The sequence below is a fragment of the Serratia sp. JKS296 genome (assembly GCF_900215445.1).
Lineage (GTDB): Bacteria > Pseudomonadota > Gammaproteobacteria > Enterobacterales > Enterobacteriaceae > Serratia > Serratia marcescens.
The window spans coordinates 4839018-4953164 of record NZ_OCMX01000001.1; the positions used below are offsets into that span (position 1 = coordinate 4839018).

The window sequence follows — 114147 nt, forward strand, 5'->3', positions numbered from 1 at the left end:
CCGCGCCACAGCATCAGCCCCAGGATCACCACCAGCACCACCGCGATCACCGCCAGCAGTACCGGATGGGTGGAAAGGGCATACCACAGCCGCTCCCACCACGGCAGGTGGCCGACATAGTAAACATCGCCGACGCGCAAGCTGTTGACCCCCGATTCGCGGATCACCGCCACCGAGCCGAACACCGCGGCGCGCTTGCCGCTGTCCAGCAGGGCATTGTTCAGCAACTCATAGCCGCGCGGGCTGTCCGCCAGCAGCGCCACGATGCTGCGCTGATCGTTGAACGGCGATTGCACGCCGATGATCGCCGACATCGCGCCCTCGGAACTGACGGTGGTCTTGCTGTCCGGCTTGGCGTCCTCCGCCAGCAATTCCGCGCTCGGCAGCGGCGGCTGTCGCGTCGGCTGCTTCACCCAGCTTTGAGTGGCGTCCACCAGCAGGCTGATTTTCTTGTCGTCGCGCAGCGCCGGCGGAATGGTGCCGACCATCAGAATATCGTCGTCACGATCCTTGGCCTGCGACCAGTCGTCGCTCAGCGTAAAGGCCAGCGCCGGGTAGCCGGTTTGCGCGCCGATCACGCCAAGCGCGTTCAGCAGCGCGCTGACCTGCGCCGGCTGCGGTTTCTGGTTCACCAACACCAGCGTTTGCGACAGATCCGCCAGGCGGCTGAACGGGAAGCCGGCGTTGGCGAAGGCGCGCAAGTCCGGCATCGCCATAAAGTGGCGATAACCGGAGAAATCGATGGTAGACGCGCCGTCGATCACCGCGTGGTTTTGCGTGAAGGAGTAGGTTTCGCAGCGCCCTTCCGCGCCGCTGGCCAGCAGCGTGGTGTAGTCAAAGTCAAAGCGCAGCTGGTTGGTGGCGCCCAGCCGCAACGCCGGGATACTGACGTTCTTGTCGGAGTCGAGCAGCCCCTGCGTCAACGGCAGGCGCAGCAGCTGCGCGCCCTGCTCGTGTTCCGGCACCAGCGAGTAAGCCTGCACGAACTGGTTGTTCAGGCTGACGCTCAGCCGCGAACCATCCTGAATGCGCGGCGCGGTATAGCGGTATTTCAGGTGCATATCGATACCGGTGCTGCGGATCAGGAACAGGTCCGGCGGCAGGTTCATGGTCAGCGAAATCGGGCCGGGCTCGATGCCGCTGGTTTGCAGCTGTTCGGCATATTGCTGCAGCTCGGCGAAGGTCATCGGCCGATCGGTGCGCACCCAGTTCGGCGCGTCGTAAGGCTGGCGCGGCGCGAGCTGTTCCACCTTGTCCACCGTCACGTTCTGGCCGCGGAACAGGATGTTACCCTGCGCGATGCCCTTCACCGCGGTGATCAAATCGTTGTCGTCACGCCCCTGAATCAACAGCAGTTTGACGTACGGATTGTCGGGGTGGCTGATCATCTCCACCGTCGGGCCGTTGACCGCCGGATAATCGCGCAGGAAATCCGGGCGCTGCGAGTTGGTGGCGAACACCACCGCGTGCTGCGTCGGCAGCGCATTGTACAGCGTCGGGAAGGATTGCCCGCGCCACTGCGCCTTGCTGCCGAACCACGAGGCCAGAATGCCCGCCGCGCGCTGCTGGGCGAGATCAGGCTGGCCGACGAATACCATCGGCAGCGTCAGCGGCCGATTATCGCGGCTGTCGAAGAACGGCTCAGGGAAGTGCGACAGCTCGTTTTTCACCGGCAGCGTCTGGAAACGCAGCTTCAGCGCGCTGGACTTGCTGACGTCGAGCCACAGCGAAGTGCTGGCCGGGTTTTCGCAGATGTTCTGATAATGGCCGACAAACACCAGCCTGACGCGGTTAAAATCGGTGATATAGCGCGGATCGATCGCCATTTGGATGCGATTGGGCTTGCCCAGCTGCTCTTTGGCGAGGGTGGTCACGCCCATCAGTTCGTCGTTCAGATAGACCTTGACGTGCGACTCCACCGGGATCAGCGCCGGCGACGGCGTAAACTCCATATCGAGCATCGCCTGCGAGACCACCTCATCGCTGCGCACGCCGAATTCGATCTGTCCGTCCGGCCGGGTGCCGCGCAGAACAAAGGTGCCCGGCGGCGGCGCTATCTGCGCAAACGGCAGCGATACGTCGCGCACCGGCGCATTCGGATCCTGCGGCGCGGCGGCCGGCGGTGGCGCGGTCGCCGTATCGGCCGCCGCGGCGATCGGCGGCTGAGCCGCCACGGTCGGCGCAGTGGCGGTTTCGGCCTGCGACAGGGTACTGATGCCTAAGGCCAGAGCAGTTAACCAGGTTATTTTTCGCGTCATCGTATCATCATCAATGTTGGAGCCTGTTCACCGGGCGAGTGAGCGGGCGGTTGAACTCGCAGCTAACCCACTGTTTCTTGTTGATCCAAGGTCGGATCCCTGCCAACGCCGCGCGGAATAAACGACACGACCCAGGCGGTCAGCGACGTGACCCCGACCAGCAGACCGCGCACCAGCGGCGGCGCGTAGTCCGCCATGCGCACATAGCCCCGGAAGCCCAACGCCAGCACGTCGCGCAGGCTTTCGATCGGCCGGTCTTCAGGGAACCCGTCCTGCCACAGCGCCCAGGTATCGGCGCGGGCGAAGGTGCACTGAATGAAATCGATGTGTTCACGGGTGGAGAGACTGACCAGACGCACCCCCACCTTGTTGCCGAAGGCGCGCGTCACCACACAGGGGAAGCTGTACTCCTGCTGGCCGCGCTTGAGCAGCAGCGAGGCCTTGTCGCCGTCTTTCAACGCGTTTTCCACTCGCATCTCAATGCCCACGCCGCCGTCGGAGTAATCGCGCAGCGTGCAGGGGTAGAGGTGGCCATCGGCACGCGCGATCGCCGCCGGCATGGCGATCTCCACGCGATGCGCCTGACGCACCTGCTTGGCCTCCACCGCCACCGCCACCGCGCCGCCGAGAATGGTCATGTTGTACAGCACCCACACCAGGCTGATGATCACCGTCATCACCTCGTCCGTCGGGCCATAGGCCAGCCGCCAGGCGCCGAACGCCAGCCCGGCCAGGTTCAGGACCACCAGGAACATGTAAGGCCGGGTGATCACCCAGTCGACGTGCTCCTCCTCCACCAGCCCGCCCTTGGCGGTCACGTTGAATTTGCCCTTGTGCGGATTGAACAGCGCCACCGTCGTCGGCCGCGCGATATACCAGGCCAGCACCGTTTCATAGATTTCGCTCCAGAACGAATGGCGGTATTTCCCCTGGATGCGCGAGTTGGTCAGGCTGGCGTGGATCATGTGCGGCAGCACATAAAGCGCGATCGCCAGCGCCGGCGCGAAGATGATGTAGGCATGCAGCAGTAAAAACGCCAGCGGCGCGGTGAGGAAGATCAGCCGCGGAATGCCCGACAGAAAGTGCAGCATGGCGTTGGCGTAGCACAGGCGCTGCGCCAGTTTCAGCCCCTTGCCCAGCAGCGGGTTGTCGAGCCGGAAGATCTGCACCATGCCGCGCGCCCAGCGAATGCGCTGGCCGATGTGCGCCGACAGGCTTTCGGTCGCCAGTCCGGCGGCCTGCGGAATGCGGATATAGGCCGAGGTGTGTCCGCGCCGGTGCAAGCGCAGCGAGGTGTGGGCGTCTTCGGTGACGGTTTCCACCGCGATGCCGCCGATCTCATCCAGCGCGCTGCGGCGCAGGATGGCGCAAGAGCCGCAGAAGAAGGTCGCGTCCCACATGTCGTTGCCGTCCTGCACCAGCCCGTAGAACAAGGTGCCCTCGTTGGGCGTCTGGCGGAAGCGGCCGAGGTTGCGCTCGAACGGATCCGGCGAGAAAAAGTGGTGCGGGGTCTGCAGCATCGCCAGCTTTTTGTCTTTGAAGAACCAGCCCATGGTCAGTTGCAGGAAGGAGCGCGTCGGCACGTGGTCGCAGTCGAAAATCGCCACGAACTCGCCGGTGGCCTGCTTCAGCGCATTGTTGATGTTGCCGGCCTTGGCGTGTTCGTGGGTCGGCCTGGCGATGTATTTCACCCCCACTTCGGCGGCGAACGCCCGGAATTCAGGGCGATTGCCGTCGTCGAGGATATAGATGTTCACTTTCTCTTTCGGCCAGTCGATGCCCAACGCCGCATAGATGGTGGGCTTCACCACCCCGAGATCTTCGTTGTAGGTCGGCACCATCAGATCGATGGTCGGCCAGGTGGCGCTGTCAGCGGGCAACGGCACCGGCTGGCGGTTAAGCGGCCAGACGGTCTGGAAATAGCCCAGCACCAGTACCACCCAGGCGTAGGTTTCCGCCACCAGCAGCAACAGGCCGCACACCAGGCTGAGCGGGTCGTCCCAGTTCAGCGTGGCGGTATAACGCCACCACAGGTAACGACAGGAAACGGTCAGCGACAGCACGATCAGCATCAGCGCAGGCAAACGCCCCGGCACCCGGCGCACCACCATCGCGATCCCCCACAGCAGCACGACGAACACGAACTGCGCCGACAGATCGAACGGTTGCGAGATGCACAGCATGGCGAGGATCGCCGCCAACACGCCGACCAGAATAAACAGCGCGCGTCGCATGCCGCGGTTCATGCGGCCGAGGCGCTCTACCGAACGCTGTTCCACGCCGGCGTTTTTCAGCCGTTGCGGCAGGCTCTGCAGCCAATCGGCGTAGCGCTGCTGCAGCCGCCGCCACCCGGCGAAATAGTCGCGCGGCACCGGCGTGCGGCCGCTGCGAAACAGCAGCAGCCACAGACCCTGCAGCAGATAGCGCAGCGCATCCGCCGGGCGCGGGCGTTCGGCGGACAGATGCGGGAACCAGTAAGCGCGGCCGACGCGCACGCGCTGCCAGGCCGGTGACTCGAAGCGCAGCAGCATCCACCCCAGCGCTGCCAGCAGCGTGGCGAAAAAGGCGGTCAGCGCCGACGCGCCGTTGCGGCGATAGCCGCGGTAGCGCGCCTGTACCGCCTGACGCACCGGCGGCACCAGCAGCAGGCTCAGCACCCGGCTCATGGCGCAACGCCCCGTTTGAGGTTGATCAGGCACCAGTTGGCCAGCGTCAGCACTTCATCCGCCGCCAGGCTCTCGGGGCGATACTCGCCCAACGGCTGTTTGACCGCCAGCGCTTCCGCCAACGCTTCGTCGCGGTGGATCACCACCGGCAGCAGGCCGCTCAGGGTTTGCAGCCACAGCTGATGCAGATCCTGCTGCAGCTGGCTGGCGGAGGAGTAGTGATTGACCAGGAAACGGCAGTCATTCGGCAGCGTCTGTTGATGGAGCCGCACCTGACAGTTGGCGTCGGGGTTCAACAGCACGAACACGCTGTCGGCAAGCTGCAGCGCCTGCTGCGCCAACACGCCGTCCCCGACCGGGACATCCAGCAGGATCCAGCGCTGCGGATCGCCGGCGATCAGTTGGCGCAGGTTGTCGCGCCAGCGTTCCGGCTGTTGACGACACTGGCGCTGCACTTCCAGCCTTTCCGCCCCATTCAGGCGGCCAAAAGGCAGAAAGTCGAGGTTTTCACAATAACGCAGCGCACCTTCCTGCCAAGCGCCGCCATCCTGCTCTGCGCGGGCCCAGCCGCGCGCCAGCTCGAACGGCGTGTTGAAATGCAAGCGCAGCAGATTATCCGGCGTGAAGTCGATCGCCAGCACCGACTCGCCCAGTTGCTGCAACGCCCAGGCGAGCGCCGCCGTGACCGAGGTCGTCCCCATTCCACCCCGCAACCCTTGCAGCGCGAGCACCGGCATAGATCAGTGGCTCCCCGTGGTCTGCGCCAATTCGGCCAACAGTGGCCAGCGCGTCATCATTTGCGTTAACCGCTCCTGCCGTGAAATATCGACATAGCGTAATTTCGGCAATGAAAAAGCCTGACTGAGCGCCTGCAGGTCATCCTGGCTCTCCCCAGGCGCCGCTGCACGAAAATGGATGGATGCGTTATTCATTCTTCCGCCTTGGCGAAAATAGGCTATGTTAATTAACTATAGCAACGATACAAAAAGAGACAGGCAATAAGATGATTCTCAACAAATATTGTTGAAGAGCGTCGGAGATTTATTATTGCCAGCGTAAAAATGGCTATCTTTAAATATAAACGCCTTTAGTCGGCTTTCAACGAAAGTAGAACACATCCTATGGCGCACTCTTTTTCTCTAGGCATTCGGCAGATTTGGGAAGAGCTGTCGGTGATGCAGGCCCCCGGGCTTTATTGGATCAATATCGACAGGCAAAGCGACGCCGCGCTGCTGTGTCGCCAGGCCATCGCCGCTCAACCGGCCACCCACAAAGTCGCCCTGATCTGCAGCGGAGACAAACCCGAGCGCCTGCTGGCCGAGCTGGCTGCGCCCGCGTTGCAGAAGCTGCCGCTGTATCAATTACCGGAGAAAAAAGCTGCGCTGACACAGTTGAACGACGATCTGATGCGCGCTCTGAGGCCGCAAAATCGCTTACTTATCCTGCTGGCCCACGCCAGCCTGTGGCAAACCTTCACCACCGAAGAGCTGCGCGAGTGGACGCGCACCCTCGCCGCCTGGCTGCGGCGGCAGGACTGTACGCTGTTGATCCTCAGCCACGGCGGCGGCATCAATAAGCTCAAAGGGCAGCTCAGCGCACAGCACCGCATCCTGAACGGCCTGTCCAGCCTGCAATGGCAGCAGGACAGCGCGCAATACCTGGTGAACTGGTGGAGCACCGAAAACGGCATCAACGCCAATCAGCTGCTGACCTTGTATGCGGCGGAAGGTGGCTGGCAGGGCGAGGATGAAAATAGCCAACCCTCCCCCACCGCCTTGCGCAGCGACGAAAGCCAGTATCTGGCCGAGCGCAGCATCCTCGAAGGCGCGCCGCCGCTGTCCGCCAACTGGCAGCTGCTGGAGAGCAACGATGAACTGGCGCAGCACGGCATGCTGAGACTCTCGGCGACGTTGATTTTCGCGTTGTATCAAAGCGACCAAATCGATCATCTGGCGCACCAGATCCACACCCTGCGCCGCAGCCGCGGCAACGGCCTGAAAATCGCGGTGCGCGAGATGAGCGCCAGCCTGCGCTACAGCGACGAACGGCTGCTGCTGGCCTGCGGCGCCAACCTGATCGTGCCACACGTCGCGCCGCTGTCGCGTTTTCTGACCATGCTCGAGGGCATCCAGGGGCAACGCTTCTCACGGCATGTGCCCGCCGACATCGATGCGCTGCTGGCCGGGCTGCGTCCGCTGCAGCTCAAAGGCTACATGCGGCCGGAAGCGTTCAGCCAGGCGGTGCTTTCGCTGATGGGCAACACGCTGCTGCCCGAGGATGGCAAAGGCGTGATGGTGGCGCTGCGCCCGGCCACCGGTCTGCGCGCCGAACAGGCGATGACCCTGTGCCACCTGCGGCGGTTCGGCGACGTGATGACCGTGGTGCAAGGGCGGCTGGTGCTGTTCCTTTCCACCTGCCGCATCAACGATCTGGATACCGCGCTGAAGTTCATCTTCCGCCTGCCGGTGGATGAAGCCTTCAGCAACCGGGTGGTGTGGCACCAGGACGTCGATATCATTTCGGAAATCAAACGCATGGCCCAGGGACGCTGGCAGATTTCGGCCACCGGCCCCGCGGGCGCCGCGCCGCGCCCTCGCGTGGCGGCGGCCGAGGTGCCCGCGGAACGGCGGCAGCCGGTCGCCTTCACGCTGCCGCTTGGCCCGCAGGAGGAACCGCATGCTGAACCTTAACGACATCGTGCAACTGATCCTGCTGTGCGCGCTGATCTTCATTCCGCTGGGCTACGCCTTTCACCGGCGTTTTCCGCATTTGCGTCAATACTGGCAAAACCTGTTGTTATCGCCGCGCTATTTGAAATCCGCCGGTTTATGGGTGCGCACAGGCTCCTCCTCCCAGATTAAACGTAAGAAGCAGCCATGACTCGAAACTCGAATACGCAATCCGATAACGCTCTGTGGCGCTACTGGCGCGGGCTGGGTGGCTGGAACCTCTACTTTCTGGCTAAATTCGCCCTGCTGTGGTTCGGCTACCTGAATTTCCACGCGCTGCCGAACCTGGTGTTCATGGCGTTTCTGCTGATGCCGATCCCTTCGCAACGCCTGCATCGCTGGCGCCATTACCTCGCCATCCCGATCGGCATCGCCTTGTTCTACCACGACACCTGGCTGCCGGGCATCAACAGCATCCTCAGCCAGGGCTCACAGCTGGCCGGCTTCAGCGCCCAGTATCTGCTGGAGCTGATCAACCGCTTTATCAACTGGCAGATGATCGGCGCGGCCTTCGTGCTGTTTATCGCCTACCTGTTCGTCGCACAGTGGGTGCGCGTCACGGTGTTCACCGTGGCGGCGCTGGCGTGGCTCAATATCGTCAACATCGCCGGGCCGGCGGTTTCACTGCTGCCCGCCGCTTCCACGGCGGCCGCCGGCGGCGCCAATACCCCGGCCACATCAGCGCCGGCGGCGGGGGACGCGGCGCCGGCAGACAGCCTGCCGCCGACCAGCGCCAACCTGACGGCCTACCTGAACCAGTTCTACGAGCGGGAAAAAGGCCGCGCCACCGCATTCCCGGCCGCCTTGCCCGCCGACGCCCAGCCGTTCGATCTGCTGGTGATCAACATCTGTTCGCTGGCCTGGGCCGATATGGACGCGGTCAACCTGCAGAATCATCCGCTGTGGTCGAAAATGGACATCATGTTCGACAACTTCAACTCGGCCACCGCCTACAGCGGCCCGGCGGCCATCCGCCTGCTGCGCGCCAGCTGCGGCCAGCTTTCGCATCACGATCTGTATCAGCCGGTGAACCAGCAGTGTTACCTGTTCGACAACCTGGCGAAGCTCGGCTTCAAGGAACAGCTGATGCTCGATCACTCCGGGGTGTTCGGCAACTTCCTGAAAGAACTGCGTGAACAGGGCGGCATGCAGGCGCCGCTGATGTCGCAGGCCGGCGTCGGCAACGAGCTGACGTCGTTCGACGGTGAGCCGATTTATAACGATCTCGAATTGCTGACCCGCTGGCTGGATCAGCAGCAAAAAGGCGGTGACGGCCGCACCGCCACCTTCTTCAACGTCATCCCGCTGCACGACGGCAACCGCTTCGTCGGCTCCAACAAAAGCGCCGACTACCAGCCGCGCGCGCAGAAGCTGTTCGATCAGTTGAACACTTTCCTCGATCAGCTGGAGAAATCCGGCCGCAAAGTGGTGGTGGTGATCGTGCCGGAACACGGCGCGGCGTTGGTGGGCGACAAGATGCAGATGTCCGGCCTGCGCGACATCCCGAGCCCGAACATTACCCATACGCCGGTCGGCATCAAACTGGTGGGCATGAAGGCGCCGCATCAGGGCGGCCCGCTGCAAATCAAAACGCCGAGCAGCTATCTGGCGCTGTCTGAACTGGTGTCGCGCCTGGTGGGCGGCAAGGTCTTCAGCGAATCCAGCGTCGATTGGCAGACACTGACACAGGGGCTGCCGCAGACCCCGGTCATCTCTGAAAACGACAACGCCATCGTGATGCAATATCAGGGGAAACCTTACATTCGCCTGAACGGCGGCGACTGGGTGCCTTATCCGCAATAAGCGCGGCCTCATCAACCTAAAGCGCGCCGCCGGCGCGCTTTTTTATTAGGGCTTTTATAATAGATATAGCGAAGCTTATCGGCCAACCTTACGTTATTAATAACAATTCGTTAAATTCAATTATTCGACAACCATTAACATACGAAGATTCTTAGAAAAATAACTCTTATAAGAATTTAATTAGTGAGGTAATTAAAATGGCGGACTGTGGTAGTTTTCTAATTATTAACCCTTTGATTGAGTAATAAAAAACGCCGGCGTGATGCCGGCGTGAATTTAAGCGATGACGTTCGACGCTTTACGCCCCCGGATGTTCGTCCTGATCGACCGCAAAGCAGGCCACCATCTGCTCACCGTACTGTTTGAGCTGCGGCTGCAGCTGCACGCAGGTGCCGAAAGCGCGGCGGCAGCGGGCATTGAACGCACAGCCCGGCGGCGGATTCATCGGGCTGGGCAGTTCGCCGGTCAGCTTGATACGCTCGCGGCGCATATCCGGGTTCAACCGCGGCGTCGCCGACAGCAGCGCCTGGGTGTACGGATGACGCGGGTTATTGAAGATCGCCTCTTTGCTGCCCTTTTCCACGCAGCGGCCGAGGTACATCACCATCACCTCGTCGGCGATGTGTTCCACCACCGACAGATCGTGCGAGATGAACACATAGGACAGCCCCAGCTCCTGCTGCAGATCCATCATCAGGTTCAGCACCTGAGCGCGCACCGACACGTCCAATGCCGACACCGGTTCATCGGCGATCACCACGTCCGGATTCAACATCAGCCCGCGGGCGATGGCGATACGCTGGCGCTGGCCGCCGGAGAACATGTGCGGGTAGCGGTCGTAATGCTCGGTCTTCAGGCCGACCTTCGCCATCATCTCCAGCGCTTTTTCCCGCCGTTCGGCGGCGCTGAACGACGTGTTGATCAACAGCGGCTCCTCGAGGATCTGCCCGACCTTCTTGCGGGGGTTGAGCGATCCGTAAGGATTCTGGAACACGATTTGGATCTTCTGCCGCCGCAGTTTCTCGGCCGAGACGTCCGGCTTCAGCAGATCCTGCCCCTGGTAATACAACTCGCCGCCGGTCGGCACTTCAATCATCGTCAGCAGGCGGCCGAGCGTTGATTTGCCGCAGCCCGACTCACCGACCACCGCCAGCGTTTTGCCGCGCTCCAGGGTGAAGGACACGCCGTCGAGCGCCTTGACCAGCCGCTCCGGCGCGAACAGACCCTTTTTCACCGGGTAATGCTTCTTCAGGTCAATCGCCTGCAATAAAGGTTGATTCTGGCTCATACGGTCGGCCTCCCCGCATCATCCAGCGGTGTGTGACATTTAACCTGACGGCCGGGAATGCTGCGCAGTTCCGGCTCCTCGTTACGGCAGCGCTCGTTGGCGTACGGACAACGCGGGTTGAGCAGGCAACCGGTCGGGCGATCGTATTTGCCCGGCACCACGCCCGGCAGCGAAGCCAGCCGCGCCTTGTCGGCGGCGAACTCCGGCAGCGCGCGCAGCAGCGCCTGAGTGTACGGGTGGCGCGGCGCGCGGAAAATCTCCGCCGCCTTGCCGGATTCCACCACCTGGCCGGCGTACATCACGATGATGTGATGCGCCGCTTCCGCCACCAGCGCCAGATCGTGAGTGATCAGCAGCAGCGCCATGTTTTCGCGCTGTTGCAGGTCCAGCAGCAGTTCGATGATCTGCGCCTGGATAGTCACGTCGAGCGCGGTCGTCGGCTCGTCGGCGATCAGCAGCTTCGGCCGACAGGCGATGGCCATGGCGATCATCACGCGCTGGCTCATGCCGCCGGAAAGCTGGTGCGGGTATACGTCCAGCCGCGAAGCCGGATCGGGGATGCCCACCTGGGTCAGCAGGTCGATAGCGCGCTGGCGGCGAGTGCGGCGATTGCCGCCCTGATGCACCTTCAGCGCCTCCATGATTTGGTAACCGACGGTATAGCACGGGTTCAGGCTGGTCATCGGATCCTGGAAGATCATCGCCACTTCGGAGCCCACCAGCTGGCGGCGCTCTTTTTCGGAGATCTTGCGCAGATCCTGGCCGTTGAACTCCAGCTTGTCGGCCATCACCTTGCCGGGGAAATCGATCAGGCCCATGATCGCCAGCGAGCTGACGGATTTGCCGGAGCCGGATTCACCGACGATGCCGACCACCTGACCTTGCTCCACGCTGTAACTGATGCGGTCTACCGCGCGGAACGGGGTGCCTTCGTCACCGAAGTGCACCGAAAGCTTGTCTACATTCAATAACGCCATCTCTCTCGTCCTCTGTTACTGCTTGAGTTTGGGGTCGAGAGCGTCACGCAAACCGTCCCCCATCAGGTTGAATGCCAGCACCGTCAGCAGGATCGCCACGCCGGGGAAGGTCACCACCCACCAGGCGCTTTGCGCGAACTGCAGCACGTCGGAGAGCATGGTGCCCCACTCCGGCGTCGGCGGCTGCGCGCCCATGCCCAGAAAGCCGAGAGCGGCCATATCCAGAATGGCGTTCGAGAAACCGAGAGAAGCCTGCACGATCAAAGGCGCCAGGCAGTTAGGCAGAATATTGACGAACATCTGGCGCAGCGCGCCGGCGCCCGCCACCCGCGAAGCGGTGACGTAGTCGCGGTTGACCTCCACCAGCACCGCCGCGCGCGTCAGACGCACATAGTGCGGCAGGGCGACGAAGGTCAGCGCCAGCGAGGCGTTGACGATCGACGGCCCGAATACCGCCACCAGCACCAGCGCCAGCAACAGGCTCGGCAAAGCCAGCATGATGTCGACGATGCGCATGATAATCGCGTCCACCACGCCGCCGAAATAACCGGCCAGCAGGCCGAATATCACGCCCATGATCAGCGACAGCACCACCACCAGGCAGCCGACCAACAGCGACAGCCGTGCGCCGTACATCAGGCGCGACAGCACGTCGCGGCCCACGTCGTCGGTGCCGAGGATATATTGCCAGCTGCCGCCTTCTTGCCACACCGGCGGCTTGAGCAGCGCGTCGCGGAACTGGTCCGCCGGCGCATGCGGCGCCAGCACGCCGGCGCCGAGCGCTATCACCAGCATCAGAACGATATACACTAGGCCGACCACGGCCCCTTTATTGCGCTTGAAATAGTGCCAAAACTCCTGAAACGGGGTCATCGGCTTCGGCGCACCTTTAACTGCAGACTCAGTGATTTGAGACATGAGAGCGCCCCTTATTTCTTGTGGCGAATACGCGGGTTGACCACGCCGTAGAGCACGTCTACCAGCAGGTTAACCAGAATGATCATACAGGCGACCAGCAACACCCCGCCCTGCACCACCGGGTAATCGCGGCGCTGCAGCGCGTCGATCAGCCAGCGGCCCAGCCCCGGCCAGGAGAAGATGGTTTCGGTCAGAATGGCGCCGGCCAGCATGGTGCCGACCTGCAGCCCGATCACCGTCACCACCGGCAGCAGCGCGTTGCGCAGCGCGTGGACGACGATCACTCGCATGCGGCTCACGCCCTTGGCGCGCGCGGTGCGGATATAGTCTTCGCCCAACACTTCAAGCATCGAGGAACGGGTCATGCGCACGATCACCGCCAGCGGGATGGTGCCCAGTACGATGGCCGGCAGGATCATGTGCATCACCGCGTCGACGAAGTCGCCCGGCTCGCCCCAGATCAGGGTGTCTATCAGCATGAAGCCGGTCAGCGGCTGGCTGTCGTCGAGGAATACCGTGTCGCTGATGCGCCCCGACACCGGCGTCAGGTTAAGCTGCACCGACACCAGCATGATCAGCATCATGCCCCACCAGAAAATCGGCATCGAATAGCCGGTCAGCGAGATGCCCACCGCGGTGTGGTCGAAGATCGAGCCGCGTTTGACCGCCGCCAGCACCCCGACCGGGATGCCCACCAGCACCGCGAAGATCATCGCGCAAATGCCCAGCTCCAGCGTAGCCTGAAAGCGCGGAACGAACTCGCTCCAGACGGAGATGCGGCTTTTAAGCGAGGTGCCCAGATCGCCGTGCAGCACGTTGGACACGTAGGAGAAATATTGTTGATAGAGCGGCTTGTCCAGCCCCATTTCCGCCATCAGCTGCGCGTGGCGCTCGGCGGAGATACCGCGTTCCCCAGCCATGATGGTCACCGGGTCGCCGGGGATCATATGGACGAATGCAAAAGTCAGCAATGTAATGCCGATAAACGTTGGGATAACTAACCCCAAACGTCGGAGTATGAACTGCAACATATCCCGAACTCTCTGTATCAATGCCCGGCAGCTCATCGTCCGCCAGGCTTATTAACGCTCACATGCCTTTGAACGATTCGACGGCCATACGCCGGAGACTGGTCAGCAGGGGCGCAAACCTGTTGCGCCCCTGCAAGTCCATTCGTGCGTCTCCGGTAAAGCGGTCGAAATCAGTCTACAGAGACATTCTCGAAGTGATGCTTACCGAGCGGATCCACGACGTAGCCTTTCACTTCCTTACGCACAGGCTCGTACACGGTGGAGTGTGCGACAATCAGCGCCGGAGCCTGATCGTGCATCACCACCTGCGCCTGCTTGTACAGTTCGATGCGCTTGTCGTGGTTGGATTCGGCGCGCGCCGGTTGAATCAGATCTTCAAACGGCTTGTAGCACCAGCGGGAGTAGTTGGAGCCGTCTTTCGCCGCCGCGCAGCTGAACAGCGTGGCGAAGAAGTTGTCCGGATCCCCGTTGTCGCCGGTCCAGCCCATCATCACCGTCTGGTGCTCGCCCGCTTTGGCGCGCTTGAGGTATTCACCCCACTCATAAGTGACGATTTTGGCTTTCACGCCGATCTTGGCCCAGTCGGCCTGGATCATTTCCGCCATGCGGCGCGCGTTCGGGTTGTATGGACGTTGCACCGGCATTGCCCACATGTCGATGCTGAAACCGTCGGCCATGCCCGCTTCTTTCAGCAGCTCTTTCGCCTTGGCCGGATCGTAAGCGTAATCCTGCACCGCGTCGTTATAGCCCCACATGGTCGGCGGGATCAGGTTCTTGGCCGCCTGACCCGCGCCCTGATAAACCGCGTCGATGATCGCCTGTTTGTTGACCGCCATGGTCAACGCCTGGCGCACCTTCACGTTATCCAGCGGTTTTTTCTCGGTGTTGAACGACAGATAGCCCACGTTCAGCCCCGGTTTCTCCAGCAGGTTGATGGCTTTGTCTTGTTTCATGCGGGCGATGTCGGCCGGATTCGGGTACGGCATTACCTGGCATTCGTTTTTCTGCAGTTTGGCGTAGCGCACGGAGGCGTCAGGCGTGATGGAAAACACCAGGCGATCGATCTTCGGCTTGGTGCCCCAGAAACCGTCGAACGCCTTGTACAGGATCTTGGAGTCTTTCTGGTATTGCAGCAGCTGGAATGGGCCGGTGCCGATCGGGTTCAGATCGACTTTCTCCGGCGTGCCGGCTTTCATCATCACGTCAGCGTATTCGGCGGACAGAATGGACGCGAAGTCCATGCCCAGGTCAGCCAGGAACGGCGCCTCCGGGCGGTTCAGCACGAAGCGCACGGTGTTGTCGTCCACTTTTTCGATCTTGGCGATCAGCTTCGGCATGTCCATGCCTTCAAAGTATTCGTAACTGCCGCCGGACACTTTGTGATAGGCGTTGTTCGCATCCAACTGGCGTTCAAAGGAGAACACCACGTCGTCGGCGTTGAAATCGCGCGTCGGTTTGAAGTCTTTGCTGCTCTGCCACTTCACGCCTTTGCGCAGGTGGAAGGTGTAGGTTTTGCCGTCTTCGCTGACGTCCCACTTCTCAGCCAGGCCCGGCTGCAGTTCGGTGGTGCCGGTCTTGAATTCGACCAGCCGGTTGTAGATCGGTACCGAGCTGGCGTCATAGGTGGTGCCGGAGGTAAACAGCTGCGGGTTGAACCCTTCCGGGGAACCTTCAGAACAGTAAACCAACGTCTTGGCCTGTACGCTGGCCGCCACGGTCAGCGCGATCAGCCCAATACCGAATTTCAGAATCCCCGATTTACCCAAGGAACGTGTCATCGTTAGTGCTCCATTGTGTGATGTGATGTGTGTAATTGCCGCCAGGCCTGTATTTTTTATTGCGTGGCCTGTGCGATCGGCGCCCGAAGGCAGAAGGCGTACGAGGAGAGAATGCCGGATGGAACGCATCGCGGCGGGGACGTCTGAGCGCGTGGAATTCACTCAAACAACTCTCGCTCTTACCCCTGAGGCTATCAAGTTGCCAACTGTTTGGGGTGTCGTCAATATAACCAGTGGGGATTTACGCAGACTGTGAGAAACAGCAAACAAACATAAAAAAAACCTTTTGTTAACAGTTCCAGCATGAAAATTTATGCTAAGCGGACATTTTTAGCGCATTGGTCTGACCCTCACAAACTTACTGGTTTTTAACTCCGTTAAAAAACGCCAAAACTTTGTTGCTGAATGATGAATATCTGAACGGTTATTTTTGTGATCGCCGTTAAAGACAGGAGGAAATGCTGAAGGATTACCCAAAAGGGTGAGTCCGATGAGCGCGTTTTGCTCCGGGCAGGCCCACAATCTGTGCGGCGTAAAAAAACTTTCGGCGGCGAAAAAGCCGGGGGCGAAAGGATATCCCCCGGCAACGCACTGCAACCGATTATTGAACGCCGGCGCTGTTGCCCAGGCTGGCGTTCATGCTGTTGAGAATATCGCCGTTATCCGCGTCGATCTCCCAGGAGAACAGGCCGCCCAGCTGCTTATCCAACACGTACTTGCCTTTGGCCTGCACCGAGCGGGCATCGTCGAAGGTGATCAGATCGCCGGTGGAAGGTTTGAACACGTAAGGCGCTTCCGCCGTGGCGTCGTAGGTATACTGCCACTCGCCGCTCATGAACTGGCCGGCGATTTGGCGGTAGTCCACGATACCGTTCTCCCAGGTGCCTTTAACCGGCCCGGTGGCGGTGCCGGTGAACGGAATATTGTTCTGGTAGCCGTTCACCCCGGTCCAGCCGCGGCCATACATGGCGGTGCCGACCACGATTTTGCCCGGCTTGACGCCCTGCGCCAGCAGCGCATTGACGCCGTTCACCGTGGTGTAGGCGGTGTCCGGTTTCCAGGCCGGCGCATTCAGCGCGGTCTGATGCCCCAGGTTCTTCAGATCGAAGGCGCCATAGAAGTCGTAGCTCATCAGGAAGATGTGATCCATCGAGTTCTGCGCAACGTTGTAAGCCACCTTGTCGATCTTGTCCTTACCGGCGCTGATGGCGGAGGTCAGCTCATACTTGCGGCCGGTTTCCGCCGACAGCTGATCCAGCATCGCCCGCAGCTCCTTCATCAGCAGCACATAGGTTTCCCCGTCTTGCGGGCTGCCCAGGTTAGGGTTGGCGCCTTTGCCGCCCGGGAACTCCCAGTCGATATCCACGCCGTCGAAGAACTTCCAGGTCTGCAGGAACTCTTTCACCGAACCGACGAAGCGATCGCGCTTCACCTTGTCGCCCATGAAGAAGAACGGGTCGGACAGCGTCCAGCCGCCGATCGACGGCAGGATTTTCAGGTCAGGATGCGCCTGCTTCAGCGCCATCAGCTGGCCGAAGTTGCCCTTGTAGGGGTCATCCCAGGCGGTCACGCCCTTCTGCGCTTTTTGCAGCGCGGCGAACGGATCGTGGATCGAGACTTTGAAGTCCTCGCGGCCCTGGCAGGAGCGCTGTAACGCCTGGAAGCTGCCTTCAATCTCTTTCAGGCTGTCGTTGATGCCATTGCCGCCGCAGATCGGGATAAAGCCGTACAGCAGGTGGGTCAGGTTTTGCGCCGGGATCTTGTCGACGGTGAAATTGCGCCCGTAAACGCCCCACTCGACGAAATAAGAACCGACCACTTTGCCGGAGTTCTGTTTATACGGTTTATTCTTTTCCAGCAGCGGCTCTTTCAACGGCGCCAAATGGCTGCCGTCGGTGTCGGCCACCACAATTTCGGTGGCGTCACTGGCGGTGCAGCCGTCGGCATTGCACAATGCCACCTGCATTTGATAACGGCCGCCTTTATTCACTTTAAAATTCGCCGTACCGGAAGATCCGGTTGAAGGACCACTCCACGCCTCTTTACCATTTAATAAAACTTTTGCCGTCGTGCCGGTGTCGCCATTCCATAAATTCCAGGAGACCGAAACATCGGCGGCATTTTTTACCTTCACCAAATTATTATAAGCGGTAGCCGCCTGGTCAACTTCAACAATGGCGAACTTGGTGTTGCCCCAGGCGATGGTCGGCTTGCCCGGCGCGGCGGCCTGCGCCGCGGAACACAGCGTGCTGCCGATCAACAGCGCCAACAGCGGTTTATTAAATTTGCGCATAACTGATTCCTTTATTCCGAGAGGATAAACATAAAAGAGTTAATCGTCGCGATGCATTGCCGAAGCGAAAAAATTCCGCAATAATCCGCGAAGGTTAAAATCAATGAATAACAACAGCGTCTTTCCACGTGGCGAAATAATCATTCCCACCGCGTACATTCAGACTATAAATAAAAAAGGCGCAAAAACAAGAGCGCTATCAACTGGGTTTTATTCAGCAAGCGTGAATTTATTTTAATATAAATAAAAGAAAGCATGACAAATAAGGATAGTGAATTTTCTATTAAGGAAAGATAAATATTTATCAGTATTGCACCACACTCTTCAGTCAGGGTGTTGGTAATGTGAACAACACTTAAGGAAAGGGCATGCCTTCGCAGCTAATCTACCAAGACAGGATACCTCTGGCGCCTGCAGCATTTGCGCCGCTCGTCATTTGGCGGGTGGTGCCGCCCGTCAGGGCCAGCGGCCACTGTTATAAATACCGATTTGCTTATGTAAATAGACGGCATTTGTCGACTGCGCTATGACAATGAAGCGGGTAAAGGCGATCACAAACATATCGATGGAAAAGAAGAGCCGCTTAATTTCACGACCATTGATGCCTTGCTCGACAGTTTCTGGCGCGAGGTTATGCAGCTTACAGAGGAGTCATGATGAACACAGTCACTATTCGGGTCGCTTCAGTCGAAGAAATGAAACTTGCACTGAAGGAAGCCACAACAGGTCATCAAAGCGCTCAAGGGCAATACATCACATTCCTGGATTGGGAGAGTCTGTGGAAAACCTTATCACCCAAGAAAATGCATATCTTGCATACCATGACCGGCGCCGGCGAACTTTCCATTCGGGAAATCGCGCGCCGAGTGAAGCGCGATGTGAAAGCGGTGCATACCGATCTGCAGTCGCTGTTAGGCTGTGGCATCGTCGATAGAGGTGAACAAGGCGTGATTTTCCCCTATGACGAAATCCATTTTGACTTCGTCGTAGGCAAAGCCGCCTAAACGACGGGCGAAAAAAAACCTGCTTTAAAAAGCAGGTTTTTCGAATGGTGGTCGGCGAGAGAGGATTACGCGCATCGTTGATGCGCGCCCTGCGGGCCGTTGCTAAAGCAACGTTGTCTCGCTTCGCGAGGCTCGAACCTCCTGCGGAGGTGCTCATCCTCATAAACGACGGGCGAAAAAAAACCTGCTTTAAAAAAGCAGGTTTTTCGAATGGTGGTCGGCGAGAGAGGATTCGAACCTCCGACCCACTGGTCCCAAACCAGTTGCGCTACCAAGCTGCGCTACTCGCCGATGCGGGGCGCATCTTACTGCTGGCGGTTATAGGCGTCAATCACTTTTTTGCCCCTGCACTTCAAGTGGTGATAAAAGCGCCATAATGCGCTGCGCCGGGGGCTGCGCAGCGTATTTTACTCAGGCGTTGGCCGGTTTCAGCGCCGGCGTCTGCGCGCGCAGGAATGGCAGCAGGAACAGCGCCGACAGGCAGGCGGCGATGGAAATCACCACGAAGAAGCCGTTCCAGTGCCAGATCTCCATCACCCGCGCGATCGGGTAGCCGGACAGCGCCGCGCCCAGGTAGGCGAACAGGCCGACGAAACCGGTCGCGGCGCCCGCCGCATCCTTGTGCGAGCACTCCGCCGCCGCCATGCCGATCAGCATCTGCGGGCCGAAGATAAAGAAGCCGATGGCGAAGAAACAGCAGGCCTGCAGCAGGTAGGTCACGCCCGGCATCAGCCACAGCGCCGCCACCGACAGGAAGATACCGATGGCGAAAATCAGGTTCATCGGGCCGCGGTTGCCGCGGAACAGCTTGTCGGAGCCCCAACCGGCCACCAGTGAACCGATGAAGCCGCCCACTTCAAACAGCGAAATGGCCGAGTTGGCGGTCATCAGCGAATAGCCCTTTTCCTGCGTCAGATAGAGGTTGCCCCAGTCGTTGATCGCGGTGCGCACGATGTACACCAGCACGTAAGAGACCGCCAACAGCCAGATGTACTTGTTGGTCAGCACGTAGCGTTTGATGATCTCGCGGTTGCTCAACCCCTGGCCTTCCGATTCCTGCACCAGCTCCATGGCGTCGTTGCGCCATTTGCCGACGCTCGGCAGTCCCAGGGTGGATGGCTTGTCACGCAGACGCCAGCACATCAGCAGGCCGAGCACCACGCCGATGATGCCGGGAATGATCATGCCGTAACGCCAGCTGAAGTGCAGCGAGATAAAGCCGACCAACAGCGGGATCAGCGCGCCGCCGACGTTGTGCGAGGTGTTCCAGATCGCCCACCAGCTGCCGCGCTCGGAGCGCGAATACCAGCTGGTGAGGATTTTGGAGCACGGCGGCCAACCCCAACCCTGGAAGAAGGCGTTGAGGATCCACAGCGTGCCCAGCATCAGCAACGATGAGCTGAGACCGAAGAAGATATTCAGCACCCCGGTCATGATCAGGCCCAGCCCCATAAAGTAACGCGGGTTGGAGCGATCGCTGATCATGCCGGAAATGAATTTCGAGCAGCCGTAGGTGATGTAGAACAGCGTGCCGAGGATGCCGACGTCGGACATCGTCAGACCCAGATCGCTCAGCATCGCCGGCATGATGAAGTTGAAGCTTTTGCGCGTGAAGTAAAACGCGGCATAACCGATGTACATGGTGCACATCAGCTGAATGCGCCAGTATTTGTAGCTGGCGTCGATCTGCCGTTGATCGGTGACCTGCGACGCATCCGGGCGGCTTTTAAGGAAAGACCACATGTGGAACCTCAGAGGATTGAATAAAGTGCCGCTATGATGCTCCTCGCGCGCGCAGGGGGCTTACGCCGGATTCCCGACGCGGTTAGGAGTTTTTCCTAGTTTTGCGTTTGCGCCGGTGAAACTGTGGGCAAGATCACACTCAAACAGGCGCCCCGCTCAGCGGTGAACCGCAGGCTGCCGCCGAGGGCGCTGATGCGCTCCTGCATGCCGCGCAGGCCGTATCCCGGCTGATGGTTTTCCGCATCGAAGCCCACGCCGTTGTCGCGGATGGTCAGGGCGATCTGCGGCGCGGCGCCTTTGCGCGGCTGCAGGCGCGCATCCAGCTCCAGGCGGCTGGCGCCGGCGTGGCGGCACACATTGGTCACCCCTTCCTGACACACCCGGTACAGCGTAATTTTCAGCGTTTCATCCAGCAGCTCGTCCGGCACCTGCCACTGCAGGCTGCTCACCAGCGACGCGTCCTGCGGCAGCGACTCCCGCAGCATCGCCGCCACCGCCGCCGACAGCGGCAGGTTGTTCAGCGCCGCCGGCCACAGCTGGGTCAGCACATCGTGTACCCCGTCATAAACCCGCAGCGCCAACGCATCAATGGCGTCGGCGCAGCCGATCACCGCCGGTTCCGGCGCCAGACGTTTGACGATGCTGGCCTGGGTGCGGATCACGGTGATGGTCTGCCCCACTTCATCGTGCAGCTCGCGCGCCACCTCGCGCCGGGTTTGCTCCTCCGCCGTCACCAGCGCCCGCGCCAGCTGCCGATTCTCCGCCAGCCGCAGCCGCAGCTGTTGATTCAGTTCGCGCTGGCGCTGAATGCCGGCGCCCAGCAGCAGCCCGGTCAGGCTTTGGGCCAGCAGCGACAGCAGCAGATCGCGGTGCGACTCCGGCTGCGGCGGCTCGTTGACCATCAGCGCCACGCCGTTGAGCAACGTCGCCAACAGCGCGCCCTGCCAGCCATAGCGGTAAGACATGAACACGATGGGGATCGCCAGGCAGAACGGCGCGAAACGGCGCAGCTCGGCGGCGTTCACCTGCTGCTGCAGCCAGATGCTGAACGCAAACAGCAACAGATAGCTGGCCAGGTGGCCCAGACGCAGCTCCACCGGCTTGTGGATCAGCCCCGGCTCCAGCGGCACCCAGATTTGGCGCGCCAGATAGTGCCACAACAGCAGGCAGGTCGGCGCGATGGTGAAACCGCCGGTCAGGCCGAGCAGCAGCGCACGGGCGCCTTCGCCGCTCACCAGCTGCCACACCAGCGCCTGCAGCAAGGCAGCCGCGGTGACCACCGCGCCCTGCAACAGCGGCCAGCGCCATTCGCTGTCGCTCTGTTGATGGCGCAACAGCCACGGCGAGGCCAGCAGGCTGAGCAGCACCGTCAACACCAGCACCGCCACCGACGCCCACAGCGCCGGGCCGTAGCCGAACTGATCCGCCAGCAGCGCCATCAGCAACAGGTCGGCCAGCAGGATCCCCGGCCAGAAACGGTACGGGCTCTGCAGCAAAATGCCCATGCGCAGGCCGAACGGAAACAGCAGCAGCGCCTGCCAGGGGGGGTCGATCAGCGCGGTGCCGATGCCCCACAGGCAAAACGCGCTGGCGGCGTAGATGAAAAACAGCGCCAGCTGGGTGATCAGGCGCTGCGTCACAGGTTCAGCATCCGTCTGGCCAGCTCGACGTTGTTGTTGATGCCCAGCTTGGCGAACAGGTTGGCGCGGTGCACATGCACCGTTTTCGGCGACAGCCCCAAGGCGGCGGCGATCTCACGCACCTCCTGGCCCTGCGCCAGCAATAGCGCGATCTCGCGCTCGCGGCGGGTCAACGGATCGACCCTCACCCGCGCCAGCTGCTGCGCGATTTCCGGCATCAGGTAGACGCCGCCGCCGGCGACGGTGCGCACCGCGGTGATCAGATCTTCCGGCTTGCAGCGCTTGGAGAGAAAGCCGCTGGCGCCGCGTTCCAGCGCCATTTCCACCAGCGCCGGGTTATCGTGCATCGACAGCATCACCACGCGGATGCCGGAAGGAATGTCCGCCAGCAGATCCAGCCCGCTGCCGTCCGGCATCGAAATGTCGCAAATACAGATTTCCGCTTCCAGCCCCGGCAGGCCGGCGCGCGCCTGCGCCGCGCTGCTGAACTCGCCCACCACCTGAATATCGGCCTCCAGCGACAGCAGTTGCACAAAGCCCGAACGCACAATGTCATGATCGTCGATAAACGCCACGCGCAGGGTCATGGAAATCTCCGGTTAGCAGGGGAAGTGCGCAAGTATACCGTATGCGCACACCGGAATAATTGATGAAGAGAATGTATTGGGTGAAATTACCGGGTGCGCAAGGCAGGCACCCGGCGGGAGAGGTTACAGGCGGGCAGGCGCCGTTTTATCCTGCGGCAGATGGCACCAGTTGTTTTTGTCCACGATGCCGCCATCGGGAGACGTGTATCCGAGGCAGCCAAGGAGGGTGTCAAACAGCTCGACGTGGCGATGCGTTTTGCCGATGCGCTGCTGCGCCTGCAACTGCTCAAAGGCACTGAGGTGTTGCGGGTTTTCGAGGAACTTGTCCGACGCCCACACGATCATCGGCACGCGGAATTGCTCCGGCGGCGCCATTTCGCGCGGCGTGCCGTGCAGGTGCGTATTCTCGCCGATCGATTCGCCGTGATCGGCGGCATAGAACACGATGGCCTTCTTGTCGCGCACCTGATCGATCACATTACTGATAAAGCTGTCGGTATACAGCACCGTATTGTCGAAGGCGTTGATCAACTGCGCCTTGGTGCACGAGTCATCCACCCCCATGCACTCCGGCTGATAGCGCGCATAGCTGCGCGGATAACGCTGCGAGTACAGGTAGTGTGAGCCTTTGGTATGCAGGATCACCAGGTGCTTACCCTTCGGATAACGCGCCAGCGACTCCTTCATTTCGTCCACCAGCAGCATATCGTCGACCGCCTTGCCGTCGTTGCGCTTCTCGGACGCGATCATCTCGCGGAACGAATAGTTGTTCACCTCGGTGTTATTGTAGAACCACACCTCGCTCTGCATGGCGAACAGTTCGGAAGAGAAGCCCAGATCCTTCAGCACCGCGAACACGTTCTGCTCTTTCAGCGTGCGCTGCGGGTTGTCTTCGGTGCCGCCTTCGCGCACGAACATGCAGCGCAGCGACAGCTTGGTGGCGGTGTCGCACGACTCGCCGCGGAACGCCACCAAATTCTTCTCTTTAGACAGCCGCGGCGTGGTATCGCGCTCATAGCCCAGCATGCCCATGTGATCCCAGCGCGTGGTCTCGCCGATGATGAACACCACGTAGGTATCGTCGATGTCTGCCGGCGGTACGTAAGTGAAGTGTTTGCCCGGATCGAACATCGTGCTCTGGTCCTGGCTTTCGTCATAGCGGGTATAGGCGAACAGCCCCAGCGCCGACAGCCAGTTGGACGGCAGATACGAGTGCGCCACCACGCCGCCGTAGCTCGGCAGATCGACGTTGGAAAGCTTCTCTTGCACGCTCTGCTCGTCGTCCAGCATGCGCAGCGGCAGCCAGACCAGCGCCACCACCGCCAGCAACACCAGCAGCGGCTTGATGCGATGACCAGGGGTTTTCAGCTGTTCTATCAGGGTATAGCGCAGGTTGTTTTTCCAGATCAGCAGCAGCGGCAAGGCGCTGAGCGCCACCATCCACAGCACGAAGTGCAGGCCAACCACCTCTTTCGACAAATCGATGTCGGTGGTCATCACCGACACCACGATGCCGTAGCCGATCACCACGTTGAAAAACGTCATGTAGTAGCTGGCGGCAACCGAAATCAACACCAGCAGCGAGGCGACGATGCGATAAAACAGCCGGCCGCCGAGCGATACCAGCCGCATGATGAAGAACGTGAACAGGACGATAGCGATGACTTCCGTCACCGCCGAAATAAGCTTAATTCCCTGAATGCCGTGCGCCAGCGAATCAAAACGGCGATAGAAAACGGACAGGTTTAGAAAGATGCCGATATAGATCGCTAACAATAACGATAAATTCTGCTGTGATAGCGATTTAACTTTGTTCATGTAACGCGGTGGCTCCGGGGACGGTGTAGCGGTTCTGACTCAGTCAGACACTGATTGCGGCTTCTGGTTCAGCCAACCGGCAATAAGCGTTATTTTGCGGGTAATAATCAAGAGAATTCTCACAAAACGGACAAAATTTACCGTTTTTTTGAGCGATTTTCAGGCAGGGCGCGCAAGAAAATGGAGGGATAAACCCTCCATTTTTTCCAGATATCGGCAAAAATCTTACTTAACGTTCAGAGTTACATCGATATTTCCACGGGTGGCATTGGAGTATGGGCACACCACGTGCGCCTTTTTCACCAAATCTTCCGCCACGCTGCGCTCGATGCCCGGCAGCGAGATATCCAGCTGCACTTCGATGCCGAAACCGTTGGGGATTTCACCGATGCCGACGGTGCCGTCGATCTTGGCTTCGGCCGGGATTTTGACCTTTTCTTTCGCCGCGACAAACTTCAACGCGCCGAGGAAGCAGGCCGAGTAACCGGCGGCGAACAGCTGCTCGGGGTTGGTGACTTCGCCGCCGGCGCCGCCCATCTCTTTCGGCACGCCCAGTTTCACGTCCAACACGCCGTCGGAGGAGGTCGCACGGCCGTCGCGGCCGCCGGTTGCGGTGGCGTGAGCGCGGTAAACCACTTTCTCAATAGACATCGTTCATTCCTTCTTGCTGGTTGGCGAGATGACTACGGCTTCCACGAAGTAAAGCCGGTCACATATTTATCTTTTGCGATTAAATCGCGCACTACTTATTTTTGACGCTTATTAACCAGTGTAGACCACCCCTGCCGTTCTTGCGTCCGGCGGCGGCGGGTCAAATCTGATCGATCAGGCTGCCGCGCAGCTTTTCCAACTGCTGTTTGAGCGAGACGATCTCGTCCAGGCTGCAGTCGGTGGCACACATCACCGCCTCGGGCACCGATTGCGCCCGCTCACGCAGCGCGCGGCCGGCTTCGGTGAGAGCAATGATCACCTGCCGCTCGTCGGCGGTGGCGCGATAGCGCACCAGCAGACCGGCGGTTTCCAGCCGCTTCAGCAGCGGCGTCAGCGTGGCGGAATCGAGGAACAGCCGCTCGCCGATGTCCGATACCGTCACCCGATCGCGCTCCCACAGCACCATCATCACCAGGTATTGCGGGTAGGTGAGTTCGAGCTGATTCAACAGCTTGCGGTAGACTTTGTGCAGCGCCAGGTTGGCGGAGTACAGCGCGAAACAGAGCTGCTGATCGAGCTGCAGCAGGTTCTTCGCGTTGGGTTGTGCGGTATCGGTGCTTTTCATGTTTGTGAATATAGATAGCGCACGATGTAATCGCAAGCTATTTCTTGTGAGATATGCTACCTTTTTTTTATGCAGAGGATGCTCGGAGGGAAAGGAAATGACGAATACGCTTGCAGAACGCGCGCGCCGCTACGCCACCAAGGCGCATGCGGCCATCGATCAGCGCCGCAAATACACCGACGATCCATACATCGTCCACCCGCAGGCGGTCATGGAGCTGGTGCGCAGCGTGCCGCACACCGAAGAGATGCTGGCGGCCGCCTGGCTGCATGACACGGTGGAAGACACGCCCACCACCCTCGGCGATATCGACAGCCACTTTGGGCCAAAAGTGGCGGAACTGGTGCGGATGTTGACCAACGTCAGCCGCGCCGAGGACGGCAACCGCTTCGAGCGCAAAAACCGCGATCGGCGCCACAGCGCCGACGCGTCGCCGCAGGCCAAAACCATCAAGCTGGCGGATCTTATCGATAACACCCGCTCGCTGCTGGACTACGACAGCCACTTCGCCCAGACCTACCTGATCGAGAAACAGCGCCTGCTGGAGGTGCTGACCGAAGGCGACCCGACGCTGTGGCGCCAGGCCAGCCATATCGTTGAACAGGGGCTGCTCAGGTTGCAGCAGCCGCCGCACAACGTGCCCGCCAGCTGGTTTGAGCACGCCCGCCGGCGCTACCGCGAGAGCGACGCGGCCTGATCAGAAGGTCACCACCGTTTTCAACGCCGTCACCCAGGCGTCCTGCGTCTCGCTGACGCCCGCCGGGTGATGCCAGTATTGCAGGCCCGGCTGCAGCTGCAGCCACGGCGTGACGTTAACGCGATAATAGAGCTCCGCCGTCACCGAGTGGCCCGGCACCGGCCGGTAATTCGGATCGTGATAATCGCTGATGCCGCTCATCTGGTTGAGATAACGCTGATTGTCTTTGTAGCGGTCGCTCAGTTTCACCACCGAGACGCCGAGCCCCAGCCAGTCGTCCGGCCGCGCATCGAACAGACCGCGATAGCGGATGCCGGTCGAGGTTGACCAGTGCAGGTAGTTGCTGCGCTGATCCCCCAGCCCCAGGCTGTAAAACACGCTCAGACCGCGGTTGACGTCGTCCGCATGGCGCGTCACCTGCTGGTTGAAACCGGTATACAGGAACCAGGTGCGATCGTGGCTGCGATAGCCCTGCGGATCGCTGGCGCCCGGCCCGCCGGACACCCCTTCATAAAGATCGCGCTGGCGCGCGTTGGTGAACAGCACGCCCAGGTTATACACCCCCGGCAGCTGGTTGACGGCGTGGGTTTTCAGCTCCAGCTCCATCGGCAACAGGAAGCCTTTGCTGCCCTTGGTGGACCAACTCCAGGCGTGGCTGCGGCTGGGGGCGCTCGGGTTCTGTTCCATCACCCCGCCCTTGAGCGTCAGGCCGTCGGTCAGTTTGTACTGCAGCGTAGTGCCCCAGTAATGCACGTTCCAATTGTACCAGGTCAACGAGTTGGCGGACTTGCCGCCGCACAGTGTCAGCGTCTGAAAATCGCAGGGGATAATCTGATCGAAATCCTGCACCTTGTTCATCATGCCGATGCGCCACTGCAGCCGGCGATCGAGGAAGGAGCGGCTGAAGGTCAACCAACCCAGCCGGGTGATCGACTGCCCGCCAAAGCTCTCCTGCGACAGATCGGTCAGGCCGACGCGCGGATCCTGCAGCCGATCGCGGGTCAGGTTGTTGTCATGGTTGCGGTTGACGATATTGCCTTCGATCGCCGCGTCCGGAATGCCGGTCAGCGCCTGCAAATCCTGGCTGAAGGTCAGCGAAAACTGGTCGATATACGACGCCTGTTTATCGTGGTTGTAACCGCCGCCGGCGTTATACGACAGCTGGCTGAGGTAGCCGAGGTTATAGTGGAAGCCATGATCCTCCAGGATCGGCCTGATCCCCAGCATATCCCCCAACAGCCCGGGCTGCGGCGGTTCAAAGCCGAGCGCCACCCCTTCCCATTTGGCGGTGGGGGCTTCGACGTCCTTGCCGGTTTGCAGCGTTTCCGCCTGCGCCTGGCTACAGAGCAACGCCAGCGCCGCCAGGGTCATGGAACGAGGTAATAAGCTTTTCATCATTATTATATTTCTCCGCATAACGGCTGACTGCGGGCAACAGCATTCCCTGGGAGAGAATTTCCCATCATGAACAGCAGCGAATAACGTTAGTTAACGCCCGGCGCTTGCCGCCGGGCTGAAGGGTTAGCGTCGGTCTTTCAGGCTGGCGCCGTTGCTGTGGATCACATCGCGGTACCAGTAGAAACTCTTCTTGCGGCGGCGCTCGAGGCTGCCGTTGCCGGCATCGTCCCTGTCGACGTGAATGAAGCCATAGCGCTTCGACATTTCGGCCTTCGAAGCGCTGACCAGATCGATCGGCCCCCAGCTGGTGTAACCCATCACCTCGACGCCGTCGTCGATCGCTTCCGCCACCTGCACCAGGTGGTCATTGAGGTAGTTGATGCGGTAGTCGTCGTTGATGCTGCCGTCGGCCTCGACGCGATCTTTGGCGCCCAGCCCGTTCTCGACGATGAACAGCGGCTTCTGATAGCGGTCGTACAGCACGTTGAGCAGGTAGCGCAGCCCGATCGGGTCGATTTGCCATCCCCATTCCGAGCTGGCCAGATGCGGGTTCGGCACCATATCGAGAATGTTGCCGCGCGCCGTCTCATACTGCTCCGGGTCGGCGGTGACGCAGCCGCTCATGTAGTAGCTGAACGAGATGAAATCGATGGTTTCGCGCAGCGTTCGCCGATCTTCCTCGGTGATCGCCACCTGAATGCCGTTTTCACGGAAGAAGCGCTGCATATAGGCCGGGTAATAGCCGCGCGCCTGCACATCGCCGAAGAACAGCCAGTCGCGGTTTTGCCGCTGGGTTTCCAGCAGATCTTCCGGCTTGCAGCTCAGCGGATACAGAATGCCGCCCAGCAGCATGTTGCCGATTTTGCCCTCCGGCACGATCTCGTGGCAGGCCTTCACCGCTTTGGCGCTGGCCACCAACTGATGGTGGATCGCCTGATAGATGGCGCTCTTGTCGCTCTCCGGCGGCAGGCCGACGCCGGTGAAAGGCGCGTGCAGCGACATGTTGATCTCGTTGAAGGTCAGCCAGTGTTTGACCTTGTGCTTGTAGCGTTCAAACACGGTGCGCGCGTAGCGCTCGAAGAAATCGATGGTGCGCCGATCGCCCCAGCCGCCGTAGCGCTTCACCAGGCCGTAAGGCATTTCATAGTGCGACAGCGTGATCAGCGGCTGAATGCCGTATTTCGCCATCTCATCGAACAGCCGATCGTAAAACGCCAGCCCGGCTTCGTTCGGCGTCTCTTCGTCGCCCTGCGGGAAAATGCGCGTCCAGGCGATCGAGGTGCGCAGGCACTTGAAACCCATCTCGGCGAACAGCGCGATATCCTCCGGGTAACGATGATAGAAATCGATCGCCACGTCCTTGATGCCGCTGTCGCCCGCCGCGCGCGGCGTGATGGCGCCGAAGATGCCCTGCGGCTGCAGATCGGAGGTCGACAACCCCTTGCCGTCGGCCTGATACGCGCCTTCTACCTGGTTCGCCGCTACCGCGCCGCCCCACAGAAAATGTTGCGGAAACTTGCCGTTCATCGCTTGCTCCTCAATTAACGTAATAAAGTCAGCAGCGGCGCCTGTTCCTGCACCGGAGACAGGCCGCTGGTCAACACGTCCACGTAGTCATCGCTGTTGCTGATGATGATCGGCGTGGTGGTGTCATAGCCGGCAGCATGGATCGCCGCCTGGTCGAACTCGATCAGCAGATCGCCCGGGGCGACCCGCTCGCCTTCCCGAACGTGGGCGGTGAAATGCGCCCCGTCGAGCTTCACGGTATCGATGCCGACGTGGATGAGAATCTCCGCGCCGTCGTCCGATTCGATGCCGATGGCGTGTTTGGTTTTGAACAGCGACGCCACGCTGCCGCTCACCGGCGCCACTACGCGCCCCTGCTGCGGCGCGATCGCCACCCCTTTCCCCAGCAGGCCGCTGGCGAAGGTCGCGTCGTTCACCTGATCCAGCGGCACGATGTCGCCGGCGATCGGGCTGAGGATGGTCTGTTTGCGGTTAAGCGGCGCGGCGGCTTCAGGCTGCGCCGTCTCTTCCGCCGGCGCGACGCCGAACAGGTAGCTGGCCAGCGCGGCGAACACGAACGACAGCAGGGTGCCGCCGATCGCGCCCCATACCGTGGCGTCGATGCCGCCGTTGGGAATGATTTGCGCGAAGGTGAATACGCTCACCAGGCCGAACGAGTAGACCGAGGTATGAAAGTAGCCGATCACCGCACCGCCCAGCGCGCCGCCGATGCAGCCGAAGATGAATGGGCGTTTGTTCGGCAGCGTGACGCCGTACACCGCCGGTTCGGTGATGCCGAAAATCCCGGCGCCGATGGCCGAAGCGGACAGCGCCCGCAGTTTGGCGTCGCGGGTGCGCAGCATCACGCCCAGCGTGGCGCCGACCTGCCCCATCACCGCCGGCAACAGCAGCGGCACCATGGTGTCGCGCCCCAGCACGCTCAGGTTGTTGATCATCAACGGCACCAATCCCCAGTGCAGGCCGAAGATCACGCACACCTGCCACATCGCCCCCATAAAGGCGCCGGCGATGATCGGGTTAAAGGCGTAAATGCTTTGATAGCCGTTGGCCAGCAGGTGGCTGAGCCAGGTTGCCGCCGGGCCGATCAGCAGGAAGGTCAACGGCACGGTGATCGCCAGGCACAGCAGCGGCGTGATGAAATTGCGCAGCGCGCTGTGGATCACCCGGTTAAACAACGGCTCCAGGCGGCAGGACACCCAGGCCGCAAAGATGATCGGGATCACCGACGAGCTGTAGTTGATGAAGGTCAGCGGAATGCCGAAGAAATACTCGCGCACCGCGCCCGGCTGCTGCGCCGCTTCGAAGGCCGCCATCATCAGCGGATGCGTCAACGCGCCGCCGATCGCCATGGTGACGAAGGGGTTGCCGCCGAATTTTTTTCCGGCGGTGTAGCCGAGCATGATCGGGAAGAAGTAGAACAACGAGTCGCTGGCGGCGAACAGCATTTTGAAGGAGCCGCCGCTCTCCAGCAGCCAGCCGCAGGCCAGGCTCAGCGCCAGGAAGCCTTTCAGGATCCCCGAAGCGGCCATCACCCCGAGCAGCGGGGTAAAAATGCCGGACACCAGATCGATAAAGCGGCTGAGCAGGTTGTCTTTTTTATCGTCCGCATCGCTGCCGTTCGACGCACCGTCAGCCAATCCGCCGACCCGATTGACCGCGTCGAACACCTCCGCCACGTGGTTGCCCACCACCACCTGGAACTGGCCGCCGCTCTCCACCACCATGATGACGCCCGGATTTTTCTTCAGCGCTGCCGCGTTGGCGCGATTGTCGTCGCGCAGCTTGAAACGCAGGCGGGTAGCGCAATGCACCAGGCTTTTCACATTGTCGCGGCCACCGACGCCGGCCAAAATCTCACTGGCTAATGTGTCATATTTCATACGGTTATCCTTAGACTTCGCGTTCTGCCGCTCCCCGCCCCGCACTGGCCTGGCGCAGGAGCGAAATTCGGCGCAAAAAAAAACCTAAACCTCGCGGCCTCTGCCCCATCGGGGAACAGAAACGCGAGGTTTAGGTTTTGCCTGCCGTAGCAGTAACAACCCTAAATCGGTTGAGTTATGACGTTAACACCGCGGATTTTGCCGGGGCAAGGCCTTGCGTCGGCAAATTGCCGAACTGTGATCGGGCGGGCAAAACCGATCTGAGGTATCAAATAAGGGCTGTCGCCCTCTATCGGCTTCAGCGCAGCAGTGATATATCGCGCAGGCGGAATAGAGAGGGGCGGAATATCGCCCGCCTCAGGCAAAAACATAAGATTAACTAACCTAATAATTCACTATCAGGCGAAAGCAAAGCGCTCATCCATCCACTGTCAATCCCCACTTTTTAGTCACAACCGGCAATGCATAAGGCAAATAGATCGCCAAACTTGATTGCACATCGTTAACATTCCACGATATTCACCCGCGCGAAAATCACCATGCGCAATTGACGATGGCGAAAGAAACATCAGAATGACTAATTAAAACGACTGGACAAAAGTCACGCGGGCGATTATTACTGGTCAACGCGTAATCGATTGTAGGGATGACAGCGGCCATGACGTTGCGGACTGAGTTGGGACGGATTCTGATCACCGGCGCCGGCGGCCGGGTAGCCACGGCGTTTCGCCAGGCGATGGGCGATCGCTACGCGCTGCGCCTGGCGGAACGAGACATCAGCCTGCTGAGCGATCTGCGGCCCGGCGACGAAGTCATCAGCTTCAACATCGCCGATCTCGACGCCTGCCGCGCGGCCTGCGCCAATATCGACACCGTGTTGCACCTGGCGGCCGATCCCTCCCCCGATGCCGACTTTTGCGGTTCGTTGATGGACAACAACATTCTCGGCACCTTCAATATCTTCCGCGCGGCGAAAGACGCCGGCTGCCGCCGGGTGGTGTTCGCCAGCAGCGCGCAGGCGGTGGAAGGCTATCCGCTCGATTACCAAATCCGCCCGGATGACGCGCCGAAACCGAAAAATCTGTACGGCGCCAGCAAGGCGTTCGGCGAAGGCATCGCCGCCTACTTCGCCCATCAGGAAGGGCTTTCCGCCCTGTCGGTGCGCATCGCCAACTTCACCACCCTCAGCCCGGGCGATCGGCTCAGCGCCCGCGACATGAGCGCGTTTCTCAGCCATCGCGACGCCGCCGATCTGCTGGAGCGCTGCATTCGTATCGACGGGGTGCAATATGCGGTGGTGCACGGGGTTTCCAATAACCGCTATACGCGTTTGTCGCTGGAAGAGACCCGTCGCCTGCTCGGCTACTCCCCGCAGGACGATGCGTTCAGCCTGCTCGGCTTTGAGTGAGCGCGGCGGGGAACCCCGCCGCACGCTGTCGTTTTTAACCGTTGACGTAGGCCACTTTTTCGGCCTGACGGTGGGTGAACAGCACCAGCAGCAGCGCCAATCCGGCAATAATCGCCCCCATCACCGGCACGAAGCTGTATCCCAGCCCGGCGGAGACTACCGCGCCACCGGCGGCGGCGCCCAGCGCATTGCCCAGGTTAAAGGCGCCGATATTGACCGAAGACGACAGCCCCGGCGCTTCACTGGCGACGCGCATCACGCGCATCTGCAGCGGCGGCACCACGGCAAAGGTCGCCGCGCCCCAAATCACCATGCTGACCGCGGCGCCGATTTCACTGCGCGCCAGGAACGGGATCACCAGCATAATGACCACCAGCAGCAACAAGAAGCCTTTTAGCGTCGCGCTTTCGGAGCGGTCGGCGAACTTGCCGCCGAGGTAGTTGCCGATGGAGAAACCGACGCCGATCAACACCAGCATGGACGTCACGAACAGCGGTGTCGCATCGGTGATGTGCTGCAACACCGGCGAGATATAGGTATAGAGCGTGAACATCGCGCCCGCGCCCAGCACGGTCGTCAGCAAGGCAGACAGCACCTGCGGGCGCACCAATACCGACAGCTCGCGTTTCACATCCGGACGCGCGCCGGCGCTGCCTTTCGGCAACGAGAACCACAGCCCCAGCATGGCGATCACGCCCAGCCCGGCCGTCGCCAGAAACGACATGCGCCAGCCGATGGTTTCACCCAGCCAGGTCGCGGCGGGCACCCCGCCGATATTGGCGATGGTCAGGCCCATAAACATGGTCGCCACGGCGCTCGCCTGTTTCTCCTTCGGCACCACGCTGGCGGCCACCACCGAGCCGAGGCCAAAGAACGCGCCGTGGTTCAGGCTGGTGATGATGCGCGACAGCATCAGGGTGGTGTAGTCAGGCGCAACGGCCGACAGCACGTTACCCAGGGTAAAGATCGCCATCAGGAAGATCAGCGCGCTTCTGCGTGCCCGGTGAGAAAGCAGCAACGTCATCAGCGGTGCGCCGACCATCACGCCGACGGCGTAGGCGCTGATCAACATGCCGGCCATCGGGATGGAGACGTCCACCCCTTTGGCGATGGTCGGCAGCAACCCCATCGGGGAAAACTCGGTCGTGCCGATGCCGAACGCCCCCACCGCCAGGGCTAATAAGGGAAAGTTAATTTTCATTCAACAACTCCGGTTAACCGCTGCCGAAGCGCGGGAAAGTTAAGATGCCAAAAGTATGACATTGATCACACCAAAGATAAGCAGGCGGGAGGCTAAAAGACTTTTGCGATTTTGTTAAAAATCGTGGGGGAAAACAGCAGCCGACTCTATCTTAACCACGCACCGACAGGCAATAGCCGCCGTCGCCCGAGCGCACATCGGGTTCATTCTCGCCACCTGCGGCAAGCCGCCATATCGGCCCGCCGGCGGCTACCGCAACTATTGAACACAGAGCAAAAGTGTTTTGTTATTGTGCGCGTTTTTAGAATTAAACGACGAAATATAATGGCCTCAGTAAAACATCAAGGCCCTACGGCCCAATACACACAGAGGGAAGCGCCATGCTTTTTGACTCGTATTCTTTAAACGGTTTATCGCTGAACAATCGCATCGTCATGCCGCCCATGACCCGCTCTCGGGCCGGCGCCGGCGACGTCGCCACCGACATGATGGCTGAATATTATGCCCAGCGCGCCAGCGCCGGACTGATCGTCAGCGAAGGCACGCAGATTAGCCAGCAAGGCCAGGGTTATGCCTGGACGCCCGGCATTTACACCCCGGAACACATCGCCGGTTGGAAAAAAGTCACCGACGCCGTACATCAGGCCGGCGGCAAGATCTTCGCGCAGCTTTGGCACGTCGGCCGCGTGTCGCATACCATTCTACAGCCTGACCACGCCGCGCCGGTCTCCTCCTCCGCCATCCAGGCCGACGGGGTCAAAGTGTTCGTGGATGTCGAAGGCCGCGGGCCGGAACATGGCGTGGGTGAAATGGTGCAACACTCCGCACCGCGCGCCTTAACCCGGGAAGAAATTCCGGCGATCGTCAATGACTACGCTCAGGCGGCCCGCAACGCCATCGCCGCCGGTTTCGACGGCGTAGAGCTGCACGGCGCGAATGGCTATCTGATCAATCAGTTTATCGACTCGCGGGAAAACCAGCGCGACGACGAATACGGCGGTTCACTGCAAAACCGCCTGCGTTTCCTGCGGGAAGTGGCGCAGGCGGTAGCGGACGCCATCGGCAAAGAGAAACTGGGCGTGCGCCTGGCGCCGCTGACCACCCTGATGGGCTCGCAGGACGATACCCCTGAAGCCACCTATCTGGCGGCGGCCAGCGTGCTGAACGATATCGGTGCCGCTTATATTCACATCGCCGAAGCGGACTGGGATGACGCCCCGGTAATGCCGGCGGCGTTCAAAGAGTCGCTGCGTCTGATCTTCCGCGGCACGCTGATTTACTCGGGCAAATACACGCGTGAACGCGCTGAAGAAGCGCTGGCCAAAGGCTGGGCGGATCTGATCGGCTTCGGCCGCCCGTTCATCGCCAACCCGGATCTGCCTCACCGCCTGCAACACGGGCTGGCGCTGAATGCGCCCATCAAAGAGAAATTCTTCGGCGGCAGCCGGGAAGGCTACACCGATTACCCGACGATCGGGTAAATATGTTCAGCCCCCCGAGCCTGCAAGTGCGGGGGGCTTCGCTGGCTTGGTAAACAACGCTCTTCTGAATAAGCGACATAACCCAAATTTTCTGGGTCCGCACGATAAATAAAAAATAAATCGAAAACCTTAGATATAAAATAATAAATTAAACATTTTCATTGCAATTTTTTATTAGAATACAAAAAAACAAAACATATAAAAACAATATAAGTTGAAATAAAAATAATGAAACCAAGAAAAATGAAAACTTAAAACACAATATTTAATCAAAACTTAAACACATAACCCGTATTTCCCGAACAGGGTTGAATATATATGCGAACGTGTAAATATCTTTCCGAACAGCGCTATTGTGGCGCTGCGTTGATTAAGGAAAGATCTTATGTCTAAATCACCTATTGGCACTACAGCCACGACAGGGCAAAAATGCCCGGAAAGCGGCGTCTGGGAAGTGGTTGGCAAACCCTCAACCACAGCGCCAATCGCTAAAGGCAATATCATGCCGCCTTATGGCGGCAAAGGGGTCACCTGGAAATTGATCCAATACGCATAATCCGTCATCTTCAGGCCTCTTTTTTCAAAAGGGGCCTCGCAGAAAAATCCTATGATGCCTTATTTCATTCCCTCCCATTGCGCACTTTGCCCGCGCGCATTTCGATGCTCCGCTGCAATGCGCGCAGCCCGCCGGCCAGGAAGCAGGCTTCCGCCAGCACGAACAACGGGCCGATGATCAGGCCCGTCACGTCGTCCATAAACGCCGGCTTTCGTCCCTCCCAGAAATGCCCGACAAACTGAAACAGCCAGCCGATGACGAAGCCGCCGATGCCGACCCTCAGCCACGCCGCCGTCGACAACGACGCCACCCAGGCGCCGAACGCGAGGCACAGCAGCAGCAACGCCAACATCATGACGCCAAGACGCAGGCTCAGCCGCAGGTAATAGAGGGCCGACACGATAACCGCCGCGCAGGCCGGCGAAAACGGCAGCCATCCCGCGCCCCATGCCGGCCGGGAGAGCAGCGTCAGCAGGCTGACGACGATCAGCGGGATGCCGATAAAGTGCGTGACGATATTGCGCGCATCGCGGTGATAGGCGGCATAAGCGGCAAGGTGATCTTCCAGACTTCGCATGTTGACCTCCGGTATGTGCGGCCTTCGTCGCCGAACGCGGGCAGCCGCATGCGGCTGCCCTTATCCATAGCTTAGCGCGGGATCACCAATACCGGTTGACCGATCTCATCCAGCAGGCCGCGCGTGACGGAAGCGTTCAGCCAGCGCCCCAATGAAGACAGGTGGCGGTGCGAGATGATCAACAGATCGCAGTTGAACAGCGCCATCTGTTCCGGGATCACTTCGATGGGCGACCCCGCGGCCAGCAAGCCCTGGGCATTGAAGCCCTGCTGTTTCAGCGCCCGCGTCACCTGCCCGACCTGCTTTTCCGCCAGCGCCTCTTCCCGTTGGGCGGCGGGATACTCCTCGCGCTCATCGCTGTCGAAACGCAGGCCGCTGCGGCTGAGCGTGAAGGCATTGTCCACCACCGTCAGCACGATCACGCCGCCGATGCTGCCTTGCAGGCGCGCCATAAATTCCAAGGCGTTGCCGCTGTGTTCAAAGCAATCCACCGCCAATAGCACTCTCTCAATCATAACCATCCTCATTCGCCCGAGTTAAATCGCGCCCTTGAAATTGGCTTCGCCCTTTTTCCAATAACCTTTGGCAAACAAGGCGGCGCGGGAGATGCTCATTTCGTTGATAAAACGCGCCTTCAGATAGGCGGCGACCTGGTGTTCGCAGGCCAGCCACACCTGCCCTTCGCCGGCCGGCAGCTCGCAATGGCTGACGGCCTGCACCAGCGGGCTGTTCATCACGCTGTCGAAATGTCGGGTGCGGATTTGCCAGCTGTTCACCTGCAAAAAGGAGCAATCGACGTCCTGGATCTCCTGCGCATCGCCCACTTCGGCGAACCACAGCACCGGCAACGGATCGGAGAGCGAGGCGAGAATGGTGCGCATGGCGGGCAGCGCGGTCTCATCACCCAGCAACAGCAGCCAGCGAGTTTGCGGCAACAGCCGAAAGCCGCCGGAGCAAGGGCCGGCGAACCCCAGCTTGTCGCCCGGCATCGCGTCGCGCGCCCAGTTCGACGCCGGGCCTTCGCCGTGCAGTACCATATCGATATCGAAGGTGCGGGCGAGTTTGTCGATGCCGCTCAGGGTGTAGGCCCGCCCGGCCAGCGTGTCGCGCCACGGGAAGAACACCTTGACCCAACTGGCCGGCTCCTGCGCGCGCGGATCGGCGATAAACTTATCCACATCATCGCCGCTCAACGTGATGCGGCGGATCCGAGTGGTGACTTGCCGCACGGCGCTCACCCGGGCCTCCCGTTTGCGGCGGGTGTCCCTTTCCAGCATCTCGTCGACAATCTTATTCAGCGTGTTGTGCATCAGCCTTCTCCTGTGGCGCCGCAGACGGGTAGGTGTGTTCCCAGCCGCCGCCCAGCGCTCGATAGATATTCACCACGGCGATCGCCGTCTCCTCCTCTGAAACAATTTGCGCGGACTGCAGATCCAGCAGCGCACGCTGCGTGCTCAGAACGTGGATAAAATCGCTGGCGCCGTTCAGATAGCTGTCGCGCGCCAGCGCAAACGCGTGCCGGTTGGCGGCCAGCGCCTCGGCCAGGTGTGTCTGGCGGCGCTGCTGGGCGCGATAGCCGGAAAGCGCGTCGTCGATCTCGTGCCAGGCGCGCAGCACCGTTTGCTGGTAGGCGATGGCCATTTCCTGCTGCCGGTATTCGCTCAGGCGCACCCGCTGGGTGATTTTCCCCCCGTCGAACAGCGGCAGATACAGGGCGGGGCCGATGGCGAAGGTATGCGTGGACCAACTGCCCATATCCGCCAGCGCCAGCGCCTGATAACCCGCGTTGCCGGTCAGCGTGATGCGCGGATAGTAGTCGGCGGTGGCGACGCCGATCTCGGCGGTCGCCTGATGCAAACGCGCCGCCGCTTCACGAATATCCGGCCTGCGCAGCGCCAGATCCGACGGCACCCCCATCGGCACCGCGCGCGCCAGCGTCGGCAGCGGCCCCGTCGGCGACAACATCGCTTTCAGCGCGCCAGGCCGCTCGCCCAACAGCAGGCTGATGGCGTTGATCAAGCGTTCCTGCCTATCGAACAGCGTCGGCAGCAGGGCATCCACCTGCGCCAACTGCACCTGCGCCTGATCGATATCCAGTTCGTTGCCCGCGCCGCTTTGATAACGGCTTTGCGTCAGCTGTAGCGTGCGCAGCGCCGTGGCGCGGTTTTCCTGCGCCACCGCCAGCTGCTGCTGCGTGGCGCGCAGACGCAGATAGTCGCTCGCCAGCTCCGCCGTCACCGACGTCAGCAGCGCGCGCCGATTCTCCTGCGAAGCGGCGAAGCCGGCGCGCACGCTTTCCGATGCGCGACGCAGCTTGCCCCACATGTCCAGCTCCCAGGTGGCGCTGAATCCGCCGCGCCAGAGGTTATAATCCGCCTCTCCGCCGTTGCCGGACGGATCCATGCTGCCCACCGAGGTGGCGCGCTGGCGCTGATAGGCGCCGTCCATGCTCAGATCCGGCATCAGCGCCGCCTCTGTCACGCCCAGCAAGGCGCGGCTTTGCTGCATGCGCGCCGTGGCGAGCTGCAGATCCAGGTTGCCGGCCGCCGCGCGCTGCACCAGTTGCGACAGCGACGCATCGTTGAATATCGACCACCAGGCCACCGGCAGCGCCCCGCCGCCGGCCTGCTCACCCCAGCTCTCGGGCAGCGCGTTCTGCGGCCGAGCGTAGTCCGGCCCCACCGCCCGGCAGCCGCTCAGCGCCATCAACAGCAGCGGGATCACGGCTCTGTTCATTGCAGGCCCCCGTCCAGCGTATTGATGCTGACGTCCGCAGACATGCCGACGCGCAGGGCGCTCAACAAAGCGGCGTGCTCTTTGTTGATATCAAATACAATTTTCACCGGGATGCGCTGAACGATCTTGGTGAAGTTGCCGGTGGCGTTCTCCGGCGCCACGGCCGCGAAGCTGACGCCGGAAGCCGGCGCGATGCTGTCCACCTGCCCTTTCAGCGTTTGGCCGGGAAAGGTATCGATATGGATGTCTACCGACTGCCCGTGCGCAATGTTTTCCAGCTGGGTTTCCTGGTAGTTGGCGATGATGTACAGCTTGTCCTGCGGCACGATGGCCAGCAGCGCATCGCCCGGTTTGACGAACTCTCCGACCCGCAGGCTTTTCTTGCCGATCACGCCGCCGATCGGCGCGGTGATGCGGGTGTAAGACAGATTCAGTTCGGCCATCGCTTTCTTCGCCTGCGCCAGCATCAGCTCGGCGTCGCTGTCCGCCAGCTTGGCTTGCAGCACCTGCTCCATGTTTCGCGCCGCTTTGAGCGTCGCCTCCGCCTGCGCCACATTGGCGGAAAGCGTGTGCACCCGCGTTGTCGCCTGCTGCGCCGCCTGCTGCGACCCCGCGCCGCTGCTGGCCATTCTCTGGTAGCGGTTCTGCTCCTGGCGCGCAAACGCCAGCTCCGCCTGCGCCGCCTGTCGCTCCGCCAGCGCGGCGGCGATCAGCGCGCTCTGCCGGGTGAGGTTGGCCCTGGCGTCGTCCTGCCGGGCGCGGGCGGATTGCTCCTGCGCCGTCGCCTGCGCCAGCGCGACGTTGAATTCACGCGGGTCGATCACCGCCAGCAATTCCCCCTGTTTGACCCACTGGTTGTCTCTGACCAACACCTGCGCAATTTCACCGGCAATCTGCGGAGAAATACGCGAGATATCGGCGCGAATATAGGCATCATTGGTATTCTGCTGTGTCTCTTTAATAAAGAACTTATTCATTATTAACCCCAGCGTAATGACGGCAACCGCCAATACGGCGACGGCGACTTTCTTGTTAGCCATAAAAGTGACTCCACTTAATATTTATTTCTGATGATAAAATGTCAGGCGGCGACCGAACGCGGCGGATAAATACGGGTCGGCATAACTAAAATCAGCGCGGTCAGCAATAACGCCAGGCCGGCAACCAACAGATAAAGATCGGCGCTGGCCAGCACGTGGCCCTGCCGGGCGGCAAGCTGCGCCAGCTGCTCCGCCGATCCCGATGCGCGGCTGTAGGCCGAGCCGAAGCCGTCGGCAATCGTGCCGGCGTGATAGTCCCCGCGCTGTCGGCTGAGCAGCGCAATGGCGCCGCCGGCCGCGGTGGCGGCGAAACCCTTCACCGCGTTGAACCAGGCCGCCGCAAACGGCCCGTCGGTCGGTAACAGTCCGCCGGTCGCCTGCATCAGCAGGGGGATGATCGCCATCGGTTGCGCGACCGCCTGCAACAGCGCGATAACGCGAAACGTATCGCCGTTCCATTCCGGCGTCAGCTGGGCGGCCAGCACGCAGGCGGTGGCCATCAACAGCAGGCTGATCGCCAGCACCCAGCGGCAATCCACCCGCGGCGTATTGCAAATAATGGCGACAATCGGCAGCGTAATTAATTGCGGCAATGCCACCCACAGCATTAAGTCGGAAGTTTGTTCCTGACGATAGCCCTGAATCGCGGATAAATATCCCGACGTAATATTGACCAGCGACACCATAATTAACAGCACGCCACCCAACGTAATTAAGGAGAAGGACAAATTCTTTTTGCTTAATAGCTGCAAATTGAAAAAAGGCAGCGGGTGATACCATTCGTTAATCAGAAATAATGCCAATAACCCGATGCCGCCCAACAATAAAACGTAGATCAGCGGTGAGTTCAGCCAGTCGAGGCGCTCCCCCTGTGAGATGCCCATCGTCAGCATGCCGAGCGCCATGCCGCCAAGAAGCAGACCGCGCCAGTTGAACTGCCGCAGGCGCTCCAGCCGCAACGGATCCTGCGGCAGACCGTAGCCGATACACACAGCGGCGATCGCCATCAGCGGCAGGTTCCAGTAGAAGTACCCGCTCCAACCCCAGTGAAAGGCAAAGGCGGCTGCGGTGGCGCCCAGCGTAGCGCTCCAGGCCGAGACCCAGCCGTAGGCGCCCAGCCCCAGCACCTTGATCAGCGGCGGCATAAAACGCAGCACCACCGTCATCAGCATCGGCGGCAACGCGCCGCCGGCGAAGCCCTGCAGGCTGCGCACCGCCAGCAGCACGCCATACTGTTCTCCCAACCAGGGCGTCAGCAGCCCACCGGCCAGGTAAAGGCCGCACATCGTCAACGCCACCCGGCGCAGCGAAAAGGTTGGCCAAAAACAGGGCGTGAACCCGGAACCGATCACAAAGCCGGTGACGTAACAGGTGGTCAGCCAACTGCCGGCATCGAAGCTCAGCAGCATGCCGCCCTGTATATCCGCCAGCGCGAACTTGCTGGCGTTTTCCCCCACACCGCTGGCCATCACCGCCAAAAACACGCCGAACAGCCCCAGCCAGGTGCGGCCGTTGATTTCACCGGCGCTGGCGAGCCATCGATTTTTGTGGTGCGGCGTAACAGACACCTCAACCATTCCCCACTCCTGCTGTTTCAGCCTCAATCTTTGTTGTCGTGGGCAGTATCCGGACTTATTTCGATTGTTTAAAATGAAATGATGTAATTAACTAGTTGCACAAAACGCAATCCATTGAACGCGCCACCACCGGAGAGTCCATGCCGCAAAAAATTGATTTCAACCTGATCTATGCGCTGAATCTGCTGCTGGAAGAAGGGAGCGTGAGCGGCGCCGCCGAAAAGATGAATCTGAGCGCACCGGCGATGAGCCGCATTCTGGGGCGCATCCGCCGGCAGTTCGACGATCCGATCATGGTCAGGGCCGGCAAGCATCTGGTGCCGACGCCGCGCGCTCTGGAGTTGAAACGCCAGCTCGGCGAGATCATCGAGCAGGCCGCCGCGCTGATCGCACCGAATGTTGCGTTCGAACCCGGCAAGCTGACCCGAACCTTCACCATTCGCGCCAACGACATTTTTATCGGCGCGCTGGCGGGCGGCTTGCTGGAGACGCTGCGGGACATGGCGCCGTTAAGCGGCCTGAAATTTATCGCTGAAAGCGACGGCGAGGATGACGCGCTGCGCAGCGGCAAGGTGGATCTGGTGATCGGTTCCTCACGCGACTGGCATCCGGAAATCAAGACGCAGAGCCTGTTCACCAGCACCTTTCAGGCGCTGGTGCGCCCTGGGCACCCGATCATCGGCCGGGTAACGCCCGAAACCCTGACCCATTACCCGCATATCAGCGTCTCCCGCCGCGGGCGCACGCAGGGGCCGATCGACGACGCGCTGCGCGATCTCGGCCTGCAGCGCAACGTCGCCCTGACCCTGCCGGGCTTCCATTCGGCGATGATGCTGACCATGAAATCGGACTTTATCCTGCCGCTGCCGCGCCACGTGCTGCAAGGGGTGAGCAACATCCACCTGCCGTTGGCGGAGATCGAGCTGCCGCTCGAGCTGGAATCGGTGTTTATCGTCCAGGCCTGGCACCCGCGCCTGGATCGCGATCCGGCGCACCGCTGGCTACGGCAGACCATCAAGCAGTTCTTTTTGCAGCGGGAGTGAGGGGGTTAGGTGTGGGGGCTTATAGCAAATCGTATTTCAGATATATTATGCTGTTACTAAAATAGCCGCTTAGCTAAATATAGGAAGACATTTCGTATATTAACCACTAATCATTTCCCAACTCAATGAGTTTCATATCAATAACACCATGTACTTATCATAGACTAGATAGCTGTTAACAACTTGAAAAAATTATAAGAATAATAAAAAATCAACAAAGCGTAACAGTCACAATGAGGAAACAACATGAGTAACGCACTATCTATCACTGAATTATTTACTGACGAAAGTTTCAAGTCAACCATTGAAATATTTTCAAGCATCCTTGGAGTATTAGGAAGTATATTCGCAACAGGAATGATAACACTTAAATATTTAAACAAACCATTAAACGGCGAATCTGAATACTTGAGTAAAGCAGGTATCCCCAACTGGACAATTAGATTGTTCTCCATATCTATTCCTCTAAAAAAAACACCCCAGAACACACTCATTGATAAAATACTGTCTGGTTTTATTATTTTTTCAGTGACCATTGGGCTTTTATTTGTGTTTCACATGCACATACAAACATTACGCATTCAAAATGGGTGGACTCTTTTAACGTTAAAAACAACAAATGAAAGCTTCTTTATCACCAACCATTCCGCCAAGGAATCATCTTTGTTTTCCCGTCACCCTTGGTCTATTGACAAAAAACAATGCCTTGGAAATAACAATCAACTAAAAAGAATAAAAAACATCTCTCCAGAGTTGTCATCATTGATTTGCGAAATATTTAATGATGAGAAAAACCAAGTTGAACTAAATAAATACATAGATGAAGTAAAAAAAGACAAGATAATTATATACCCAATATTGACCATCATAGAAATCATTCTTTTCTGGTTAATAATCAGTATTTTTCTTACTCTTTCCCTTAAGAGAAAAGTAAGGAACTACATCATCAAACAACAAGAAAGAGCATATTACTATATCACATAACCGCTTAGCTTAAATATTGCGACTTATCTGGCGTTTCCCCTTCTATTGAACCTGTAAGTAAGACTTACAGGTTGCGTTTTGTTCAAGTTCAGCTTCTTCGCAGATCGCTTTGATATGTTGCGTAATCGCCTGGGGAGTCACTTGATAAAGAAACGCGATGGTCGCTCGCGTTTCTTGCTCAAATCGACATTCAACGCGCACTTCGCCATCATCGCTGGCAAACATAACAAACTCACCTACCGGTGATTGGGTTAAGTGCTTGTTTGCCATGTCTCCTCCGCTTTAATCTGACTGACAACGCTGTAATTCGCTCAGTATGCCAGAGAACCACATCAAAGCTCATTACTCGAACAACAGTTATTTTCCAAAAAATGTCTGCAACCTGACTCGCTTGGATAGGATTTTGTTGAATTTAAGAAAGTGAGGGAAACAGTAATTTGGCGGAAGATCACAGGAGTCGAACCTGCCCAGGACCGCTGGCGGCCCCAACCGGATTTGAAGTCCGGCCGCCCCACCGGGGACGAGGATCTTCCTTGGAGAAGAGGGAAGCAAGGCGCTGATTATAGCGCAGTTTGTTCGCTGCGCTAAGCGGGAAATGGCGGCCGCCGGCGATTCGGCGGCCGGGGAGCGCTACTTCAGGAAATCCTTCACGTCCAGCAGGATGAACTCGTTGTCATCCGCCATATTGGGCTGGCGGCTGGAGGAGAACGGGAAGTTGTTGTCGTTGCCGACGATGATGTGGTTGGCGTCCACCACGTCCACGTTCTCGATGGTGAAGAACGGGAAGGTCAGCACGCCGTCGTTCAGCGGCTTGCGCGCCAGCTTGTTCGGATCCTGAATGTTCATTAGGTCGATATAGCCCAGTTTTTCGACCGGTTTGCCGACGTTGGCGTCCGAGAAGGCGATTTTATACACCCGCTTGAACTTGGCCACCTGGCTGAAGCAGTTGTCGGTTGGCGCGCCGGCGGCGCAGGCTTTATCCGGCGTGCCTTCGCCGTTGTCGCGCTCAATCACCAGCCCGTGGGTGGCGTCGATCATGTTGAAATCGCCGATGGCGTTCTGGTTGTCTTCCAGCACGTACTGCCAGCTGCGGCCGGTCCAGGCCTGCTGTTTGACGTCGAACTCCAGCACCCGCAGGTAGCGTTTGCCGCCGACGTTCTCGAACTGTTCGCCATCCCACAGCGCCCCTTCCAGCAGCGGGTACAGCTTGCTGCCGTCCGGCGAGGCGGCCATGCCTTCAAAGCCTTTGGAACGCGCCACCTGGAAGTTTTGCTTGCCGTCCGGCGCGCCCGGCAGGGTCAGCGTCGGGTTGTCCGGCGATTTCACCACCTTGCCGTCCACCTGGGTGTCGAACACCGCCAGCACCTTGCCGTTCAGGTCGGCCTTGATCAGGTAAGGCCCGAACTCTTCACCGATCCACAAGGCATCATCGGCAAACTGGAAGCTTTCCGGATCGAAATCGCTGCCGGTCAGATAGCGCTGCTCAGTGCTCTCGTTGATGATGTGGAACGGCACCTTTTTATCCGGATCGTGCAGGAACACCGTCTTCAGCGGCGCGACCGTGCCGTCTTTGAAATCGATTTTGTAGTGGTTGAGGTACAGCATGGCGTCCGGGGAGTTGGCCTTGCTGCCGAAACCGTTGTCGGTCAGCACCCAGTAGGTGCCGTCGGGCATATGTTTGATGCCGGAGTGGCCCTGCAGCGGTTGGCCGTTGATCGGCAGGCCGATGCCGGTCAGGCGATCGGCGGATTTGCCCGCCACGCTGCCCAGCTCGGTGACGCGTTTGCCGCTGGTGTATTTGCCGCTCTGCTGCAAATCGCTCGGCGCATCCTTCGGTGTGGAAACGGCGGATTTCACCGGCAGCAGCGCATGCCCCGCCAGCGTCGCCTGCACCGGCTGCGCCTCGGCCCACAGGTTGGCGCTCAGCGCCATGCAGCCGACCAGCAGCGCCAGCCGGGTTTTGGTGTTGTGCATGTCATTGTTCCTTTTCGTTGTTATCGCCCAGAAGTAAAAGCAACGTCACTATAGGGAGCGGCAATGACAGAAATATTATTCGGCGAACGCCCGCCGATAGCTGTGCGGGTGGAAGCGCCAGGTGATGGCGATCAGCACCACCACCAGCAGCGCGTGGATCTGCCAGTCCAGCACGAAGCCGCCGCTGTAATCGCGCAGTAGGCCGGAAAGGTAAGGCGTGACGCCCGCCAGCAGGAAGCCGACGCCCTGCATGAAGGCCACCAGCCGCCCTGCCGCCGCCGGCTGGTGCAGGTGATCGAGCGCCAGAACCAGGCAAAGCGGGAACGCGCCGCCCAGCCCCAGCCCGGAAAGCAACACCCACAGCCACGGCAACGTCTGCGGCAGATAAATCAGGCCGATAAAGCCGATCAGCTGCATCATCAGCGCCAGCAACAGCAGCGGCCGCCGGTCATGATTGCGCGCCAGCGCCGGCAGCAGCAACGCGCCCAATACCTGGCCGAAGGTCATCAGCGCCAGCAGCGAACCGCTGGCCTGCGGCTGCCAGCCAAGCTGCATGTAATACGGCGGCAGCCAGGCGATCAGGCTGGTATAGCCGCCGTTGATCAGGCCGAAATAGGCGCCGAGCAGCCAGGCGCGCCGGTTGCGCAGCAGGCTTGGGCCGCGGTGTTCTCCCGCCGCGCCCAGGCGAGACAGCCCCCGACTGACCGGCCACCAGGCCACTAGCGCCACCAGGGCCGGCAACGCCCACCAGGCCAGCGCGCTGTGCCAGTCGTGCCCCGCGCTCATCAGCCACGGGGTGATCGCCGCCCCCAGCCCGCCGCCGCCCATCAGCGCCGCCGACCACAGCCCGGCCACCAGCGCCATGCTTTTCAGGAAGTGATGCTTGATGATGCCGGGCATCACCGCCTGGATCACCCCGATGCCGAGCCCGCCCAGCACCGCGCTCATCAGCAGTTGCGCGCTGCCGGGGGCCAGTTCGCGCCAAAGCGCGCCCAGCCCGATCGCCAGCAGGCTCAACGTCACGGCGCTGCGTTCGCTGAACAGCCGATTGATGGCGCCGCCCGCCAGCGCCATCAGCCCCATCATCAGCACCGGCAGCGTGGTCAGCAGCGCCGCGCCGCCAAAGCTCAGCCCGGTGGCCTGACGCAGCGTCGGCAGCAACGGGCCGATCGAGGTCAACAGCGGCCGCATGTTCAGGCCGATCAACACCAGCGCCAGCAACAGAGGGTTGAGCCAGCGGCGCGGGGAAGGTGAATTAACAGAATGATTTAACACGGCATATTCCTGGTACTGCGAAATGAAGAGTGCGGCGTCACAGCGCGATCGCCGCAGCGTTGCGTTACTGTAGGCAACGCCGCTAGTATTGGGAAATTAAATAATAAAATAGCCAACAGTGGGAAAATGAATCGCTACCCGATGTTCAATCCGCAGCTGCTGCTCAGCTTCGTCGCCGTGTGCGACAGCAACAGCTTCACCCGCGCCGCAGAGCGGGTGTTTTTGTCGCAGTCCACCGTCAGCCAGCAGGTGCGCCGGCTGGAAGAGATGCTGGGCAAGCCGCTGTTTGAGCGTTCCTCGCACCAGGTGCTGCTGACCGAAGAAGGCGTCAAGCTGTTGAGCTACGCGCGCCGCATTATCGCGCTGAATGAAGAAGCCCATGACGCGCTGACCGGCATCTGGCGCGACGGCGTGCTGCGGATCGGCATGCCGGAGGATTTCGCCGTGCCCACCACCGAACTGCTGGCCGACTTCAGCCGCGAGCACCCGCACCTGCGGCTGGACGTCGCCAGCGGCCTGAGCGCCGATCTGCACAGCGCCTACGCGCGTGAAGAGCTGGATCTGATCCTGGTGAAACAGCGCCGCCGGCAACCGCCGCGCGCCGCGCGGCCGGAACCGCTGCTGTGGCTGGACAGCCTGGCCTTCCCGGCCATCGAGCAATCGCCGGTGCCGCTGGCGGTATTTCCACTGAACGGCCTGTACCGCGACGAGCTGTGCCAGGCGCTCGACAACCTCGGCAAACGCTGGCGCATCGGCTACAGCAGCGCCAGCCTGGCGGCGCTGACCGCCGCTTCGGCCGCCGGGCTGGGCGTCACCCTGCTGCCGGCCGGCTGCCGTTTGCCGACGCACCGGGTGCTGGGCGGAGCCGAAGGATTGCCGCCGATAGACAGCTTCGAACTGGCGCTCTACTACCGCGACGGCGCCCCTGCCGCCACGCTGGCGCTGGCCCAGCGGCTAACGGTGTTTTGCGGGCTGAAGTAAGGCAGCTTACGCCACTATCTGCGGATGTTCGTGCTGCAGCCAGTCGATAATCCGTACCCACAGCGCTTCTGTCTGCTCAAGGCAAGCCTGTACCGCCGCGTCCGTCACCAAGTCGCCGGAATAATCCGCCACGTTGCGCTGTTTTCGCAATGCATCCAGGCAGATCATTTCCTCTTGCGGCAGCCCTACGGTGAGCGGCAACGATTGGATCATGATCTGGTGATGGCCGGGTTTGCTGGTCAGCGTGCGGTATCCTTTGGCTTGCAAAGCGGCATTCGCCATTTGCATGACCGCTTTATATGCCGTGTCGAAACGGCTCTCATTGCTGAGCTGAGTGATACCCGCATCGCGTCGATTGCGAGCGGCGGCGGCCAGCAATTTTTTAATCGCCCCCGCGTCAGGCGTTATCACCTCCAGTCCCAGCCCGACCAGATTGTCCAGCGTCATCCTTGTCTCCCGCAATCCAAAGTTGGGGTTTCTGCATAATGTCCTGTATAAACGCGGAGTTCTCGGCCAAAGCCGCTCGCCACTCTTCTGGCGAGTACAGTTTGGGGTTAATTTCCCGACCCAGCGTTGCCTGCAGCGGGTAAACCGCCTGAATCACCTCCGCAAAAGACAGTTTGCCGACAATCAGAACATCGATATCACTGGCCGCCGTCGCTTTGCCACTGGCGACAGAACCAAAAATAAAAGCGCGTTCAATAGCTTCGCCAAACGCTGCCAATGTCTGCCTTAAGCACTCCGCCGGCCCGCAAACCTTGCGGAAAATCGCCGCCAGCTCAGGGAAAATCAGGCAATCGGCGTTGGCCTGATAGCAAATTTGGTTGCCCTGCCGCTGCCTGAGCAAGATGCCGCTCTCCGCCAACCTGCTCAACTCTTTATGTAAAGTGCCGGCCTGAGTTGCGGTGCGCCGCGCAATTTCTCGCACATGAAACGCACGCCCGGCTTCAATAAACAGCAGGCTTAGCACTTTTCTACGGTATTCGCTGAACAGCAACTCGAGCATCGGATCGTGCATAACGCTAACCTCATGTAGCTTTAATGGCTACAAATGTAGCCATTAAAGCTACGAAAGAGCAAGCCAGGAAAATCCTTGCCCCGGCGCACGCCGGTCATTACCAAATCGAATAGTCACCAGTGGCAAATGTCGCTGCCAACCGGCCGGTTCCTCTCCTAAATTGGAGGATGTTTTCACCCCTCACCTCTGGATTAAGGAACCGAACGTGGAAAACCCTCAGCAACCGGGCCGCAGAGCCTTCCTCAGCCAAACCGGCAAACTCACCACCGCCTGCGCGGTGATCGGCCTGACAGGCGGCATGGCGCAGGCCGCTTCGCCTGGCGGCGAGCCGTGTGCGCCAACGCCGATGACCCTGACCGATCGCCACTACTGCCTGAGTGAGGTGCGGCTGGAAGACGGCTTTGAATACGACGGCGAAACGGTGATCGGCACCCGCACCGCGCTGTACACCCTGGAGATCAAAGACGGCAAGATCGCCGCCATTCACGCCGCCAACGCCGCGTTGCCCGCCGGCGTGCCCCGCTATAAGGCGCAGGGCCAGCTGCTGCTGCCGGCGTTCCGCGATATGCACATCCACCTGGACAAAACCTTCTACAGCGGCCCGTGGCAGGCGCCGCGCCCGCGCCAGGGCAAAACCATCATGGACATGATCGCGCTGGAGCAGACGCTGATCCCGAAACTGCTGCCCACCTCGCAGCAGCGGGCGGAAAACCTGATTGCCCTGCTGCAGTCCAAAGGCAGCACCGTGGCGCGCAGCCACTGCAATATCGATCCGGTCAGCGGCCTGAAAAGCCTGGAGCACCTGCAGCGCGCGCTGGAAAACCACCGGGCGGACTTCAGCTGTGAAATCGTCGCCTTCCCGCAGCACGGCCTGTTGCACTCCAGGGTCGACGCGCTGATGCGCGAAGCGATGCAGATGGGCGTGCAGTACGTCGGCGGGCTGGATCCGACCAACGTCGACGGCGCGATGGAGAAATCGCTCGACGCCATGTTCCAGATCGCCCTCGATACCGGCAAAGGCGTGGATATCCACCTGCATGAAACCAGCCCGGCCGGGGTCGCCGCCATCAACTACATGATCGCCACCGTGGAGAAAAACCCGGCGCTGCGCGGCAAGGTCACCATCAGCCACGCTTTCGCCCTGACCACGCTGACGCCGGGCGAACTGGCGGAAACCGCCACCCGGCTGGCGGCGCAGCAGATCACCATCGCCTCCACGGTGCCGATCGGCGGCCTGATGATGCCGTTGCCGCAGCTCAGCGAGAAAGGGGTGTTCGTGATGACCGGCACCGACAGCGTAATCGATCACTGGTCGCCGTTCGGCACCGGCGACATCCTGGAGAAGGCCAACCTGTACGCCCAGCTGTACCGCGGCTCCGACGAGTATCACCTGTCGCGCGCCATGGCCATCTCCACCGGCGGCGTGCTGCCGCTGGACGATAAGGGGCAGCGCGCCTGGCCGAAAGCCGGCGACGCCGCCGAGTTCGTGCTGGTCAACGCCAGCTGTTCCGCCGAGGCGGTCGCCCGTCTGCCGGCGCGCAGCGCCACCTTCCATCGGGGGCGCCTGGTGGCCGGTCAGGTGAGCAAAGCCTAAGGTCGGTCCGCTGTTGTCATCATGATGGCCGTTTTTGGCCTTCTGTCCGAGTAAGGTGCGGCGCAAGATGGTCGCTACACACACTGGCGGAGGGCCGAAAATGTCACAGAGCGCGTTATTGATCATCGATGTCCAGCAATCATTCCAGCACCGTCCATTCTGGCAGGAGGACGATCTGCCGGCGTTTCAACAGGCTCTGACCCGCCTGATCGCGGGCTGCCGACAACGCGGCGCGGCGCTGGTCGACGTGCTGCACGTCTCGCCGCAGGGGCCGTTCTCACTGGCTTCAGGCCACGTGCAGCGCCTGCCGTTCCTCACCCACCAGGCGGATGTCACCGTGCATAAGCATGTGCACAATGCGCTGACCGAATCCGGCCTCGACGCCTGGCTGCGCGAGCGGGACATCACCCACCTGATCGTCTCCGGCATCCGCACCGAACAGTGCTGCGAAACCACCACCCGGGTGGCGTCCGATCTCGGTTATCGGGTGACTTTCGTCACCGAGGCGACGCTGACCTTCCCGATGCGCCATCCCGACGGCGAAGTCTTTACCCCCGCGCAGTTGAAGCGGCATACTGAAACCGTACTGGTCGATCGTTTCGCCCGCATCGCCAGCGTGGATGAGGCGCTGGCGCAACTCGCACAGGAGTAATCATGTCGCAGGCCGTCTATTTTCTGCTGTTGCCCAACGTGCTGTCGCTGGACGTCAGCGGCCCGGCGGAAACCCTGCGCCTCGCCGGGCAGTTCAGCCTGCGTTATCTCAGCCCGGCGCCGCAGATCGTCTGTTCCATCGGCATGACGCTGAGCGGCCTGCAGCCGTTGCCCGAACGCCTGGACGACGGCGCTATCCTGGTGCTGCCGGGGGTCGGCGATTCGCAGCGCTATTTCGCCGGGGAAGAGGCCGAGCAGGCGCGTCGCTGGCTGGCGACGCTGCGGCCCGATCTGCAGCGGCAGCGCATCACCCTGGTGTGCATCTGTTCCGGCGCGCTGCTGGCGGCGCAGGCCGGGTTGCTCGACGGCTATCAGTGCACCACCCACCACGACGTTATCGAGCGTATCCGCCGGCAGGCGCCGGCGGCGCAGGTGAAAGAGAACCGCATCTTCGTTGAAGACCGCGGCGTCTACACCAGCGCGGGCATCACCACCGGCATCGATTTGGCGCTGCACCTGGTCCACCGCCACTGCGGCTCCGGCCGGGCGCGCGACGTCGCCCGCGACATGGTGGTCTATTTCCGCCGCGCCGGCGACGATCCGCAGCTGTCGCCCTGGCTGCGTTACCGCAACCACCTGCACCCGGCGGTGCACCGCGCGCAGGACGTGATGGCCGCCGAGCCGGAGGCCGACTGGTCGGTGCCGCAGATAGCGGAGAAGGCGCACGTCAGCAGCCGCCATCTGGCGCGGCTGTTTCGCAGCCACGTCGGCATCAGCGTACGGGAATATCATGAACAGCTGCGGTTGGCGGTGGCGCAACAGCGCCTGCAGCAAGGATATGGCTTGGAGAAGGCCGCGCTGGCGGCCGGTTTTTCCTCCGGGCGGCAGCTGCGCCGCGCCCAGCAGCGCCAGCGCTCGCCGCTATGACACCAGCCGGCGGGTATCCAGCCGCTGCAGGCCGACAGACAGCAGCAGGCTGAGCCCCAGCGCCACGCCGAACACCCAGAAGATATCCAGCAGCGGGTGGCCGGTGAAATCCAGGTGCCGATTGCGCATCACGTTGACGATCAGGGCGTGAAAACCGTAAATCGCCAGCGAATGGCGGGAAAACGCGCTCAGCCAGCCGATCGGCTGCGGCAGACAGTGTTTCACCCACACCAGCAGCGCCACTGCCGCCATAAACACCAGCGGGCCGCTGTAGATGTAGTAGGTATCGGCGAAGTTGCCGTTGATGAACAGCTGATGTTTGGTGCCGCGCGCGATCAGCGCCACGCACAGCGCAAATCCCAACGCCGCCAGCCAGCCCACGGCGCGCCCGCGCGTCTCCATCATGCCAATCGCCCGCCCGGCCAACGCATACAGCAGGTAGTAGAAGGTATCGCCGTAGATATACAGGTTAACCGGCAGCAGATGCGCGTTGCCGAAAGTCAGCTTGTCGGTATTCGGGTTGGCGATCGCCGCCAACACCACCAGCGCGGCGGCCAGGTAGCGGCGCGACACCGGTTTGACGCTGATCAGCGGCGACAGCAGGTAAATCACTGCTATGGCGTAGAAAAACCACAGATGATAGAACACCGGCTTTTGCAAAATGCCGCGCAGCGACGGCCAGAAACCGATCTTGGTGAAGGCCGCGATGTAGATCAGCGCGATGGCGCTGTAGAACAGAATGCAGCAGGCGATGCGGGTGAAATGCCGCCGGCCGGCGCTCTTTTCGCCGAAGAACAGGTAGCCGGAAATCATAAAGAACAGCGGCACCGACACGCGCGACAGCGAGTTCAGCACGTTGGCGATATCCCAGTTGTGCAGCCCTATCGCCGCGCCGTTGGTGACGTAATAGGTGGTGGCGTGGATCATCACCACCATCATGCACGCCATCGCCCGCAGGTTGTCTATCCAGCCGATTTTCTCGCTCAAACGCTCGCCCGATCTTGTGTCATATTGATATGTTAAGAAGAGGTTATCGGGCACGGCGTTCGGCGACAACCCAAAAGCGAAATATCAGAATGCACTTAAACAACACCTTATGATTGCGAAGGTGAACAATTGGCGGCAAAATAGCCGCCACAACTCGCTCAGTTTGCGCTTCCCGCCCTGGCAGTTCCTTTTTCTCTTTTACTATCAGTACAATAATATGAAAACGACATTACCACCTGCGGCACGTTTGGGCCGACAGGCGCTTTTATTCCCTCTTTGTCTGGTGCTGTTCGAGTTCGCCACCTATATCGGCAACGATATGATTCAGCCGGGCATGCTGGCCGTCGTGGCGGATTTCAACGCCGGCGAAGAGTGGGTGCCTACCTCGATGACCGCCTATCTGGCCGGCGGCATCTTCCTGCAGTGGCTGCTCGGGCCGCTGTCGGATCGCCGCGGCCGTCGTCCGGTGATGCTGGCCGGGGTGGCGTTCTTTATCGTCTCCTGCCTGGCTATCCTGCTGGTCACCACCATCGAGCAGTTTATCGCCATGCGTTTCCTGCAGGGCATCGGCCTGTGCTTTATCGGCGCGGTCGGCTACGCCACGATCCAGGAGTCGTTCGAGGAGGCGGTGTGCATCAAGATCACCGCCCTGATGGCCAACGTGGCGCTGATCGCCCCGCTGCTGGGGCCACTGGCCGGCGCGGCGCTGATCCACGTCGCGCCGTGGCAAAGCATGTTCGTGCTGTTTGCGGCGCTGGCGGCCATCGCCTTCTACGGCCTGTGGAAAGCCATGCCGGAAACCGCCACGCTGCAGGGCGAGGCGTTTTCCGCCGCCAACCTATGGCGCGACTACCGCCAGGTGTTGGGCAACCGCCGCTTCCTGTGCGGCGCCCTGGCGATCGGTTTCGCCAGCCTGCCGCTGCTGGCCTGGATCGCCCAGTCGCCGGTGATCCTGATCAGCGGTGAGTCGCTGTCGGCGCTGGATTACGGCCTGCTGCAAATCCCGGTGTTCGGCGCGCTGATCCTCGGCAACCTGACGCTGGCGCGCCTGACCGGCAAAAACAGCGTGGAGCGCCTGATCAAGCTGGGCGCGGGCCCGATGCTGCTGGGGCTGCTGATCGCCGCGCTGGCGACCCAGTTCTCCAGCCACGCCTACCTGTGGATGACCGCCGGCCTGAGCCTGTACGCTTTCGGCATCGGCCTCGCCAACGCCGGGCTGTACCGCCTGACGCTGTTCTCCAGCAATGTCAGCAAAGGCACGGTGTCGGCCACTATGGGCATGCTGAGCATGATGGTGTTCACCGTCGGCATCGAGCTAGCCAAGGTCGCCTACGTCTGGGGCGGCAGCGGGCTGTTCAACCTGTTCAACCTCATCAGCGGCCTGTGCTGGCTGACGCTGGTGGCGCTGTTCCTCGGCAAACGCCGCAACGGCGACCCCACACCGCAGCCGACCGGCGCGGTGTAAACGCGACGATAAAACGCCGGTCCGGTTTCCCGACCGGCGTTTTTTTATGCGGCCTCAGTCGAGCAGCTCCCACAGCGCATACCCCGCTCCCACTACCGCCACCCCCAACAGCAGCAACGCCGACAGGACAGAGATCGCCCGCCGCGCGCGCTGTAGCGCCGTTCCCGACAGCAGGGTGATATAGGCCAGCAAGATGGCGAAATCCGCCAGCACCCACAGCGCGGTCAGCAGCGTCAGGCTGGCGCCGACCGAAGGGGTGACGGCGATAAACTGCGGAAAAAAGGCGACGAAGAAGATGATGTCCTTGGGATTGGCGATGCCTACCAGAAAACCGTACGCGATCGCCGAGCGTTTTTGCGACGGTGCAACGGGCTGCGCATCGGGGGTTCGTGCGGATAAATCCTCATACAGCGAGGCGATCGCCATGCGGCCGATAAACAGGCAGCCCAGCAGGCCTATCCACTGCAGCAAGCGCATATCCACCGCGAACAGCCCGGTGACAACCAGCGCGGCAATACCGATCAGCAACAAAGAGGCCCCATTGCTTCCCAGCGCGGTCAACAGCGCGCGCCGGGCGCCAAAGCGCGCCGCGGTGTTGGCGACCATCATCACCACCGGCCCTGGCGTGGCGATCAGCAAGAAAATGGCGGCGAAATACGCCGCCAGCAACGACAGGTTCATCTTTATTTCACTCACATTCAGGCGGTTGGCGTCGGATCATTATGATGCCGTAGCCCCCGCCTTGAAAAAGGAGTAATCCTGTCGTTTACTGTGAGCCAGACTCATTCTTAGAGACGCCGCGATGGCCAGTTCCCTTCCGCCGCTTTACGCTCTGCGCGCCTTCGAGAGCGCCGCCCGCACCGGCTCGTTCACGCTGGCCGCCGACGAGCTGCATCTCACCCCCAGCGCCGTCAGCAAGCACATCAAAACGCTGGAGCAGCACTTCGGCTGTCGGCTGTTCCAGCGCAACGGCCCGCGTATCGAGGTCACGCCGCAGGGGAAAATCTTCGCCGCCGAGCTGCAGCAAGGGTTTGGCCGCATCGAACAAGCCTGCGAGCTGTTCAGAAGCCACCGCGATCTGCTGCGGATGAAGGCGCCCTCCACCCTGACCCTACGCTGGCTGCTGGACTGCCTGAGCCGATTCCGGCAAACGGCGCAGGCGTTCGAGGTGCAGGCAGCCAGCGTGTGGATGGACATCGACAGCGTGGATTTTTTCAGCGAACCCTACGACTGCGCCATCCTGCTCGGCAACGGCCATTTCGGCGCCAATACCGCCGCCGCCAAGCTGTTCGACGAATGGCTGATCCCAATTTGCGCCCCCGCGCTGCTCGCCGACGCGCAGCGCGATCTCGCCACCTGCCCGCTGATCCATCCTTCGCCCGATCGGCGCGACTGGCGACGCTGGCTGCAAAAAAGCGGCATCGCGGCCCCGATCGATCTCACGCGCGGCCAGGTATTTGATTCGCTGGAACAGGGCAACGCGGCGGCCATCGCCGGGCACGGCGTCTCGATCGGCGATCTGGCGCTGAGCCTGCGGACGATTGAGGAGGGATTATTGGCGCTGCCTTGTGACGTCGCCGTGCGCACCGGCGACGGTTACTATCTGGTTTGGCCGGAAGAATCGGCAAAACGGCCGCTGATCGAACGTTTACAGGCGTTTCTCACCGCCCAGACGCCCGACGTCAGCCGGGCCGCCGTCAGGTTTATCGGGTAGGGGAATTCGGCCTATCGCTCTTCGCGGGTATGCCAAATACGCAGAACATAAATCGTTGCCGACTGCACCTGGTAACGTATCTCATAACGGCCGACCAGAATACGCCTCACTTCCTGCGGTAAAAACTCATCCAGTCTTTCACCCAGGCGAGGATTATCGAGCAACGCTTTAGGCGCGGCGACCAAGGCCTTCACCGAATTCGCTGCCGCAGTGCGGTTAGCCAAGGCAAGAAACTCAAACAAACGCGCCAAATCCGATAGCGCCTTACTCGTCCATTTTAATTCCATCAGCGCGGTACCGGCAGCGGCTCGTCACTGTCCAGGCTGGCAGCCCAGGCTTCTACCGACTCATGATCGATAACGTTTTGCTGTTCGACATCGGCCAGCGCCGCCAGCGTTAATCGACGGCGTTCTTCCTCTTGCTCAAGCCAGGCGGCGAGGGCTTGCTTCACTATCCATCCCCGTGAACGTTCAAGTTTGGCGGCCATTTCATCCACCTTTTCAGCCAAAGGCAGCGGCACATGAGCGGTGATGACTTTCGTATTCATCGTCTTGCTCCTCAGTACAATCAACATCAATCAAAGTGATTAAAGCTGATTATACCGCCATCAGAGAACAAAAAACACGCAATCAGTTGCCGAACAACCCGCCGTCGCGCAGCAGATGCTCGTTGCCCTTGCGGCGGGTAAAGCCGCTGCGATCGAAGAACTCCAGCACCTGGATCGCCAGCTTGCGCCCGACGCCGAGCCGATCGCGGAAATCGGCGGCGTTGGCGCCACCGCGCTCCGCATCCAGCTCGCGGATCAGCGCCGCGAACTGATCGATGCGTCGGCTGAGGTAGTAGCGATCCACCACCACCGCCGTCACATGGCCCAACTGGGCCGCCTTGCGCAGCAGCGCGCGCACCCGGCTCTCTTCCTCGCCCAGTTCGCTTGCCAAATCGCGCACCCACCACGGCTCGTCGCCGAACAGCGGTTCGATGCGCGCCCACAGCGGCGCCTCTTCGGCGCTGAACGCCAGGCCGTGTTCCGGCAGGTGCAGCCAGCCGCGCGTATTGCGCAGCGCGCCGGCCTTCAGCAACCGATCGATCATCATAAACACCAACGCCTCCGGCTGCTGAGGCAGAGCCATACGCCGCAGGCGGGCGCGCCCTAAGCCCAGCTGATCGGCGTGCTGTTGGTGATAGTCCGTCAGCACCTGCAGCAGGCGGCTTTCCGCCTGTTGCACCTGATCCTGCGCCAGCGCCCGGTCACCGACGATCAGCAGATCGCCGTTCGCCAACAGCTCGTTCAGGCCATCGTCCGTCAATTGTCGCGCCCAGGCGAACGCCGCCAGCGACAGCGCGCCATGCGGCAACTCAAGCGCCAGCGCCTGCGCATCGTCTTGCGCCTGCGCCAAAGCCTGCAGCCATGCCAGATAGTCCGGCTGGCGCTTGCCGCGCTTGGGCGCATTCAGCCTGAGCACCCGGGCCGCGCCCAGCGTTTGCCGCGCGCCGATATCGCGCAGCACCAGCCGATCGTTCTGTGCCAACCACAGCGGGCGATCGAGGATCAGTTCCGCCAGCCCGTCGTTCAGCAACGAAATGCGCCCGGTGATGTGGCTGGCGGCATGGTGCAGATGCAGCGGCTGCCAATGGCGGATCGGCCGATCCGTCTCCAGCGCCACCAGAATGCGTTCCGCCGCTTCGGGCGGACGCTGCGCCAGCAGCCAATCGCCGCGCGCGATCCGCTCTTTATCGACATCGCCGCTGATGTTAAGCGCGATGCGCTGCCCGGCCTGCGCCTGTTCCACGGTCTGATTCTGGGCATGCAGGCCGCGCACCCGCACCGGCGCGTCGGCGCCGGTCAGCCACAGCGTATCCCCCACCTTCACCCGGCCGCCGAGCGCGGTGCCGGTCACCACCAGCCCCGCCCCTTTGACGCTGAACGCACGGTCTACCGCCAGACGAAAACGGCGCGTCAGCGCATGCTCGCCGGGCGACAGCGCCAGCAAATGCGCGCGCAGCGCCTCAATGCCCTCGCCCGCCGCCGCCGCGGTGACAAACAGCGGCGCATCGGGCCAGCCCTGGCGCGCCAGCTCGTCGCGCACCTGAACGCGCACCTCATCGACACGCGCCGCCTCCACCCGGTCGGCCTTGGTCAGCGCCACCGTCAGCGCCGGGCGCCCGCTCAGCCGCAGGATCGCCAGATGCTCGCGGGTCTGCGCCATCACACCATCGTCGCAGGCCACCACCAGCAGCGCATGGTCAATGCCGCCGACGCCCGCCAGCATATTGGCGAGGAATTTTTCGTGGCCGGGCACGTCGATAAAGCCCAGCACCCGGCCGTCCGGCTGCGGCCAGTAGGCGTAGCCCAGATCGATGGTCATGCCGCGGCGCTTTTCTTCCGGCAGGCGATCCGCGTTGATCCCGGAGATCGCCTGCAGCAGAGTGGTTTTGCCATGATCGACATGGCCGGCGGTGGCGATGATCATGATGCGCTCAACGCGTCGATCAGCGCCCCTTCCTGTTCCAGACAGCGCAGATCCAGCCACAGCCGGCCGTCGCCGAGGCGACCGATCACCGGCTGCGGCAGGCGGCGCCAGCGTTCCGCCAGCGCTTCCAGCGTGGCGCCGCGGCCGTCGCGCGGCGTGAAGGTCAGCGCATAGCTGGGCAGGCGATCCACCGGCAGCGAACCGCTGCCAATCTGCGACCAGCACGGTTCGGCGCGCAGCTCGAAATCGGCGGTGAACCGCGGCGTCAGCGCCGCCAGCAGCCGCTCGGCCGCCTGTTGCATCTCGTGCTGCGGGCGGGTCAGCAGCCGCAGCGTCGGCAGCTGCTCAGCCAGTTTTTCCGGCTGCAAATAAAGCCGCAGCGTGGCCTCCAGGGCCGCCAGTGTCAGCTTGCCGACGCGCAGCGCGCGCTTGAGCGGATGCTGCTGCAAACGGGCGATCAGCGCCTTTTTGCCGACGATGATGCCGGCTTGCGGGCCGCCCAGCAGCTTATCGCCGGAGAACGTCACCAGATCGACGCCGGCAGCCAGCAACCGCTGCGGCATCGGTTCGGCGGGCAGGCCGTACTGCGCCATATCGATCAGCGAGCCGCTGCCCAGATCGGTGGCGGTCGGCACGCCCTGTTCGGCCCCGAGCTGCGCCAGTTCAGCCTCGTCGACCGCCGCGGTAAAGCCCTGAATGCTGTAGTTGCTGGTGTGCACTTTCATCAACAGGCCGGTCTGCTCGTTGATGGCCTGGCGGTAATCCTTCAGATGGGTGCGGTTGGTGGTGCCGACCTCAACCAATTGACAGCCGGCCTGGCGCATCACGTCGGGAATGCGGAACGCGCCGCCGATTTCCACCAGCTCGCCGCGCGACACCACCACCTCTTTGCCGGGGGCGATCGCCGCCAGCATCAGCAGCACCGCCGCCGCGTTGTTATTGACGATGCAGGCGTCCTCCGCGCCGGTCAGCCGGCACAGCAGATCCGCCACCGCCCGATCGCGATGGCCGCGCCCGGCGCCGTCCAGATCGTACTCCAGCGTCACCGCCTCCCCCATCACCGCGCTCACCGCATCTTTCACCGGCTGCGCCAGCAGGGCGCGCCCGAGATTGGTGTGCAGCACGGTGCCGCTGAGGTTGAACACCGGCAATAACGCCGGGCGTTGCTGCCGGGCCAGCTCGGCCCGCAGCGCCTGCGGCCAGTCGCCGCACCAGGCCGGCAAGCGTTGCTGTTGCTTGATCGCGTCGCGCGCCTGGGCCTGCAGCCGGCGCAACAGTTCACCGATCAGCGTCTGGCCATGCTGCGCCACCAGCGGTTCAATCGCGGGTTCACGCAGCAGACGGTCGATGGCGGGCAGTTGACTGTAAAGAAGGTGGGATTCAGTGCTCATGGTCGCTCGGTTTTCAATTTAGACGTATCGGCATAGCAAAACCCCGCCGCGGCGGGGAGAAAAAAACTCAAGGTGGCGCAGTGCGGGCGAAACTTTCGCGGGCGAACAGGCGTTCGGCCAGCTTGACCAGCGTCGGGCGCTCGACGCACCAGTTGGGCAGGATGCGGCGGAAATTGAGGTAGCCCAGCGCGCAGCCGGTGGCGATATCCGCCAGCGTCAGCCGCTCGGCATTGAGCCACGTTTTTTCCCGCGCCAGCGCCTCCAGTGCGTCCAGGCCCTGCGTCAGCTTGTCACGCTGGCGCAGCATCCAGTTTTCGTCCTGTTTTTCCGGCGCGCGCCGGCTTTCGCGAAACAGGGTCGCCGCCGCTTCGGTCACGCCGTCCGCCAACGCCGCCACCTGCCGAACGCGCAACGCGGCGGCGCGTTCGGCCGGCAAAAACGCCGGCTCCACCGCCAGCAGCTCGAGGTATTCGGCCACCACCGGCGAGTCGTAAAACACCTCGCCGTCATCGGCGATCAGCACCGGCACCTTGGCGAGCGGGTTCAGCTCCTTCACCCGGCTGCCGGGCTCATACGGCGGATCGTTGACGAATTCGAACGCAATCCCCTTCTCCAGCAGCATCACGGAAATCTTGCGCACAAAGGGGCTGGTGTAACTGCCGATAAGCTTCATCCGGTCTCCTCCGCTTCGTCCTGGCCGCGGCGTCCTTACTTCACCGCCAGGGTATCGATAATCCGCTGCACCAGCGCCTGATGCACTTCCGGCGTTTTGGCCGGCGACAGCATTTGCAACGTTACCACCCGCTTGTTGAACACCGTCAACACCAGGGTGGAGACCACCTTTTGCCCGTTGACGGTCTGTTCGGTATCCACCCGGCGAAACTTCTGTTTGCCGACGCTGAAGTTCTCTTCTTTGGTGGTCTGGATATTCTGATAGCGTTCGGCCAGCACCGTGATGGCGCTCTGCGTCAGCTCTTTCAGCATTTTGTCGCTGGTATTGAGCTTCATGCCGTCCGGCGGGATCACTTCGGACGAAACCGCGCTCTGGCGCGACTTGCCGTCAAGAAAGCGCTGAATGGTGGAGGTGCTGTCGTTGATGATGCCGCTGTTCAGCGTTTGATCGCTAAAGCCCGGCGGCAGCTCGAAGGTGATCTTGCCCTTCTGCAGCGACACGTTCAGCCCCGGCGGCGCGGGCGGGGTTTCTACCGGCGCAGGCGGCGGCGGTGGCGCGGGCTGCGTCACGGTCGGTTTGGTGTCGGGTGGCGGCACCGCCGGTTTGGTGTCGTCCTTGTTGTCGCAGGCCGCCAGTCCGATCGCCAACACGGCGACCGCGGTCAGTTTTGCCAGGGTGTTTAACATCGTGGTTCCTTTCGCTTGGCGCGTTATGGCCTAAACGTAGCAACTCGCCCGGGCGATTGCCAGAAGCCCGTGCTGAAATTGCTGGTCCGGCCCCGCGCGAACGGGGCCGGGCGGTTACTCCGCCGGGAACAGGAACGGATTGATGCTGCTGCGGCCGAAGCCTTCCTCTTCCATGCGGGCGTCCAGCACCAGCGAAGCCAGATCGTCGGCCACCGCTTCGACCTGCGGGTCTTTTTCCTGATAGAGGATTTTCAGGTAAGTGCCGCAGTCGCCGCAGCTTTCCGCCTTCACCGCCGCCTGTTCGCTGTCCAGCGACCAGTAGTTGAGATCGCGGGTCTGCTCACAGTTGCTGCACTTCACCCGCACCACGTGCCATTCGCTTTCGCACAGGTTGCAGTGCAGATAGCGCAGGCCGTTGACCGTGCCGATATGCACCATGCTGGAGACCGGAATGCTGCCGCACACCGGGCAGAACTGGCGCTGCTCGCCGTATTCGGCGCGCGCCTTGCCGGGGATCAGGCTGGCCATCTGCGCCCAATAGAGCGACAGCGCGGCCCAGAGGAATGGCGCCTTTTCGCTGCCCACCTTGCCGAACTCGCGGTTGAGCAAGGCGTCGGCCATCAGCTCCAGCTCGTGCGCCGAGGCCTTCTCCAGGTTGTCCAGCACCGCCAGGATATGCTCCGGCGCCTGCGGGCGCAGCTCGGCGATCAGCGACGTCAACAGCTTGCGCCAGTGCTCGCTGCGCGGGAACACGCTCAGATCGAGCGGCGGTTTGCCGCTGGCGGCACCCTGCACCAACGCTTCACTCAGATCGAGCTGCAGCGGGTTATCGTGCAACGCATGCTGCTGCGCCTGCGCCAGCTCGGCGGCAAAGTTCAGGTAGTCACCCAGCGGGTTGTCGACCGCCAGCTGACGCAGACGATCGGCGCGGCGGCTGTACAGGCTTTTCAGGTTGGCGAAAAGTAACGGCGGGATGTTCTCCGCCGTTGTGGACTTCTCACGCTGTGCCCCTAACTGCTCTTTAGGAACGATGCGGATACTCATCAGGGTTTATCTTCCTGTCGTTTCTCGCGGACCTCACGGTACCAGCGCGGATGATGTTTCTTGGCCCAGGCCGCCGGCACCCAGCCTTCCACCATCGCGGTAATGGTGCCTTTTACCCACAATGCGGCGTAAATGTGCACCATAATCACGATGATAAGGCCGACCGCGGCCAGCGAATGCACCAGCAGCGCGATGCGGATCAGCGGGATGGAGAACGACGGCGCAAAATACGGCCGCCAGATCACCACGCCGCTGGCCAGCAGCAGCACCAGGCTGATAATCGCCGCCCAGAACACGCACTTCTGGCCGAAATTATAGCGCCCGGTATCACCCACTTCCTCGTTCATGGCGATTTTGTGGATGTTCTTGGCCCAGACGATATCTTCCCGGTTGATCAGGTTATGCTTCCAGTAGCGCAGGAACATCAGCAGGAACGCGGCGAACATGATCACCCCGACAAACGGGTGCAGGATGCGCGCCAGCTGCGGCGTCCCGAAGATGTTCATCAGCCAGTTGAAGGAGGGGAAGAAGAACCCCAGCCCGCTGATGGCGGCGAACACGAAACAGAACGCCACTATCCAGTGGTTGATGCGCTCCGGCGCGCTGTAACGCTGAATGGGCTTTTCCTTTCTCATTTGCGCGTCTCCTCGTCGTGCGACTCGTCGTGCTCGTCCTCATCCTCGACGCGGTTAGGCCCGACGCCGACATAGTGGAACACGCTGGCCGCGAAGGTGGCGGCAAAACCGATGGCCGCCAGGGGTTTCCACACGCCCTTCCAGAAGGTCACCGCCGGGCTGATGCTCGGGTTGTCCGGCAAACCGTGGTACAGCTGCGGTTTGTCGGCGTGGTGCAACACGTACATCACGTGCGTGCCGCCCACCCCCGCCGGATCGTACAGACCGGCGTTCTGGTAGCCGCGGGTGTTCAGCTCGCTGACGCGATCTGCCGCCACCTGCTTCATCGCTTCCTTGGTGCCGAAGTGAATGGCGCCGGTCGGGCAGGTTTTCACGCAGGCCGGTTCCTGGCCGACGTCCACGCGGTCGACGCACAGGGTGCACTTGTACACCCGGTTGTCGTCCTTGTTCATGCGCGGCACGTCGAACGGGCAGCCGGCGATGCAGTAGCCGCAGCCGATGCAGTGCTCGGACTGGAAGTCGACGATGCCGTTGGCGTACTGAATGATCGCGCCTTCCGACGGGCAGGCCTTCAGGCAGCCCGGATCGGCGCAGTGCATGCAGCCGTCCTTGCGGATCAGCCATTCCAGCTTGCCGTTTTCCTCCACCTCGGAGAAGCGCATCACCGTCCACGACTTGGCGGTCAGATCGGCGGGGTTATCGTACACCCCGACGTTGTGCCCCACTTCGTCGCGGATGTCGTTCCATTCGGAACAGGCCACCTGACAGGCCTTGCAGCCGATACAGGTGGTGACATCGATCAGTTTGGCCACTTCTTCCTGGTGGTCACGGGCGCGCGGCGCCGGCGTGAAACCATTGGTGGCGGATTTACGAATGATGTCTTGAGATTGCATGGCCATAATTCGTCTCCGTTACACCTTTTCCACGTTGACCAGGAACGCCTTGAACTCCGGCGTTTGCGTATTGGCGTCGCCGACGAACGGCGTCAGCGTGTTGGCGATAAAGCCTTTCTTCGCCACCCCTTCGTAACCCCAGTGGATCGGGATGCCGATGGTGTCGACTTCCTGGCCGTGCACCTGCAGCGTGCGAATACGCTTGGTCACCACCGCCTTGGCCTTGATGTAGCCGCGGTTGGAGCTGACTTTCACGGTATCGCCCTGCTTGATGCCCTTCTTCTCCGCCAGCTTTTCGCCGATCTCCACGAACTGCTCCGGCTGGGCGATGGCGTTCAGCCGCGCGTGCTTGGTCCAGTAGTGGAAGTGCTCGGTCAGACGATAGGTGGTGCCGACGTAAGGGAACTTGTCGGATTTGCCCATCGCCGCCAGATCGTCCTTGAACACGCGCGCCGCCGGGTTGGACACCACATTCGGGTGCAGCGGGTTGGTGCCGAGCGGCGTTTCGAACGGCTCGTAGTGTTCAGGGAACGGCCCTTCCGCCATCTTGTCGGTGGCGAACAGGCGGCCCATGCCTTCCGGCTGCATGATGAACGGCCCGACGTCGCTGCCCGGCGCAGCGGTGCTGTAGTCCGGGATATCGGCCCCGACCCACTTGGCGCCGTCCCACTCCAGCAGTTGGCGTTTCGGATCCCACGGTTTGCCCTGCGGATCCGCCGAGGCGCGGTTGTACAGAATGCGGCGGTTGAGCGGCCATGCCCAGGCCCAGCCCAGCGTATTGCCGAGGCCGGACGGATCGGCGTTGTCGCGCCGCGCCATCTGGTTGCCGGCCGGCGTCCAGCTGCCGGCGAAGATCCAGCAACCGCTGGCGGTGGTGCCGTCGTCGCGCAACTGCGCGAACGAGCTGAGCAGCTCGCCTTTTTTCACCAGCACTTTGCCGTCGGCATCCAGCAGATCCGCCAGCGCCTTGCCGTTGTTCTCCTGCGCCACCTCTTCCGGCGCCGGGTTGTCCGGCGTCAGGTAGTCCCAGGTCATGTTCAGCACCTGCTCAGGCACCGCGCCGCCGTCGCGCGCATACATCTCGCGCAGGCGGCTGAAGATGCCCGCCAGGATCTCGCCGTCGTTCAGCGCTTCGCCCGGGGCGTCCGCGCCTTTCCAGTGCCACTGCAGCCAGCGGCCGGAGTTGACGATCGAGCCGTTCTCTTCGGCGAAGCAGGTGGACGGCAGGCGGAACACTTCGGTCTGGATCTGCGAAGGATCCACCTCGTTGAACTCGCCGTGGTTCTGCCAGAAGTTGGAAGTCTCGGTGTTCAACGGATCGATGGTCACCAGGAACTTCAGCTTGGACAGCGAAGCCACCACCTTGTTTTTGTTCGGGAACGACGCCACCGGGTTAAAGCCCTGGCAGAAGTAGCCGTTGACCTTGCCCTGCGCCATCATCTCGAAGTACTGCAGCACGTCGTAGCCTTTGTCCCACTTCGGCAACCAGTCAAAGCCCCAGCTGTTGTCCTTCTGCGCCTTGTCGCCGTAGAAGGTCTTCATCATGCTGACGAAGAATTTCGGGTAGTTGCCCCAGTAGTTCACCTGGCCCGGCAGCAGCGCCTTCGGCGTGTTGGCCTTCAGGTAGGTGTCGAGATCGGTCTGTTTCTCCGACGGCAGCGTCAAGTAGCCCGGCAGGCTCTGCGACAGCAGGCCGAGATCGGTCAGCCCCTGGATGTTGGAGTGGCCGCGCAGCGCGTTGACGCCGCCGCCCGCCATGCCCATGTTGCCGAGCAGCAGCTGGATCATCGCCATGGTGCGGATGTTCTGCGCGCCGACCGAGTGCTGAGTCCAGCCCAGGGCGTACAGGAACGAAGCGGTTTTATCCGCGACGCAGGTTTCGGCGATGTATTCGCACACCTTGAGGAAATCGTCCTTCGGCGTGCCGCAGATGTTGGTCACCACGTCAGGCGTGTAGCGGCTCACGTGCTGTTTCAGCAGGTTCCACACGCAGCGCGGATCCTGCAGCGTGACGTCGCGCTTGGCGAAGCCGTTCTCGTCGAACTGGTAGTTCCAGGTGGTTTTGTCGTACTTGCGGTTTTCCGCGTCGTAGCCGCTGAACAGCCCGTCTTCGAAGGCAAAGTCTTCCCGCACCAGCAGGCTGGCGTTGGTGTAGGCCTCGACGTATTCGCGGTTGAACTTGTTGTTGGTCATCAGATACAGCAACACGCCCGACAGGAAAGCGATGTCGGTCCCGGAGCGGATCGGCGTGTAGAAGTCCGCCACCGACGCGGTTCGGGTAAAGCGCGGATCGATCACGATCAGCTTGGCATTGTTGTGTATTTTGGCTTCCATCGCCCAGCGGAACCCCACCGGATGCGCTTCCGCCGCATTACCGCCCATGACGATAATCAAATTCGCGTTCTTGATATCAACCCAGTGGTTGGTCATCGCACCGCGACCAAATGTTGGAGCAAGACTTGCTACCGTTGGTCCGTGTCAGACACGCGCCTGGTTGTCTACGGCAAGCATGCCGAGAGCGCGACTAAATTTTTGCGACAGAAAACCGGTTTCATTGCTGGCGGCCGAAGCGCACAGCATGCCGGTGGTCAGCCAACGGTTGACGGTAACGCCCTGATCGTTGGTTTTGATGAAGTTGGCGTCACGGTCTTCTTTCACCAGCTTGGCGATGCGGGTAAAGGCGTCGTCCCAGCTGATGCGCTGCCATTTGTCCGACCCCGGCGCCCGGTATTCCGGGTACTTGAGGCGGCTTTCGCTGTGGATGAAGTCAACCAGGCCGGCGCCTTTCGGGCAAAGCGCGCCGCGGTTTACCGGGTGATCCGGATCCCCTTCGATATGGAAAATGCTTTCTTTGGCGTTTTTGGCGCCATCACCAAGGCTGTACATCAACAGCCCACAGCCGACGGAACAATACGTACAGGTATTACGGGTCTCGCGGGCGCGCAGCAGTTTGTACTGCCGGGTTTCCGCCAACGCCACTTCGGGGGCAAAGCCCAGCGCGGCCACCGTCGTTCCTGCCATACCGCCAGCGCAGATCTTAAAGAACTGCCTTCTGCTGACCTGCATGGGGGTCTCCTTTACTCTCGATTGTCACATTGTTCAAATGCGCCTGCCCGCTAGCGCGGCAAACGCGAATGTCACTGTTGTTATGCTTGCTACGAACGCCGGCCATATTACCACAGCGTGCTTGTGGTTGTTACACACTCGTGCTCATTCAGTGAACGCATTGGCACATTTCGATACATTTCGACGTTGGCGCTCCCTACAGTATAGAGAGTAACCAACGCGCCGGGGCGACGGTTTGAACCGGCCACCCAGCGCCCTCTTCTATCAACATGTTAACGCAACGATTTGTTCATTAACCACACAATTCACAGGGCATTGATAATCATTTTCAATATCATTTAATTAACTATAATGATCCGACTGCTTACGCGGTGCTCGCCCTTTGCGCCGCCCATACACCACTGGAGATGATGATTATGAGTTATTCACTGCCATCCCTGCCGTACGCTTACGACGCACTGGAACCGCATTTTGACAAGCAGACGATGGAAATCCATCACACCAAACACCACCAGACCTACGTCAACAACGCCAACACCGTGCTGGAAGCCTACCCTGAGCTGGCCAAATACAGCGTTGAAGAACTGATCCAGGATCTGGACAAAGTGCCTGCCGACAAACGCACCTTCATGCGCAACAACGCCGGCGGTCACGCCAACCACAGCTTCTTCTGGAAAAACCTGAAAACCGGCACCACGCTGGGCGGCGATCTGAAAGCGGCCATCGAGCGCGATTTCGGCAGCGTTGAGAAATTCCAGGAAGAGTTCGAGAAAGCCGCAGCCACCCGCTTCGGTTCCGGTTGGGCCTGGCTGGTGCTGAAAGACGGCAAGCTGGCCGTAGTGTCTACCGCCAACCAGGACAGCCCGCTGATGGGCGAAGCCGTCGCCGGCGCTTCCGGTTTCCCAATCATCGGCCTGGACGTGTGGGAACACGCTTACTACCTGAAATATCAGAACAAACGCCCTGACTACATCAAGGCGTTCTGGAACGTGGTCAACTGGGATGAAGCCGCCGCACGCTTCGCCGCGAAGAAGTAACTCGCCCCCGTTGATAAAGATGCCCGCCACCGGCGGGTATTTTTTTGCCTGAAATCCGCTAAAGTTTGACCACTTCTTGCCGATGGTTTGTTCAATTGACGTTCGCCCGGAGAAGGAAAAACGCTATGGCGGCATTGCAAGCATTGGCAGGAAAGTTCACTCATCTCACCGTAGGTAAAAAGCTCGGTCTCGGCTTTGCGCTGTTGTTGCTGTTGGCGGTCGTCATCGCCGGCACCGGGGCGCAATATCTGCATATCATCGAATCCCGCGCCGATCGCATCGACTTCAGCAACCGGCTGAACGAGGAGATCAACCAGGCCAAATACAACCGCGCCATGTACGGCCAGACCTACCAGCCGGAGTATCTGCAGAACAACCGCGCCAATATTGAAAACGCCGTCAAGCTGATAGACCAGGGGCAGGCGCTGGACTGGGACGCCCAAAGCCGCAAGGATCTGCAGCGTCTGGTGACGCTGATCGGGGAATATCAACAGCAGCAAAAAGTCTTTGAGCAGGCGGTCACGGCAAAAGACGCGGTGCGCCAGAGTTGGAACATGTCGGAAGTGCAGGCCAGCCTGAGCCAGGTGGAGCGTCAGCTCACCAACGGCGATCTGCAGCTGGCCTTCATCCAGCTTAACCAGAAGCTGACCCAGGTGCGCTACGGCGCGCGCGGTCTGCTGCTGAGCCTGAACAAGGAAACCGAAGCGCCGCTGATGGCGGCCATCGACGACGCGCGCGACGCGGCCAACGCCCTGAGCCGCCGGGTCAGCGACGCGCAGCGCCCGCAGCTGCAACCGCTGCTGGCCGCGCTGGACGATTACAAAAACCGCATCGCAGCCTACCTGCCGGCCTATGAGCACGAACAGCAAATCAGCCGGCAGCTCGGCGAACGCGCGCAAGCGATCGGCACGCTGGTGAACGCCTTTATGCAGGACGAACTGGTGCAGACGCGCAACAACATCAATCTGGCGCAGCTGCAGATGGGCGTCACCACCCTGATCGCCATCATCGCCGGGGTGCTTATCGCCTGGCGCATCACCCTGCAGATCACCCGTCCGCTGCACAGCACGCTGGCCATGGCGGAACGCATCGCCGGCGGCGACCTGCGCCAGGCGCAGACCAGCACCCGCCGCGACGAGCTGGGGCAACTGCTGAACGCGGTGGCGGCGATGAGCCAAAACCTGCGCACCATGATTGAGAAGATCCAGATGGGGGTCAGCCAGGTCTCCACCGCCTCGGCGGAAATCGCCGCCGGCAACACCGATCTCTCCTCCCGCACCGAACAGCAGGCGGCGGCGGTCGAGGAAACCGCGGCCAGCATGGAACAGCTGACCGCCACGGTGAAACAAAACGCCGACAATGCTCATCACGCCAACCAGCTGGCCACCGACGCCTCGCAGACCGCACAACAGGGCGGTAAGCTGGTGGAAAACGTGGTCAGCACCATGCGCGATATCTCCAGCAGTTCGCAGCGTATCGCCGAAATTACTACCCTGATTAACGGCATTGCCTTCCAGACCAACATCCTGGCGCTCAACGCCGCGGTGGAAGCGGCGCGCGCCGGCGAACAGGGCCGCGGCTTCTCGGTGGTCGCCAGTGAAGTGCGCAGCCTGGCGAGCCGCAGCGCCCAGGCGGCCAAGGAAATAGAAGGGCTGATCGCCGAATCGGTCAGCCGGGTGAAAACCGGCACTGAGTTGGTGGAAAGCACCGGCAATACCATGGAACAGATCGTCCGCTCGGTCACCCACGTGCGCGACATCATGGCCGAGATCGCCGCCGCCTCCGATGAGCAGACGCGCGGCATCGCCCAGATTGGCCAGGCGATCGTCGAGATGGACCACACCACCCAGCAGAACGCCGCGCTGGTGGAAGAGTCCGCCGCCGCCGCCGATTCGCTGGAAGAACAGGCCGATATGCTGCTGCAGAGCGTCTCGGTGTTCCGTTTGGCGGAACAGACCGAGCCCCTCGCCGCCAAAGCCGCCGCGCCGAAAGCGCCGGCCGTCAAACCCGCGGCCGCCAACGCCGCAGCGGAAGAGAACTGGACCACCTTCTGACGCCCTCAGGCGAGGAATATCCGTTCCTCGCCCTATCTTTTTGGCAACAGGTGGGTCGCGACTCCCCAATTCAACAAATTAAAACCAGAGGCGGTCACATCAAGCATTGCATAGCCGCAATTGCGATGACCGTATCTGCGAAGGTCCTCCTGCGGGTCGGCCCCTTTAAGCCACCAAATCAGTGCCTGCAGAGCATGGCCGTGCGTAACAACACCAAGCGTTTGATTTTGTCCATCGACAGCCAGATCGGACAGACAAGCCATCAGGCGCCAGGCAACCTCATAAGCATTCTCCCCTCCCGGCGCCGACGCCTCTGCCTTACCGGCAAAGAGGCACTGCGTCGCTTCAGGATAATCGCGCATGGCCTGCGCATAAGATAATCCTTCCAGTCGGCCAAAATCTTGCTCCTGCAAACGCTCATCCATTTGCACAGTGCAGCCACATCGCTCAGCCAACGTCTCCGCTGTCGTAAAAGCCCGACCAGTCGGTGAACTGATCAACGAAGTGACCGATAACATTTGCAAGCGAGCGTCAAGCCCAGCGATTTGACGTCGCCCCTCTTCTGTCAGCGGACTGTCACTTCGCCCCTGAATAATCCCCGAGCGGTTCCATTCTGACTCCGCATGCCTCAATACAATGAAACGCATGGTTTTTTCTCGACGATAAAAGCCTAAATATAGACAGGAAAAACACATCCTTCCGTACAGGTAAACGCCGGGTAGTGTACGAGAACAACTCAGGCTATGCTGAGCCCTCGACGCGAGACACGGAGGCGCACATGCATCACCCAGACATTTACATCGGCAGCATTCAACCCTATGAGGGCGGGCGCCCCAGCGCCATCGCCAAACGCCAGGTGGATGGCGCTGTCCGGCTCACGCCGCTCGGGCTGGAAGGCGACGAACAGGCGGAGAAAAGCTATCACGGCGGGCCGGATCGCGCACTGTGCCACTACCCGCGCGAGCATTACGCCCACTGGCGCGAGCAGTTTCCGGCGCAGGCGGAGCAGTTTTGCGCCCCGGCCTTCGGCGAGAATATCTCCACCGAAGGGCTGACCGAACACAACGTGTTTATGGGCGACATCTTCCGCTGGGGCGAGGCGCTGATCCAGGTCACCCAGCCGCGCTCGCCGTGCTTCAAGCTCAATTATCACTTCGCGATCGAGGATATTTCGCTGCTGATGCAGCAAAGCGGCCGCTGCGGCTGGCTGTATCGGGTGGTGTCGCCGGGCGCGGTCAGCGGCGATCGTCCGCTGGCGCTGGCGGCGCGCAACAGCGACGTGTCGGTCGCCGAAGCCATCGCCATCGCCTGGCACATGCCGTTCGACGCGGAACAGTATCGCCGTCTGTTGGCGGTGGCCGGCCTCTCCGCCAGCTGGAGCAAGACCATGCTCACACGGCTTGCCGAAGGGCGCCTCGAAGATTTCAACCGCCGCCTGCTCGGCCGTTGAAAACGGCGGCGGAAAGATGAAAAACGTGCGCCGGGTGCCGCGTTAACCCTATTCTTCCGCCTATACTGTAGCCGCACGTTTTTTCAGCCAGGAGCCAGGTATATGACCACCCCGACCCATTCGATTCATCACGCCGCCGCCGAAGGCTATCAGGCCAATGCCGATCGCTATGTGAAAGGCCGGCCGGATTACCCGCCGGAAATCGCCGTCTGGCTGCGTGACGTCATCGGCCTGCACGCCGGCATGACGGTCATCGATCTCGGCGCCGGCACCGGCAAGTTCACCCCGCGCCTGCTGGAAACCGGCGCGCAGGTGATCGCCGTCGAACCGGTGCCGCAAATGCTGGAAAAACTGTCGGCGGCGCTGCCGCAGGTGAAAACGCTGGCGGGCACCGCCGACGCGATCCCGTTGCCGGACGAGTCGGTCGATGCCGTGGTCTGTGCCCAGTCCTTCCATTGGTTCGCCACGCCGCAGGCGCTGGCGGAAATCCAGCGCATTCTCAAGCCCGGCGGCAAACTCGGTCTGGTGTGGAACATGCGCGATGCGCGCGTCGGCTGGGTGCGCAAACTGAATCAGATCGTCGATAGCCACGAAGGCGATGCGCCGCGTTTCTATACCGGCGAATGGCGCAAGTTCTTCCCGTTCAAAGGCTTTGAACCGCTGCAGGAGCAGGTGTTTATGCTGGGCCACCGCGGCGCGGTGGAGGACGTGATCTACAACCGCGTGCGTTCAACCAGCTTTATCGCCGCGCTGCCGCAGCCGCAACAGGAGCAGGTTATCGATCGGTTGCGCCAACTGGTGGCGGAAGAAGAGGAGCTGCGGGGCCAGGACACGGTCACCGTGCCCTATCAGACCAAGGCGTATTACACCACCAAGGTCTGACGCCCAGGGGTTCAGAACGCTTTCTTAGCGTAGCCGGTGACCGCTTTCAGGCCCATCTCGCGGCCCAGCGCGGTCATCGGGTGCACCACGATCAACCCGCGCGCGCTTTTCTTCAGCGCGCCCATATCGGCCTGCTCTTTCTTGGTGATCTCGCGGCTGAACGGCAGCTTGCTCAGCTTCTGCGCTTCGGCGCTCAGCTTCTCGCCGCGCACGTTTTTCAGGCGCTCGATCTCCGTCGCCAGTTTCTCTTTCTCTTTGGTGTGTTGCGCGATCAACTCAGGGTTGCCCTGTTGGATCACGGTGGCGTCTTTGTGGTTCAAGGCGTCCAGCAGGTCGCTCAGGCGCTTGATCTCTGCCTTTTCTTTCTCTTTCATGGTCTCTGGCCCGTTGTGCCCAAAATGGCACGCTAATCAATGATACCGGCATTGTAGCAAAAGGCGCGCGCCGTTACCCGTCCTGCGCAATGCCGGGCGGCAAGCCGCTCATCTCGCAGGCCCTGGCGCCGAGCCGGGCCAACGCCTGGGTGTAGCGCGCGTTGAACGGGTAGCAGCAGGAGAGCCGCAGCGCGTTGCGGTAACGCCCGCTGGGCGAATACAGGGTGCCCGGCGTTAAACAGATCTGCTCCTCCAGCAGCTGATGGAACAGCGCCACACTGTCCACGCCAGGGGGGAATTCGACCCAGAACACGAAGCCGCCCGCCGGCTGCGTGGCCAGCGTGCCGCGCGGGAAATGCCGGGCGATCAGCGCCCGCGCCTCGTCGACCTGCGCCGCATAGCGCTTGCGCAGGTTGCGCAAATGGTGATCGTAACCGCCGCTCTCCAGGAAGGTCGCCAGCGTTTCCGACAGCAGCTGCGACTCTGACATCGACGACACCGCCTTCAGCTTGCGCAACGCCTCGTGGAAGCGGCCGCCGCAGACCCAGCCGACGCGAAAATCCGGCGCCAGCGTTTTGGTAAAGCTGGAGCAAAACAGCACCCAGCCGTCGCGATCGAACGCCTTCACCGCCGGCGACAGCGCGCCGCCGAACTGGATCTCGGCATACAGCCCATCTTCAATTAACGGCACCTGATGATCGTTCATCAGCCGTGCCAGCCGCTTTTTCGCCGCCAGCGGCATGGTGCAGCCCAGCGGGTTTTGCACCGTCGGCATGGCGATCACCGCATTCAGCCGCTTCTCGTTCAACAGCAGCTCCAGCGCGTCCAACGACAGTCCCAACTGCGGATCGGTAGGGATTTCCAGCGCTTTCAGCCCCAGGCTGGCCAGCAGCGGCAGCAGGTAGAAATAGGTCGGCGACTCCAGCCCGACGCAGTCGCCCGGTTTGGTGGTGACGCGCAGCGCCAGCTGCAGCGCTTCCATGCAGCCGTGGGTCAGCACCACGTCGCCCGGCTCCAGCAGCATGCCCAGCGTCATCGAGCGGCGGGCGATCTGCTGACGCAGCCGCAGGCTGCCGGGCGGCAACGGATACTGCCCGATCAGATCCGGCTGGCGGCGCAGCTGAGAGGACAGCATGCGCCCCAACTTGCCGCCGGGATAAAAGTCGCTGGTCTGCGGGCAAGCCAACGCAATGTTGGTGAAGGCCGGGTTTTGCTGGGCGGCAAACACGGTGTCGATCAGCGCCAGCACGTCGTCCGCCGGCGGTTCGATGCGCCCGCTGGGCGCCGAGGCCATCTTCAGCGCCGGCAGCGTGCTGCGGACATAAAACCCCGACTGCGGTCGCGCCTCGATCAACCCGCGATCCTCCAGCGTGCGGTAAGCCGACACCACGGTATTGATGCTGACGCGATGGGTTTGCGCACAGCGCCGCACCGAAGGCAAGCGGTCGCCGGGCTGCAGCGTGCCGCGGCGAATGGCTTCGGCCAACGTGTCCGCCAGCTGCAGGTAACGGGTATCCGGGGTTTCATCGAGCAGGGTCACAGTTTCTCTCCAGGCAATGGGTACAGTTTACATTCTGTACAACTGTAACCATGACAATATCCGATTTGTGGTTCTGTCACCATCCCATTGCAGCGATTATGCTGATCTCTCGTCATCACCGTCATTTTCAAGGAACCTGCCATGCTGGACTCTGCCTTTGTCAGCTACGTCACCGTCATGTCGATCACCCCCGGCCCCAACAACCTGCTGCTGGCCTCGTCGGGCGTCAACTTCGGCCTGCGCCGCACCCTGCCGATGCTGTTTGGCATCTGCGTCGGTTGTGCGGTACAGCTGGCGATCATTATCCCGCTGCTGGCGCTGGCGCTGAGCTGGGCCGGCGTCATCCGCCTGCCGCTGGCGGTGATCGGCTGCGCTTATCTGCTGTGGCTGTCATGGAAACTGTTCCAGGCGGCCTCGCCGGACGCCAAAGAGCAGGCGCAGCCGATGAGCCTGCTCAACGGCGCGCTGTTTCAGGCGGTCAACCCCAAGGCCTGGCTGATGGTGATCAACGTAGCGATCCTGTTCACCCCGCGCGAAGGCGCCACCTTTGTCCATACGCTGTCGGTCATCGCCGGTTTCGCGCTGCTGAACTTGCCTTGCGTGCTGCTGTGGGCGGTGCTGGGCGACCGCTTGCGCAACGCGCTGCGGGTCACCTGGAAGCTGCGGGTGTTCAACGGCGCGATGTCCGGGCTGATGGCCGCCACCGCGCTGTGGTTGTTGTTCGACGAGTGGCGCGCGGCCTTTGCCTAGCCGCGGCCGAGAGGAGAGAGCCGGGAGGGTTGCTTGGCGCCGATGCCGGCGATCAGATCGGTAATGGACAGCACCATGGTGGAGCGCACCATCTGCTGATAGCGCTGGCGCTGCATGGCGATCAGCGCTTCATCCGCCTCGCCCGGCTGCAGGAAAGTCGGCACCGGCGGCAGCGCTGCCACACAGTGCAGCTCGCCGAACGGCCCGAGAATTTCGTCGTCGACGAAGCGGTATTCCGACCCGTCGTGGTTCAGCTCTTCGCGCATCGCCATCAGCAGTTCGGCGTCTTCATATTCGTGGCGGGAAATCACCCCCAGGCCGTACATCAGCTTCAGGCGCACCGACAGCTCCCCCAGCGGGCCGCTGCCGGACAATAGCGGTTCGACGGCATATTTCACCGCGTAGTCATCCTTGCGGAATACCTGCACCACCAGCACGTTGAGCGCTTCCGCCAGCAGCTCTACCGCCGCGATCAGGAAGCTGCGCACCGTTTTGCCCGCGTTCAGCTTTTCCAGAACCTGGTTTTCAAATGCCTGTGCTTCTTCCATCGTCGCTTTTCGAAAGGCGTGGGGAGGGCCGTCGATGCCGAACTCGGGTTCCAGGAGCGCAGCAAGCTGCGCTCGGGTGTTCATCATCACGATTCTACTTGTGCATGGCGTTATACACAGCAACGGCCTCTTCTACAACCTCGCTTTCCGCCGGCAGGCCGGAAATTTGCGCCAGCGCGGCTTTCGGCCCGAGCGTATTCAGCAATTCCGCCAACTCCAACGCTTGCGGATCCTGTTCGCTGCGGTAACTCATGGCGGCAGCGATGCCCTGGATCAGGTTGGCATGCGGCAGGCCGTATTCCAGCGTGCCCAGCAGCGGTTTGATCAGGCGATCGCCGGCGCTCAGTTTGCGCAGCGGCTGGCGCCCCACGCGCTCGACGTCATCGTGCAGATACGGGTTTTCGAAGCGGCCGAGAATTTTGTTGATGTAGGCGGCGTGCTTGTCGGCGTCGAAGCCGTAGCGTTTGATCAGCACCGCGCCGCTCTCTTCCATCGCCCCTTTCACCACCCGGCGGATCGCCGGATCGAGAATGGCGTCGCGAATGGTTTGCAGCCCGGCCCGTTGGCCGAGGTAGGCGGTGATCGCGTGGCCGGTGTTGAGGGTGAACAGCTTGCGCTCGACGAAGGCCATCAGGTTGTCGGTCAGCTCCATGCCGGCGATCGCCGGAGGCTGGCCTTTAAACTGCGTCTGATCGACGATCCATTCGCTGAAGGTTTCCACCGTCACTTCCAGCGGATCGCTGCTGTCCGCCGGCGGCACGATGCGATCGACCGCCGAATCGACGAAGCCGACATGCTGCTCAACCCATGCCTGCTCGTCCTGCGGCAGCGCGGCGAACACGTGTTGCTTCAGCTGGCTGGTGCCGCGCACCATGTTCTCGCAGGCGATGATGTTCAGCGGCTGCACATTGCCCTGCTGATGACGCAGCACCAGTCCTTTGGCGATCGTGCCGGCGATTTTGGCGAGAATTTGCGGACCCACGGCGGTGGTCACCAGATCCGCCTCGGCGATCAGCGCCACCGCGGCTTCGCCGCCGCTGTTGACGGCGCTGACGTTGGTGACGTTCTCCACGCGCTCTTGCTCGCCCACCACGTGCACCGAGTAGCTTTTTCGGCTGTTCAGCAGATCCAGCACCGTTTGATTGACGTCGGCGAAGGTCAGCTCAACGCCCGCGTCCGCCAGCAGCTTGCCGATAAAACCGCGGCCGATGTTCCCTGCGCCAAAATGTAATGCTTTCATAACTCTACCTTCTTAATGTCGAAGGGTGCAGCAAGCTGCACCCTTTAAAATGATTCTGTTATCCGGCTTTTTTGCCGCCGAGCAGGTCCAGCACTTCCTGGACGCTGGTGGTATTCGCCAGCCGCTCGATCACGCTCTCGTCATCCAGCGCGTTGGTCAGGCTGGTGATCACCTGAATATGCTCGTTGTTGCGCGCGGCGATGCCGATCACCAGGCGCGCCACTTCGTCCTCTTCATCGCCGAAGCGCACGCCCTGCGGGTACTGGCAGAACACCACGCCGGTGCGCAGCACCCGGTCTTTAGCCTCGATGGTGCCGTGCGGCACGGCGATCGACTCGCCCAGGTAGGTGGACGTGAGCTTTTCGCGCTCCAGCATCGCCGGCACGTATTCCGGCTCAACGTAGCCGCCCTTCACCAGCTGCTCGCCGGCGAAGCGGATCGCCTGCTCTTTGTCACTGGCCTGCAGGTTGAGGAACACGTTGCTTTCGCTCAGCTTGAACAGGTTCGGCTCACCGGCTTCGACGCTGTCATCCAGCACCTTCTGCTGGTTGTCGCTGGTTTGGTTGGCCGCCAGCAAACGCTCGACCAGATCGCTGTACAGCTTGCTGTCGAGGAAGTTGGTCAGCGAGATGTGCTGGGCCTGCGGCGCGTGGCGCATCGCGCGCTCGGTCAGATCGCGGTGCGTGATGACCAGATCCACATCGTCCGGCAGGCTGTTGATGGCGCTGTTGGTCACCGAGATGTTCTTCAGCCCGGCGTCCGCCACTTTCTTGCGCAACACCCCGGCGCCCATGGCGCTGGAACCCATGCCCGCATCGCAGGCGACGATGATTTTGCGCACGGTGCTCAGATCGCCGTCGACCGACGCTGGCGCCGCTGCGCCGCCTTTGGACTGCGATTTCATCTCTTGCATGCGGCGGGTCGCGGCTTCCAGATCGTCATCCTCTTTCACTTTGGAGGTTTTCAGCAGGAAAGCAGACACCACGAAGGAGACGGCAAAGGCTGCGCACACCGCCGCAATGTTGGCGAAGTAGGCGCCTTTCGGAGTCATCGCCAGCACCGCCAGGATCGAACCCGGGGAAGCCGGAGAAACCAGGCCGCCGTTCAGCATCGTCAGGGTGAATACGCCGGTCATGCCGCCCAGGATCACCGCCAGCAGCAGACGTGGATTCATCAGCACGTAAGGGAAGTAGATTTCGTGGATGCCGCCCAGGAAGTGAATGATCGCCGCACCGCCGGCGGATTGCTTGGCGCTGCCGCGGCCGAAGAACATGTAGGCCATCAGCACGCCCATGCCCGGGCCTGGGTTGGCTTCAATCAGGAAGAATACCGACTTACCGACTTCCGTGGCCTGCTGGATACCCAGCGGCGAGAAGATGCCGTGGTTGATGGCGTTGTTCAGGAACAGGATTTTCGCCGGTTCAACGAAGATGGACGCCAGTGGCAACAGGTTGTTCTTCACCATCACGTGCACGCCCGCCGCCAGCAGCTTGGAGAGCACCTCCACCAGCGGCCCGATGCCCAGGAAAGCCAGGATTGCCAGCAGCATGCCGATGATGCCGGCGGAGAAGTTGTTCACCAGCATTTCAAAGCCGCTTTTGATCTTGCCGTCCACCCAGCGGTCGAAATGCTTGATAGCCCAGCCACCCAGCGGGCCGGCGATCATCGAGCCGAGGAACATCGGCATGTCGGCGCCGACGATGACGCCCATGGTGGTGATGGCGCCGACCACGCCGCCGCGCTCGCCGCCCACCAGCCGCCCGCCGGTGTAGCCGATCAGCAGCGGCAGCAGATAGGTGATCATCGGGCCGACCAGCTTGGCTAAGGTTTCATTCGGCAGCCAGCCGGTTGGAATGAATAGCGCGGTGATAATCCCCCAGGCGATAAAGGCGCCGATGTTGGGCATCACCATGTTGCTCAGGAAGCGGCCAAAGTTTTGCACTTTAACCTTGATGTCTGGTGAAAACATAAAACACACCCCTATTGTTACGCGCTGACAATAGAGCGCGTGATTATTGTTGTGACGATCCAGCCGTGTTGCCGCTGTATGCGAAACGGACTCTATCACGCTGTTTTTGTCACGCGAACTTCACGAATTTTTTGTGATACAAGTCACACACAACACCCCAACAAACCCTCATTTATAGTGATAAAGATCACACTTATGACGTGTAAAAAAAGCACAGTGAGAAAAAAACCGCCCAAAAATCGACAATAAAGTGATAACGGTCACATTTTTAACTTGGTTATTTGTTTTTAAATTGTGATAAATATCACAATTTATTTTTGGCTGCAGCGCCCGATCGCGACGCTCTGTTTGATCTTCCCTGTGAGCACTCATCCCGCCGGGAACTAGCGAAGTGATGAATGAAAGAAAACTACATTGCCGAATGAATGGATTAATTGAAGTGTAGTACAGAAGCCTGCGCAATAAACCAGCAAGCTATTGGAAACGCTGAGGGGAAATAAAGCAGGCCGGCAATGCCGGCCTGTAGATCGTCGTAGGCGCGTTATTGCGTCACGCTTTGAATGGCTTTCTGCGCATTCACCAGGTTCTGCTGTTTGGCCACCAGATTCGACATCATGGTGTTGTACTGCGCCACCTGCTGCGCAGTGCGGAACTGCACGCCGTTGTTGTTGAAGCTGACCTGATTGCCCTGGCTCTGCAGGAAATCGCCAACCTGCACCAGATCCTGCACAAAGCTGGCGGTGGTCGGGATCGCCGGCATCAGGGCGTTGGCCGGCGCGGTGACGATTTTGTCATAGGCCTGGTTGTACACCGCCTTCAGATCGTCGGGCTGTTTCAACGCCGCGCGGGCGGTATCCGCCTGCGACTTGGCGGACTGGATCTGCTGGCCCAGCAGGTTCAACGCCCCGACCGATTGCTGCAGCGCATCGCGTTTGTTCAGATAGTCCTGTGCGGTGCGGATCTGGTTAATCTGATCCAGCGCCGGGGTCAGGCTGGCGCCGACCGACTTGGACAGCTGCTGTGAAAAGCCGACCAAAATCGCGTAATCGCCGGCATAGTTGCCGAACTTCTGCTTCTGGTCTTCGCTCAGCGTGGGGATATTCGCCCCGCTGCGCATCACGGTATTCTGTAAGTAATCGATAAATGCTTTGCGCTGTTCCGGCTCTTTATCGCCGCAGGCGGTCAATTGCATGACCACCAACAATGCCAATACCGGTGCCAACCAACGCGCGAAACCTCTGCTCTGGATCCCTACCGCCATGTGACATAACTCCTGTTATAAACCTGCTTTTTCATTGGACTCCGCCCCTTTTTCCGCACTCCGTGCGCCTATAAGAATAGATCAACTGGCGGCGTTCCGATACGCGATTCCGTTTGCGGTGAACATTGTCTCGGCCGGTGGCGGTTGAACATCGTGCGCAAAACGCACTGAGGTTCATTGCCGTCGGCGAGCGGAGGCTGCAATTCTCCCAAGTCAGTCACCCCAAGCCGCCGGGCGAGCTTACCTTCACAGCCCAGCTTCGGAAATAAAAAAGGCGCCCGCAGGCGCCTTTTCACAGCAAAGAACCGCTTACTGCAGCACGGAGATATCCGCCACCTGCAGGAACAGCTCACGCAATTTGCTCAGCAGCGTCAGACGGTTAACGCGCACTTCCGCATCGTCCGCCATCACCATCACGTTGTCGAAGAACGCATCCACCGGCTCACGCAGCGCGGCCAGTTCCACCAGTGCTTCCTGGTAGTTGCCCGCCGCGAAGTACGGCTGCAACTTGTCGCGCAGCACCACCAGGTGAGTCGCCAGCTGGATCTCCGCCGCATCCTTCAGCACCGAGGCGCGCACGCTGTCGTTCAGCGTTTCGGTAGACTTGGCCAGAATGTTGGAGACGCGTTTGTTGGCCGCAGCCAATGCCGCCGCCTCGTCCAGCGTGCGGAAGTGGGATACCGCCTTGACGCGCGCGTCGAAGTCGGCCGGTTTGGTCGGACGGCGCGCCAGCACCGCCTGAATGGTATCGACGGCGTGGCCTTCTTCCTGATACCAGGCGCGGAAGCGGCCCAGCATGAATTCCACCACCTCGTCGACCACCTTGGCGTTGGTCAGCTTGCTGCCGTACAGGCGCACGGCCTCTTCGGTCAGGGTCTGCAGATCCAGCGGCAGGTTTTTCTCGACGATGATGCGCAACACGCCCAGCGCGGCGCGGCGCAGCGCGAACGGGTCTTTATCGCCTTTCGGATGCTGCCCGATGCCGAAAATGCCGGCCAGGGTATCCATCTTGTCGGCGATCGCCAGCGAGCAGGCCACCAGCGACTGCGGCAGCGCATCACCGGCGTAGCGCGGCTGATACTGCTCGTTCAGCGCAACGGCGACGTCTTCCGCCTCACCGTCGTGGCGCGCGTAATGCATGCCCATCACGCCCTGGGTGTCGGTGAATTCGAACACCATGTTGGTCATCAGGTCGCACTTCGACAGCAGGCCCGCGCGGGTGGCGTGGTTGACGTCGGCACCGATCTGGCCGGCAACCCAGCCCGCCAGCGCCTGAATGCGATCGGTCTTGTCGCGCAGGGTGCCCAGCTGCTGTTGGAACAGCACGGTTTCCAGGCGCGGCAGATTGTCTTCCAGGCGTTTCTTGCGATCGGTGTTGAAGAAGAACTCGGCATCGGCCAGGCGCGGACGCACCACCTTCTCGTTGCCGGAAATGATCTGCTGCGGGTCTTTCGACTCGATGTTGGCCACAAAGATAAAGTTCGGCAGCAGTTTGCCCGCGGCGTCGTACACCGGGAAATACTTCTGGTCGCCCTTCATGGTGTACACCAGCGCTTCCGCCGGCACCGCCAGGAATTTTTCTTCGAATTTGGCGGTCAGCACCACTGGCCATTCCACCAGCGAGGCCACTTCTTCCAACAGGCTGTCGCTCAGATCGGCCTTGCCGCCAATCTTCTGCGCCGCCAGTTCGGCGTCGCGTTTGATGAGGGCTTTACGCGCTTCGTAGTCGGCGACCACTTTGCCGCGCTCCAGCAGGATCTGCGGGTATTGGTCGGCGTTATCGAGGGTGAACTCGGCTTCGCCCATGAAGCGGTGGCCGCGCACGGTGCGCGCAGAGTCGATGCCCAGCACGGTGCCCGGGATCAGATCGGCGCCCAGCAGCATCGTAACGGTGTGCACCGGACGCACGAACTGCACGTCAGAGTCGCCCCAACGCATCAGTTTCGGGATCGGCAGTTTAGCCAGCGCGGTGCTGACCATGCCGGCCAGCAGTTGTTGCGCCGACTGGCCTTTGACGTGGGCGCGGTACATCAACCACTCGCCCTTGTCGGTCACCAGGCGTTCAGCCTGATCGACGGTGATGCCGCAGCCGCGCGCCCAGCCTTCGGCCGCTTTGCTCGGTTTGCCTTCGGCGTCGAACGCCTGGGCGATCGCCGGGCCGCGTTTTTCAATTTCGCGATCGGCCTGCGCCGCGCTCAGGTTGGCCACTTTCAGCGCCAGGCGGCGCGGTGCGGCGAACCAGTTCACTTCACCGTGTTCCAGGCCGGCGTTGTCCAGTTCGGCGGTGAAGTTGGCGGCGAAAGATTCCGCCAGGGAACGAAGAGCCTTCGGCGGCAACTCTTCCGTGCCGATTTCCACCAGGAAAGTCTGTTGAGTCATGGCTGCCTCTTAGTTCTCGTTCTTCTTGTTGCACATCGGGAAGCCCAGCGCTTCGCGGGAAGCGTAGTAGGCTTCGGCAACGGCTTTGGTCAGCGTGCGGATGCGCAGAATGTAGCGTTGACGCTCGGTTACCGAAATCGCCTTGCGCGCGTCCAGCAGGTTGAAGGTATGGCCCGCCTTCAGGATGCGTTCGTAGGCCGGCAGCGGCAGCGGTTTTTCCAGCGCCAGCAGCGATTGGGCTTCTTTCTCGTACTGCTCGAAGCAGGAGAACAGGAAGTCGACGTCGGCGTATTCGAAGTTGTAGGTGGACTGCTCCACTTCATTCTGATGGAACACGTCGCCGTAGGTGGTGACGCCCAGCGGGCCGTTGCTCCACACCAGATCGTACACGCTGTCCACGCCCTGGATGTACATCGCCAGACGCTCCAGACCGTAGGTGATCTCGCCGGTCACCGGCTTGCACTCCAGGCCGCCGACCTGCTGGAAGTAAGTGAACTGCGTCACTTCCATGCCGTTCAGCCACACTTCCCAACCCAGGCCCCAGGCGCCGAGCGTCGGGTTTTCCCAGTTGTCTTCCACGAAGCGAATGTCGTGGATGGTCGGATCCAGACCCAGCTCTTTCAACGAGCCCAGGTAGAGTTCCTGAATGTTGTCCGGCGATGGCTTAATCACCACCTGGAACTGGTAGTAGTGCTGCAGACGGTTCGGGTTTTCACCGTAGCGGCCGTCGGTCGGGCGGCGAGATGGCTGCACATAGGCGGCGGCCATCGGCTCCGGCCCCAGTGCGCGCAGGCACGTCATCGGGTGTGAGGTTCCCGCGCCGACTTCCATGTCCAATGGTTGAACGATGGTGCAGCCCTGGCGCGCCCAATAATCCTGCAGTGTCAGGATCAGGCCCTGGAAGGTCTTGGTATCAAACTTTTGCATGTTGAATTCGCACGCGATACAAGTGGATTTAGATGGAATGCGCCAGTATACCCTTTGACCGTAAGATATACAGCCAGAATCCGGCAACAAGTGCGAATCGGGGTGAGAAACGCTGGATTTTCACGCATCGGGCACTGAGGGAAAAACAACGCGTCTGCCGGTCCCCTCGCCGTCCAGAAAAACACACCCGGCACACACATTAGAAACATTTAACAAAAACATCACTCACCGCCGTTTAAATAATCAATTGGCTGAACGCTATTTCCCCCTTCACCGATTAAATTTATGCTGATTTACGTGCGCATATCCTTATATTTCCCACGAGATAAAGTTGCGCCGATGTTATTTTTGTTAATTTTATCAACTAAAAAACTCCCCTCATCGAGAGATAATGTGATCAAGTGCCGGATTATTTCTTATTATCGTGAAAAATAAGGTGATATCGCGCGGCGTGCCGACGCGCATGGCATGGGAGGAACGGCCAGGGATGAAATACGGCGCTAACGGGCCACAGAAACAAATTGACAGTTAATCTTTGGTTATACAATAATAAATAAAATTTTCCCTGGTGTTGGCCAAGTGGCTACCTGATCCTTTCATAGGATCAGTTTTTTTTTGTCTTTCCGCCAACCTCATTGCGGCCCGCATAATTTCCCCAGGCCGCCTTCCGCATAAATCCCTTATCAAACCTTATGGCTTATCTTGAGCGCGCCGATGGCCAATTCAAAAACGTGCGCTGACGCCGACGTTATACATAAACTGCTCGCCGCTGCTCAGCCCGCCGGTTTGCGAGACGGTGGCGAAGGCCGATACCCGGTCCGTCAACGGCATGTTGGCCCCCAACGTGACATCCACCCAATTTTTGTCCTGGCCCGCACTGTCGCGGGTGAACGAGGTTTGCGTCGATTTCAGGCCGCCGCCGGCGCGGTAGACGTCGTCACCGAACTGGTGCTGATAACTCACCTCCGCATAAGGGTTAAACACGCCGAATTGCGTATCCAGCCGCCAACCCAACGCACCGATCTGCGAGTGGTAGGTTTGATCGTTGAAGCGCATGGCGGTGCTGTCATCGCTGTCTTCGCTGTAGCCGGAAACGCGGCTGTAGTCCCAGGCGAACTGCGCCACCGGCCCGGTAGTCAGGTAAGAGGCGATCGGGAAGTCATAGCCGGCGGTCACGCGCGCGCCCCACTGCCTGCCGGTGGTCGAACCGGTTTCGGTGCGCGTCAGCGGCCCCAGCCGCATGCTGCGGCGGATGTCGTCATAATCCATCGTCGCATAGTGCAGATCGGCGTTGACCCAGCCGTGCTCGAAGATCGCCAGTGAACTGAAAGCCGACAGCAGCAGCCCGCGCGCCTTGTAATCAAAGCGGCTGGAAGGATGCTGATCGTCGTTGGAACCGGCGATCAACGCGCCGATCAACCAGCTGTCGGTCAGCTGATAGTCCACGCCGACGGTCAGGTTGTGGGTGGTGGCGTTGCCGTCCCCCGCGGCCCGGTTATCGGCATAGTCGTAGTGCTGGCCGGCGTAACCGCCGAACACCCCCAGCGAACCCTGCGGGTTGTCGCCGTTGCGCAGCTGCTGGAAGCGGCTGTCGAGCGTGGCGCGGCTGTCGCGCGCCATCGCCGCCGTCGCCTGATTCAGCGCCACCACCTGCGCCGGACCATCCAATACCGCCTGGATATAATCCGCAATCAGCAGGTGCGCCTGTGGGCTGGGGTGGAAATGGTCGGAGAACAGATAGGACTGGCCGGCGTCGAAGCCGGGCATGTCGGAACGGCAGACCGCCGAGGAAACGCCCGGCGGGCAAGCCATGCCGGCGGTGTTGGCGAAGCCGAACTGCGCCGGATTGGCGATCGCTTCGGCGAACAGCTTGTTGACGTCCACCCGCACGATATTGCCGCTCCCCTGCGCCAGCAAACGGTCTTCGCTTTGATTATAGAAATCGGTCAGTTGAGCGGCCTGCGCGCTCAGGCCGTCATACGCCGCGATAAGCTGCGCGGCGATCGCCTGCTGCACCTGAGGAATGGCGCTGCCCTGCTTCGCCGCAGCGGTCAACGCCGCGTGGATCGCCTGCGTGCGTGAAGCGTTGTCCGGCGTCGCCACCGAACTAAGCGTGGCATAGGCCGCCTGGATCGCCGCCCCCTGCACCGGTGACAGCGCCTGTTGAATGATCAATTCCATCAGCTGCGGCGTGGAGCCGATGTTCGGCACCGTCGGCACGATCACCGTGCCGGCGCCGGCGTTCAGCAGCGAATGCACTTGCGCCGCCGCCGCCGCGGCGCTGTTATAGGCCACGCCGGGCGCGGTAGCGGCATTCAGCGCTGCCGCCGCCAGGTCGTTGCCGCCGATCCAATGAATATACAAACCGTCGCCGTCGGCCTGGCCATTGACCCGGTTCAGGTAACGCTGCACCTGCTCCTGGGTGTTGTCGGCCGGGTTCAGGCCCGGCACCGCCACCGCGCCGCCGGCGGCGTAGTTCTCACCGCCGTTGTCCGAAGCCACCAGCGCCGCCCCGATGCGTTGCGCCAATGCTTCGTCGTACAGCAGGTGCTGGCTGCCGTCATAGGTGAACCGGCCGTTGTTGCCGGTATCGCTCAGGCTGTCGCCAAAGACGTAGAGTTGATCGTACGCCTGAGCCGGAAGGGTCACACTGCAAAGTAACGCCACTGCAAGCGCCGCCGGGCGGGGCATGCACGTTATTTTTAGAGGCATGGATCGACTCCTGAGAGCCTGCAAATGAAGGCCATGTCGTTTTTATCGTTGGTCAGTTTTCCACCGGCCATGTAGTAACTATTGTCGGCTTTTTCGTCACGTCAAGCGGGCCGATGACAAAACAATCAGAGGCTTGCCAAGTTCGGCGCTTCGAGCGATGATTACTGTTCATAAACACAGCATAAGGACATTCAGGATGGCAGACGAACGTTGCGGTTGGGTGACGGCCGATCCGTTGTATCTCGAGTATCACGACAAGGAATGGGGCGCGCCCACCACCGACGCGCGCGAGCTGTTTGAAATGTTGTGCCTCGAGGGGCAGCAAGCCGGCCTTTCCTGGATCACCGTCCTGAAAAAGCGCGAGAACTACCGCCGCGCTTTCCACGATTTCGATCCGCGGCGTGTCGCCGCCATGACCGAACAAGACGTGGAAAACCTGCTGCAGGACAGCGGCATCATCCGCCACCGCGGCAAGATAGAAGCCATCATCACCAACGCCAAGGCCTATCTGGCGATGGAGGCGGCCGGGGAGAATTTCGTTACCTTCATTTGGGACTTCGTCGGCGGCCGGCCGCAGCTTAACCGCTGGCAAGCGCTGAACCAGGTGCCGGCCAAAACCGAGCAGTCCGACGCCATGTCCAAGGCGCTGAAAAAGCGCGGCTTCAAGTTTATCGGCTCCACCATCTGTTACGCCTTCATGCAGGCCAGCGGGCTGGTGAACGATCATCTCACGGGGTGCATGTGTTACCCAAAGCCACGGTGATCCGCCCCTGTGGCCCGGAGGATATCGAACGGCTGATGGCGCTGTGGCTGCCCAGCACCATCGCCGCCCATCCGTTCGTGGCGGAAAAATACTGGCGTGAGAGCGCCGCGTTGGTGCGGGAAAACTACCTGCCGCGCGCGCAAAGCTGGGCCTGCTGGCATGACGACGAAATCGTCGGCTTTATCAGCGTGCTGGACGAGCAGTTCATCGGCGCGCTGTTTGTCGATCGGGCGTTTCACGGCCGCGGCGTCGCCCAGGCGTTGATGACGCACGTACAGCAGCGCTACCGTCGGCTCAGCCTGGAGGTGTATCAGCAAAACCTGCGCGCCTGCGCGTTTTACCACAAGCACGGTTTTCAGGTAACGCAACGCCTGTTTAACGACGAAACCCAGGCCTATACGCTGATCATGAACTGGCCGGCAATCGAGAATTCAACCGGTTACGGTTAAAAAAGGCGCATTCGCGCCCTGGCGGCGCGCAATTAGGAATCCGCTGCATGGCGCCGCCCGGCGTTTTGTCGCATAACTCCCCCAGCACTTACCCGCGCTCATCATTTGTCACGTTTTTCTCCGGAACTGCCGGCGAGCCAACGCGTCATAGTAGCGCGGTGATGCGGGCCCCACCTGCGTCGCCTACTTTTTGCGCCCCCGTGTTGGGCCGGCGCGTACAGAATTGATGCCATTAAGGACAAGAACATGAAAAAACGCATTGCAATTATTGCCGGCGCAGTGAGCGTCGCGCTCACGCTGTCAGCCTGTACCACCAACCCTTACACCGGTGAATCCGAAGTCGGCAAATCCGGCATCGGCGCGGGCCTCGGCGCCGCACTGGGCGCCGGCGTCGGCGTGCTGTCCTCTTCCAAGAAAGATCGCGGCAAGGGCGCGCTGATCGGCGCAGCGGCCGGCGCAGCCCTCGGCGGCGGCGCAGGCTATTACATGGACGTGCAGGAAGCCAAGCTGCGCGACAAGATGAAAGGCACCGGCGTCAGCGTCACCCGTCAGGGCGACAACATCGTGCTGAACATGCCGAACAACGTGACCTTCGACAGCAGCAGCGCCACGCTGAAACCGGCGGGCGCCAACACCCTGACCGGCGTCGCCATGGTGCTGAAAGAGTATCCGAAAACCGCGGTCAACGTGGTCGGCTACACCGACAGCACCGGTTCCCGCTCGCTCAACATGAACCTGTCGCAGCAGCGCGCCGACGGCGTAGCCAGCGCGCTGATCACCCAGGGCGTGGCGGCGAACCGTATCCGCACCACCGGCGCCGGCCCGGACAACCCGATCGCCTCCAACAGCACCGCGGAAGGCAAGGCGCAAAACCGCCGCGTCGAGATCACCCTCAGCCCGCTGCAGTAATCCCGTGCGGGGCGCCACCTGCGCCCCGCCGCTTCCTCCCGACTTTCTCCTTATCCTTCAATATTCCCGCTCGCACATCGGGTATGGTAGTCTCCTTGGCAATTAACCGCAGGAGGGATCGGCTGTGAGCACAGGCAAGGCAACGCGCGCCTCAGGACGCGCCACCATCAGCGATGTGGCCAGCATCGCCAAAACCGGCAAGACCAGCGTGTCGCGCTATCTGAATGGTGAACAGCACCTGCTTTCCGACGATCTCAAACAACGCATCGAACAGGCTATCCAGCAGCTCGACTACCGGCCAAGCCAGATGGCACGCAGCCTGAAGGGCGGCCAGACCCGCCTGATCGGCCTGATCCTAGCCGATATCACCAACCCCTATTCAGTGGACGTGATGCGCGGCATCGAGGCCGCCTGCCGTCAACACGGTTTTACCCTGCTGGTGTGTAACACCAACAACGAAGTCAATCAGGAACAGCACTACCTGCAGCTGCTCAGCAGTTACCGGGTGGAAGGCATTGTGGTCAACGCGGTCGGCATGCGCGAGGAAGCGTTATCCACGCTGCAACAGTCGATGCTGCCGATGGTGCTGATCGACCGCAAAATCCCCGACTTCGCCTGCGATGTGGTGGGCCTGAACAACCGCGAAGCCGCCACCGTCGCCACCGAACACCTGTTGCAACAAGGTTTCGAAGCGATCCTGTTCCTCAGCGAGCCGCTCGGTACGGTCAATACCCGCCTGGAACGCCTGCACGCCTTCAGGCATACCATGGCGCAGCACCCCGCACTGTTGGCGGAGCAGGCCGAAACGCCGCTCAACGATCGGCAGAAACTGGAGCAGGTGCTGAGCGATTTCAGCGGCCGCCACCGCGGCATGCGCAAGGCGGTGATCTCCGCCAACGGCGCCCTGACGCTGCAGGTGGCGCGCGCCATGCGTCGGCTCGGCATCCAGTGGGGCAACGACATCGGCCTGCTGGGCTTCGACGAGCTGGAGTGGGCGGAACTGGCGGGCGTCGGCATCACCACGCTGAAACAGCCCACCTACCAAATGGGGCACGCGGCGCTGGAGCGGCTGGTGCAACGCATTCAGGGCCTGGCCGCCCCCAGCGGCGAGCAGATGTTCTCCGGCGAGCTGATCGTCCGAGGCTCCACCACCCGCTAACCCGCCTTTTCCGGGGCCGTTGACCGCCCCGCCCTCGCCGGCTGTTTTTTGCTCAGCTTCGTGATTGCGATCATATTTTTACACTCTGCCGCTTTTCGCTGGAACCGGTTCCATTTAACGTACCGGTAACAGCAGCGGCGGCGACAATGCCGCCTCAGGAGTCAAAATGAAAACAGAAATCATCGTGGTCACCGGCGCCTACGGCACCGATACCGTCAAACAACACGGCGGCCAGCGCGCGCTGTTGCCCCTCATCGCCGGCGCGGGCGCCGACGGAGTGGAGATCCGCCGCGAACTGTTCACCGCCGGCGAGCTGGACAGCCTGCCGGCGCTGGCGCAAGAGATCGATCGCCAGCAGCTGTTCGCCGTCTACTCCGCCCCTGAGGCGCTGTTCACCCCGCAACATACGCTGAACCCCAACCTGCCGGCGCTGCTGGCGGAAGCGCAGACGCTGAATGCGCGCCAGCTGAAGCTGTCCCTCGGCCATTTCCGCCCCGGCTTCGATTTTACCGAGCTGAAAGTGGCGCTGGAGCAACACCCGGTCAAGCTGGTGGTCGAGAACGACCAAACGCCGGACTGCGGCATTTTGTCGATGCTGAACGCCTTTTTCCACGCCGCGGAAGATAGCCACCTGCCGGTCAGCATGACCTTCGATATGGCCAACTGGCTGTGGGTGGGGCAAGACGCCTTCGCCGCCGCCGAACGCCTGGCCCGCCACGTCGGTTACGTGCACGTCAAAGCCGCCACCCAAGGCCCGCGCGGCTGGCGCGCCATCGCGCTGGACGATACCGACGGCAGCTGGCGCGACCTGCTGGCCCGCCTGCCGCACGATGTGCCGCGCGGTATCGAATTCCCGTTGCAGGGCGATGACCTGGAAGCCGTCACCCGCCATTACGTCAATATCTTGCGTGCGGAGTAACCCCATGATGACAACGTTAACGGCAACGACGGCGCAGCAGGCGCCCCTGGATGTGGTCACGCTGGGTGAAGCCATGGCGATGTTCGTGGCGGCGCAGACCGGCGACTTGGCGGAGGTGGAAACCTTCACCAAACGCATCGCCGGCGCCGAACTGAACGTGGCGATCGGCCTGGCGCGTCTGGGCATGAACGTCGGCTGGGTCAGCCGCGTCGGCAACGATTCGTTCGGCCGCTTCACCCTGCAGCAGTTGAAAAAGGAAGGCATCAATTACCGGCAGGTGACGGTCGACGGCCACTACCCCACCGGTTTTCAGGTGAAATCCAAAACCACCGATGGTACCGATCCCAGCGTGGAATACTTCCGCAAGGGCTCGGCGGCCAGCCACCTGTCGATTGCCGATTTTAACCGCGAGTATTTCGGTTCCGCGCGCCACCTGCACCTGAGCGGCGTGGCGGCGGCGCTGTCCAGCGAATCGCTGGCGCTGTGCCACCATGCGGCGCGCGAGATGCGCGCCATGGGCAAAACCATTTCGTTCGATCCCAATCTGCGCCCGGTGCTGTGGCCCAGCCGCGAGGTGATGATCGAGCAGCTGAACCAGCTGGCGTTCGCCGCCGACTGGGTGCTGCCGGGGCTGAAAGAAGGGCAGATCCTCACCGGCCAATCGACGCCGGAAGGCATCGCCGATTTCTATCTGGAACGCGGCGTGCAGGCGGTGATCATCAAAACCGGCCCGGACGGCGCCTGGTTTAAAACCGCCGCCGGCGATAAGGCGGCGGTGGCCGCGCTCAAGGTCGACAACGTAGTGGATACCGTCGGCGCCGGGGATGGCTTTGCCGTCGGCACCCTCAGCGCCCTGCTGGAAGGCAAAACGCTGATACAGGCGGTGCAGCGCGGCAACAAAATCGGCTCGCTGGCGATCCAGGCCATCGGCGACAGCGAAGGCCTGCCGACCCGTGCGGCGCTGGCCGAATAACAATAAAAAAAACGACTTCTCCGCATGACGTCAGCCTCTGGCCCTACAACCGGGACGCGTCGGGAGAGCATCTGCCCCTTCGTCTTTCACGCCCAGCGTGCCATGCGAAGGGGATGCAACACCACTGAAGGATACTGAACATGAACAAAGCGACTGTCGCGGCCAAACGCTGGTGGTACATCATGCCCATCGTGTTTATCACCTACAGCCTGGCCTATCTCGATCGCGCCAACTTCAGCTTCGCCTCCGCCGCCGGCATCAATGAAGATCTCGGCATCACCAAGGGCATGGCCTCGCTGTTGGGCGCGCTGTTTTTCCTCGGTTATTTCTTCTTCCAAATTCCCGGCGCCATCTACGCCGAACGCCGCAGCGTCAAAAAATTGATCTTCTGGTGCCTGATCCTGTGGGGCGGTTGCGCCTCGCTGACCGGCGTGGTCAGCAATATCCCGATGCTGGCCGCCATCCGCTTTATTCTCGGCGTGGTGGAAGCGGCGGTGATGCCGGCGATGCTGATCTACATCAGCAACTGGTTCACCAAATCGGAACGGTCACGCGCCAATACCTTCCTGATCCTCGGTAACCCGGTGACGGTGCTGTGGATGTCGGTGGTGTCAGGCTACCTGATCCACGCCTTCGGCTGGCGCGAAATGTTTATCATCGAGGGCATTCCGGCGGTTATCTGGGCGTTCTGCTGGTGGGTGCTGGCGAAAGACAGACCGGCGCAGGCCGGTTGGTTGAGCGCCGATGAGAAACAGGCGCTGCAACAGCAGCTGGACGAAGAGCAGAAAGGCATCAAGGCCGTGCGCAACTACGGCGAAGCCTTCCGCTCACGCAACGTGATCCTGTTGTGCGTGCAGTACTTCGCCTGGAGCATCGGCGTGTATGGCTTCGTGCTGTGGCTGCCTTCCATCCTGCGCAGCGGCATGCAGATGGGCATGGTGGAAGCCGGCTGGCTGTCGGCGGTGCCTTACCTGGCGGCAACCATCGCCATGGTCGTCGTCTCCTGGGCGTCGGACAAAATGCAAAACCGCAAGCTGTTCGTCTGGCCGCTGCTGCTGATCGGCGCGCTGGCGTTCTTCGGATCTTACGCCGTCGGCGCCAACCACTTCTGGATCTCCTACGGCCTGCTGGTGGTCGCCGGCGCTGCGATGTATGCCCCTTATGGGCCGTTCTTCGCCATCATTCCGGAAATGCTGCCGAAAAACGTCGCCGGCGGCGCCATGGCGCTGATCAACAGCATGGGCGCGCTGGGTTCGTTCTTCGGTTCGTGGTTCGTCGGCTATCTGAATGGCGCCACCGGCAGCCCGGCGGCCTCTTACATGTTTATGGCCATCGCACTGGTGGTGGCGGTGGTGCTGACGCTGATCGTCAAGCCCGCCCGCAACGAGATCCAGCCGCAATTGGCTTGATCCGGTTATACTTTTTCTCTGTTAACCCAACCGGGGGGGCGCCATGCCCCCTTTGGCTCAGCTGGAGTTCGTGATGAAGCCTTCTATCGTATTGTACAAAAGCCTGCCCGCCGATCTGCGTGAACGTCTGGAACAGCACTTCACCGTGCACGCCTTCAACGGCCTGCAGCCGGAGAACCGCGACGAACTGCGCCAGGCGCTGCAGCAGGCCGAAGGGATCATCGGTTCCGGCGGTAAAATTGACGAAGCCTTCCTGCAGCAGGCGCCCAAACTGCGCGCGGCCTCGACCGTTTCCGTCGGCTACGACAACTTCGACGTCGAGGCGCTCAACGCCCATAACGTGCTGCTGATGCATACCCCGACGGTGCTGACCGAAACCGTCGCCGACACCATCATGAGCCTGGTGCTGGCGACCGCACGCCGGGTGGTGGAAGTGGCGGAGCGGGTGAAGGCCGGCGAATGGCGCGGCAGCATCGGGCCGGACTGGTTCGGCGTCGACGTGCACCACAAAACCATCGGCATCCTCGGCATGGGGCGCATCGGCCTGGCGCTGGCGCAGCGCGCGCACTTCGGCTTCGGCATGCCGGTGCTCTACAACGCCCGCCGCACGCACGAAGAGGCGGAACAGCGCTTCAACGCGCGCCGCTGCGATCTGGATACCCTGCTGGCCGAATCGGATTTCGTTTGCATCACGCTGCCGCTGACCGAACAAACCTTCCACATGATCGGCCGCGATCAGCTGGCGAAGATGAAGAAAAGCGGCATTCTGATCAACGCCGGCCGCGGGCCGGTGGTGGATGAGCAGGCGCTGATCGAAGCGCTGCAAAACGGCGTGATCCACGCCGCCGGGTTGGACGTGTTCGAGAAAGAGCCGCTGCCGGCCAATTCGCCGCTGCTCAGCATGCCGAACGTGGTGGCGTTGCCGCACATCGGTTCCGCCACCCATGAAACGCGCTACGGCATGGCCGCCTGCGCGGTGGATAATTTGATCGCCGCGTTGACCGGCACGGTGAAAGAAAACTGCGTCAACCCGCAGCTGTTGCGGAAATAACTCAGCGCGGCCGGTGGTCTGCGGATAACCGGCCGTGTTGCTCTTCCTGCGGCGGCGCGAACAGCGCCTGCAGCTGATGTTCTTCGGCGAAGTGCTGCAATTCGGCATCCTGAATTGCCTGAACGATCTCTTCTCGCCAGTTTTTGTCCGTCATCGCTAACCTCCTTTGATGTTCATCGTTTAATCTGCCGCAGCGCGCGCGCAAAGCCAAGCCGAATCAATCCGAAAACGCTCCGCCCTTCCTCTCCTCCCCGAAAAAACCTCTCAGGGAGGAGGCCATTTTTCCGCCGTTTGCCACACTGACGCTACCCAGCGGAAAAAACGCTTCCTACCGCGCGTAAGGAGAGCCATGAAACTGTTACCCCTGCCCTTGTTGATGCTGCTGTCGCCTTCGGCGCTGGCCGGCTGGACGTTGCCGGGATTCCCGGCCTTCGACGAAACGGCCGCCGGGCTGTTCGCCAGCCAGGCCGCGCTGCCCAAAGGCCAGTTGCCGCTGCGCCTGTATCAGGATAACCACTGCTGGCAGCCGGCCGAGGCGGTAAAACTTAACCAGGCGCTGTCACTGCAGCCCTGCGGCGCCCATCCGCCGGTCAGCTGGCGGCAGTTCCGCGCAGGCGACTATCAGGTGCGCATCGACACGCGCAGCGGCACGCCGACGCTGCAGCTCAGCCTGAGCCGCGCGCCGGAAAACGCCGCCGTTGCCGTGCGCAGTTGCCCGCGCTGGGACGGCAAGCCGGTCACGGTCGACGTCGCCTCCACCTTCGCCGAAGGCGAAACGCTGCGCGATTTCTATTCCGGTCAAACGGCGCAGGTGAGCCAGGGGAAAATCACGCTGCAGCCCGCCGCCGCCAGCGGCGGCCTGTTGCTGCTGGAATCCGCCGTCACGGCGAAACCGGCGGCGTTCAGTTGGCATAACGCCACGGTCTACTTCGTGCTGACCGATCGCTTTGAGAACGGCAATCCGGCCAATGACCACAGCTACGGGCGCCGCAGCGACGGCCTGCAGGAAATAGGCACCTTTCACGGCGGCGATCTGGCCGGCCTGACGCAGAAGCTGGATTATCTGCAGCAGCTCGGCGTCAACGCCTTGTGGATCAGCTCGCCGCTGGAGCAGATCCACGGCTGGGTCGGCGGCGGCACCCAAGGCGATTTCCCGCATTACGCCTATCACGGCTATTACGCGCTGGACTGGACGCGCCTCGACGCCAACATGGGCACCGAACAGGAGCTGCGCACGCTGGTCGAGCAGGCGCATCGCCGCGGCATTCGCATTCTGTTCGACGTGGTGGTGAACCACGTCGGCTACGCCACGCTGGCGGATATGCAGACGTTCCACTTCGGCTCGCTGTATCTGCAAGGCGCGGAGGTGGAGAAAACCCTGGGGAAAAACTGGAGCGACTGGCGCCCCGGGCCAGGGCAAAACTGGCACAGCTTCAACGACTACATCAACTTCAGCGACAAGGCGGGCTGGCGCCCATGGTGGGGGAAAAATTGGATCCGCACCGACATCGGCGACTATGACGCGCCGGGCTATGACGATTTGACGATGTCGCTGGCCTTCCTGCCGGACATCAAAACCGAAGCGCCCGGCGCCAGCGGCCTGCCGCTGTTCTATCGCCACAAACCCGACACCGCCGCGCGCGACATGCCCGGCGCCGCCACCCGCGATTACCTGACCGTCTGGCTCAGCCAGTGGGTGCGCGATTACGGCATCGACGGTTTCCGCGTCGACACCGCCAAGCACGTGGAAAAACCGACGCTGGCGCTGTTGAAACAGCGCGCCACGGCGGCATTGGCGGCGTGGAAAGCGGAGCATCCGCAGCAGGCGCTGGATGATGCGCCGTTTTGGATGACCGGCGAGGCCTGGGGCCACGGGGTGATGAAAAGCGATTATTACCAAAACGGTTTCGACGCGATGATCAACTTCGATTTCCAGGACCAGGCGTCGCAGGCGCTGGGCTGCTTCGCCGATATCGACGCCACCTACCGGCAGATGGCCGAACGGCTGCAGGACTTCAACGTGCTGAGCTACCTCTCTTCACACGACACCCGGCTGTTCTTCGCCAGCGACGCCAAAGGCTCGCAGGTGCGCCAACAGCGGGCGGCGAACCTGCTGTTGCTGGCGCCGGGCGCGGTGCAGATTTACTACGGCGATGAAAGCGGCCGCCCGCTCGGCCCAACCGGCTCCGATCCGCTGCAGGGCACCCGCTCCGACATGAACTGGCCTGATCTGCAGGGGGAAAAAGCCCCGCTGCTGGCCCACTGGCAACGGTTGGGGCAGTTCCGCGCTCGCCACCCGGCGATCGGCGGCGGCGTGCAAAACCCGCAGCCGCACGCCGCCTACTATGCTTTCAGCCGTCGGCTCGGCGATGATAAGGTGATGGTGGTATGGGCCGGCGAACGGTCACAATAATCCAGCGTAATATGCTAACAATAGGCCAATGAGCGAAGCTTTTGCCCATTGGTCGATTTGTCGGCCGCATTGCAGCGGGATTTGTCTGGCGGTATGGTGGGGGATTACCTGCTAAGAAACAGTACTGCTACACCTATGACTTTCTCACTTTTCGGCGAAAAATTTACCCGTTATGCGGGCATTACCCGTTTGATGGACGACCTGAACGAAGGCCTGCGCACCCCCGGTGCCATCATGCTCGGCGGCGGCAACCCGGCGCAGATCCCAGAGATGGAAGCCTACTTCAAACAGCTGTGCCAGGAGATGCTCGACCAGGGCAAACTGACCGAAGCGTTGTGCAACTACGACGGCCCGCAAGGCAAGGACGCGCTGCTGAAAGCGCTGGCCAATCTGCTGCGCGACGAGCTTGGCTGGGAGATTTCGCCACAGAATATTGCACTGACTAACGGCAGCCAAAGCGCGTTTTTCTACTTGTTCAACCTGTTCGCCGGCCGCTACGCCGACGGTTCGCGCCGCCGCGTGCTGTTCCCATTGGCGCCGGAATATATCGGCTATGCCGACGCCGGGCTGGACGAAGGGCTGTTCGTCTCCGCCAAACCGAACATCGAGCTGCTGCCGGACGGCCAGTTCAAATATCACGTTGATTTCGAACACCTCACCCTTAGCGACGACATCGGCATGATCTGCGTTTCACGGCCGACCAACCCGACCGGCAACGTGATCACCGACGAAGAGCTGATGAAGCTCGACCTGCTGGCGCAGCAACGCGATATTCCGCTGGTGATCGATAACGCCTACGGCGTGCCGTTCCCCGGTATTATCTTCAGCGACGCCACGCCGCTGTGGAACCCGAACACCATTCTGTGCATGAGCCTGTCCAAACTCGGCCTGCCGGGCTCGCGCTGCGGCATCGTGATCGCCGACGAGAAGGTGATCACCGCGTTGACCAACATGAACGGCATCATCAGCCTGTCGCCGGGCAGCATGGGGCCGGCGATGGCGACGGAAATGATCGCGCGCGGCGATCTGCTGCGACTGTCGAACGAGGTGATTCGCCCGTTCTACAAACAGCGCGTCGAGCACACCATCGAGATTATTCGCCGCTACCTGTCGCCGGAGCGCTGCCTGATCCACAAACCGGAAGGGGCTATCTTCCTCTGGCTGTGGTTCAAGGATCTGCCGATCACCACCGAAGTGCTGTATCAGCGCCTGAAAAAGCGCGGCGTGCTGATGGTGCCGGGCCACTACTTCTTCCCGGGGCTGGAGCACGACTGGCCGCACACTCACCAGTGCATGCGCATGAACTACGTGCCCGATCCGGAGAAAATCGAGCGCGGCGTGGCGATCCTGGCGGAAGAGATCGAACGCGCGCATCAGGAAGCGAACTGAGCTCAACCCATCGGGGCGCCACCACGGCGCCCTTTTTTTGGATTACAGCGTCCAGAACAGCACCGCCAGCAGCTGCGGCGACATGATGCGCAGGAACATCGCCAACGGATATACGGTGGCGTAAGACAGCGCGGCGGCGCCGCTGGTGGGATGCAGACCGTTGGCGAAGGCCAGCGCCGGCGGATCGGTCATCGATCCCGCCAGCATGCCGGACAGCGTCAGATAGTTCATCTTGCCCACCGTGCGCGCCAGAATGCCGACGCTCAGCAGCGGAATGGCGGTGATCAAGGCGCCGTACCCGACCCACGTCAGCCCCTCGCCGTGCAGCAACGTATCGATGAAGTTGCCGCCCGACTTCAATCCGACCACCGCCAGAAACAGCACGATGCCCAGTTCGCGCAGCGCCAGGTTGGCGCTCGGCGGCATAAACCAGTACAGCTTGCCGATGCTGCCGATGCGCCCCAGGATCAGCGCCGCCACCAGCGGCCCGCCGGCCAGCCCCAGCCGCAATGCCGCCGGGAAGCCGGGCACGAACAGCGGAATGGAACCGAGCAATACCCCGAGACCAATACCGATAAAGACCGGCAGCATCTGCACCTGCTGCAGTTTTTGTTGGGCGTTGCCGACAATCGCCGTCACCGCGTCGATGGCCTCCGGCCGGCCGACCAGGTTGAGAATGTCGCCAAACTGCAGCGTCACGTTGCTGCCGGCCACCAGCTCCACGCCGGCGCGGTTGAGGCGTGAAATCACCACGTCATACTTTTGCTTCAGATTCAGATCGCGGATTTTCTTGCCCAGCACCTGCTCGTTGGTCACCACCGCCCTCACCACCTGCAGCGCAGTGCCGCGCGTCGACAGCGAGGCATCCACCTCTTCGCCGATCACCAACCGGGCGTTCTCCAGATCTTCGCGTTTGCCCACCAGGTGCAGGTAGTCGCCAAGCTCCAGCCGCTCGTGCGGCGCCGGCACCATCAGCAGCTCCCCGCGCTTGAGGCGCGAACAGACGATCGCTTCACCGTTGAGCAGCGGCACGCTTTTGATCGCCATGCCCTGCAGATTGGGGTTGCGCACCGCCACGTTGATGGCGTGCAGCAGCTCGCGCTGATTGCCCAGACGGCTTTCAAACGCCTGCGCCTCACGCTCGATGTTGATGCGGAAAAACAGCCGGATCAGCCACATCACCAGCAGGATGCCGCATATGCCGAACGGATAGGCCATGGCGTAGCCCATCCCCATGCCGTCCACCAGCGCCGGATCGGAACCGAGATCGGTCAGGATTTGTTGACCGGCGCCCAGCGCCGGGGTGTTGGTGACCGCGCCGGAGAACACGCCGAGGATGATCGGCAGCGGCACGTCGAACAGCTTGTGTACCGCCGCCGCCACTATGCCGCCGGTCACCACCAGCAGCACCGCGAAGGCGTTGAGCCGCAGACCGGAGACGCGCAGCGAAGAGAAGAAACCGGGGCCGACCTGGATGCCGATGGTGTAGACGAACAGGATCAGGCCAAACTCCTGGATAAAGTGCAGCATGTCCCCGTTCAGGCTGATTTGCCCGCTCTGGGCAAAGTGGCCAACCAGGATACCGCCGAACAGCACGCCGCCGATGCCCAGCCCGACGCCATACAGCTTCCAGTTCCCCATCCACAGCCCAATGACGGCCGCCAACGCCAACATGCTGACGGTCAGGGCGATATCGCTCATAGGTCACATCCTTGCCAAAAAAGTTGAACACGGGATTTGCGGCCAAAGACACACAATTAACAAGGATTATGGCATCGGGCAGAAGGGGGGACTGTGGCACGCGCCACATAACGCAGCGAGGGAGATCCGTTGGGATCTCCCTCGCATGATGATGACCGCTTTTCAGTCGGTTATTTCGCTTCCAGCTCCGGCGTCGCACCGATGGCGATACGCTGCGGCTGCAAGGCTTCCGGCACCTGACGCACCAGATCAATGTGCAGCAGACCGTTTTCAAATTTGGCTTCGGACACCTGCAGATGCTCCGCCAGGGTGAAAGTCAGCTGGAACTCTTTGCGCACCAGACCTTGATGCAGGTATTCAACCTGTTTTTCCGGCGGCGTGGGTTTACCGCTGACGGTCAACCGCGGCCCTTCCACTTCGATATTCAGTTCGCTTTGCCGGAAACCGGCCAGCGCCAGAGAAATGCGGTAGTGATTGTCATCACTTTTCTCGATGTTATACGGCGGGAACCCCTGAGGTTCCTGGCCGCCCATTGAACTGGCCAATTTATCAAAACCAATCCACTGACGCAGAAGCGGGGATAAATCGTAATTACGCATAGGAACAACTCCTTTCATTAAGCGAGATGTGTTTATTCAGCCCCCTGACGGCAGGCTAATCATGACTTCATATTTACCGGCAGCGTACCTGCCGGCGAAACGGAAATTTATTTAATTTCGATTCGGCGCGGTTTTAATGTTTCCGGCACGATGCGTTGCATGTCGATATACAACAGGCCATTCTCCAGTTTGGCGCCTTTAATTTGAATATGTTCGGCCAGCTGGAATTTACGCTCGAAATTACGCTCGGCGATGCCCTGGTATAAATAGGTTTTTTCTGCCGGTTCATTGTTGTGCGCCCCGCGCACGATCAGCAGATTATCCTGCGTGGTGATCTCCAGCTCCTGCTCGGCAAACCCGGCTACCGCGATGGCGATCCGATAATGATTTTCATCCACCAGTTCGACATTATAAGGGGGATAACCGCCGTTGCCCTGACTCTGGCCAGCCTCCAGCGCGTTGAACAGGCGATCGAAACCAATGGCGGAACGGTATAGCGGGGAAAGATCAAAATTACGCATAAAACAGCCTCCTAAGGCACTTCAGCGAGGTTGAAATAAATACGCCTTCCACTCTGGACAGGCTAATTAAGCCAGAATTCCCTTACGGCGAATTCTCAATTCGGCTCTGATGATAAAATGGGGGTTGCTTTCATCAATTCAACAGGCGAGGATCAAAAAAAATTTGCATCAATAAGGTAAAAGTTTTTTTTACCACTTACACTAAAGTGAGAGAGCCGCCACAGAGCGGGATTTTGCTTCTTTTAAAGCAGCAACAGGATGTTATAAATCAGCTTAATTTAGGGGAACAGCAACCCTGCAGGATGGATTAATGACGACGATGAAAGCGATAGCGACGGGCTGCATGTTGTTGGCGACCAGCGGTTGCTCCAGCGTAATGAGCCATACCGGCCCGAATCAGGGTTACTATCCCGGCACCCGCGCCAGCGTGGACATGCTGAAGGACGACAACACCAGCTGGGCGATGATGCCGCTGGTGGCGCTGGATCTGCCGTTCTCCGCGGTGATGGATACCGTGCTGCTGCCTTACGACTATCTGCGCTCCGGCAACGACGCCACCGCAGACTCGCCAAAAGCGCGTATCCTGCGCAGCGAGCAGCAGAATCTGGCGGCGACCGGCAACCCCGGCGAGGGCAACGACAGCACCGCCACGCACTAATCGCACACGCAGCGGGTCATCAGGCCCGCCTTACGCCTCAACCACAAAGATCTGGTTGAACCCCGCTATCTCGCGCATAAACGCCACTTTCTTGCCATCCGGCGAAAACACCACGGCATCCCCCGACGGCGGCTGCACGCTGCGCGGCGTCAATCGCTGCAGGCGGCCGCTGGCCACCTCGCACAGCATCACGCTGTTGTCGCACACCAAGGCTATCGTCCCGCCCTGCGGGTGCCAGCTGAACGCCGACTGGATGTCATGCTCGCTGCGGCTCACCTGGCGCGGCTCGCCACCGTTAGGCGACACCGTCCACAGCTGCATCACGCCGCCGTCGTCCTTCATCAGAAAAGCTATCTGGCTGCCGTCCGGCGAACTGCGCAGCCAGTGGCGCGGCGCACCAGCCACGCCAGGAAAACGGCGATCCCCGGTAAAGGTTATCCGCCGCTGCCTGACGCCAAGCGGCGGCGCCGGCAGCTCGCTTTCCGTCCCCTGCAGCGGCAGAGCGCCCGCCCGGGCGTAGTCGACGTCGTTCTCCGGCAGATCGACGATAAACACCTCAGACAGCTTCTCTCCGGCGGCGGACAACGTATCGCCGATAAATGCCAGCGCCCAGCGCTGCCGGCTGCCGTCGGCCTTACGGTAGCCTTCGCGGCCGATCCAGCCTTCTTCGTAAGCGCGATTAATCTGATCGCTGCCCGGCCGCGGCTGCGGCACCGTCTCGCTGACCAACACGCAATAGTGGCTGCCGTCGTACTCGCGCGGGTGCTGTTTTGGCGGGTTAACCCCGTGCAGCGGCACGGCCACGCCGACGTTGCGCAGATCGCGCGCCGGATCGCGTTCATGCATCACGTGATCGTTGTAGGTAAAGCTGAGGCGGCTGCCGTCCGGACTGAAAACGTGCACATGGCTGCCGCCGCGCAGCGCGCCGGGCGTATAGGGCGCGGTGATATCCAGCGCGTCGAGGGTGATGGCCAACTCGCGATCCGGTTCGCTGACGATCACCCCGCGGCGGTGGTGAAAATCATACTGCCAGGCGCTATCCGGGTGCTCAGGTCCGTGAATAAAGGCATAGCGCGCCGGCGCATCGGGGCTGACCGTGACCACGCCGACGTGGGCGCCGTGCTGGGCGCGATAAATCACCTCCACCGCGCCGCTGGCGACGTTGACACGCTCGATGCTGAGGCCGGTGAAAGAGGCGCCGCGCGGACGCACGTCATAAGCCAGCCATTGGCTGTCCGGCGTCCAGACGTTGATATTGGTTAACTGATGCCCACGAGGGTCGAAAGTCAGTTGTTTTTCCCGATGGCTCATGGCGGCTCTCCTGCACATGCTGGCACTGAGCCGTCATCTTACCGGATCGCCCGCAGCGTTTCATATGGCCTGTGAGGGTGAGGCGGGAGGAATTTTTCGGTTCGAAATCACGCAATTATTTTTCAGCGTCTTATCATTTAAGCCGATCGACGGCGTCGGCAGGAAATAAGCGGCCGACTAGGCAATTGTATTCCTGCCGGCGAAACTCAACGGCGCCAATGTAATAGGGTGGGTGATGAAAACGCTATTTTTTCATTCTCATCTTCCTTATAAGAATAAGGCAGCGGCGGCGCCTTACTTAACGCAAATAAATAAAAAATCGTGCCACTAGACGACCGGTTTATGATTATTTTCACCGAAAACGCAATGTTCCTTCCGACCGTTGCCGTTTTCTGATCGGTGTGCCCGAGGGTCAGGCTGCGGGGTTTACAATTAATACAAAAAAGTACAAACTGGATTTTTAGTCCAAACAAATCTTCTGGAGCCGGTATGAACACCCTCTTCGATGCCATTGTTTCCGCTCATCAGCAACTGCGCCCTCAGGTGCGGGTCACGCCGCTGGAGCGCAGCGTGCTGCTTTCTCAGCAATTGGGCTGCGAGCTGTATCTGAAATGCGATCACCTGCAGCACACCGGTTCCTTTAAATTTCGCGGCGCCAGCAACAAGCTGCGGCTGTTGGATAACGAGCAACGCCGGCGCGGCGTGATCGCCGCCTCAACCGGCAACCACGGCCAGGCGGTCGCTCTGGCGGGGCAGCGTATGGGCGTTGGCGTCACGGTTTATGCGCCGGAGACGGCGGCGAGCATCAAGCTCGACACCATCCTGGCGCTGGGCGGCATCGTGGAATTGGTGCCGGGTGATGCGCTGAACGCCGAACTGGCGGGGGAACTGGCCGCACGCGAACAGGGGAAAACCTATATCTCGCCGTATAACGACGAACAGGTGATCGCCGGCCAGGGCACCTGCGGCATGGAGCTGGTTGAACAACTCGCCGATCTGGACGCGGTATTCGTGGCGGTGGGCGGCGGTGGCTATATCGCCGGCATCGGCACCGTTCTGCGGCAACTGTCGCCAAACACGCAGCTTATCGCCTGCTGGCCGGAAAACGCCACCAGCCTGTACAGCGCGTTGGAAGCCGGCCATATCTTCCCGGTGGAAGAACAAGAAACCTTGTCCGACGGCACCGCCGGCGGCGTCGAGCCGGGCGCCGTGACCTTCCCGCTGTGCCAGCAGCTGATTGACCGCAAAGTGCTGGTCAGCGAGGCGGAGATCAAACTCGCGATGCGCCGGATCGCCGCCAGCGATCGCTGGATTATCGAAGGCGCAGCAGGCGTGGCGTTGGCGGCAGCGATCAAACTGGCGCCGGAATACCGAGGTAAAAAGGTGGCGGTGGTGCTGTGCGGTAAAAACATCGTGCTGGAGAAATACCTCAAGGCCATCGCCGATGCGCATCCTTAATCGGCAGCAAATTCTCGCCGCGTTCGACGCCGAGACCATAACGCCGCTGCTGAAGCAGGGTTTTATCGCCTACTCGCAACAACGGGTACAACAGCCCCCGGCGCAGCATTTCCTGTTCGAACAGGCCGCCGGCGACTGCTGCATCAAATCCGCCTGGTTGGAAGGCGACGAACTGTTCGTGGTCAAGATCTCCACCGGTTTCTATCGCAATGCCGAACAAGGCCTGCCGAGCAATCAAGGGCTGATGATGGCGTTCTCCGCCCAAACCGGCGAGCCCCGCGCACTGTTGCAGGATGAGGGTTGGCTGACCGCGCTGCGCACCGCACTGGCCGGCCGCATCGCCGCCGATCTGTGCGCGCCGCCGCATATTCAGGCGATAGGCATGGTCGGCACCGGCCTGCAGGCGCGGCTGCAGCTGCAATGTCTGAAACCGGTGACCGATTGCCGCGAGGTATGGGTGTGGGGCCGCAACGAACAGGCGCTGGCGGCGTATCGACGCGATGTCGAGGCCGAGGGTTTTCGGGTGCGGGTCACGCAGGATGCGGCGGAGCTGGCGGCGCACTGTCAGCTGATCGTCACCACCACGCCCAGCCGCGAACCGATTTTGCAGGCGGCGGATATTCGGCCCGGCACGCACATTACCGCGGTGGGCGCCGACGCGCCCGGTAAGCAGGAGCTGGCGACCGAGCTGGTGGCCCGCGCGGACGCGCTGCTGGTCGATGCGCTGGCTCAGTGTACAGACTATGGCGAGATCGCAACGGCTTATCGGCAGCACAAGCTGATTTCAACGCCAATCGTCGAAATGGGCGCCGCATTGGCGCAGGGCGGACGGGTGCGACGCGAGCCGCATCACATCACCATCGCCGATCTCACCGGGCTGGCGATTCAGGATCTGCAGATCGCCAAAGGGGTGTTGGCGAAAGTATAAAGAGGCGCCGCAGCGCCCCGCGTTATCAGGCGTTGAGCACGAACTTCTCGATAGCGCGCGCCACGCCGTCTTCGGTATTGGCGCTGGTGACAAACTGCGCCACCGCTTTCAGTTCGGGAATGGCGTTGCCCATCGCAACGCCGACGCCGGCATATTCGATCATCGCCGTATCGTTGGCCTGATCCCCCAGCGTCATGATGTTTTCCCGCGCCACGCCCAAATGCTCGGCCAGCATTCTCACCCCGGCGCCCTTATCGACGTTCTTGTGCAGGATCTCGAGGAAATAAGGCGCGCTTTTCAGGATGGTATAACGCTCGCGCGTTTCCGCCGGGATGCGCGCGATAGCGCGGTCCAACAGCTCCGGCTCGTCGATCATCATCACTTTAGGGAAACGCATCTGGCGATCCATCTCTTCCACGCTGCGGTATTTCAGCGGAATGCCGGTCATTTCCGCTTCGTGTATGGTGTACTTGCCGATATCCTTGTTCGGGGTATACAGGGTATCGAAATCAAACGCCTGGTAGTGAACGCCGAACTCGCGCGCCATCTGCTCAAAGTGCAGATAATCCTCAAAGCCCAGCGTTTCTTGCAGAATGCAGGCGCCGTCAGCCGCACGCAGCACCAGCGCGCCGTTATAGGTGATACAGAAATCGCCAGGGCCCTGAATGTCCAACTGGCGCAGATAGTCCTGCACGCCGACATATGGCCGCCCGGTGGCCAGCACCACGTGCACCCCTTTGCGCCGCGCCGCCGCGATAGCCTGCTTTACCGCCGGCGTGATTTGGTGCTGCGGATCCAGCAACGTGCCGTCCATGTCGATCGCAATCAGTTCAATAGCCATTCAACGCTTCTCCCAGTGGTTTTTTCCCATGCTAACGCGTTTCAGCCACGGCTGTCAGCGCCAAAAAAGGCGCAAAAAAAATCCGCGCGGGTCGCCCGGCGCGGATTTTTACAACCATTAACGCATCAGATATCGATGTTCGCCGCTTTCAGGGCGTTTTCTTCGATAAAGGCGCGACGCGGTTCAACCGCATCGCCCATCAGCGTGGTGAACAGCTGATCGGCAGCGATGGCGTCCTTGACGGTCACGCGCAGCATGCGGCGACTTTCCGGATCCATGGTGGTTTCCCACAGTTGCTCAGGGTTCATCTCGCCCAGACCTTTATAACGCTGCACCGACAGGCCGCGGCGCGACTCTTTCACCAGCCACTCCAGCGCCTGCTCGAAGCTGTCTACCGGCTGACGGCGTTCGCCGCGCTCGATGAACGCGCCCTCTTCGATCAGCCCGCGCAGCTGCTCGCCCAGCTGGCAGATCTTGCGGTATTCGCCGCCGTGGATGAAGTCGAAGTCCAGCTTGTAGTCGGTATCCACGCCGTGGGTGCGGATGCGCAGCGCCGGCTCGAACATCTGGCGCTCACGGTTCTCGAAGATCACGAAATCATAGCTGCTGCCGTGCTGCTCTTTGTCGTTCAGCGCCTGCACCAGCGACGCGATCCAGGTCTTCACCTTGGCTTCATCGCTGAGATCGCCTTCGTTCAGCGTCGGCTGATAGATCAGGCTGTTCAACAGCGCGCGCGGGTAGCGGCGCTCCATGCGGCCGATCAGCTTCTGCACGCCATAGTGCTCGGCCACCAGTTTTTCCAACTGCTCGCCGCCGAGCGCCGGTGCGCTGGCGTTGGTGTGCAGCGTGGCGCCGTCCATCGCGATGGCGATCTGGTACTGATCCATCGCCTCATCATCTTTGATGTACTGCTCCTGCTTGCCTTTCTTCACCTTGTACAGCGGCGGCTGTGCGATGAACACATGGCCACGCTCGATGATTTCCGGCATTTGGCGGTAGAAGAAGGTCAACAGCAGCGTACGGATGTGCGAACCGTCGACGTCGGCATCGGTCATGATGATGATGCTGTGGTAACGCAGCTTGTCCGGGCTGTACTCGTCACGGCCGATGCCGCAGCCCAGCGCGGTGATCAGCGTCGCCACTTCCTGTGAAGAGAGCATTTTGTCGAAACGCGCCTTCTCGACGTTGAGGATTTTCCCCTTCAGCGGCAAGATAGCCTGGTTCTTGCGGTTGCGCCCCTGCTTGGCAGAGCCGCCCGCGGAGTCCCCTTCCACCAGGTACAGTTCGGACAGCGCCGGATCGCGTTCCTGGCAGTCCGCCAGCTTGCCCGGCAGGCCGGCCAGATCCAGCGCGCCTTTGCGGCGGGTCATCTCACGCGCTTTACGCGCCGCTTCGCGCGCGCGCGCCGCGTCGATGATTTTGCCGACCACGATTTTCGCGTCGCCCGGATTTTCCATCAGGTAATCCACCAGCTTCTCGTTCATCAGCGTTTCAACCGCGGTTTTCACCTCGGAAGAGACCAGCTTGTCCTTGGTCTGAGAGGAGAACTTGGGATCCGGCACCTTCACCGACACCACGGCGATCAGGCCTTCACGCGCGTCATCGCCGGTGGCGCTGACCTTGGCCTTCTTGCTGTAGCCTTCCTTCTCCATGTAGCTGTTCAGCGTACGGGTCATCGCGGTACGGAAACCGACCAGGTGCGTGCCGCCGTCGCGCTGCGGAATGTTGTTGGTGAAGCAGTAGATGTTTTCCTGGAAACCGTCGTTCCACTGCAGCGCCACTTCCACGCCGATGTCGTCTTTCACGGTGGAGAAGTAGAACACGTTCGGGTGGATCGGCGTTTTGTTCTTGTTCAGGTACTCGACAAACGCCTTGATGCCGCCTTCGTAATGGAAGTGGTCTTCACGGTCAGTGCGCTTGTCCTTCAGGCGGATAGACACGCCGGAGTTGAGGAAGGACAGCTCGCGCAGGCGCTTGGCCAGAATGTCGTACTCGAAATCGGTCACATTGGTAAAGGTCTGGTGGCTTGGCCAGAAACGCACCATAGTGCCGGTCTGCTCGGTTTCGCCCACCACGGTCAGCGGCGCCTGCGGCTCGCCGTGGCTGTAAGTTTGTTCGTGCACTTTGCCTTCGCGGCGGATCACCAGCTCCAGTTTCTCCGACAGGGCGTTAACCACCGAGACGCCCACGCCGTGCAGGCCGCCGGAAACTTTATAGGAGTTGTCGTCGAATTTACCGCCGGCGTGCAGCACGGTCATGATGACCTCTGCGGCTGAAACCCCTTCTTCCGGGTGAATGCCGGTCGGAATGCCGCGGCCGTCATCCTGCACCGATACCGAGTTGTCGGCATGGATGGTGACCTGAATGTCGCTACAGTGGCCCGCGAGCGCTTCGTCGATAGCGTTGTCCACAACCTCGAATACCATGTGGTGCAGACCGGTGCCGTCATCGGTATCGCCGATATACATGCCCGGGCGCTTGCGCACCGCATCCAGCCCTTTTAATACCTTGATACTTGAGGAGTCATAAGAATTCGACATCAACGTTTCTCGCTCATTTTAGTCCTGTGGTTGAACCTCTATTTTACCCTGTTCCACGCGGAACATCTTGCCCTTTTCACCGGCCATGTCGGTCACTTGCTCAGCGCTGACCGCGCTGACAAAAACCTGGGCCTGGGTGGCTTTCAGGCGATCGGCCAGCAACCGGCGACGGCCGGTGTCCAGCTCGGAGGCAAAATCATCAATCAGATACAGGCAACGCCGCCCGCTCTGCCGGGTGAGAAACTCACCCTGCGCCAAGCGCAACGCGCACATCAGCAGCTTAAGCTGACCGCGCGATAACAAATCCTCTACCGGCGTGCCGTCGGCACGAATGCGAAAGTCCGCTTTATGCGGCCCCACCGCGGTATAGGTCAACGCCCTGTCGCGCTCAAACTGGCGCTCCAGCAGCTCGCCGTAATCGCTCTCTTTATCCCAGCCGCGCTGGAAGGAGAAGCTCAGGGCGAATTCAGGCAGAAACTGCGCGCAGGTCGCGGTGATATCCGCGGCGATCGCGTCGCTGTATTCCGCCCGCCATTCGCTGATGCGCTCCGCGAGCGGGATCAGTTCCTGATCCCAGGCGCGGATCTGCGCATAGCGACTCACCTGGCGCAGCGCGGCATTGCGCTGCTTCAGTAACCGTTTCAGGTTGCTCCAGGCGGTGAAAAAACCGGGTTCGTTATGAAAACAGCCCCAGTCCAGGAAAGCGCGCCGGAATTTCGGCCCGCCGTTCAGCAGGGTAAAACCTTCGGGGGTGATCAGCTGCATGGGCAGCAGCTGCGCCAGCTCGGCCACCTTGTGGCCGTCGCTGCCATCGATGCGTACTTTGCTGTCACCCTGACGGCTCTTGCTCAATCCTACCGACAGCTCGCGCTCCGCGCCTTCGATGCGGCCGTGCAGCACGAACTCCGGTTGGTCGTGGCGAATGACCCGACCGGCCTGCAGGCTGCGAAAGGCGCGGCCATGGCCGAGCGTATACACCGCCTCCAGCACGCTGGTCTTGCCGCTGCCGTTGGCGCCGACCAGGAAGTTGAATCCCGGCGCCAGCGCCAAATCCGCCGCCTCGATATTGCGGAAGTCTTTAATCAATAAACGCGTCAGAGCCATGCAATCTCTTTACCGATGACGGTGCTGTAATTCAAGGTAACGAGACTACAACCGCATTGGCATGACAACGTAGGCCGCCGCCTGGCTGGCGCCGTCTTCAATCTGCACGCTGGAGACCGAGTCGGTCAACAGCAGGCGCACGTCTTCACACTTGAGCGCGTTCAACACGTCCAGCACGTAGCTGACGTTGAAGCCGATCTCCATCTCCGCGCCGTCGTAGCTGACGTCGAGGATCTCTTCCGCCTCTTCCTGCTCCGGGTTGTTGGCGGTGATCTTCAGCTGGTTCTGGCTGACGTACAGCCGCACGCCGCGGAATTTCTCGTTCGAGAGAATGGCCGCGCGGGCGAACGCCTGCTTGAGCAGATCGCAGCCGGCTTCCAGCGTTTTGTCCGGGTTCTTCGGCAAGACGCGGCGATAGTCCGGGAAACGGCCGTCAACCAGCTTGGACGTGAAGATGAAATCGCCGACGTGGGCGCGAATGTTGTTGCTGCCGATCTGCAGCTGCAACAACGAATCGCCGCCGTCCAGCAAGCGCACCAGCTCCATCACCCCTTTACGCGGCACGATCACCGAATGCGACGGCAGCTGCTGGCCGATCGGCATCGAGCACACCGCCAGGCGGTGGCCGTCGGTCGCGACGGTGCGCAGCTCTTCGCCTTCGGTTTCAAACAGCATGCCGTTCAGGTAGTAACGCACGTCCTGGTGGGCCATCGAGAACTGGGTGGCTTCGATCAGGCGCTTCAGCGTCGCCTGCGGCAAGGTGAATTCCACCTCGCTCTGCCAGTCGTCCAGGTTCGGGAAGTCCGCCGCGGGCAGCGTGGACAGCGAGAAGCGGCTGCGGCCGGACCGCACCAGCATGCGCTCGCTCTCCAGCGTGACGGCAATCTCCGCCCCTTCCGGCAGGCCACGGCAGATATCAAAGAATTTGCGCGCGGGCACGGTGGTCGCGCCCGGCTCGTGCGGCTGGGACAGGGCGACGCGCGCCACCATCTCCATCTCCAGATCGGTGCCGGTCAGCAGCAGGGAGCCTTCCGTCACCTGCAGCAGCAGGTTGCCCAGGATCGGCAAGGTCGGGCGGCCGCCCAGCGGGCTGCTCACCTGTTGCAGCGGTTTTAGCAGATGCTCACGTTCAACGATAAATTTCATAGCGCTATGAAGATAATGTTCTGATTAAATTGGAGAAATCTTCTTTGATGTCGTGACTTTCCTCACGCAACTGCTCGATCTTCCGGCAGGCGTGCAACACCGTGGTATGGTCGCGGCCACCAAACGCATCGCCGATTTCCGGCAGGCTGTGGTTGGTGAGTTCCTTCGCCAGCGCCATCGCCATCTGGCGCGGGCGGGCAACGGATCGCGAACGCCGCTTGGACAGCAAATCCGCGACTTTAATCTTGTAATACTCCGCCACCGTCTTTTGGATATTGTCGATGGTGACCAGCTTTTCCTGCAGCGCCAGCAGATCGCGCAGCGCTTCGCGCACGAAATCGATGGTGATGGCCCGGCCGGTAAAGTTGGCGTTGGCGATCACGCGGTTCAGCGCCCCTTCGAGCTCACGCACGTTGGAACGCAGGCGCTTGGCGATGAAGAACGCCACTTCGCCCGGCAGGCGAATGTCGTTTTCGTCGGCCTTTTTCATCAGGATCGCCACGCGGGTTTCCAGCTCCGGCGGCTCGATCGCCACCGTCAGCCCCCAGCCGAAGCGGGACTTCAGACGATCTTCCACCCCGTTGATCTCTTTAGGGTAGCGATCCGAAGTCAGGATGATCTGCTGATTGCCTTCCAACAGGGCGTTAAAGGTATGGAAGAACTCTTCCTGCGAACGCTCCTTGTTGGCAAAGAATTGGATGTCATCGATCAGCAACGCGTCGACCGAACGGTAGTAGCGCTTAAACTCTTCGATGGCATTGTTCTGCAACGCTTTGACCATGTCCTGCACGAAGCGTTCCGAGTGCATGTAGACCACTTTGGCGTTGGCCTTGCGCGCCATGATGCCGTTGCCGACCGCGTGCAGCAGGTGAGTTTTACCCAGGCCGGTGCCGCCATACAGGAACAAAGGGTTGTAGGCGCCGCCCGGATTGTCCGCCACCTGGCGAGCCGCCGCGCGCGCCAGCTGGTTGGACTTACCCTCGACGAAGTTGTCGAAGGTGTGTTTGGGGTTGACGTTGGAGCGATAAGAGAGCTCGGGTTGCGCCGCCGCGTTGTCCCAGCTCGGGCGCGAAGGCGCGGCCGTGCGCGCCGCCGGAGCCGCAGGGGCGCTGCTGACGCTGGCGGTCACGGTCTGGCTGATCACCTGCGTGATCGGCTTGCTGCCGACTTCAAAACGCAGCAAAGGCGCGTCCGTGCCGCAGAAATCATTCAGCAGACCATTGATGTTGTTTAAGTACTTATCGCGAACCCAATCCAGCACAAAACGGTTAGGCGCGTACAGCGCCAGGGTGTTGTCACTCAGTTCCGCCTGCAATGGGCGAATCCACATACTAAATTCTGTGGCAGGTAACTCATCCTGCAATCGGGCAAGACACTGCTGCCAAAGCGAAAGTGACACGGCGGACTCCACTCGAACAAGATCAATAAAGAAAAGAAACGGGCAACTTTTTTATAACTCATGATTTTTGACACATACCCGGCATCGGCTGTTTGCCTGTGGGGGATGCGAACCGCCTTTCACGGTTTGTGTCCCTCACGATCCCTGCATGAGGGATCGCGATCGGAATGACGGATCATAGCGCAATCCGAGCAAGAGATCCTCCCCTTCCTCACAGATTAGATCCATTTTATCCACAGGCCGCGGCCGGCGGCGATCTTTTCACCGCCAGCGCCGAATGACCGCGCAGATCCCGGCCGCTGCGCCGCGTTTTTTACATTGTCAACCGGTTATACCCTGTTATCCACGCCGGATCCTGCGATCGCGCGCAAAGGATCTCACGGGGATCCTTGCGATTTCACCCCGAGTCCGTATAATCTTCGCCCTACGTGTGATACCTGGTTCCTTATGGTGCGTCATTAGCCAGACAGGATTCTGCGGTGACCACGGGCCAAGACCGGATTTTGTTCCGTTATTGGCAGACAACCAGGTAGGCTGGCGCGATGCGAATTGACTCAGGACTGTACAATTATTACAATCCCGCTTCTTTATGTATTGCGATTGAGGCGTCGGTCATCTTCACGCCGAGTAGCCAAACGCGTTTACTGATCAGTAATTATTTTAAGTTTAGGTAGAAATCGCTATGAAACGCACTTTCCAACCGTCCGTATTGAAGCGCAACCGTAGCCACGGTTTCCGTGCTCGTATGGCCACCAAAAATGGTCGTCAAGTTCTGGCCCGCCGTCGTGCGAAAGGCCGTGCTCGTCTGACTGTTTCTAAGTAATAAAGCTAACCCGCTGAGTGGTTAAGCTCGCTTTTCCCAGGGAGTTACGTTTGTTAACTCCCACTCATTTCACTTTCGTCTTCCAGCAGCCACAACGGGCTGGCACGCCGCAAATCACCATCCTCGGCCGCCTGAACCAGCTGGGGCATCCCCGCATCGGTCTTACCGTCGCCAAAAAACACGTCAAACGCGCGCACGAGCGTAATCGGATCAAACGCCTAACCCGCGAGAGCTTCCGCCTGCGCCAGCACGAATTACCGGCGATGGATTTTGTCGTGGTGGCCAAAAAGGGGATAGCGGATTTGGATAACCGCGCGCTGACGGAAGCTTTGGATAAATTATGGCGTCGCCACTGTCGCCAGGCTCCCGCATCCTGATCGGGCTGGTGCGGGCCTATCAGCTCGTCATCAGCCCGCTGCTAGGGCCTCGTTGTCGCTTCCAGCCGACATGCTCTCATTACGCAATTGAGGCATTAAGCAGGTTTGGCATGATAAAAGGCAGTTGGTTAGCATTGAAACGCGTATTAAAATGCCACCCTTTGAACCCAGGTGGCGATGATCCGGTGCCGCCAAAAACCGACGATAACAGAGAACACTAACGATGGATTCGCAACGCAATCTTCTTCTCATCGCTCTGCTGTTCGTGTCTTTCATGATCTGGCAGGCATGGCAAACGGACAACGCTCCGCAGCCGGCCGCACAGACCACGCAACAGACTTCGAACGCAGTAGCCGGTGATGCCGCCAGCCAGGCCGTGCCAGCCAGTGGTCAGGGTAAGCTGATTACCGTGAACACCGACGTGCTGTCACTGACCATCAACACCCGTGGTGGCGATATCGAGCAGGCTAAACTGTTGGCCTACCCGGATACTCTGGGTTCATCGACTCCGTTCCAACTGCTGGAAACCACCCCGTCGTTCGTCTATCAGGCGCAAAGCGGCCTGACCGGTAAAAACGGCCCGGACAACCCGGCCAACGGCGAACGCCCGCTGTATCAGGCGGCGCAGGACAGCTACACCCTGCCAGAAGGCCAGGACGAGCTGCGCATCCCGCTGACCTACACCGATAAAGACGGCGCGGTCTACACCAAGACCTTCGTGCTTAAACGCAACCACTATGCGGTCGGCGTGGATTACAGCATCGACAACAAAGGCGCGACGCCGCTGGAGCTGACCCTGTTCGGCCAGCTGAAGCAGACCACCGA

Annotated in this window: 101 protein-coding genes, 2 tRNA genes, 1 other RNA gene and 1 pseudogene (2 of these 105 running past the window's edge); 39 read left to right on the forward strand and 66 right to left on the reverse strand. The window is 61.0% G+C overall.

The window, feature by feature from the left end; translation table 11 throughout:
• The 4 genes from bcsB to bcsR form a co-directional block, all read right to left on the reverse strand.
• A protein-coding gene (gene bcsB, locus CRO23_RS23165; protein ID WP_097103006.1) for a cellulose biosynthesis cyclic di-GMP-binding regulatory protein BcsB crosses the window boundary here: on the reverse strand, positions 1–2258 show its 5' portion. 49 nt of this gene lie to the left of the window's left edge; the window shows 2258 of its 2307 coding nt (coding positions 1–2258); the start codon lies at positions 2256–2258; its stop codon lies beyond the left edge, outside the window.
• Between the two features lie 62 nt (positions 2259–2320).
• Complete coding sequence (gene bcsA / locus CRO23_RS23170) at positions 2321–4924, reverse strand: UDP-forming cellulose synthase catalytic subunit (protein WP_097103007.1); 2604 nt, start codon at positions 4922–4924, stop codon at positions 2321–2323.
• Complete coding sequence (bcsQ, locus tag CRO23_RS23175) at positions 4921–5661, reverse strand: cellulose biosynthesis protein BcsQ (protein WP_028127819.1); 741 nt, start codon at positions 5659–5661, stop codon at positions 4921–4923. The genes bcsA and bcsQ overlap by 4 nt, the downstream gene beginning before the upstream one ends.
• 3 nt (positions 5662–5664) lie before the next feature.
• On the reverse strand, positions 5665–5856 hold the full coding sequence (bcsR, locus tag CRO23_RS23180) for a cellulose biosynthesis protein BcsR (RefSeq protein ID WP_016929521.1): 192 nt from the start codon (positions 5854–5856) through the stop codon (positions 5665–5667).
• Between the two features lie 189 nt (positions 5857–6045).
• Between bcsR and bcsE the strand changes: the two genes are divergently transcribed.
• Genes bcsE through bcsG form a run of 3 tightly spaced genes read left to right on the forward strand, consistent with a single transcriptional unit; the run spans position 6046 to position 9456 of the window.
• Positions 6046–7614: a cellulose biosynthesis protein BcsE gene (bcsE, locus tag CRO23_RS23185; RefSeq protein WP_049300322.1), complete on the forward strand. Its 1569-nt coding sequence runs from the start codon at positions 6046–6048 to the stop codon at positions 7612–7614.
• Positions 7601–7804, forward strand: coding sequence for a cellulose biosynthesis protein BcsF (gene bcsF, locus CRO23_RS23190; protein ID WP_004934139.1), 204 nt, complete (start codon positions 7601–7603; stop codon positions 7802–7804). Before bcsE ends, bcsF begins: the two co-directional genes overlap by 14 nt.
• Positions 7801–9456 carry a cellulose biosynthesis protein BcsG gene (gene bcsG / locus CRO23_RS23195; RefSeq protein ID WP_097103009.1) on the forward strand — a complete coding sequence of 552 codons (1656 nt, stop codon included), beginning with the start codon at positions 7801–7803 and terminating at the stop codon, positions 9454–9456. Before bcsF ends, bcsG begins: the two co-directional genes overlap by 4 nt.
• 298 nt (positions 9457–9754) lie before the next feature.
• Here the strand turns inward: bcsG and dppF are convergent, their stop codons facing one another.
• The 6 genes from dppF to CRO23_RS23225 form a co-directional block, all read right to left on the reverse strand.
• A complete protein-coding gene (gene dppF, locus CRO23_RS23200) occupies positions 9755–10744 on the reverse strand; it encodes a dipeptide ABC transporter ATP-binding subunit DppF (RefSeq protein WP_016929525.1) in 990 nt (329 codons plus the stop codon).
• Positions 10741–11721, reverse strand: a complete 981-nt coding sequence (dppD, locus tag CRO23_RS23205) for a dipeptide ABC transporter ATP-binding protein (RefSeq protein WP_004934132.1) — start codon at positions 11719–11721, stop codon at positions 10741–10743. The genes dppF and dppD overlap by 4 nt, the downstream gene beginning before the upstream one ends.
• Positions 11722–11736: 15 nt before the next feature.
• Positions 11737–12639 carry a dipeptide ABC transporter permease DppC gene (gene dppC / locus CRO23_RS23210; protein WP_028127803.1) on the reverse strand — a complete coding sequence of 301 codons (903 nt, stop codon included), beginning with the start codon at positions 12637–12639 and terminating at the stop codon, positions 11737–11739.
• Between the two features lie 11 nt (positions 12640–12650).
• Positions 12651–13670 (reverse strand): dipeptide ABC transporter permease DppB, encoded by a 1020-nt coding sequence (gene dppB, locus CRO23_RS23215; protein ID WP_033634229.1) that lies wholly within the window; start codon positions 13668–13670, stop codon positions 12651–12653.
• Positions 13671–13840: 170 nt separating this feature from the next.
• Positions 13841–15448 (reverse strand): dipeptide ABC transporter periplasmic-binding protein DppA, encoded by a 1608-nt coding sequence (dppA, locus tag CRO23_RS23220; RefSeq protein ID WP_033639032.1) that lies wholly within the window; start codon positions 15446–15448, stop codon positions 13841–13843.
• Positions 15449–16049: 601 nt separating this feature from the next.
• Complete coding sequence (locus tag CRO23_RS23225; protein ID WP_049300325.1) at positions 16050–17741, reverse strand: glycosyl hydrolase family 18 protein; 1692 nt, start codon at positions 17739–17741, stop codon at positions 16050–16052.
• Between the two features lie 561 nt (positions 17742–18302).
• Between CRO23_RS23225 and CRO23_RS25345 the strand changes: the two genes are divergently transcribed.
• Together CRO23_RS25345 and CRO23_RS23235 are read left to right on the forward strand one after the other, a co-directional pair.
• Positions 18303–18398, forward strand: a complete 96-nt coding sequence (locus CRO23_RS25345) for a hypothetical protein (protein WP_255253525.1) — start codon at positions 18303–18305, stop codon at positions 18396–18398.
• The gene (locus CRO23_RS23235) at positions 18398–18745 is read left to right on the forward strand and encodes an HVO_A0114 family putative DNA-binding protein (protein WP_028127802.1); all 348 of its coding nucleotides are present in this window, start codon (positions 18398–18400) and stop codon (positions 18743–18745) included. Before CRO23_RS25345 ends, CRO23_RS23235 begins: the two co-directional genes overlap by 1 nt.
• Positions 18746–18793: 48 nt before the next feature.
• Here the strand turns inward: CRO23_RS23235 and CRO23_RS23240 are convergent.
• From CRO23_RS23240 to CRO23_RS23275, 8 genes are all read right to left on the reverse strand, one after another.
• A non-coding RNA gene (locus CRO23_RS23240) (RtT sRNA) lies at positions 18794–18922 on the reverse strand.
• A gap of 37 nt (positions 18923–18959) precedes the next feature.
• Positions 18960–19036 (reverse strand) — tRNA-Pro (locus tag CRO23_RS23245).
• A 120-nt stretch (positions 19037–19156) separates the two neighbouring features.
• On the reverse strand, positions 19157–20488 hold the full coding sequence (locus CRO23_RS23250) for an MFS transporter (RefSeq protein WP_097103011.1): 1332 nt from the start codon (positions 20486–20488) through the stop codon (positions 19157–19159).
• Positions 20489–20583: 95 nt separating this feature from the next.
• Entirely contained in the window at positions 20584–22128 is a 1545-nt protein-coding gene (gene uhpB / locus CRO23_RS23255; RefSeq protein WP_079452285.1) for a signal transduction histidine-protein kinase/phosphatase UhpB, read from the reverse strand.
• Positions 22125–22715 carry a transcriptional regulator UhpA gene (gene uhpA / locus CRO23_RS23260; RefSeq protein ID WP_004934117.1) on the reverse strand — a complete coding sequence of 197 codons (591 nt, stop codon included), beginning with the start codon at positions 22713–22715 and terminating at the stop codon, positions 22125–22127. Before uhpA ends, uhpB begins: the two co-directional genes overlap by 4 nt.
• Positions 22716–22838: 123 nt before the next feature.
• Positions 22839–24533: a kdo(2)-lipid A phosphoethanolamine 7''-transferase gene (gene eptB / locus CRO23_RS23265; protein WP_016929532.1), complete on the reverse strand. Its 1695-nt coding sequence runs from the start codon at positions 24531–24533 to the stop codon at positions 22839–22841.
• 225 nt (positions 24534–24758) lie between these two features.
• Positions 24759–25184, reverse strand: coding sequence for an organic hydroperoxide resistance protein (locus CRO23_RS23270; RefSeq protein ID WP_004934114.1), 426 nt, complete (start codon positions 25182–25184; stop codon positions 24759–24761).
• 160 nt (positions 25185–25344) lie between these two features.
• A complete protein-coding gene (locus tag CRO23_RS23275; protein WP_016929534.1) occupies positions 25345–25809 on the reverse strand; it encodes a MarR family winged helix-turn-helix transcriptional regulator in 465 nt (154 codons plus the stop codon).
• Between the two features lie 97 nt (positions 25810–25906).
• Here CRO23_RS23275 and CRO23_RS23280 point away from each other — a divergent pair, with 97 nt between their 5' ends.
• On the forward strand, positions 25907–26506 hold the full coding sequence (locus tag CRO23_RS23280) for an HD domain-containing protein (RefSeq protein WP_097103013.1): 600 nt from the start codon (positions 25907–25909) through the stop codon (positions 26504–26506).
• Here CRO23_RS23280 and CRO23_RS23285 read toward each other — a convergent pair whose 3' ends face one another.
• The 3 genes from CRO23_RS23285 to bglF form a co-directional block, all read right to left on the reverse strand.
• On the reverse strand, positions 26507–27877 hold the full coding sequence (locus tag CRO23_RS23285; protein ID WP_370530997.1) for a carbohydrate porin: 1371 nt from the start codon (positions 27875–27877) through the stop codon (positions 26507–26509).
• A gap of 150 nt (positions 27878–28027) precedes the next feature.
• Entirely contained in the window at positions 28028–29431 is a 1404-nt protein-coding gene (locus CRO23_RS23290; protein WP_004934102.1) for a glycoside hydrolase family 1 protein, read from the reverse strand.
• A 14-nt stretch (positions 29432–29445) separates the two neighbouring features.
• A complete protein-coding gene (bglF, locus tag CRO23_RS23295) occupies positions 29446–31311 on the reverse strand; it encodes a PTS beta-glucoside transporter subunit IIABC (protein ID WP_016929538.1) in 1866 nt (621 codons plus the stop codon).
• Between the two features lie 658 nt (positions 31312–31969).
• Here bglF and CRO23_RS23300 point away from each other — a divergent pair.
• Entirely contained in the window at positions 31970–32719 is a 750-nt protein-coding gene (locus tag CRO23_RS23300) for an NAD-dependent epimerase/dehydratase family protein (protein ID WP_079450380.1), read from the forward strand.
• Between the two features lie 34 nt (positions 32720–32753).
• On the opposite strand, the gene CRO23_RS23305 is transcribed toward CRO23_RS23300, so the two are convergent.
• On the reverse strand, positions 32754–33920 hold the full coding sequence (locus CRO23_RS23305; RefSeq protein WP_097103015.1) for an MFS transporter: 1167 nt from the start codon (positions 33918–33920) through the stop codon (positions 32754–32756).
• 380 nt (positions 33921–34300) lie between these two features.
• Here CRO23_RS23305 and CRO23_RS23310 point away from each other — a divergent pair, with 380 nt between their 5' ends.
• Positions 34301–35401 carry an alkene reductase gene (locus CRO23_RS23310; protein ID WP_016929541.1) on the forward strand — a complete coding sequence of 367 codons (1101 nt, stop codon included), beginning with the start codon at positions 34301–34303 and terminating at the stop codon, positions 35399–35401.
• Positions 35402–35786: 385 nt separating this feature from the next.
• On the forward strand, positions 35787–35957 hold the full coding sequence (locus CRO23_RS25135) for a hypothetical protein (RefSeq protein ID WP_162837995.1): 171 nt from the start codon (positions 35787–35789) through the stop codon (positions 35955–35957).
• A 64-nt stretch (positions 35958–36021) separates the two neighbouring features.
• Here CRO23_RS25135 and CRO23_RS23315 read toward each other — a convergent pair whose 3' ends face one another.
• From CRO23_RS23315 to CRO23_RS23340, 6 genes are all read right to left on the reverse strand, one after another.
• The gene (locus CRO23_RS23315) at positions 36022–36534 is read right to left on the reverse strand and encodes an Mpo1 family 2-hydroxy fatty acid dioxygenase (protein WP_079452282.1); all 513 of its coding nucleotides are present in this window, start codon (positions 36532–36534) and stop codon (positions 36022–36024) included.
• 71 nt (positions 36535–36605) lie between these two features.
• Positions 36606–37049, reverse strand: coding sequence for a universal stress protein (locus CRO23_RS23320; protein WP_015376224.1), 444 nt, complete (start codon positions 37047–37049; stop codon positions 36606–36608).
• 21 nt (positions 37050–37070) lie between these two features.
• Positions 37071–37844: a siderophore-interacting protein gene (locus tag CRO23_RS23325; protein WP_079452281.1), complete on the reverse strand. Its 774-nt coding sequence runs from the start codon at positions 37842–37844 to the stop codon at positions 37071–37073.
• The gene (locus CRO23_RS23330; protein ID WP_079452280.1) at positions 37825–39270 is read right to left on the reverse strand and encodes an efflux transporter outer membrane subunit; all 1446 of its coding nucleotides are present in this window, start codon (positions 39268–39270) and stop codon (positions 37825–37827) included. Before CRO23_RS23330 ends, CRO23_RS23325 begins: the two co-directional genes overlap by 20 nt.
• Positions 39267–40310: an HlyD family secretion protein gene (locus CRO23_RS23335; protein ID WP_016929545.1), complete on the reverse strand. Its 1044-nt coding sequence runs from the start codon at positions 40308–40310 to the stop codon at positions 39267–39269. The genes CRO23_RS23330 and CRO23_RS23335 overlap by 4 nt, the downstream gene beginning before the upstream one ends.
• A gap of 41 nt (positions 40311–40351) precedes the next feature.
• Positions 40352–41887: an MFS transporter gene (locus CRO23_RS23340; protein WP_033639044.1), complete on the reverse strand. Its 1536-nt coding sequence runs from the start codon at positions 41885–41887 to the stop codon at positions 40352–40354.
• Between the two features lie 140 nt (positions 41888–42027).
• Here CRO23_RS23340 and CRO23_RS23345 point away from each other — a divergent pair, with 140 nt between their 5' ends.
• On the forward strand, positions 42028–42930 hold the full coding sequence (locus CRO23_RS23345; protein ID WP_097103017.1) for a LysR family transcriptional regulator: 903 nt from the start codon (positions 42028–42030) through the stop codon (positions 42928–42930).
• Between the two features lie 246 nt (positions 42931–43176).
• Positions 43177–43914 (forward strand): DUF6216 family protein, encoded by a 738-nt coding sequence (locus CRO23_RS24980; RefSeq protein ID WP_015376218.1) that lies wholly within the window; start codon positions 43177–43179, stop codon positions 43912–43914.
• Positions 43915–43959: 45 nt separating this feature from the next.
• Here the strand turns inward: CRO23_RS24980 and CRO23_RS23355 are convergent.
• From CRO23_RS23355 to CRO23_RS23365, 4 genes and pseudogenes are all read right to left on the reverse strand, one after another.
• Positions 43960–44184, reverse strand: a pseudogene (locus CRO23_RS23355) (hydroxyacid dehydrogenase); the annotation flags it as partial.
• 168 nt (positions 44185–44352) lie between these two features.
• A tRNA-Sec gene (locus tag CRO23_RS25140) sits at positions 44353–44447 on the reverse strand.
• 97 nt (positions 44448–44544) lie between these two features.
• Positions 44545–45888 (reverse strand): esterase-like activity of phytase family protein, encoded by a 1344-nt coding sequence (locus CRO23_RS23360; RefSeq protein WP_079450373.1) that lies wholly within the window; start codon positions 45886–45888, stop codon positions 44545–44547.
• 75 nt (positions 45889–45963) lie between these two features.
• Complete coding sequence (locus CRO23_RS23365; protein ID WP_097103018.1) at positions 45964–47163, reverse strand: cyanate transporter; 1200 nt, start codon at positions 47161–47163, stop codon at positions 45964–45966.
• Positions 47164–47289: 126 nt separating this feature from the next.
• Here CRO23_RS23365 and CRO23_RS23370 point away from each other — a divergent pair, with 126 nt between their 5' ends.
• Positions 47290–48144: a LysR family transcriptional regulator gene (locus tag CRO23_RS23370; RefSeq protein WP_033639068.1), complete on the forward strand. Its 855-nt coding sequence runs from the start codon at positions 47290–47292 to the stop codon at positions 48142–48144.
• Between the two features lie 6 nt (positions 48145–48150).
• Here CRO23_RS23370 and CRO23_RS23375 read toward each other — a convergent pair whose 3' ends face one another.
• Both CRO23_RS23375 and CRO23_RS23380 read right to left on the reverse strand, forming a co-directional pair.
• Positions 48151–48591, reverse strand: a complete 441-nt coding sequence (locus CRO23_RS23375) for a DNA-binding protein (RefSeq protein ID WP_097103021.1) — start codon at positions 48589–48591, stop codon at positions 48151–48153.
• Positions 48542–49162 carry a nucleotidyltransferase domain-containing protein gene (locus tag CRO23_RS23380; RefSeq protein WP_016929554.1) on the reverse strand — a complete coding sequence of 207 codons (621 nt, stop codon included), beginning with the start codon at positions 49160–49162 and terminating at the stop codon, positions 48542–48544. The genes CRO23_RS23375 and CRO23_RS23380 overlap by 50 nt, the downstream gene beginning before the upstream one ends.
• A gap of 205 nt (positions 49163–49367) precedes the next feature.
• On the opposite strand from CRO23_RS23380, the gene CRO23_RS23385 reads away from it, so the two are divergent.
• The 3 genes from CRO23_RS23385 (at position 49368) to CRO23_RS23395 (ending at position 52334) form a co-directional block, all read left to right on the forward strand.
• A complete protein-coding gene (locus CRO23_RS23385) occupies positions 49368–50756 on the forward strand; it encodes an amidohydrolase family protein (protein ID WP_097103023.1) in 1389 nt (462 codons plus the stop codon).
• A 100-nt stretch (positions 50757–50856) separates the two neighbouring features.
• Positions 50857–51408 (forward strand): cysteine hydrolase family protein, encoded by a 552-nt coding sequence (locus CRO23_RS23390; RefSeq protein ID WP_016929556.1) that lies wholly within the window; start codon positions 50857–50859, stop codon positions 51406–51408.
• Between the two features lie 2 nt (positions 51409–51410).
• Entirely contained in the window at positions 51411–52334 is a 924-nt protein-coding gene (locus tag CRO23_RS23395; protein WP_049299609.1) for a GlxA family transcriptional regulator, read from the forward strand.
• Here CRO23_RS23395 and CRO23_RS23400 read toward each other — a convergent pair.
• Positions 52329–53321, reverse strand: a complete 993-nt coding sequence (locus CRO23_RS23400) for an acyltransferase (protein ID WP_049299610.1) — start codon at positions 53319–53321, stop codon at positions 52329–52331. The two genes, CRO23_RS23395 and CRO23_RS23400, sit on opposite strands and share 6 nt — an antisense overlap.
• A gap of 217 nt (positions 53322–53538) precedes the next feature.
• Between CRO23_RS23400 and CRO23_RS23405 the strand changes: the two genes are divergently transcribed.
• A complete protein-coding gene (locus CRO23_RS23405) occupies positions 53539–54786 on the forward strand; it encodes an MFS transporter (protein WP_097103152.1) in 1248 nt (415 codons plus the stop codon).
• A gap of 54 nt (positions 54787–54840) precedes the next feature.
• Here the strand turns inward: CRO23_RS23405 and CRO23_RS23410 are convergent, their stop codons facing one another.
• Complete coding sequence (locus CRO23_RS23410) at positions 54841–55467, reverse strand: LysE family translocator (RefSeq protein WP_097103025.1); 627 nt, start codon at positions 55465–55467, stop codon at positions 54841–54843.
• A 121-nt stretch (positions 55468–55588) separates the two neighbouring features.
• On the opposite strand from CRO23_RS23410, the gene CRO23_RS23415 reads away from it, so the two are divergent.
• A complete protein-coding gene (locus tag CRO23_RS23415) occupies positions 55589–56500 on the forward strand; it encodes a LysR family transcriptional regulator (RefSeq protein WP_089196388.1) in 912 nt (303 codons plus the stop codon).
• Between the two features lie 11 nt (positions 56501–56511).
• On the opposite strand, the gene CRO23_RS23420 is transcribed toward CRO23_RS23415, so the two are convergent.
• The 10 genes from CRO23_RS23420 to fdnG form a co-directional block, all read right to left on the reverse strand.
• On the reverse strand, positions 56512–56787 hold the full coding sequence (locus CRO23_RS23420) for a type II toxin-antitoxin system RelE/ParE family toxin (protein ID WP_097103027.1): 276 nt from the start codon (positions 56785–56787) through the stop codon (positions 56512–56514).
• Positions 56787–57047: a CopG family ribbon-helix-helix protein gene (locus CRO23_RS23425; RefSeq protein ID WP_033639076.1), complete on the reverse strand. Its 261-nt coding sequence runs from the start codon at positions 57045–57047 to the stop codon at positions 56787–56789. Before CRO23_RS23425 ends, CRO23_RS23420 begins: the two co-directional genes overlap by 1 nt.
• 82 nt (positions 57048–57129) lie before the next feature.
• Positions 57130–58971 carry a selenocysteine-specific translation elongation factor gene (selB, locus tag CRO23_RS23430; protein ID WP_097103029.1) on the reverse strand — a complete coding sequence of 614 codons (1842 nt, stop codon included), beginning with the start codon at positions 58969–58971 and terminating at the stop codon, positions 57130–57132.
• Positions 58968–60362, reverse strand: coding sequence for an L-seryl-tRNA(Sec) selenium transferase (selA, locus tag CRO23_RS23435; RefSeq protein WP_097103031.1), 1395 nt, complete (start codon positions 60360–60362; stop codon positions 58968–58970). Before selA ends, selB begins: the two co-directional genes overlap by 4 nt.
• 67 nt (positions 60363–60429) lie before the next feature.
• Positions 60430–61035, reverse strand: a complete 606-nt coding sequence (locus CRO23_RS23440; RefSeq protein WP_004934025.1) for a glutathione S-transferase — start codon at positions 61033–61035, stop codon at positions 60430–60432.
• Positions 61036–61070: 35 nt separating this feature from the next.
• Positions 61071–61721, reverse strand: coding sequence for a DcrB-related protein (locus CRO23_RS23445; RefSeq protein WP_033639079.1), 651 nt, complete (start codon positions 61719–61721; stop codon positions 61071–61073).
• A 114-nt stretch (positions 61722–61835) separates the two neighbouring features.
• On the reverse strand, positions 61836–62765 hold the full coding sequence (fdhE, locus tag CRO23_RS23450) for a formate dehydrogenase accessory protein FdhE (protein ID WP_047025982.1): 930 nt from the start codon (positions 62763–62765) through the stop codon (positions 61836–61838).
• A complete protein-coding gene (fdoI, locus tag CRO23_RS23455) occupies positions 62765–63400 on the reverse strand; it encodes a formate dehydrogenase cytochrome b556 subunit (RefSeq protein ID WP_004934017.1) in 636 nt (211 codons plus the stop codon). The genes fdhE and fdoI overlap by 1 nt, the downstream gene beginning before the upstream one ends.
• Positions 63397–64299: a formate dehydrogenase subunit beta gene (fdxH, locus tag CRO23_RS23460; protein WP_004934014.1), complete on the reverse strand. Its 903-nt coding sequence runs from the start codon at positions 64297–64299 to the stop codon at positions 63397–63399. The genes fdoI and fdxH overlap by 4 nt, the downstream gene beginning before the upstream one ends.
• 12 nt (positions 64300–64311) lie before the next feature.
• Entirely contained in the window at positions 64312–67359 is a 3048-nt protein-coding gene (fdnG, locus tag CRO23_RS23465) for a formate dehydrogenase-N subunit alpha (RefSeq protein WP_086013585.1), read from the reverse strand.
• Between the two features lie 416 nt (positions 67360–67775).
• Between fdnG and sodA the strand changes: the two genes are divergently transcribed.
• The gene (gene sodA, locus CRO23_RS23470; RefSeq protein WP_004934003.1) at positions 67776–68396 is read left to right on the forward strand and encodes a superoxide dismutase [Mn]; all 621 of its coding nucleotides are present in this window, start codon (positions 67776–67778) and stop codon (positions 68394–68396) included.
• Between the two features lie 125 nt (positions 68397–68521).
• Entirely contained in the window at positions 68522–70450 is a 1929-nt protein-coding gene (locus CRO23_RS23475; protein ID WP_016929569.1) for a methyl-accepting chemotaxis protein, read from the forward strand.
• 32 nt (positions 70451–70482) lie between these two features.
• On the opposite strand, the gene CRO23_RS23480 is transcribed toward CRO23_RS23475, so the two are convergent.
• Positions 70483–71145: a histidine phosphatase family protein gene (locus tag CRO23_RS23480; protein WP_369680469.1), complete on the reverse strand. Its 663-nt coding sequence runs from the start codon at positions 71143–71145 to the stop codon at positions 70483–70485.
• An 83-nt stretch (positions 71146–71228) separates the two neighbouring features.
• Here CRO23_RS23480 and yiiM point away from each other — a divergent pair, with 83 nt between their 5' ends.
• Positions 71229–71900 (forward strand): 6-hydroxyaminopurine reductase, encoded by a 672-nt coding sequence (gene yiiM, locus CRO23_RS23485; protein WP_097103033.1) that lies wholly within the window; start codon positions 71229–71231, stop codon positions 71898–71900.
• Between the two features lie 102 nt (positions 71901–72002).
• On the forward strand, positions 72003–72782 hold the full coding sequence (locus tag CRO23_RS23490) for a class I SAM-dependent methyltransferase (protein WP_049299615.1): 780 nt from the start codon (positions 72003–72005) through the stop codon (positions 72780–72782).
• Between the two features lie 11 nt (positions 72783–72793).
• Here the strand turns inward: CRO23_RS23490 and CRO23_RS23495 are convergent, their stop codons facing one another.
• Both CRO23_RS23495 and CRO23_RS23500 read right to left on the reverse strand, forming a co-directional pair.
• On the reverse strand, positions 72794–73156 hold the full coding sequence (locus CRO23_RS23495; RefSeq protein ID WP_004933989.1) for a YibL family ribosome-associated protein: 363 nt from the start codon (positions 73154–73156) through the stop codon (positions 72794–72796).
• Between the two features lie 73 nt (positions 73157–73229).
• A complete protein-coding gene (locus CRO23_RS23500; RefSeq protein ID WP_079450362.1) occupies positions 73230–74696 on the reverse strand; it encodes an aminotransferase-like domain-containing protein in 1467 nt (488 codons plus the stop codon).
• Between the two features lie 141 nt (positions 74697–74837).
• On the opposite strand from CRO23_RS23500, the gene CRO23_RS23505 reads away from it, so the two are divergent.
• A complete protein-coding gene (locus tag CRO23_RS23505) occupies positions 74838–75446 on the forward strand; it encodes a LysE family translocator (RefSeq protein WP_016929574.1) in 609 nt (202 codons plus the stop codon).
• Here the strand turns inward: CRO23_RS23505 and CRO23_RS23510 are convergent.
• The 7 genes from CRO23_RS23510 to CRO23_RS23540 all read right to left on the reverse strand — a co-directional run bounded on the left by CRO23_RS23510 (position 75443) and on the right by CRO23_RS23540 (position 86482).
• Entirely contained in the window at positions 75443–75994 is a 552-nt protein-coding gene (locus CRO23_RS23510) for an MltR family transcriptional regulator (protein WP_016929575.1), read from the reverse strand. The two genes, CRO23_RS23505 and CRO23_RS23510, sit on opposite strands and share 4 nt — an antisense overlap.
• A gap of 94 nt (positions 75995–76088) precedes the next feature.
• Entirely contained in the window at positions 76089–77234 is a 1146-nt protein-coding gene (locus CRO23_RS23515; RefSeq protein ID WP_060444905.1) for a mannitol-1-phosphate 5-dehydrogenase, read from the reverse strand.
• Between the two features lie 58 nt (positions 77235–77292).
• Positions 77293–79203, reverse strand: coding sequence for a PTS mannitol transporter subunit IICBA (locus tag CRO23_RS23520; protein WP_016929577.1), 1911 nt, complete (start codon positions 79201–79203; stop codon positions 77293–77295).
• Between the two features lie 541 nt (positions 79204–79744).
• Positions 79745–80464, reverse strand: coding sequence for a DUF3053 domain-containing protein (locus CRO23_RS23525; protein ID WP_016929578.1), 720 nt, complete (start codon positions 80462–80464; stop codon positions 79745–79747).
• A gap of 309 nt (positions 80465–80773) precedes the next feature.
• Positions 80774–82843 carry a glycine--tRNA ligase subunit beta gene (gene glyS, locus CRO23_RS23530; RefSeq protein ID WP_016929579.1) on the reverse strand — a complete coding sequence of 690 codons (2070 nt, stop codon included), beginning with the start codon at positions 82841–82843 and terminating at the stop codon, positions 80774–80776.
• Positions 82844–82852: 9 nt separating this feature from the next.
• A complete protein-coding gene (gene glyQ, locus CRO23_RS23535) occupies positions 82853–83770 on the reverse strand; it encodes a glycine--tRNA ligase subunit alpha (protein ID WP_004933966.1) in 918 nt (305 codons plus the stop codon).
• Between the two features lie 723 nt (positions 83771–84493).
• A complete protein-coding gene (locus CRO23_RS23540) occupies positions 84494–86482 on the reverse strand; it encodes an autotransporter domain-containing esterase (RefSeq protein WP_028128061.1) in 1989 nt (662 codons plus the stop codon).
• Between the two features lie 196 nt (positions 86483–86678).
• Between CRO23_RS23540 and CRO23_RS23545 the strand changes: the two genes are divergently transcribed.
• From CRO23_RS23545 to ghrB, 8 genes are all read left to right on the forward strand, one after another.
• The gene (locus tag CRO23_RS23545; protein ID WP_016929581.1) at positions 86679–87245 is read left to right on the forward strand and encodes a DNA-3-methyladenine glycosylase I; all 567 of its coding nucleotides are present in this window, start codon (positions 86679–86681) and stop codon (positions 87243–87245) included.
• On the forward strand, positions 87242–87694 hold the full coding sequence (locus CRO23_RS23550) for an N-acetyltransferase (RefSeq protein WP_028128062.1): 453 nt from the start codon (positions 87242–87244) through the stop codon (positions 87692–87694). Before CRO23_RS23545 ends, CRO23_RS23550 begins: the two co-directional genes overlap by 4 nt.
• 246 nt (positions 87695–87940) lie before the next feature.
• Positions 87941–88603 (forward strand): OmpA family lipoprotein, encoded by a 663-nt coding sequence (locus tag CRO23_RS23555; protein ID WP_016929583.1) that lies wholly within the window; start codon positions 87941–87943, stop codon positions 88601–88603.
• A gap of 124 nt (positions 88604–88727) precedes the next feature.
• Positions 88728–89762, forward strand: coding sequence for a LacI family DNA-binding transcriptional regulator (locus tag CRO23_RS23560; protein ID WP_016929584.1), 1035 nt, complete (start codon positions 88728–88730; stop codon positions 89760–89762).
• A 166-nt stretch (positions 89763–89928) separates the two neighbouring features.
• Positions 89929–90681, forward strand: coding sequence for a sugar phosphate isomerase/epimerase family protein (locus CRO23_RS23565; protein WP_016929585.1), 753 nt, complete (start codon positions 89929–89931; stop codon positions 90679–90681).
• A gap of 7 nt (positions 90682–90688) precedes the next feature.
• Positions 90689–91654: a sugar kinase gene (locus CRO23_RS23570; protein WP_097103154.1), complete on the forward strand. Its 966-nt coding sequence runs from the start codon at positions 90689–90691 to the stop codon at positions 91652–91654.
• Between the two features lie 140 nt (positions 91655–91794).
• Positions 91795–93063 (forward strand): MFS transporter, encoded by a 1269-nt coding sequence (locus CRO23_RS23575; protein ID WP_097103035.1) that lies wholly within the window; start codon positions 91795–91797, stop codon positions 93061–93063.
• 73 nt (positions 93064–93136) lie between these two features.
• Complete coding sequence (ghrB, locus tag CRO23_RS23580; RefSeq protein ID WP_016929588.1) at positions 93137–94114, forward strand: glyoxylate/hydroxypyruvate reductase GhrB; 978 nt, start codon at positions 93137–93139, stop codon at positions 94112–94114.
• 1 nt (position 94115) lies between these two features.
• Here the strand turns inward: ghrB and CRO23_RS25145 are convergent, their stop codons facing one another.
• On the reverse strand, positions 94116–94268 hold the full coding sequence (locus CRO23_RS25145) for a hypothetical protein (protein ID WP_016929589.1): 153 nt from the start codon (positions 94266–94268) through the stop codon (positions 94116–94118).
• A 195-nt stretch (positions 94269–94463) separates the two neighbouring features.
• On the opposite strand from CRO23_RS25145, the gene CRO23_RS23585 reads away from it, so the two are divergent.
• Together CRO23_RS23585 and CRO23_RS23590 are read left to right on the forward strand one after the other, a co-directional pair.
• Positions 94464–96527, forward strand: coding sequence for an alpha-amylase (locus CRO23_RS23585; protein WP_097103037.1), 2064 nt, complete (start codon positions 94464–94466; stop codon positions 96525–96527).
• A 135-nt stretch (positions 96528–96662) separates the two neighbouring features.
• The gene (locus tag CRO23_RS23590; RefSeq protein WP_097103039.1) at positions 96663–97916 is read left to right on the forward strand and encodes a valine--pyruvate transaminase; all 1254 of its coding nucleotides are present in this window, start codon (positions 96663–96665) and stop codon (positions 97914–97916) included.
• 42 nt (positions 97917–97958) lie between these two features.
• Here CRO23_RS23590 and CRO23_RS23595 read toward each other — a convergent pair whose 3' ends face one another.
• From CRO23_RS23595 to ibpA, 3 genes are all read right to left on the reverse strand, one after another.
• Complete coding sequence (locus CRO23_RS23595; protein WP_016929592.1) at positions 97959–99617, reverse strand: putative transporter; 1659 nt, start codon at positions 99615–99617, stop codon at positions 97959–97961.
• Positions 99618–99787: 170 nt separating this feature from the next.
• Entirely contained in the window at positions 99788–100216 is a 429-nt protein-coding gene (gene ibpB, locus CRO23_RS23600) for a small heat shock chaperone IbpB (RefSeq protein WP_060431130.1), read from the reverse strand.
• Positions 100217–100323: 107 nt separating this feature from the next.
• Positions 100324–100737, reverse strand: a complete 414-nt coding sequence (gene ibpA, locus CRO23_RS23605) for a small heat shock chaperone IbpA (RefSeq protein WP_004933919.1) — start codon at positions 100735–100737, stop codon at positions 100324–100326.
• Between the two features lie 310 nt (positions 100738–101047).
• Here ibpA and CRO23_RS23610 point away from each other — a divergent pair, with 310 nt between their 5' ends.
• Complete coding sequence (locus CRO23_RS23610) at positions 101048–101395, forward strand: YceK/YidQ family lipoprotein (RefSeq protein ID WP_016929593.1); 348 nt, start codon at positions 101048–101050, stop codon at positions 101393–101395.
• A 30-nt stretch (positions 101396–101425) separates the two neighbouring features.
• On the opposite strand, the gene CRO23_RS23615 is transcribed toward CRO23_RS23610, so the two are convergent.
• Complete coding sequence (locus tag CRO23_RS23615) at positions 101426–102706, reverse strand: DUF3748 domain-containing protein (protein ID WP_097103040.1); 1281 nt, start codon at positions 102704–102706, stop codon at positions 101426–101428.
• Between the two features lie 489 nt (positions 102707–103195).
• On the opposite strand from CRO23_RS23615, the gene CRO23_RS23620 reads away from it, so the two are divergent.
• Together CRO23_RS23620 and CRO23_RS23625 are read left to right on the forward strand one after the other, a co-directional pair.
• On the forward strand, positions 103196–104164 hold the full coding sequence (locus CRO23_RS23620) for a threonine/serine dehydratase (RefSeq protein WP_097103042.1): 969 nt from the start codon (positions 103196–103198) through the stop codon (positions 104162–104164).
• Positions 104151–105092 carry an ornithine cyclodeaminase family protein gene (locus tag CRO23_RS23625; protein ID WP_079450358.1) on the forward strand — a complete coding sequence of 314 codons (942 nt, stop codon included), beginning with the start codon at positions 104151–104153 and terminating at the stop codon, positions 105090–105092. Before CRO23_RS23620 ends, CRO23_RS23625 begins: the two co-directional genes overlap by 14 nt.
• A 25-nt stretch (positions 105093–105117) precedes the next feature.
• Here CRO23_RS23625 and yidA read toward each other — a convergent pair whose 3' ends face one another.
• The 5 genes from yidA to dnaA form a co-directional block, all read right to left on the reverse strand.
• On the reverse strand, positions 105118–105933 hold the full coding sequence (yidA, locus tag CRO23_RS23630; protein ID WP_016929598.1) for a sugar-phosphatase: 816 nt from the start codon (positions 105931–105933) through the stop codon (positions 105118–105120).
• A gap of 125 nt (positions 105934–106058) precedes the next feature.
• Complete coding sequence (gene gyrB / locus CRO23_RS23635) at positions 106059–108473, reverse strand: DNA topoisomerase (ATP-hydrolyzing) subunit B (protein ID WP_016929599.1); 2415 nt, start codon at positions 108471–108473, stop codon at positions 106059–106061.
• 18 nt (positions 108474–108491) lie between these two features.
• Positions 108492–109577 carry a DNA replication/repair protein RecF gene (gene recF / locus CRO23_RS23640; protein ID WP_004933895.1) on the reverse strand — a complete coding sequence of 362 codons (1086 nt, stop codon included), beginning with the start codon at positions 109575–109577 and terminating at the stop codon, positions 108492–108494.
• A 45-nt stretch (positions 109578–109622) separates the two neighbouring features.
• Positions 109623–110723 (reverse strand): DNA polymerase III subunit beta, encoded by a 1101-nt coding sequence (gene dnaN, locus CRO23_RS23645; RefSeq protein ID WP_004933892.1) that lies wholly within the window; start codon positions 110721–110723, stop codon positions 109623–109625.
• Between the two features lie 4 nt (positions 110724–110727).
• The gene (gene dnaA / locus CRO23_RS23650) at positions 110728–112122 is read right to left on the reverse strand and encodes a chromosomal replication initiator protein DnaA (protein WP_004933889.1); all 1395 of its coding nucleotides are present in this window, start codon (positions 112120–112122) and stop codon (positions 110728–110730) included.
• Between the two features lie 682 nt (positions 112123–112804).
• Between dnaA and rpmH the strand changes: the two genes are divergently transcribed.
• The 4 genes in view from rpmH to yidC are tightly spaced (at most 17 nt apart) and all read left to right on the forward strand, a layout consistent with a single transcriptional unit that may run on beyond the window.
• The gene (rpmH, locus tag CRO23_RS23660; protein ID WP_000831330.1) at positions 112805–112945 is read left to right on the forward strand and encodes a 50S ribosomal protein L34; all 141 of its coding nucleotides are present in this window, start codon (positions 112805–112807) and stop codon (positions 112943–112945) included.
• Positions 112946–112962: 17 nt separating this feature from the next.
• Positions 112963–113322, forward strand: a complete 360-nt coding sequence (rnpA, locus tag CRO23_RS23665) for a ribonuclease P protein component (RefSeq protein WP_004933883.1) — start codon at positions 112963–112965, stop codon at positions 113320–113322.
• On the forward strand, positions 113286–113543 hold the full coding sequence (gene yidD / locus CRO23_RS23670) for a membrane protein insertion efficiency factor YidD (protein WP_004933881.1): 258 nt from the start codon (positions 113286–113288) through the stop codon (positions 113541–113543). Before rnpA ends, yidD begins: the two co-directional genes overlap by 37 nt.
• A 2-nt stretch (positions 113544–113545) precedes the next feature.
• Positions 113546–114147 carry the start of a membrane protein insertase YidC gene (yidC, locus tag CRO23_RS23675; protein ID WP_016929601.1) on the forward strand. The gene runs 1036 nt beyond the window's last position, so the window shows 602 of its 1638 coding nt (coding positions 1–602); its start codon is at positions 113546–113548; the stop codon falls past the right edge of the window.

What these genes read in the sequence shown, in the direction of transcription:
- bcsA (WP_097103007.1), bottom strand. Translation starts at nt 4,924, where the DNA reads ATGAGCCGGGTGCTGAGCCTGCTGCTGGTGCCGCCGGTGCGTCAGGCG.
- bcsQ (WP_028127819.1), bottom strand. Translation starts at nt 5,661, where the DNA reads ATGCCGGTGCTCGCGCTGCAAGGGTTGCGGGGTGGAATGGGGACGACC.
- bcsR (WP_016929521.1), bottom strand. Translation starts at nt 5,856, where the DNA reads ATGAATAACGCATCCATCCATTTTCGTGCAGCGGCGCCTGGGGAGAGC.
- bcsE (WP_049300322.1), top strand. Translation starts at nt 6,046, where the DNA reads ATGGCGCACTCTTTTTCTCTAGGCATTCGGCAGATTTGGGAAGAGCTG.
- bcsF (WP_004934139.1), top strand. Translation starts at nt 7,601, where the DNA reads ATGCTGAACCTTAACGACATCGTGCAACTGATCCTGCTGTGCGCGCTG.
- bcsG (WP_097103009.1), top strand. Translation starts at nt 7,801, where the DNA reads ATGACTCGAAACTCGAATACGCAATCCGATAACGCTCTGTGGCGCTAC.
- dppF (WP_016929525.1), bottom strand. Translation starts at nt 10,744, where the DNA reads ATGAGCCAGAATCAACCTTTATTGCAGGCGATTGACCTGAAGAAGCAT.
- dppD (WP_004934132.1), bottom strand. Translation starts at nt 11,721, where the DNA reads ATGGCGTTATTGAATGTAGACAAGCTTTCGGTGCACTTCGGTGACGAA.
- dppC (WP_028127803.1), bottom strand. Translation starts at nt 12,639, where the DNA reads ATGTCTCAAATCACTGAGTCTGCAGTTAAAGGTGCGCCGAAGCCGATG.
- dppB (WP_033634229.1), bottom strand. Translation starts at nt 13,670, where the DNA reads ATGTTGCAGTTCATACTCCGACGTTTGGGGTTAGTTATCCCAACGTTT.
- dppA (WP_033639032.1), bottom strand. Translation starts at nt 15,448, where the DNA reads ATGACACGTTCCTTGGGTAAATCGGGGATTCTGAAATTCGGTATTGGG.
- CRO23_RS23225 (WP_049300325.1), bottom strand. Translation starts at nt 17,741, where the DNA reads ATGCGCAAATTTAATAAACCGCTGTTGGCGCTGTTGATCGGCAGCACG.
- CRO23_RS23235 (WP_028127802.1), top strand. Translation starts at nt 18,398, where the DNA reads ATGAACACAGTCACTATTCGGGTCGCTTCAGTCGAAGAAATGAAACTT.
- CRO23_RS23250 (WP_097103011.1), bottom strand. Translation starts at nt 20,488, where the DNA reads ATGTGGTCTTTCCTTAAAAGCCGCCCGGATGCGTCGCAGGTCACCGAT.
- uhpA (WP_004934117.1), bottom strand. Translation starts at nt 22,715, where the DNA reads ATGACCCTGCGCGTGGCGTTTATCGACGATCATGACATTGTGCGTTCG.
- eptB (WP_016929532.1), bottom strand. Translation starts at nt 24,533, where the DNA reads ATGAACAAAGTTAAATCGCTATCACAGCAGAATTTATCGTTATTGTTA.
- CRO23_RS23270 (WP_004934114.1), bottom strand. Translation starts at nt 25,184, where the DNA reads ATGTCTATTGAGAAAGTGGTTTACCGCGCTCACGCCACCGCAACCGGC.
- CRO23_RS23275 (WP_016929534.1), bottom strand. Translation starts at nt 25,809, where the DNA reads ATGAAAAGCACCGATACCGCACAACCCAACGCGAAGAACCTGCTGCAG.
- CRO23_RS23280 (WP_097103013.1), top strand. Translation starts at nt 25,907, where the DNA reads ATGACGAATACGCTTGCAGAACGCGCGCGCCGCTACGCCACCAAGGCG.
- CRO23_RS23285 (WP_370530997.1), bottom strand. Translation starts at nt 27,877, where the DNA reads ATGACCCTGGCGGCGCTGGCGTTGCTCTGTAGCCAGGCGCAGGCGGAA.
- CRO23_RS23290 (WP_004934102.1), bottom strand. Translation starts at nt 29,431, where the DNA reads ATGAACGGCAAGTTTCCGCAACATTTTCTGTGGGGCGGCGCGGTAGCG.
- bglF (WP_016929538.1), bottom strand. Translation starts at nt 31,311, where the DNA reads ATGAAATATGACACATTAGCCAGTGAGATTTTGGCCGGCGTCGGTGGC.
- CRO23_RS23300 (WP_079450380.1), top strand. Translation starts at nt 31,970, where the DNA reads ATGACGTTGCGGACTGAGTTGGGACGGATTCTGATCACCGGCGCCGGC.
- CRO23_RS23305 (WP_097103015.1), bottom strand. Translation starts at nt 33,920, where the DNA reads ATGAAAATTAACTTTCCCTTATTAGCCCTGGCGGTGGGGGCGTTCGGC.
- CRO23_RS23310 (WP_016929541.1), top strand. Translation starts at nt 34,301, where the DNA reads ATGCTTTTTGACTCGTATTCTTTAAACGGTTTATCGCTGAACAATCGC.
- CRO23_RS25135 (WP_162837995.1), top strand. Translation starts at nt 35,787, where the DNA reads ATGTCTAAATCACCTATTGGCACTACAGCCACGACAGGGCAAAAATGC.
- CRO23_RS23315 (WP_079452282.1), bottom strand. Translation starts at nt 36,534, where the DNA reads ATGCGAAGTCTGGAAGATCACCTTGCCGCTTATGCCGCCTATCACCGC.
- CRO23_RS23320 (WP_015376224.1), bottom strand. Translation starts at nt 37,049, where the DNA reads ATGATTGAGAGAGTGCTATTGGCGGTGGATTGCTTTGAACACAGCGGC.
- CRO23_RS23325 (WP_079452281.1), bottom strand. Translation starts at nt 37,844, where the DNA reads ATGCACAACACGCTGAATAAGATTGTCGACGAGATGCTGGAAAGGGAC.
- CRO23_RS23330 (WP_079452280.1), bottom strand. Translation starts at nt 39,270, where the DNA reads ATGAACAGAGCCGTGATCCCGCTGCTGTTGATGGCGCTGAGCGGCTGC.
- CRO23_RS23335 (WP_016929545.1), bottom strand. Translation starts at nt 40,310, where the DNA reads ATGGCTAACAAGAAAGTCGCCGTCGCCGTATTGGCGGTTGCCGTCATT.
- CRO23_RS23340 (WP_033639044.1), bottom strand. Translation starts at nt 41,887, where the DNA reads ATGGTTGAGGTGTCTGTTACGCCGCACCACAAAAATCGATGGCTCGCC.
- CRO23_RS23345 (WP_097103017.1), top strand. Translation starts at nt 42,028, where the DNA reads ATGCCGCAAAAAATTGATTTCAACCTGATCTATGCGCTGAATCTGCTG.
- CRO23_RS24980 (WP_015376218.1), top strand. Translation starts at nt 43,177, where the DNA reads ATGAGTAACGCACTATCTATCACTGAATTATTTACTGACGAAAGTTTC.
- CRO23_RS23360 (WP_079450373.1), bottom strand. Translation starts at nt 45,888, where the DNA reads ATGCACAACACCAAAACCCGGCTGGCGCTGCTGGTCGGCTGCATGGCG.
- CRO23_RS23370 (WP_033639068.1), top strand. Translation starts at nt 47,290, where the DNA reads ATGAATCGCTACCCGATGTTCAATCCGCAGCTGCTGCTCAGCTTCGTC.
- CRO23_RS23375 (WP_097103021.1), bottom strand. Translation starts at nt 48,591, where the DNA reads ATGACGCTGGACAATCTGGTCGGGCTGGGACTGGAGGTGATAACGCCT.
- CRO23_RS23380 (WP_016929554.1), bottom strand. Translation starts at nt 49,162, where the DNA reads ATGCACGATCCGATGCTCGAGTTGCTGTTCAGCGAATACCGTAGAAAA.
- CRO23_RS23390 (WP_016929556.1), top strand. Translation starts at nt 50,857, where the DNA reads ATGTCACAGAGCGCGTTATTGATCATCGATGTCCAGCAATCATTCCAG.
- CRO23_RS23395 (WP_049299609.1), top strand. Translation starts at nt 51,411, where the DNA reads ATGTCGCAGGCCGTCTATTTTCTGCTGTTGCCCAACGTGCTGTCGCTG.
- CRO23_RS23405 (WP_097103152.1), top strand. Translation starts at nt 53,539, where the DNA reads ATGAAAACGACATTACCACCTGCGGCACGTTTGGGCCGACAGGCGCTT.
- CRO23_RS23410 (WP_097103025.1), bottom strand. Translation starts at nt 55,467, where the DNA reads ATGAACCTGTCGTTGCTGGCGGCGTATTTCGCCGCCATTTTCTTGCTG.
- CRO23_RS23415 (WP_089196388.1), top strand. Translation starts at nt 55,589, where the DNA reads ATGGCCAGTTCCCTTCCGCCGCTTTACGCTCTGCGCGCCTTCGAGAGC.
- CRO23_RS23420 (WP_097103027.1), bottom strand. Translation starts at nt 56,787, where the DNA reads ATGGAATTAAAATGGACGAGTAAGGCGCTATCGGATTTGGCGCGTTTG.
- CRO23_RS23425 (WP_033639076.1), bottom strand. Translation starts at nt 57,047, where the DNA reads ATGAATACGAAAGTCATCACCGCTCATGTGCCGCTGCCTTTGGCTGAA.
- selB (WP_097103029.1), bottom strand. Translation starts at nt 58,971, where the DNA reads ATGATCATCGCCACCGCCGGCCATGTCGATCATGGCAAAACCACTCTG.
- selA (WP_097103031.1), bottom strand. Translation starts at nt 60,362, where the DNA reads ATGAGCACTGAATCCCACCTTCTTTACAGTCAACTGCCCGCCATCGAC.
- CRO23_RS23440 (WP_004934025.1), bottom strand. Translation starts at nt 61,035, where the DNA reads ATGAAGCTTATCGGCAGTTACACCAGCCCCTTTGTGCGCAAGATTTCC.
- CRO23_RS23445 (WP_033639079.1), bottom strand. Translation starts at nt 61,721, where the DNA reads ATGTTAAACACCCTGGCAAAACTGACCGCGGTCGCCGTGTTGGCGATC.
- fdhE (WP_047025982.1), bottom strand. Translation starts at nt 62,765, where the DNA reads ATGAGTATCCGCATCGTTCCTAAAGAGCAGTTAGGGGCACAGCGTGAG.
- fdoI (WP_004934017.1), bottom strand. Translation starts at nt 63,400, where the DNA reads ATGAGAAAGGAAAAGCCCATTCAGCGTTACAGCGCGCCGGAGCGCATC.
- fdxH (WP_004934014.1), bottom strand. Translation starts at nt 64,299, where the DNA reads ATGGCCATGCAATCTCAAGACATCATTCGTAAATCCGCCACCAATGGT.
- sodA (WP_004934003.1), top strand. Translation starts at nt 67,776, where the DNA reads ATGAGTTATTCACTGCCATCCCTGCCGTACGCTTACGACGCACTGGAA.
- CRO23_RS23475 (WP_016929569.1), top strand. Translation starts at nt 68,522, where the DNA reads ATGGCGGCATTGCAAGCATTGGCAGGAAAGTTCACTCATCTCACCGTA.
- CRO23_RS23480 (WP_369680469.1), bottom strand. Translation starts at nt 71,145, where the DNA reads ATGTGTTTTTCCTGTCTATATTTAGGCTTTTATCGTCGAGAAAAAACC.
- yiiM (WP_097103033.1), top strand. Translation starts at nt 71,229, where the DNA reads ATGCATCACCCAGACATTTACATCGGCAGCATTCAACCCTATGAGGGC.
- CRO23_RS23490 (WP_049299615.1), top strand. Translation starts at nt 72,003, where the DNA reads ATGACCACCCCGACCCATTCGATTCATCACGCCGCCGCCGAAGGCTAT.
- CRO23_RS23495 (WP_004933989.1), bottom strand. Translation starts at nt 73,156, where the DNA reads ATGAAAGAGAAAGAAAAGGCAGAGATCAAGCGCCTGAGCGACCTGCTG.
- CRO23_RS23505 (WP_016929574.1), top strand. Translation starts at nt 74,838, where the DNA reads ATGCTGGACTCTGCCTTTGTCAGCTACGTCACCGTCATGTCGATCACC.
- CRO23_RS23510 (WP_016929575.1), bottom strand. Translation starts at nt 75,994, where the DNA reads ATGGAAGAAGCACAGGCATTTGAAAACCAGGTTCTGGAAAAGCTGAAC.
- CRO23_RS23515 (WP_060444905.1), bottom strand. Translation starts at nt 77,234, where the DNA reads ATGAAAGCATTACATTTTGGCGCAGGGAACATCGGCCGCGGTTTTATC.
- CRO23_RS23520 (WP_016929577.1), bottom strand. Translation starts at nt 79,203, where the DNA reads ATGTTTTCACCAGACATCAAGGTTAAAGTGCAAAACTTTGGCCGCTTC.
- CRO23_RS23525 (WP_016929578.1), bottom strand. Translation starts at nt 80,464, where the DNA reads ATGGCGGTAGGGATCCAGAGCAGAGGTTTCGCGCGTTGGTTGGCACCG.
- glyS (WP_016929579.1), bottom strand. Translation starts at nt 82,843, where the DNA reads ATGACTCAACAGACTTTCCTGGTGGAAATCGGCACGGAAGAGTTGCCG.
- glyQ (WP_004933966.1), bottom strand. Translation starts at nt 83,770, where the DNA reads ATGCAAAAGTTTGATACCAAGACCTTCCAGGGCCTGATCCTGACACTG.
- CRO23_RS23540 (WP_028128061.1), bottom strand. Translation starts at nt 86,482, where the DNA reads ATGCCTCTAAAAATAACGTGCATGCCCCGCCCGGCGGCGCTTGCAGTG.
- CRO23_RS23545 (WP_016929581.1), top strand. Translation starts at nt 86,679, where the DNA reads ATGGCAGACGAACGTTGCGGTTGGGTGACGGCCGATCCGTTGTATCTC.
- CRO23_RS23555 (WP_016929583.1), top strand. Translation starts at nt 87,941, where the DNA reads ATGAAAAAACGCATTGCAATTATTGCCGGCGCAGTGAGCGTCGCGCTC.
- CRO23_RS23565 (WP_016929585.1), top strand. Translation starts at nt 89,929, where the DNA reads ATGAAAACAGAAATCATCGTGGTCACCGGCGCCTACGGCACCGATACC.
- CRO23_RS23570 (WP_097103154.1), top strand. Translation starts at nt 90,689, where the DNA reads ATGACAACGTTAACGGCAACGACGGCGCAGCAGGCGCCCCTGGATGTG.
- CRO23_RS23575 (WP_097103035.1), top strand. Translation starts at nt 91,795, where the DNA reads ATGAACAAAGCGACTGTCGCGGCCAAACGCTGGTGGTACATCATGCCC.
- ghrB (WP_016929588.1), top strand. Translation starts at nt 93,137, where the DNA reads ATGAAGCCTTCTATCGTATTGTACAAAAGCCTGCCCGCCGATCTGCGT.
- CRO23_RS25145 (WP_016929589.1), bottom strand. Translation starts at nt 94,268, where the DNA reads ATGACGGACAAAAACTGGCGAGAAGAGATCGTTCAGGCAATTCAGGAT.
- CRO23_RS23585 (WP_097103037.1), top strand. Translation starts at nt 94,464, where the DNA reads ATGAAACTGTTACCCCTGCCCTTGTTGATGCTGCTGTCGCCTTCGGCG.
- CRO23_RS23590 (WP_097103039.1), top strand. Translation starts at nt 96,663, where the DNA reads ATGACTTTCTCACTTTTCGGCGAAAAATTTACCCGTTATGCGGGCATT.
- CRO23_RS23595 (WP_016929592.1), bottom strand. Translation starts at nt 99,617, where the DNA reads ATGAGCGATATCGCCCTGACCGTCAGCATGTTGGCGTTGGCGGCCGTC.
- ibpB (WP_060431130.1), bottom strand. Translation starts at nt 100,216, where the DNA reads ATGCGTAATTACGATTTATCCCCGCTTCTGCGTCAGTGGATTGGTTTT.
- ibpA (WP_004933919.1), bottom strand. Translation starts at nt 100,737, where the DNA reads ATGCGTAATTTTGATCTTTCCCCGCTATACCGTTCCGCCATTGGTTTC.
- CRO23_RS23610 (WP_016929593.1), top strand. Translation starts at nt 101,048, where the DNA reads ATGACGACGATGAAAGCGATAGCGACGGGCTGCATGTTGTTGGCGACC.
- CRO23_RS23615 (WP_097103040.1), bottom strand. Translation starts at nt 102,706, where the DNA reads ATGAGCCATCGGGAAAAACAACTGACTTTCGACCCTCGTGGGCATCAG.
- CRO23_RS23620 (WP_097103042.1), top strand. Translation starts at nt 103,196, where the DNA reads ATGAACACCCTCTTCGATGCCATTGTTTCCGCTCATCAGCAACTGCGC.
- CRO23_RS23625 (WP_079450358.1), top strand. Translation starts at nt 104,151, where the DNA reads ATGCGCATCCTTAATCGGCAGCAAATTCTCGCCGCGTTCGACGCCGAG.
- yidA (WP_016929598.1), bottom strand. Translation starts at nt 105,933, where the DNA reads ATGGCTATTGAACTGATTGCGATCGACATGGACGGCACGTTGCTGGAT.
- gyrB (WP_016929599.1), bottom strand. Translation starts at nt 108,473, where the DNA reads ATGTCGAATTCTTATGACTCCTCAAGTATCAAGGTATTAAAAGGGCTG.
- recF (WP_004933895.1), bottom strand. Translation starts at nt 109,577, where the DNA reads ATGGCTCTGACGCGTTTATTGATTAAAGACTTCCGCAATATCGAGGCG.
- dnaN (WP_004933892.1), bottom strand. Translation starts at nt 110,723, where the DNA reads ATGAAATTTATCGTTGAACGTGAGCATCTGCTAAAACCGCTGCAACAG.
- rpmH (WP_000831330.1), top strand. Translation starts at nt 112,805, where the DNA reads ATGAAACGCACTTTCCAACCGTCCGTATTGAAGCGCAACCGTAGCCAC.
- yidD (WP_004933881.1), top strand. Translation starts at nt 113,286, where the DNA reads ATGGCGTCGCCACTGTCGCCAGGCTCCCGCATCCTGATCGGGCTGGTG.